The organism is Mesoflavibacter profundi, assembly GCF_014764305.1.
GTDB lineage: Bacteria > Bacteroidota > Bacteroidia > Flavobacteriales > Flavobacteriaceae > Mesoflavibacter > Mesoflavibacter profundi.
In genome coordinates this window covers 1,485,589-1,600,931 of record NZ_CP061703.1, presented here as the reverse complement: position 1 = coordinate 1,600,931, position 115,343 = coordinate 1,485,589, and the positions used below count along the sequence as shown (strand labels likewise).

The following is a 115,343-nucleotide window of genomic DNA, read 5'->3' as shown; positions in this document are numbered from 1 at the left end:
TCCATCCTAAATGGTATTTTACATCACCATCAAAAATTTCTTCTTGATAATCTTTACCATCAAACTCGCTAAAAATATCTTTTGCAGATTTTCCAAAGATGTTTGTTAAGGTACTTAAACGACCTCTATGTGCCATACCCATTACAAACTCTTCTACACCAAGTTCTGCTGCTTTTTCTATGATTGCATCTAAAGCAGGAATTAAAGATTCTCCTCCTTCTAAAGAAAATCGTTTTTGCCCAACATATTTTGTGTGTAAAAAGTTTTCAAATGAAACTGCTTCGTTTAACTTTTTAAGAATGTGTTTTTTCTGTTCTGAAGAAAAATTTGGCTGATTATCATTAATATTCAGCTTATTTTGTATCCATTTGATTTCTTCTGGTTGACGAATATACATATACTCTACACCAATAGAATCGCAATAAATACTATTAAGATGTTTTAAAATTTCTCTTAAAGTTTGAGCGCCAATACCTAAAATTTCACCTGCATTAAATGTAGTGTCTAAATCTGCGTTTGATAGTCCAAAATTTTCTAATGCTAATGTTGGTTCGTATTTTCTACGTTCTCTAACAGGATTTGTTTTTGTAAATAAATGACCTCTACTTCTGTAACCATCTATAAGGTTTACTACTTGAAATTCTTTTTGAAGATGTTCTGGTATCTGTGCCGAAACACCTTCTACAATTTCGCCTTCCATTCCGTAGCTTTCGCTACCAAAGTCATAACCTTGAAAAAAGGCTCTCCAACTTGGCTCTACAGAGTCAGGGTTTTTTAAATATTGATCGTATAAATCAGCAAAGTATGCTGTATGTGCTGCGTTTAAAAAGGAATATTTATCCATTATAATTTGTAAGTCGTGTTCGCTTCAACAAAATTTTATCAAAAATACAACTTTTACTAAATATAGCGATGCTTTTATTATATTTATAACGTTTGAAATTTATTAAATTATTGATTATGAAATTTTTTTCCTCAAAATGTAAAATTCTTACACTTTTTTTAGTCTTTTCTGTTTTTTTTACGACTTTATCATTTTCTCAAGACAATTTACCTAATCAAAAAAGTGATTTTTGGAAACACGTAAGATTTGGTGGCGGATTTGGTCTAAGTACTGGATCTAATTTTTTTAGCGCTACGCTTGCACCAAATGCTATCTACCAATTTAATAACCAACTTGGATTAGGTATTGGGCTTAACGCCACTTACAATAGACAAAAAAATGCTTATAAATCTACAATTTTTGGCGGTAGTGTTATTGGTATTTACAATCCTATTAATGAAATACAACTTTCATCTGAATTTGAAGCTTTAAATGTTAACCGAAAATTTGAAGGCAACTTATCTGATCTTGAAGATGATAATTATCTATATCCTGCATTATTTTTAGGCGCAGGTTACAGAACTAATAATGTTACTTTTGGTATAAGATATGATGTTTTATATGACGAAGACAAAAGTATTTATGCCAACGCATGGATGCCATTTGTAAGAGTTTTGTTTTAAGAATATTGTTGTCTAAACCAAACTTTTTGCCACTCGCGTTTTAGGATTAAAAAAGTAACATCTTCGCTTAATTGTAAAGTATCGTTACCATCTAATGCTTTTATTTGATCTTCTGGCACATCTATTATATACAGCAAATTTAAGTAGTCTGTAAATTTTTCTTGTATTAATCTATATACCGTTTCTTGAAGGATTAGTTTTAGACTTGTTGGCAAAATGTCTTCATCAAAACCTAAATCTATATTAGCATATAAAAAGTCTTTATTTAATTGCTGTATTAATTTGTTATATAGATTTAAATGAGATGCCTCTTCTATTAAATGATTAAAAGTTTTTGGTAATTGCATTATACTTTTCTGGTCATTAATCCTTGCCCAAACATTTTAAGCACTTGTTTTTTATCGTCAGAAACTGTTAAACGATCTAATACTTCAAATGCTTGGTTGGTATAATCTTCTATTGCTTTTTGTGTTGCTTTTGCAGATCCGCTTTCTACAAAAAACTGTTTTACTGTTTCAATTTTTTCGGTGTTATCTTCTAATTGTACCGAAAATAATTGCTCCAACCGGCGTTTTTCATCTGCATTTAAAAACTCTAAAGCTTTTAAATACAAGTATGTTTTTTTGTTTTCAATAATATCTCCTCCAACTTGTTTACCAAATGTTTTTGGATCACCAAACGCATCTAAATAATCATCTTGAAGCTGAAAAGCTATACCTAACAACCTTCCAAATTGATAAATATTTTCTTTATTTTCTTCTGTAGTATTTGCAACAATTGCTCCCATTTTCATAGCTGCACCAACCAAAACTGCAGTTTTATACTCAATCATTTTTAAGTATTCTGGAATGGTCACATCATCTCTTGTTTCAAAATCGACATCGTATTGTTGTCCTTCGCAAACCTCTAAAGCAGTTTTACTAAACAATTTTGCAAGGTCTTGAAATGTCTTTGGCTCATAATTTTCAAATAATTGATAAGCCATTATAAGCATAGCATCTCCAGATAATATACCTGTGTTTAAATCCCATTTTTCATGCACAGTTTGTTGCCCTCTTCGTAATGGTGCATCGTCCATAATATCGTCATGAACAAGAGAAAAATTATGAAAAATCTCTACACTTAACGCTGCATCTAAAGCCTTTTTATAATCTGCATCAAAAATATCTGCAGTCATAAGTGTTAATACTGGTCTTAACCGTTTACCGCCTAATTGCAATATATAATTAATTGGCATGTAAAGATTTTCTGGATCTTTTGGACGCGAGTAGTCTTCTAAATAGGATATAAATACCTTCTGGTAATCTTGTATTGTTTGCATGGTGTAAAAATAAACCAATTAGCATAATATTTCATGCTTTTTCAAATTTTAATGTCTTTTTTAATTCTAACATAATCTTATGTTAAAAAATCATTAAAACTTAGGAAACTTTTTTTGTTTTTAAAGTTTCCTAGCGTACATTTGCACCAATTATGAGAGAAAAAATTTTAGACAAATCGGCAGATTTATTTTTAAACTACGGTTTTAAAAGTGTAACCATGGACGATATTGCCAATGCTTTAGGTATATCTAAAAAAACCATTTATCAGCACTTTGATAATAAAACAAAGCTAGTTGAAGCTACGACATTACATATGTTTCATATTATTTCTGAAGGGATAAATTGCATTTGTGCTTTAGAAAAAAATCCTATCGAAGAGATTTATGAAATCAAACGATTTGTAATGGAACATTTAAAGGATGAAAAATCTTCACCTCAACATCAGCTTCAAAAATATTATCCAAAAATATTCGAGTCTTTAAAATCCAAGCAATATTGTGTTATGGAAGATTGTGTTATAAACAATTTAAATCGCGGTGTAAATTCTGGATTATATAGAAAAACCATAGATATACAGTTTATCTGTAGATTATACTTTAACAGCATGATGAGTTTAAAGGATAAGGAGTTATTTCCTTTGAAAAATTTTTCGATGAATATGTTAATGGATAATTTTTTAGAATACCACGTACGTGGCATTTGCACACCAAAAGGACTAGACATTTTAAATGGACTTATAGAAACTAATCAATCTTAAACACCAAAATATTTAAATGAAACAATTAATCACAATTCTATTAATCATCTTTTCTGCTTCTGGAATAAGTCAAGAAACTAAACAGACCTTTAGTTTACAAGAAGCAATAGATTTTGCATTAGAAAACAACAGAAAAGTAAAAAATGCTGCTTTAGACATTGAAGCTGCACAAGAACAAAAATGGGAAACTACAGCAACAGGTTTACCACAAATCAATGCAACTGTAGACTATCAATATTGGCTTAAACAGCAAGTACAAATTATTCCTGCTAGCGCATTTGGCGGACCAGAAGGCGAATTTGCAGAAGTTACTTTTGGGACTAAACAAAGCGCTGCTGCAACAGCAACCTTAACCCAATTATTATTTGATGGCTCTTACTTAGTTGGCTTACAATCGGCTAAAGTCTATTTAGAAATTTCTAAAAATGCCAAAGAAAAAACCGATTTAGAAGTTAGAAAAGCAGTAATTAACGCTTATGGTAACGTATTACTTGCCGAAGAAAGTGTTTCGATTTTAGAAAGAAACATAAACATTCTTCAAAAAAACTTAGACGAAACCACAAAAATCTTTGAAAACGGATTAGAAGAAGAAGAAAGTGTTGAGCAACTGCAAATCACGCTAACTAGTGTAAAAAGCAATTTAAACAACACTTTAAGACTTAAAAATCTAGCTTACCAAATGCTAAGCATAACTTTAGGACTAGATTACAATACGACTATAGAAGTTACAGATAGCTTAGAGAATTTAGCAGTAAAAAACATACTAACAGATGTTATAAACCAAGATACTAACGTAAAAAACACAATAGATTATCGCATTGCCGAAAATGACAAAACTTCTAAAGAGTTACTTTTAAAATTAGAAAAAAGTAAAGCTTTACCAAGTTTAAGCGCATTTGTAAACGGCGCTTACAATGCATTTGACGACGAGTTTGTTTTTTTAGATAGTGACACAAAATGGTTTGGATCTTCGTTATTAGGCGTAAGCATGAACATTCCAATTTTTAGTTCAGGAATGCGTAGTGCAGCAACACAACGTGCTAAAATAAATTTAGACAAAGCTCTAATTACTTTAACCGAAACAGAACAACAATTAAAACTACAAATTGAAGCAGCAAAAAGTGATTTTATTCTTGCTACAGAAGAATACGAAAACAAAAAGCAAAACTTAAATCTTGCCGAACGTATCGAGTCTAAAAATCAAACCAAATTTTTTGAAGGTGTTGGTTCTAGTTTTGAGCTTAGACAAGCGCAAACACAACTTTATACAGCACAACAAGAATTTTTACAAGCGATGCTAGATGTAATAAACACTAAAGCAGAATTAGATACTTTAACCAACACCATTTCAACTTACTAAAACCCTTTTTTAAAAATGAAACATATAAGCACCATATTAATAATTGCAGTACTTTTAGTCTCTTGCGGAGGAGAAAAGAAAAAAAACACAGTTGAAAGTGTTTTACAATCCAACAATCTAGAAACTATTAGAGCAAAACGATCTGAATTAGTTACAGAACAAGAAGAAATCCATGCTAAAATCAAACAATTAGATCAAGCTATAGCGACTTTAGACACAGTAAAAAATGTACCATTAATTACAACAATTACTGCTAAAGAAGAAGTTTTTAAACATCAATTAGAAGTACAAGGTAACGTAACTACTAAAAACTTATTGGTTATAACACCAGAATACAGTGGTATTTTAACTAATGTTTATGTAAAAGAAGGTCAAAAAGTTAAAAAAGGGCAACTTTTAGCAAAAATAGACGATGGTGGTTTAAGCCAGCAATTAGCACAATTAAAAATCCAAGCAGACTTATCTCGCACAACTTTTGAGCGTCAAAAACGTCTTTGGGATCAAAACATTGGTAGCGAAATTCAATATCTACAAGCAAAATCTAACTACGAAGCGCAACAAAAAGCGGTTAGTCAATTACAACAACAAGTTGCAAAAACTAGTGTAAAAGCACCATTTTCTGGCACAATAGACGATGTAATTACAGAGCAAGGAAGCGTAGTAGCTGCAGGACAATCACAATTAATGCGTATTGTAAATCTAGACGATATGTATATAGAAACAGATGTACCAGAAAGCTACGTTACAGATGTAACTAAAGGCAAGGAAGTAGTTGTAGAAATTCCTGTTTTAAATAAAACCATAACTACAGAGGTAAGACAAGCAGGAGATTTTATTAACCCAGCTAACAGAACATTTAAAATAGAAGTTCCGTTATCTAATAAAAACAAAGACATTAAACCTAACCTTACTGCAAAATTAAAGATTAACGATTACACTAATCAAACTGCATTATTAGTACCACAAAGTATTATTTCAGAAAATGCTGAAGGCGAGCAATACCTTTATACTATCACCAATAAAAACCAAAATGGTGAAGGCGAAGCCAAAAAAGTAATCATCAAAACAGGTAAAACACAAGGTGATGTTATCGAAGTTCTTGAAGGCATTAAAAACGGTACTGAGATTATCAAAGAAGGTGCTCGTAGCGTAAAAGACGGTCAAACAGTTAAAGTCATTCAATACTAAAAATCAACCAAATGACTAAAAAGAAAAACAAAAAACAAGTCGATAAAGAGTTTGCACTTTCATCGTGGGCAATTAACAATAAAACCACAATGTATGTACTTATTCTGGTTATATTTTACTTAGGTGTATCTGCTTTTTTCAGTATGCCAAGAGAAAACTTTCCAGAAGTTAACGAGACTAAAATATACGTAAGCGCTGTTTTCCCTGGTAACACAGCAGAAGACATAGAAAAGCTTATCGTAGATCCATTAGAAGACGAACTAAAAACAGTTAGTAACGTTGTCGAAATCACTTCAACATCTCAAGAAGATTACGGGATGTTAATGGTAGAATTTGACGAAAACATAACTGTAGAACAAGCAAAACAAAAGGTTAAAGACGAAATTGACACAAAAACTTCTGGCGAGGATTGGCCAACGTTTAACGGCGCAAAAGTAGAGCCTGATGTGTTCGAGTTAAGCCTTTCTGAAGAAATGCCAATTCTTAACATTAATATTTCTGGTGATTACCCTATTGAAAAACTTAAAGATTACGGCGAATATCTTCAAGATGAAATTGAAGATCTTTTAGAAATCAAAAAAGTAGACATTCGCGGTGCACAAGAAAAAGAAGTTGAAGTCGCTGTAGATATTTACAAAATGATGGCTGCTCAAGTCACTTTTAACGATGTTATTGGCGCTATAAATAATGGTAATGTTACCATGTCTGCTGGTAATTTAAAAGCAAGCGGACAAAGACGTACCATTCGTATTTTAGGCGAAATTCAAGATCCAGATCAACTAAATAACTTTGTTGTAAAATCTGAAAACGGTAAAGCTATCTACCTTAAAGATATTGCTGAAGTATCATTTAAAGAAGAAGATAAAACAACCTTTGCAAGAGAGTTTGGTCATCCAGTAGTAATGTTAGACGTTAAAAAACGTGCTGGTAAAAACATGGTTGCTGCTGCAGAGCAAATTCAAGTCATTGTAAAAAATGCAAAAGACAATGTGTTTCCTCAAGATTTAACTGTTACCATAGCAAACGACCAATCTTCTGTAACCATTGGTCAGGTAGACGATCTTGTAAACAACATTATTTTTGGAGTACTTTTAGTAGTAACCGTTTTAATGTTCTTCTTAGGATTTAAAAACGCCATATTTGTTGGTTTTGCAATACCAATGTCTATGTTTATGTCTTTAATGATTTTAGAATTATTAGGACAAAGTCTTAATACCATGGTACTTTTTGGACTAATTATGGGACTTGGTATGCTAGTAGATAATGGTATTGTTGTTGTAGAAAACGTCTACCGTTTAATGGATGAAGAAGGCATGACGCGTATGCAAGCTGCCAAAAAAGGAATTGGAGAAATTGCTTTCCCTATTATCATTTCTACACTAACAACTGTTGCTGCATTCGTACCACTTGGTTTATGGCCAGGTATTATGGGAGAATTTATGATGATTTTACCAATCACACTTTCAGTAGTATTAGGATCGTCTCTATTTGTAGCAATCTTTTTCAATTCAGTATTAGTATCTCAATTTATGAGTACAGAAGATAAAGACATGCCATTAAATAAAATTATTCGTACGACAGTGATTATGGCTGTAATAGGAATTTTAGTCTTAATAGTTGGTGGTAGTTATCGCGGTTTAGGTACACTAATGATATTTACCGCAATAATGTTATGGGTTTACAGATTAGTGTTACGTGGTTGGGCTAACAATTTCCAAAATAAAACATTGGTTAAATTAGAGCGTTGGTACGAAAAACAATTACGTTGGGCTTTATCAGGTAAAAAACCATATATACTAAGTTTAGGGACATTTGCTTTACTTATTTTATCATTTGTAGCTTTTGGAATTTCATTAGGATCACAACGTACTAAAGTTGAATTTTTCCCAGACAATAAACCTAATCAAATTATTGTCTATATAGAATATCCACAAGGAACTGCTATTGAAAAAACAAACGCTATTACTAAAGAAATTGAGCAACGCGTCTACAAAGTTTTAGATAACAATCAATATAAAGATGGCGACTATAACTTTATGGTAGAAAGTGCAGTTTCTCAAGTCGGTGAAGGTGCTGGTAACCCGCAAACCGATGGTGGATCTGCTGCCGAAATGCCTCATAAAGCCAAGATTACTGCATCAATGCGCGAGTATAAATACCGTCGCGGTGAAGATAGTGAGCTTTTAAGACAAAAAGTACAAGAAGCGCTTGTTGGTATCTATCCTGGTGTATTAATTTCAGTTGAAAAAGATGCCAATGGTCCGCCTGCTGGAGCGCCTATTAATATTGAAATTGAAGGTGATGATTATAACGAATTAATCGCTATTTCCGAAAAAATGCGTGAGTTTATTAATTCAAGAAACATTGCTGGTATTGACGAGCTTAAAATTGATGTAAATAAAGATAAACCATCAATGCAAGTTATAGTAGACCGTGAAAAAGCTGGAGAATTAGGAATAAGTTCTGCGCAAGTTGGACAACAATTACGTAACTCAATCTTTGGTTCTAAAGCTGGAATTTATAAAGAAGGTGGAGACGATTATGATATTTATGTTCGTTTTAACGAAGAAAACAGATACAATACAAGTGCATTATTTAATCAAAATATCACATTTAGAAACAATACTGGACAATTAGTAAGCGTACCTGTTTCTGCAGTTGCATCTTACGAAAACAATTCAGGGTTTAGTGCCATTAAACACAAAGACACTAAACGTGTTGTTACTGTATATTCTGCATTAGCACCAGGTTATACAGATGCTGGCGCAATTGTAACAAAAATTCAGAATGAAATGAAAAGTTTTGAAGGTTTGCCAGAAAACATCAAAATAGATTATACTGGTCAAATTGAAGAGCAAAATAAACAAATGGCATTTTTAATGGGTGCATTTTTCACTGGACTTGGATTAATCTTTTTCATCTTAATTTTCCAATTTAATTCAGTTTCAAAACCAGCTATTATAATGTTAGCTATTTTCCTAAGTTTTATAGGTGTATTTGGCGGATTAGTTATAACCGGTAAAGCATTCGTAATTATGATGACAATGGTTGGTATCATTTCGCTAGCCGGAATTGTGGTAAACAATGGTGTTGTACTATTAGATTACGCACAGCTTTTAATAGATAGAAAGAAAAACGAATTAGACTTAGACGACAACGAATATTTAAGCAACGACGATCTTTTTGAAAGCATCGTAAAAGCTGGTAAAGCACGTTTAAGACCTGTATTATTAACCGCTATCACGACAATTTTAGGGTTAATACCATTAGCTATAGGATTAAATATTAACTTCTTTACATTGTTTAGCGAGTTTAATCCAAACATTTATATGGGAGGAGACAACGTTGTATTTTGGGGACCATTAGCTTGGACAGTAATTTATGGATTGTTTGTTGCAACATTCTTAACATTAATTGTTGTTCCGGTATTATTCTTCTTAACAATGAAATTAAAAATGTGGATTAGAAATAAATTCTCTTCTAATAAAACAGAAGTAATCACAGAAGACATTTAATATCCCTTAATCACTTCTAAATAAAAAAAGCCGAAGCACTTGCTTCGGTTTTTTTATTGCTTAAATTTGCATTTACTAAAACATAATTATGTACAGAAGTCATAGCTGTGGTGAGTTAAGAGCATCACATATAAATACAGACGTTACCCTTTCTGGTTGGGTACAAAAATCTAGAGATAAAGGATTTATGATTTGGGTAGATTTACGTGATCGTTACGGAATTACTCAACTTATTTTTGATGAAGAACGTACGCCTAAATCCATCATGGAACAAGCACAAAAGTTAGGTCGTGAGTTTGTGATTCAAGTTAAAGGAACCGTAATCGAACGTGAATCTAAAAACAAAAATATACCAACAGGTGATATTGAAGTTTTAGTAAAAGAATTAACCATTCTTAACGAATCTAAGTTACCACCTTTTACAATAGAAGATGAAACTGATGGTGGCGAAGAGTTACGTATGAAATATCGTTACATCGATATTAGACGTAATCCCGTAAAAAACAACTTGATTTTTAGATCTAAAGTCACACAAGAGGTAAGAAACTTTTTATCAAACCAAGGATTCATAGAAGTAGAAACACCTTATTTAATCAAATCTACGCCAGAAGGAGCACGAGATTTTGTGGTACCAAGTAGAATGAACGAAGGTCAGTTTTACGCGCTTCCGCAATCACCACAAACCTTTAAGCAATTACTTATGGTTGGTGGCATGGATAAATATTTTCAGATTGTAAAATGTTTTAGAGACGAAGATTTACGTGCCGATAGACAACCAGAGTTTACGCAAATAGATTGCGAAATGGCGTTTGTAGAGCAAGAAGATATCTTAAATGTTTTTGAAAACTTAACACGTCATTTATTAAAAGAAGTCAATGGTGTTGAAGTTGAAAAATTCCCACGTATGCTTTATGACGATGCTATGCGTCTTTACGGAAACGACAAACCAGACATTAGATTTGGCATGCAGTTTGGAGAACTTAACGAAGTTGCACAACACAAAGATTTTGGCGTATTTAATAAAGCAGAATTAGTTGTTGGTATCGCAGTACCAGAAGCAAACGCTTACACACGTAAAGAAATAGATAAACTTATAGATTGGGTTAAGCGTCCACAAATTGGTGCTTTAGGTATGGTTTACGTACGTTGCAACGAAGACGGCACTTACAAATCTTCGGTAGATAAATTTTACAATCAAGAGGATCTTGCTAAATGGGCAGAAAAAACAGGTGCTAAAGCTGGCGATTTAATTTGTGTACTTTCTGGAGACACAAACAAAGTACGTGCACAACTTAGTGCTTTACGTATGGAAATGGCAGAACGTTTAGGATTACGTAAACCAAACGTATTTGCGCCACTTTGGGTAATCGATTTCCCATTATTAGAACTTGATGAAGAAACTGGTCATTACCACGCAATGCACCATCCATTTACATCTCCAAAACCTGGTCAAATAGAATTATTAGACACTAAACCAGGCGAAGTTAAAGCTAACGCTTACGACTTAGTGTTAAACGGAAACGAAATTGGTGGTGGATCAATAAGAATTCATGATAAAGAAACTCAAGCCATCATGCTTAAACATTTAGGTTTTAGCGAAGAAGAAGCAAAAGCACAATTTGGTTTCTTAATGGATGCTTTTGAATATGGTGCGCCACCACATGGCGGATTAGCATTTGGATTAGATAGATTAGTGGCAATTTTAGGCGGACAAGAAACCATTAGAGATTTTATTGCATTCCCTAAAAACAATGCTGGTAGAGATGTCATGATAGATGCGCCTGCACCAATCGATGATGAACAATTAGACGAACTTAATTTAAGTTTAAAACTTAATTCATAAATCAAAAAAAATCCTGCAACCTTTGCAGGATTTTTTGATTAACTTTAAGTATGCCTAAACAATCGCTTTTAAAACGTTTTTTTATATGGAGATTAAAGCACATCTCCGAAAAAACTTTTACTTATATTTTAAGTGGTTTAGTTGGATTATTAGCAGGTCTTGCTGCAGTAACGTTAAGAAACATCACCTTTACTATAGAAGGTACTTTAGATAATCTAGCAGTCTTTTCTAAAAACCAAGTTTACTTTATTTTACCCGTTTTAGGATTGTTTTTAGTGTATCTTTTTGTCAAATACATTTCAAAGAAAAATATAGAACATGCTATTCCTTCAATTCTATTCAAACTATCAAAAAGAAGTGGATTAATAGATCGGTCTAAAATTTATATTCCATTAATAACTGCACCTTTAACGGTTGGTTTTGGTGGATCTGTTGGATTACTTGGACCAGCAATAGCTTCTGGATCTGCAATAAGTTCTAATTTAGGACGACTGTTTCATGTTAATCAACAAACAAGAACGTTGTTAATTGGTTGCGCTGCTGCAGGAGCAATTTCTTCAATATTCAAATCTCCAATTGCAGCCATTATTTTTGCGGTAGAAGTATTTAGTTTAGATTTAACTTTTGCTTCATTATTACCGTTATTAATTGCTTCGGTTTCGTCTGTTTTAACATCTTACTTCTTTTTAGGAGACGATTTATTATTCAACTTTAATTTTTCGGATAAGTTTCAAATAAAAGACACTTTATTTTATGTGGTTTTAGGTATAGGTACCGGATTTGCTTCTATTTATTTCACTAAAATGTACTTTTTTATCCTTCAATTTTTTGAGCGTTTTAAAACCAAACTCTTAAAATTAATTGTTGGTGGATTAGCTATTGGTGGTATGTTATTTTTAATTCCGCCACTTTATGGTGAAGGTTTTGGGTTTATAAACAACCTACTTGCTGGCGATCATTTAAGCGCGCTTGGCACAACGCCTTTTGATGCTTTTAAGGATAATATTTGGGTTGTAATTGCCCTACTTTTTGGTATTACTATTTTTAAAGCTATTGCAATGACCACTACTTTTGCTGCTGGTGGAGCAGGAGGAATTTTTATTCCAACTATGGTCATGGGAAGTGCTTTAGGTAATGTGGTTGCTAAAGTCATTAATAATCTTGGTTTAGGATTTTACGTATCGGAAACCAACTTTACCTTAATTGGTATGGCAGGACTAATTGCTGGTGTACTACATGCGCCTTTAACTGCTATTTTCTTAATTGCCGAAATTACTGGCGGTTACGAATTATTTATTCCTTTAATGATTGCTGTATCCATGTCGTTTATAATCAAAAAAAATGCATTTGATTACACCATTTATACTCGCGAACTTGCTTTAAAAGGCGAACTTCTAACACACGATAAAGACCAAAGCGTATTAACTTTAATGACTTTAGATAGCGTAATAGAAACTAATTTTATAGCCCTAAATCCTAAAATGACTTTAGGCGAGATGCTTCATAAAGGCGTTGCAAAATCTACCCGAAATTTATTTCCTGTCATAAAAAAAGATAAGACTTTGGTTGGAATAATTTTATTGGATGATGTTAGAGAAATCATGTTTAATCAAGCCTTATACGATACCACTTTTGTAGAAGATTTAATGCACAATGCACCAGATATTATCGATTATAAAAACGATTCTATGAAAGATGTAATGACTAAATTTCAAAACTCTAATGCGTGGAATTTACCTGTCGTTAAAGACCACAAATACATTGGTTTTGTATCAAAATCTAAATTATTAACAGCATACAGACGCCAATTAATTAACTTTACAAAATCTTAAAATCACCTCAATGAAATACTTAATTTTATTAGCATTTATAGCCAGTTTAGCATCAATAATTTGCGGTTATGCATTAGATGATGTAGACAACCAAAAGTTAATTGGCTTTGGCGTTTTAGGCTTATTTTTTGTAGTTATTCCGTTGTTTTCTTATCACCGTTGGAAAAACAAAAAAGTTGAAGATTACATGCTTACCAAAGAAAAACTCCAAGAAATGCGAGATAAAGAAGGTGATACACGTAAATTATAATTTGGGCGTTACCCTATTGGGTCGCGCTATTCGCTATATCTTTTTGTTTTCAATAAACAAAAAGGATGTCGCTACTATCGCTAACGCACATTCCAGCCAACTTAAAGTCGATTAGTTAAGATTTCGTTTCTCTATAAAAAACCGTTTCATTAAATCAGAAGCTTCTTCAGCTAAAATTCCACCTTCAATTTTAGTTTTAGGATGCAATTTGGTATTTAAATTGATACAACCGCGTTGTTCATCTCTAGCAGCATAAACAATTCTACTAATCTGACTCCAATACAACGCGCCAGCACACATTTGGCAAGGCTCTAAAGTCACATAAAGCGTACAATCTTTTAAATATTTTCCGCCTAAAAAATTAGCAGCAGCAGTAATGGCTTGCATTTCGGCATGCGCCGTTACATCATTTAATCGCTCGGTAAGATTATGTGCTCTAGCGATAATGCGATCTTTAATTACAATTACAGCTCCAACAGGAATTTCATCTTTATCAAAAGCCTCTTGCGCTTCTTGCAAGGCTTTTTTCATAAAATAAGTATCATCAAAAGGTTGTATCATAAGCGTAAAAATACAATTTAAGATACTACATTTGTAGTATAATGAGCAAAATACTTCAACATATAAATTCGCCAGACGATTTAAAAACCTTAAATCAAGAACAGCTATTACTTTTAGCTAAAGAATTGCGTGAATTTATCATAAATATTGTTGCCACAAAAGAAGGTCATCTTGGTGCTAGCTTAGGCGTAATAGAACTTACTATTGCTTTACATTATGTATTTAACACACCAACCGATCAATTAATTTGGGATGTTGGTCATCAAGCTTACGGACATAAAATTTTAACTGGAAGACGTGATATTTTTGAAACCAACAGACAACTAAATGGTATTTCTGGATTTCCTAAACGTAAAGAAAGTGAGTATGATGCGTTTGGTGTCGGGCATTCTTCAACATCCATTTCGGCAGCATTAGGCATGGCAATTGCTTCAAGAATAAAAGGCGATTTAAACACACAACATATTGCTGTAATAGGAGATGCTTCTATAGCTAGTGGTATGGCATTTGAAGGTTTAAATCATGCTGGAGTAACTAAAGCTAATTTACTAGTAATTTTAAACGATAATGCAATTGGAATTGACCCAAGTGTTGGCGCTTTAAAACAGTATTTAACTAACGTTAAAAAAGGCACACAAAAACAAGATAATATTTTTGAAGCTTTAAATTTTGACTATTCAGGACCAATTGACGGTCATGATTTACCAACATTAATAAATGAACTTAAACGATTAAAATCTGTTAAAGGACCAAAGTTTCTTCACGTGATTACCACCAAAGGAAAAGGTCTTAAACAAGCCGAAGCTGACCAAGTAAAATACCATGCTCCAGGACAATTTGATGCAAAATCCGGTGAGCTTATCACAAAAAATGAAACTAAACCTCAACCACCAAAATATCAAGATGTTTTTGGTCATACTATAGTAGAATTAGCTAAAACAAACCAAAACATTGTTGGAATTACACCAGCTATGCCAACCGGAAGCTCTTTAAAATATATGATGGACGCATTTCCTAATCGTGCTTTTGATGTTGGTATTGCCGAACAGCACGCAGTAACTTTGGCTGCAGGAATGGCCACACAAGGATTAATTCCGTTTTGTAATATCTACTCTACGTTTTTACAACGTGCATACGATCAAGTTATACATGATGTTGCTACACAAAACTTACCTGTTATTTTTTGTTTGGATCGTGCAGGATTAGTAGGTCAAGATGGTGCAACACATCATGGTGTTTTTGATTTGGCCTATTTACGTTGTATCCCAAATCTTATCATTTTTGCACCAAGAAATGAGGTTGAATTACGCAATATGCTTTACACTGCTCAATTAGGACTTAATCATCCAATTGCCATAAGATATCCAAGAGGAAGAGGAATTACAGTGGATTGGAAACAACCATTTTCTAAAATTGAAATTGGTAAAGGCGTACAATTAATAGAAGGTAAAGAAGTTGCTGTGTTATCTATTGGTACGATTTCAAAAAATGTTACTGAAGCACTTAACAGTATTGAAAACCCTGAAACTTTTTCTCATTATGATATGCGCTTTGTAAAACCATTGGATGCGGCTTTACTCCATTCAGTATTAAAAAAACACAGCACAATTATCACTGTTGAAGACGGTACTGTTTCTGGTGGATTTGGCAGCGCTATTATAGAGTTTGCTGCAAAGCACAACTATAAAAACAACTTTATTACAAAAGGAATTAAAGATGAATTTATAGAACATGGCACAACTGAAGAACTCCAAAAACTTAACGGTGTTGATTCTGAGAGTTTGAAAAATTTATTTGAAAGCATAAAAAAAGCAGACTAGTTAGGTCTGCTTTTAATTAATATATCTCTATCTATTAGTTTGTTGTAAATGTCCAAACCGCTCCTATTGTTTTGGTCCCAGTATCATCTTTAGTATCTACTTGCCAGTAATATGTAGTCGCTGCTTGAGTAGTTACATCAAAATTTTCAGCAGTTAAATCTGTTGCTACTGCTGAGGTTGGTGGATTTGTTGTACCAAAATAGACATCATATGTCAAGGTATCATTAACATCTACATCTGCTCCAGACCAAACTAAATTTGTTGTTCCTGATACTACAGCATCTTCTTCTGGACTAACTAAATCTGCTATAAAAGGAGCATAATTTGACACACCTTGACCTTCAGTATAAAAAGCAAAAACTTGAGATGGACTAGCTGAATCTTCTGAATCTTTAGCTGTAACTGTCCAGTAATAAGCTGTACCTGCTTGTAAAGTTAAAGTTCTTGTAGTTGCTGTAGTTGTAACTTGTTCAACTAAATTTGACATATTATTATCTAATGCCACTCTTAACTCATAACTTACTGTATCACCATCAGGATCTGTAGCAGCTGCCCATTCAAAATTAACAGTACTGTCAATACAAAGTAGATCTGATGTTGGATAAATTAATTGACTAACTGCATTAGGAGCTGTATTTGGTGTATCTGGAGTAGGAGCTACTCCTCCATCACCACCATCTCCATCACTTCCTCCACAAGAAGTAATTACAACACTAAAAAATAATACAGTTATTATGTTATATAATTTCTTTTTCATCTTATTATTTTTTTATGATTTTTATAGTTTTTGGTGCTTTTTCTGACTGAATATTTACAAAATAAACTCCGCTTCTTAGCGATTGGAAAGGAATATAAATTTCTTTATTATTCGCAACATCAAAAGAGTCACTATAAACTACTCTTCCATTTATATCATAAACATTTACAGGAAGAGCGTCTGCATCTAAACCATTTGGCAGTATAACTTTTAAATTATCTACCACTGGGTTTGGTGTAGCCTTAAATTCTATAATGTTAATTTGTTTAGCAAAAGTACCTTCGCAAGCTTGAGCTGTCTTAATTTCTAACAATCCAGACTTTAGATTTTCTAATATTATATTGTCTTGGCTTGTAATTAAAATAACTTCACCATTTAAAGTCACTGTGTAAGGTGCTGTACCTCTGTACATATTAACCTCAATATCTTCTCCATTATTTTGTTCTATAAGCTCAAGTTCTATTGTTTCTGCAGCTTCAACACTAACCTCTGAACATTGAACATGGTCATATTCGTTAACAGAGACACATACAGTGTATGGTCCACCTACAGGTAAGTTTTCTATAGTTAAGTTGTTTGTTGTTAACTGTTCTGAAATATTTGTTCCTGGACCATTAACGGTAACCGTATAAGTTACATATGTTTCATTTACATTAATATTTATCTTACCGTTATCTTGTCCTTCACAAGTTTCTGAAACTACTTCAACAGAAATATTATCTTGAGCAGCATAACTTGTATCACAAATATCTCCAATTCCATTGTTATTTATATCTTCTTGATTTGGGTTTGGTGTATCAACACAGTTATCTACCGAGTCAAAAACTCCATCTCCATCAGAATCTTGACATACGTCTCCTACGCCATTATTATCACTATCTAATTGATCTGGATTTGCAACTGTAGGACAATTATCATTTATATCCAAAATCCCATCTTGATCTGTATCTTGACAAGCATCTCCTATCCCATTATTATCTGAATCTAATTGATCTGCATTAGCAACACTTGGACAATTATCAATACTATTAACAACTCCATCGTTATCGTCATCTCCATTCGGATCAAAAGTAAACTGACCTGAAAAAATACCTCTTCCATAAGTAGCTGCAAATACAGTGTTATCATCTCTTAAATCTAAATCTAAAACTTTAACATTTGTCATACCATTAAAAGCTGGACTCCAGTTTGGACTTGAATCTGAAAAATTAGTTGTGTACCACACACCTAATTCTGTACCAATAATAACTTCTTCATGATTTAGTGGATTTCTTAAAATACATTTTACAGGCATATCAGGTAAATTACCTTCTTTTGTTTGCCAAGTTGTACCACCATCATTTGTATACCAAATATTTTCAACACCATAATTATGAATAGTAACAAATATTTCATCTTCACTATCTCCTAATTCTATATCCGAAATACTTCCTACTATAAAATTATTTAACTCTAATTCTGTCCAAGTTTGAAAATCTGTATCTGCTTCCTCTACTTTAAATATATCTCCTAAGACTGTTCCTACAAATAATGTAGAAGAATTAGTCGTATATGGAGACACTGTAAATGCTGTTGGTGTAGAATCAAACTCAAAATAAGTTAAATCGGTAGCCGCTAAAGTAATTTGAGCTTTTATACCAGAATACCTTCTAATTATTGCATTTCCGTTTGAAGAATAGTTAGAATATAGTATATCTAAATTTGAATCTAGTGCTTGTGGATTGATAAATGCACCGTTTGAGGCACTTTCATTATTAATAGTGACCTGGCTATTAGTTTCTAAATTAAATAGATTAATTCCAGAGTTATAGACATAATTACTTATAAAATATTTGTCGTTATCTTGATCAAAGAATGTGTAAGCACCATCACCTCCATAAGCTTCTACAGAATCATCTACACCATTTTGATTTGCATTAATAAACAATTGAGTACCATTATCCTGTAATCCTCCTGCGAAATAATCTTCTCCATTAAATGCTGTTGTAGGAGCTACACCAACTGTATAAAATTGACTAGTATTAAATCCTTTATTTCTTGAGCCTATATTAGTACCTGAGTTGTTAGAATAATATACTCCACCATCGTTACCAAATATTAATACGTTTGAATTTCCATTACCAAAAGCCAATGCGTGTTGGTCTGCATGAACTTCTTGATATCCAAAACCTCCGTACCAATGAGATAACTGAAACCATGATGTACCAGAATTTGAAGACTTAAATAAATCTATTCCTCCTGCATAAATAATATTATCATTATTAGGATCTACTTCTAACATTAAATCATAAAATGCTTGTCCTCTTGTAAAATCGTTAGCAGCTATACCTGTGTCTGCATCGTTAGGTAAGGCAATATTATTTATTGTTGAAAAACCATCTTCAGTTTTAAACATTAAAACTGGCTCTGAAGTACCTTCTGCTAAAACATATATTTTATTTGGATTAGAGCTAGAAACCGCAATTTGAGTTCTATCTGCATTTGCAATAATTTCTTCTGTTTGGAAAGAAACACCATCTACAGAAGACAAAATTCTTCCTCCTCCTTCACCATAAACATAACTATTAATTGTAGAAACCCATATTTTATTATCAGATCCTATTTCTATATCATTAGGACATATTTTTAATCCAGAATTTAATGTTGGTAGATTTACTTCAGACCAATTATTTCCATTATCTACAGACTTATACAGTCCAAATTCTGGTCCACCAAGATAAGTTGCTGCGTTAGCAGATCCATAAAAACCATCACCTGCTGCTATGTATATCTCTGAAACACCATTATTATTTCTAATTTTAATATCATTTATGTGTTGTATTCCCGGAACTAAATTACCCGTAAACGTACCAGAAGCAGGATTTAAAGCACCTGTTACAGATTGACCACCTAAAATTTCAGCTTCTATTAAATCTCCGTCTTCTTTTGAAATCATGACTGATGGTATTGTTATAGTGTCGTCTGTTCCTCCCATTGGAATTGGTTGACCACTAACATTATTCATCATAATTACACCTAAAGCTCCGGCATTTTGTGCATTTTTTACCTTTTGAGTAAAGTTACAATTTGCTCTTCTTATTAGTGCAATATTACCTGCTAAATCTGTTGTGTTAACTAAAGTATTACAACCTTCTGTTGGTAATGTTGAACCATCATCTACTAGTATAATATCTGCTGATATTACTGAAGTGATTTCTGGACCAAAAGCTGTAGTAGGAAATGATAAGTAATCACCTGCAATTGATGACGGTGTGTTTACAGTTATATTTGAAGCAGATTCAAAAGTTGTTGGTCCAGTTATTCCACCAAAAACATTTACCCAAGTTAATCCAGCATCATTAGACTTCCAAACACCATTACCATTCACATCACCTCCAACATAAGATTCTCCTGTTCCAACGTAAAATGTATTTGAATTATTTGGATCTGCAACAATACAACTAACTGCTAAATTTTCAGGAATATTTACTCTTGTCCACTGCGAGTTAGGATTTGAAATATTAGTATTTTTCCATAGTCCACCACTTACTCCTCCTGCAAATACAGTTTCATTTGTTGTGTCGTTGGGATCAAACATTATTGCTCTAGTTCTTCCACCAACGTTATTTGGTCCACGTTCTATCCAACCATTATCCATAGCATCACCTGGTACTCTTCCAGATAAAATTATCGATTTTTTTAGTTTTATAATACTATCTCTAAGAAACTGTAGTTTTTCGGTAGTAGGTCTTCCTGTTACAGGATTCATAGTTAGATTCCACTCCTGTTCGTAAAATTTATTTGGAGTTAATCCTTTAGCTTTTCTTTCTGTTTTACTTAGTTCTAAAGTAGAATTGAATGGACTTTGTTTTAAGTTTTGAGAGTGTAAATTTCGAATTTGATTAGACTCTTTTGAAATTGAATTATTTTCAAAATAATTAGTTATTAAAAACAAGCCTAAAACAAAAATTAGAATAGCAGTGAGTTTCTTTTTCATTATTAATAATTTGATTACTTTTTGCTAAAATACTACAATTATAGATTACAAACTAAATCCATTTATCTTTTTGTATTGCAAAATAGCCTGACTATCAGACAATGAGGCTACAAAATGCGAAACATTTAATAGTATTTGATATGTCGTATTTTCTTTGTGGAATGTTTGCGGTAAGGTTTTGATTATTAATTTATCAATATGTGATGCAGTCTCTTTAACACTATTTAATAACGCTTTAGTATAGGTGTTTAAAAGTACATTTATAACTTGATATCCTGCAATTTCTTTATCAATAACCTCTGTAGATTGATAGATTTTTTCAACACTAATTTTAATTATATCTTTTATTTGAGCTTCGTATTTACTTTTATCCATTAAGGCTGTTGTAAATAATCCTTTTAGTATCAATTCTTCATTATTCATAAACACTTCTACCGCTTCATTAATTAAAGTATTAATTGCTAATGCTCTTAAGTAACTTACTCTATCTTTTGTGTTTGTTAATTTGGAATATTTTTTTGTATTAATGGTATCTCTTACTAAATTAATTAGATATTCTAACGCAAATTCTTCCTCAATTAAACCGAGGTTTATACCATCTTCAAAATCAATAATTGTATAACAAATATCATCTGCTGCTTCTACCAAAAAAGCTAATGGATGTCTTGAATAACCATGATTAGTTTTTAATAAGCCTAGATCTGATGCAACCTCATCAAAAAAAGCTTTTTCAGACTGAAAAAAACCATATTTTTTATCACAAATATGTGTTGTTGGCTGCTTTGGTAACGAACCTTTTGGATATTTTGTAAATGCGCCTAAAGTAGCATAACTCAACCTTAAGCCACCTTCTCTTCCATCTCTGCTTTGGGTTACAATTTTAAAACCATTAGCATTACCTTCAAAATCACATAAGTCTTGATATTGTTCTTTTGTTAATTCATCTTTAAAGGTTTTCCCATAACCGGTTTTAAAAAACTGTCCTATAGCTTTTTCTCCACTATGTCCAAATGGAGGATTTCCTATATCATGCGCTAATGCTGCAGCAGCAACTATAGCACCAAAATCGTTAGCTTGATATCCTAAAGAAGTTGATAAATGCGGATATTTTTGTAAAATCTTTTGCCCTACTTTTCTACCTATAGAACGACCAACAACACTAACTTCCAAACTATGCGTAAGCCTTGTATGTACAAAGTCTGTTTTTGATAAAGGAATTACTTGAGTTTTATCTTGTAGACTTCTAAATTCTGAAGAAAATATAATACGATCATAATCTACCTCAAACCCTAATCTAGTTTCATCTTGCTCTTTTCTTATTCTTTTGTTGGTATCGCCATACCTTTTTAAGGATAACAGTTGTTCCCAATTCATGGTTAAAAATTTAGAGTCGCAATATAAGTAATTGAACGCTAAAAAGATTTTAATTTCAATGTTAACTAAACGTTTACAATCTTTTTAAATATTTAAAATCTGATAACGTTAAGCTAACTTTTTAGTGATTAAGTATTAATCTGAGGTTAACTTAGATTTTACACTGTTCCATTTTCTTTGCAGCGAGAATTTAAACAACACAATGAAAAATACATTTCTTTTACTATTCACACTTTTTAGTCTTTTTGCAAGCGCACAAGATACTGGATCTATCGCTGGAAAATTAACAGATAAAGAGTTTGACAACGAACCTTTACCTTTTGCAAATATTATTATTAAAGGAACTTCTAAAGGAACAACTTCTGACGATTTTGGTCAATATTTATTAGACAATTTATCACCTGGAGAATATACTGTAGAATATAGCTTTGTTGGATACGAAACTCAAACTATTACTGCTACTGTAGAAGCTGGAAAGGTTACAGAGATTAATGTACCAATGGGTGCAAACGCTGCTTCTTTAGAAGAAGTGGTTATACAAACAACTACCAAAAGAGAAAGTGAAGTAGCTGTATTACTTGAACAGAAAAAAGCTGTTGAAATCAAACAAATTATTGGTGCAGAAGAATTATCAAGAAAAGGTGTTAGCGATGCTGCTGGTGCTGTTGCAAAAATATCTGGTGTATCTAAACAAGAAGGATCAAGTAATGTTTACGTACGTGGTTTAGGTGATCGTTACCTTAATACTACAATGAATGGTTTATCACTTCCTTCAAATAACGTTAATAAGAAAAACATCGATTTAAATTTATTCTCTTCAGATGTAATTCAAAATGTATCTATTAGTAAAGCATATGCAGCTCAATTTTACGGAGATTTCTCTGCTGGTAATGTGGACATCACATCTAAAGAACATAAAGGTGGAAGCTTTGTAGATGCATTTACTGGTTCTGGATTTAACACAAATGCAATAGATAAAAACTTTGTAAGAAGCGAAGGTACTGGTTACTTTGGTTACTATGGAAGATACGATCACAACCCTTTTACTGTAGTATTATCGCATGGTGTAGATCCTGTAAGCGTAAACTCGCCAATTAATGTGTCTTATGGTACTTCTGGAGGAACCTCTTTTTCTTTTGAAAACGGATCTAGATTAAGCTTTTTTGCAACTGGTGGATTTGAAAATAACTACGAATATAGATTTGGTAAAGCTATAGATTTTTCAACTGTAGAGAAAAAAGCTTTTGAAGCTGCTGAAGAATATGAGTATTCTACAACTACAACAGCTATGGCTAACGTAAATTATAAAATAAATAGCGATAACAATTTAAGTTTTAACTCGGTATTTATTAATAGTTCTTCAGATGTTGTTGGATACTTTGGTATAGACGGAAAAGGAAGAAACAGAGACGCAATAATTGATACAGATCAAGGATTTTACCAACAAAATATTCAATTTGATCAAACAAAAATGTTTGTTAATCAATTAGTAGGAAATCATAAATCTGGTAAAATTGAATTAGATTGGGGATTTGGTTACAACAAAGTATTTTCTGATCAACCAGACAGAAAGCGTTTTAGTGTAGAAAACTATCAGTACGCTTTAGATAATGACCCAACAACTAATCCTACATTTTACAGTAATGTTGTTTTTGACAACCAACGTTATTTTCAAAAAATTGAAGATGACGAGTATAATGGTCGTTTAAATATTGCTTATCAAGCCAACGATAATTTAAAATTCAATATTGGATATAACGGACGTAACAAAACAAGATTATTTAACAACATAAGATACGGATATGATATTGTAGATAATGGTTTTGAAATTACAAACGTAAATAACTTTAACTCTGTATTTAATTTAGACAATCTAAATTTAAACTCAAGTAGCAATGGTATTTATGAAATCAAAGTAATAAAACCTTATCCTACCTTATCTAATACAAACAGACCAGGATTATATGAAAATACATATACCGGTAAATTAAACATCTATGCAGGATATTTAGATTCTGAAATTAAAGCTGGAGAAAAATGGTTATTTGTTCCTGGAATTAGAGTAGAAAGTTTTGAGCAAAACATTGCTTACGATGTAATTAACTTAGGTAATAACGGAAAGGACAATAAAACATCTAAAGAAACTTTTATACTACCTAGTTTAAATATTAAATACGCAATTACAGAAGACAAAAACATACGTTTTTCTGCAAGTAAAACAGTATCAACACCAGAATTTAAAGAAGTAGCTCCATTTGTTTACGAAGATGTATCTACAAGAATTGGTGGTAATCCAGACGCATTAGGATATTCAGACATTTACAATGCCGATATAAAATTTGAATCATTTTTTGGAAGAGGAGAAATATTCTCGGTTGGATTATTTGCAAAACAAATTAATGATCCAATAAACTTAGTTGTTGTTGGAGACGCAACAGGTACACAACGTTATGTTAGAACTGGTGAAAAAGCTGAAGTTTTTGGTGTAGAACTAGAACTTAGAAAAAACATTATTGAAGACGAAAACGAAGATGCTATTCTTGCATTTGGTGTTAATGCTACATACATGGACACTAAACAAGATTTATACAAAAACATCGACGGAACTTTTGACTTAGCTTTTAATAAAACTAGTGATAAGTTACAAGGTGCTTCACCTTTTATCTTTAATGCTGATGTAAGTTACTCGCCAACATTTAAAAACTACAAACCAGTTGCTAACTTGGTATTCTCTTACTTTTCAGACAGGATAGATGCTTTAGGTTCTGGTGACTTAGGAAACATTATAGAAAAAAGTGTTCCAACACTAGACTTTGTATTGAAAAACGCTATCAAAGATAATTTCGAAATTAACTTCAGCGCAAAAAACCTATTAAATCCAACTATACAATATGTTAGAGAAGACCAAAATCAAGGAGATATCTTAGTAACATCTGCAAACGGAAAAGGTGTAACAGATTACAAAAGAGGTATCAATTTAGGACTTCAACTTAAATACAAATTTTAAAACTATCAATAAAATAACACAATTAAGAATAAAAATTAAAAACTAAAAACAATGAAAAAACAAATAATTCTTGGTTTAGCATTAGTATCTATGGTATTTTCATGCTCTACAGATGACACTTCAGATATCGTAATTAACGATAACAGTGTAACAAATAACAATTCTGGTGGAGGCACAACAGATCCTCAAACAATTTTCTTATCTGGAACTTACACAGAAGATTTAACCTTAGACGCGAATAACACTTACAAAATTAATGGATCATTAATCATGGCAAGTGGTACTACATTAACTATTCCTGCTTGTATGACAATAGAAGCTTTAGCTTCTGGAGCAGACGTTTACGTAGCAATCTCTCAAGGTGCTAAAATAGTAGCAAATGGTACTCAAGATTGTCCTATAGTATTCACTTCAGATGCTGCTAATCCAGCTGCTGGAGATTGGGGCGGATTAATTTTATTAGGAAGAGCACCTATTAATTCTGTAACAGGAACTAACACAGCAACTTCAGAAATTGCTAGCTTACCTTACGGAGGAAACGTTGCAGATGACAATTCTGGATCATTAAACTATGTACGTGTAGAGTATTCTGGTGGAGCTGCAGATGGACAATCTGAAAACAATGGTATATCTTTTTACGGTGTAGGAAACGGTACAGATGTAAACTACATTCAAGCTTACGCAGGTAAAGATGATGGTATCGAGTTTTTTGGTGGAACTGTAAATGCTAACTACATTTCTGTTATCAATGCAGAAGATGATTCTGTAGATTGGACAGAAGGTTACTCTGGAACATTAACTAACGTTTATATCGCTAATAGAGCATCAGACGATAAAGCTATTGAAGCAGATGGATACAATACAGATTTTAGTAACGCTACTGGTGTATTCTCTAAACCAAATGTAAACAACTTAACTATTGTTGGTGAAGGTTCTGGAAGTTCTTCAGAAGCAATTAGATTAAGAGCTGGTACACAAGGTATATTTACAAACGTACACATTACTGGTTATGCTGAAGGATTTGATCTTGACGATACAGATACTGGTAATGGTGTTGTTAGTGACGATTTACAAGTAACAGATGTTACTTTTGTAGATGTTACTTTAAAAATGAAAAATGACACAACTGTATCTTTTACAGATGCAGATTTTTACACAGGAGAAGGTAATGGTACTGGTACAGATTATGCAACTTGGGGAGCAGGTTGGACTGTACAATAAGAAGTAACTATATAACATAAAAAAAGCATCCTAAAATTTAGGATGCTTTTTTTTGTTTAAGAAGATAAATATTAATCTCTATCTGCTATTGCAGAAGTATTTTTCCATGTATTTACAGACGTAATACTATTTAAAGAATAGTCTACTTCTCTTAAAATATCATTAGTCCAAAAAAACCACTTTCCTACTTTTTTACCATTTTCGTAATTTCCTACAGCAACTTTATTTCCGTTAACATCATACTTAGTCCAAACGCCTTGTAATTTATTATCCTTATTAAAATAACCTGTTTGAGCTACATTACCATTTTCAAAATAATACGTTGCTTGTATTAAATCTCCTTTTTTTACAACTGTAGGTTTGTTTATATCTTGTGCTGTTATTACTCCTGTTACTAAAAAAGCTAGTGCTAAAATTAAATTTTTCATAGTATATATTTTTTAAGAGTTATTAAAGATTACATAACAAATATAAGTTATATTTTACTATAATGAAACATTTACGTAACATTAAATTAACATTAAACTTTTAATTAATTGATTTTTAGTGTTTTAAATAAAATAATTTAACATTAAAATATTAACAAACAACCTTTTACAAGTGTATTTTAATAGTATTTCTCTTTTAAAAAATATAGATTAACAATATAGAACATAACATTAAATTAACATTGCGTTCAAGATAAAAGATGAAATTTGCCTAAATAAATCTACCATAATTAATGGAAAATATATACTTATTCATGATTATAGCTCTAGCTATTCTAGCTATTGCAGATCTTGTTGTTGGCGTTAGTAACGATGCAGTAAATTTTTTAAATTCTGCAATTGGATCTAAAGCTATTTCATTTAAAACCATAATGATTGTTGCCAGTATTGGTGTAGCATTAGGTGCAATTTTTTCTAGCGGATTAATGGAAGTTGCTAGAAAAGGAATATTTAATCCAAGCGAATTTATGTTTGATGAAATCATGATCATCTTTATGGCGGTTATGATTACAGATATTTTGTTGTTAGACTTTTTTAACACCGTTGGTATGCCAACATCTACAACTGTATCTATAGTTTTCGAACTTTTAGGAGCTGCTGTTGCAGTTTCACTAATAAAAATATGGTCTGATGGTGGTAGTTCTGCCGAGCTTATCGCTTACATAAACACCTCAACTGCTACAAAAATAATCTTAGGAATATTACTCTCCGTTGTCGTCGCTTTTTCTATTGGAGCGATAATACAATGGTTTACAAGGTTACTTCTATCCTACAACTTTGAAGAAAAAGCAAATTGGATTGGCGCATTATTTGGCGGTATTGCTTTAACTTCTATTATGTATTTCATTTTAATTAAAGGGATAAAAGGTACGCCTTACGCAGATCTTAAATTTGAATATACAAATGGACTTACCATTAAAGATTATTTAGAAAGTAATGTTGTAAATATTATTGGTATTAATCTTCTGGTTTGGAGCGCACTATCCTATTCGTTTATTGCTGTTTTAAAACAAAATATTTATAAGATAGTCATCTTAGTTGGTACGTTTGCTTTAGCACTTGCTTTTGCAGGTAATGACTTAGTTAATTTTGTTGGTGTATTTATTGCAGGTTGGCAATCTTATCAAGAATATGTTGCCCAAGGTTTACCAGCTTCAGAATTATCAATGAATTTTTTATCTAAAGCGGTAGAAACTCCAACACTAATACTTTTTATAGCTGGAATGATCATGGTTGCTACATTATGGTTTTCTAGTAAAGCAAAGGATGTTGTAAAAACTTCGTTAGACCTTTCTAGTCAAAGTAACACTAAAGAGCGTTTTCAACCTAACTTTTTATCACGAGGATTTGTTAGAGTCGCAATGCTTATGTCTCAAATGTCTTCTTACATTTTACCAAACTCTTGGCAAGAAAAAATAGATAAACAATTTGAAGTTCCTGCACCAGATTTAACGTTAAAAGAAGAAGATAGACCTGCTTTTGACCTTGCAAGAGCTGCAGTTAACCTAATGGTTGCTGCCGTACTTATTTCATTAGCAACATCTTTAGGATTACCTTTATCTACTACATATGTAACTTTTATGGTTGCAATGGGTACATCTTTAGCAGATCGCGCATGGGGCGCAGAAAGTGCTGTATATCGTGTTGCTGGAGTAATTAATGTCATTGGCGGATGGTTTTTTACAGCCTTTATTGCCTTTATTGCATCGGCATTAATTGCATATTTATTGCATTTAAATGTAAAAGTAATGACGCCAATATTATTACTTATAGCATTTACACTATTAGTAAGAAATTATATTGCACACAATAAGAAAAACTCTAAAGCTAAAGAAGAAGATAGCTTGGTTAAAGCAGAAAGTAGTTCGGTTCAAGGTGTGATTCATGAAAGTGCAGACAATATTGCTAGTGTTGTAAAACGAGGAAATAAAATTTACACTAATGCAGTTAACGGATTAGCAAAACAGGACCTTAATGCCTTAAAGAAAAACAGAAAACAAATCACAAAACTATCCAACGAGGTAGACGATTTACGTGATCATATTTTCTATTTTATTAAAAACTTAGACGAGTCTAGTGTAGAAGCAAGTAGCTTTTACTTAAACATACTTGGTTATTTAAGAGACATGACACAATCTTTAGAGTACATCTCTAAGATTAGCTACAAACACGTTAATAACAACCACAAAAAACTTAAGTTTAACCAATTAAAAGAACTTAAAACGGTTGACGAAGCGCTAGAAAAATTACTAATAGAAACCAAAGAAGCGTTTAATTCTAGATCATTCCAAGAGATAGAACGTATACTTAATAATCGTGGTAAGGTTTATGATTTAGTAAAAGACAAAATTCAAAAACAAGTAGAAAGAACACGTACTGAAGAGTCTTCACCTAAAAACACGACGCTGTACTTTAGCATCTTATTAGAAACTAAAGATTTATTAACAGCTACAATGAATTTATTAGACGAATACAGTAGATCTTTTGATAGTAAAATTCCGCCAGCACGACTTACAGAAACTCGTGAAGAAGAGGAATAAAACACATAAAAACAAAAGTAAAAAGCTTCAATACCAATAGTATTGAAGCTTTTTTTTTATGAAAATATTTAAACCTTTAACAAAATTTAAACATCTATACCAAAAGAGCACACGTAAATAGAGTAACTAAAAATTTAAACTATTTATGAAAAAACTATCATTAGTATTACTAGTCGTGTTATCATCTTGTGTTTCTAAAAAGAAATATGTAGCACTAGAAAAAGAAAAAGGTGAAATTACTAGCGAATTAACCAAGACAAGAGTAGAAAAAGAAGAATTAGAACAAAAATTTGCAATAATCCAATCAAGAGTTAACGATTACAATGCCAAAATAAACAATCTTACTACAGAAGTTGGAGAACTTACCGAAGAAAACAAGACCAAATTTGATGCTGTTGGCAATAAAGCAGTAATTTCAGAAAAATCTAAAGAAGGCATGCGTAAAACTTTAGCTAACGTAGATCCAGAAGTGATGAAGTACGTTAATTCGCTTGAAGACTCGATGAATTTAGCCTTATCCTTAAACCTTAAAAAGTTTGTCGATAATAGTGATATTGATGAGAACGAAGATATATCTATCAACATAGATCAAACTGTGGTGATGATATCTATTTCAGACAAAATGTTATTTAATAGTGGTAGCTACAAAATTAATAGTAAAGCCAATAAGGTTTTAGAAAAAGTAGCAGATGTAATTAAATCTGAACCTAGCTTAAATGTAATGATAGAAGGTCATACAGACTCAAGAACTATTAATACAGATAAAATTAAAGATAACTGGGATTTAAGTGTTTTAAGAGCAACATCTGTTGTTAGAGCTTTACAAAAAGATTTTGGTGTAGCTCCAGAACAATTAATTGCAGCTGGTAGAAGTAGTTACCAACCTTTAACAGATAACGACACTAAAGATAATCGTGCTAGAAATAGAAGAACAAGAATTGTTATTCTACCAAATATAGATAAGTTTTTTGCACTTATGTCTAGTAGTGACACTTTAGCTGCTACAGATTTATAAAATCTAAATACTAAGAACATAAAAAAAAGCTTCCTATTTAAGGAAGCTTTTTTTATTAATATTCGATTAGATTATGTTCTTGGTCTTTTCCAAGCTCTTCAAGATCATTTATAGATTTTAATTTAGCTTCAAATTTCGTTTTATCTACTACAATTGTTTTAGACATACTATCATGCCAACCTCTTGCTTCGTCTCCTAAAAAAGAAAATTGCTCAAATGGGATTAATCTACATAACGTTCTTAAAAAAATATCCGAAGCACTTGGTTTAGAACCATCTTCCATAACAATTTTAGTTTTTGTCACATATTTTCCAACAGAATGAGCTGTAATAGACTCTATAACTGTATAGTATATTAACAAAATTACGATTCCAAATAAATAATCTTTCCATCTAGCTTCTTCTACAAAAAACCATTCGTATAAAGTTTCATTTTGGGTGAAATTTATAATTAAGGCTATTACTATTCCAAACAAAAAGCCTATAATTAATTGAACAACATAGTCTATAATAAAGTTTACAAAGCGTTGTCCTTTACTCGCGTACAAGTCTGGAGTAACATTAAATTGTGTGTGTTTCATAAAAAATTAAGATTAATAATTGGTTAGTTGGTCTAAAATAGAAAATTGTAGGTTAGTAATTTCAAAAAACCAAACAGAATTGGACTAATTACACATAAAAACTCACCAACTACACAAAAAAACTAATCGCTTTATTACAATAATTTTATCTTTATATAAAACTATCATTATGCTAACTGCTGTAATTGTAGATGACGAACCTAAAGCTATTCAAAGTTTAAATTGGGAATTATCTAATTTTGACCAACAAATTAAAGTTGTAAATACGTTTACAAATCCTGACCAAGCATTAGAGTATTTAAAAGACAACGTGCCAGATTGTTTGTTTTTAGATATCCAAATGCCAACAATGGATGGATTTCAATTTTTACAAAAACTAGACAATAAAAACATCGCTGTTATCATTACAACTGCTTACAATGAATATGCAATTAAAGCACTAAAAAACGACGCTATTGACTACTTACTAAAGCCAATAGATACAGATGATCTATCGCTTACAGTAGAAAAAATTAAACGATTTAAAAAAACCTTTAGTGCAGATGTAATAGAAGATATTCTAATAAATTTTACTAATAACAACAGCAAAAAAAAGATAACTATTAATACCGATGGGAAATTACTTTTTTTAAATGTGGACGATATTTTGTTTGCAGAATCTGATGGTAATTATAGTACAATTTACATGACAGACAAGCAAAAAATATTGGTAACAAAAAAATTAAAAGAAGTAAACCTACTTTTACCAGAACACTTATTTTTTAGAATACACAATTCTTACATTGTTAACCTAAGTAAAATCAAAGAATTTATTAAAACTGAAGGTTATGTGATTATGGAATCTAACCATAAAATACCTGTGGCAAGACAACGTAAATCAGAATTTTTAGAAAAACTATAATACGTGATCTTTGCTAAAACAACATATTACCTTTCCTTAAGCATCAAGCTTTTTTGTATTAGTATACTAGTTTTCTGTAACACGTTAAATGCGCAAGACAACACAAACTACAATACAGTTGCAGATAGTATAATAAAGTTAAACATTACAGACTATAATGTATTAGAATACACTGTTGGAAGAAACAGGTACGATACATTAAAAATGAAAGTTTTTAAAACCAAAAGCATTAACAATAAGTATAAAGCAGGAGAAGTATTTGCAAATATCATGCTTGGTAATCAATACCGAAATAAATCTTTGTTCCCAAAAGCAGAACAAACGCTTTTAGACGCATTACAATTATCTAAAAACTACAACCTAATAGAATATGAAATTGTAAGTTTAAACATGTTAGGTGTTGTATACAGGCGACAAGCAATGGTAAAAGAAGCTTTAGACTATCATCAAAACGCTTTACAACTTGCAGATCGCCAAACCAACAAAACAAAATCTATTAGTAAAAGTGTTGCTGTATCTTACAATAGCATGGGAAATATATATTTAGAACTAAAGGAATACAATCTTGCTTTAGAAAACTTTAATAAATCCTTAGCTATTGAAAAAGCTGCAGATAATAAATTAGGACTAGCTATAAACTATAACAATATTGGTTTTATTTACGAAGCAAAAGATAGTTTAGAATTAGCCCTAAAAAACTACAAAATATCGTTAGACTATAACAATCAAATAAATTCTAGCATAGGAAAAGTAATTAGCAATAATAGCATAGGAAGCATTTATTTAAAGCAAAATAAACCAGAACTTGCGCTAGCTACAATAAAACCAACAATTGCACTTGCAGAAGCCACAAAAGATCAATTTTATATAAGTATGGCTTATATAAATTTGGGTTGGGCACAAAACGAGCTAAACTTATTACAACAAGCAAAAACTAATCTTGATAAAGGGTTACAAATTGCAACAACATATAACTTACAATCTATATTAAGTACTGCTAAATACCAGTTATCAAATTGGTATGAAAAAAAAGGAAACCACTTAAAAGCCTTAAAATTTTATAAGGAAGCTGCTAAATTAGAAGAAGAAATTAGCGGAAAAAACAATTCTGAATACGTAAACACACTTAGAATTAGATACGAATCTGAAAAAAAATCCAACCAAATATTAGAATTAGCAAGCGCTAACAAACTAGCACATGCTAAATTAGACCAAAGCAAAAAAACCACCTATTTTTTAATTCTAGGTTTAATACTTACAGCTTTAGCTACATTTTTATTTTTTAGACAACGCCAATTAAAAAGCGAAAAAAAGATCCTAAGATTAGAGCAAGATATGTTGCGTAATCAAATGAATCCGCATTTTATTTTCAACTCTTTAAATTCGATAAAACTGTATATTATAAATAACGAAAAAGAAAACGCAGTGTATTACTTAAACAAGTTTTCTAAACTTATAAGAAAAATACTTATTGCATCTACTGAGAAAGAAATAACTTTAACAGACGAGCTTGAAACAATGGATTTATATATGAATATAGAAAACATTCGATTTTCTAATCAAATTCATTTTAAAACCATTGTAGACGATAACGTAAATACAGATAACATTAAAATTCCGTCTTTAATCCTTCAGCCATTTTTAGAAAATGCTTTGTGGCATGGTTTATCATCAAAAAAGGACAATAAATTTATTAATTTATCGGTTTCAAAAATTAATAAAAGTTACGTGACCATTAGTATTTCGGATAACGGAATTGGTCGCGAAGCTTCACAAAAAATAAAAGAGAAAAAATTATTAAAACAAAAGTCTTTAGGTATAGATATTACTAAACAACGTCTTGCTAATTTCTCTAAAAATTACACCGAAAATTATGATTTAATGATCAACGATTTGTACGATAGTAACAATCAAGCTTCAGGTACTTGCGTGGTTTTAAAACTACCAATTATCCCTTTACAAAATTTAAAAACTGCTTAGAGGTAAGTGCTAAGATTTCATCTTACTTGCTACGTCTTCTAACTGTGCGTACCAATCTTCACCAAATTTTCTTATTAAAGCTTCTTTTACAAACTTGTAAACAGGCACTTGCAACTCTTTACCTAAAGTACAGGCATCATCACAAATATCCCATTTTTCATAATTAACTGCAGAAAACTCAGAATAATCCTTAATTCTAATAGGATACAAATGACAAGAAATTGGTTTTTTCCAACTTACATCTCCTTGATTATAAGCTTCTTCTATTGCACAAAGCGCAGTGTTTTTCTCGTCAAAAATAACATAAGCGCAATCTGCATTGTTTATTAAAGGAGTTTCGATTTCGTCCCATTCGTTAACAGTAGAAGTACCAAGTTTTTCGATAGCTTTTATACCTTCTGGCCTTAAATAAGGTTTAACTTTTGGATAAATATCTTCTAAAATATTAGCCTCTTCCTTACTTAATGGCGCACCAGCATCTCCATCTATACAGCAAGCACCTTTGCATGCAGACAAGTTACAGACAAAGTCTTTTTCTATAATATCTTCAGAAACTATTGTTTTACCTAACTGAAACATTTTGGGCTTTTTTTTTTGCAAATATAGCTCAATTTAACTCAAATGAAACCTAAAAAATTATTGGATTATTTCTATTATAGTTCAACTATTTAAACCTAATTTTGTCCCAAATTAAAACGTTATTAAAATGTCATTAGATTTTAAAGAAATATTTACCGTTTTCATGGTTTTATTTGCTGTAATAGATATTGTTGGTAATATTCCAATTATTATAGATTTACGTAAAAAAGTAGGACACATTCAAAGTGAAAAAGCTGCAATTATTGCTGGAATAATTTTAATTTCATTTTTATTTTTAGGTAAAAGTATACTTAATTTAATAGGAATTAACGTTAACTCTTTTGCTGTTGCTGGATCGTTTATCTTATTTTTTATTGCTTTAGAAATGATTTTAGGCATCACACTTTATAAAGAAGAAGACACTAACCCAATGACAGCTTCTGTGTTCCCGTTAGCATTTCCATTAATTGCTGGTCCGGGAAGTTTAACAACTTTATTATCTTTACGTGCCGAGTATAGCATCCAAAACATAATTATAGCTGTAATTTTAAACGTTATTGTAATTTACATAGTATTAAAAACTTCTAGAAGAATAGAGCGATTAATTGGACAAAACGGCATACAAATTATTAGAAAAGTATTTGGTGTAGTTTTATTAGCAATTGCTGTTAAGCTGTTTACAGATAACATCAAAATACTATTAGCTTAAAGTTGTATTTTTGTACAAATAAGAAAGATCATGAAAATTATCACTTACATATTTACCCTTATTGCAATTGCATTAATAATATTTAATGCTACACAATTAGATTTTAATGCTTTAATGGAAGGTAAAAGCTTAACTGCAATTATTACTATTGTTGCTTCTTTATGCGCAATAATGTTGTTGCAGATTTTAAGAATTTCGAAAAAAATAGAAGCTAAAAGTAAAGGGTTATAAAATGAATTTTGACACGTTAATTATTGGTGGCGGCGCAGCAGGATTATCCTGCGCATTAGTACTTGGATCTGGTTTACAAAAACCATTTGCTAGCAATAAAACAGTAGGAATAATTACACATCAAAAGTCGTCACATCTTCAAAATGCGCTTTTTAATAATGTACTTGGATTAACTCCAGGAACTTTAGGTAAAGATTTACTAGAAAGTGGTAAACTACAACTATCTAATTTGTATCCTGAAGTTATACAAATTGAAAAAGAAAAAGTAAAAGAGCTAGTAGAAACTAATACAGGATTTACAGTAATTACCAACAAAAATAGTTATAATGCTACTCGCGTTGTTATTGCTGTTGGTTACACAAATTTACTTACCATAAAAGGATTAGAGACTTACATAAAACCTCATCCAAGAGCTGCAATAGACAAAGACAGAATTTGGTTAGAAAATAAAGATCATTTAATTAAAGAAAATTTATACGTTGCAGGAACACTTGCTGGTTGGCGAAGCCAATTTGCAATAGCTTCTGGAAGTGGTGCGCATGTTGCAACAGATATTTTAACTATTTGGAATGATGGCAAGCACACTAAAGTGCATGATAAGATTTAATAGTTTTTTTGATTTAAAACTATAGTAATTACAAATCTCTAGTCAACGCTTACTTCTTGATGAAGTTGCTTAACTTTATCTATCATCGTATCGTGCTTATTAAGTATTTTGTAAAATGCACCAAAACCATACAATTGTTCTGCAATTGTAGCTTTTAGGTAGTATTTAGCTTGATCACGATAAGCTACAAAAACTATATTGGATCTTGTTTTTATTTGCAAGTAATTTTCAAAATCTTTAACCATTTGATCATCTACTTGGAAGTTATCAAAAAAGTCTTGCTTAGATATAGCGTTGTATGCTTGTCTATCTTTTTCTATTTCTTCAAAAATAAAATTACTAAAATAGCCTTTACGCTCTAAAAAACTTAGTGTTTCGTTATACATTTTTTGGTCTAAAGGCACGAAAACATCTGGTATAATTCCGCCGCCACCATATACAATTTTACCTTTAGGTGTTTTGTATTTTAAAGAGTCTGCAACTTCTATTTTAGATGGATCTAATAATTCGCCATTATTAACTCGGTAAGCAAAATCGTCATAATAATCTGTGTTACCGTTAGCATAAGAGCGCTGTATAGATCTTCCTGTTGGCGTGTAGTATTTAGAGACTGTTAAACGTACTGCACTTCCATCGCCTAACTGCATTTCGCGTTGCACTAAACCTTTACCGTAAGATCGTCTTCCTACAATTGTTCCTTTATCGTTGTCTTGAAGTGCTCCAGCTATAATTTCGGAAGCAGATGCAGAGTTTTCATCTATCATTACAAACACTTGTCCGTTTTCAAAAACGCCTCTTTTTGTTGCATAGCTTCTGTCTTCGTCTCCTTTTTTATTTCTTGTGTAAACTATTAGTTTGTTGTCTTCTAAAAATTCGTCTATAATATTTACTGCGATTTCTAAAAAACCGCCAGGATTTCCTCTTAAATCTAAAGCAAGGCTTGTTGCACCTTCATTTTTTAAATCTTTTAAAGCGTCTATAAATTCTTTATAAGTACTTTCAGCAAATCTATTTATTTTTATGTAGCCTAAATTATCTGTAAGCATGTAGGATGCATCTACACTTTTTATTGGTACTTCGTCTCTTGTAACGTTAAATGTTAATAAGTCAGGCTCGCCTTTTCTTAGTACTTTTAAGATGACTTCTGAGTATCTTTTTCCTCTTAATTTTTCTACTAAGCTATCGTTAGTTTCGCCAAGTAATGATTGCCCATTAGCTTCTAAAATACGATCACCTCCTAATATTCCTGCTTTTGCACTTGGACCGTTTTCGATAGTTTTTATAACTGTTATTGTATCTTTAAAGGTGTAAAAATTTATTCCTATACCTACAAAATTACCTTTCATGTTTTCTGCGGTACGTTTCATTTTTTCTTTAGGAATATATACTGAATGCGGATCTAAGTTGTCCAATATTCCGTTAACAGTTACATCTACAATGCTGTCTGTATTTACATCTTCAACATATTCAAAATCTATGTAATCTATTAGCCTGTTAAGCTTGTCTTTTTTACTGTTTGAGGTAAAGAGTTTATCTGATTTGTCTTGAAAATCTAAATTTCCGCCAATAAATATTCCTGCAGCTACTGCTAGTCCTATTAGTAATGGTATGTAGATTTTGTATTTAGACATGTTTACTCTTCTAATTGCTCTATTTTATTAATTTCTATTCCGGCTCGTTCTAAAAATTTTAAGCCAGAATCATCTTTATAACCTTCTTTATATACAACACGAACTATGCCAGCTTGATGTATTAATTTACTACATTCTTTACATGGCGACATGGTTATGTATAATGTTGCGCCTTTACAAGATTGCGTAGACGATGCTACTTTTAATATAGCATTGGCTTCGGCATGTAAAACATACCATTTAGTGTAGCCTTCTTCATCTTCGCAAAAATTTTCAAAACCTGTTGGTGTACCATTATATCCATCGGATATAATCATTCTATCTTTAACTATTAAAGCGCCAACTTGCTTTCTTTTACAATAAGATAGTTTTCCCCATTCTTGTGCAATGCGTAAATAGGCTTTGTCGTATTTTAACTGCTTTTTTTGTGACATGTAGTTAGTAGTTTAAAATCTAGGCACAGTTTAAAAGCAACTAACCTATTTTATAACGAAGATATAAGGTTAGTATTTTAATTACAATCTTAAAAGGTAAGTTTTATGAAAACTTTAAAATATAAGTTTATAAAATCCAATTATCTATGATCATTGGGATTACTAAACCAATTACAATTGCAGATACAACCATAATCCAATCGCGTTTAGAAAATCTAAATATAGTTTGAAAAATATACCCTAAAAATAGAACTAAAAAGACAATAATTATTTGTGCTATTTCTATACCTAATGCAAACTCTAATAGATTTATTAATTTATTATCACCTGCATCTAAATTCATTTTAAATTCTCTAGCAAACCCAAATCCATGAACCAATCCTATAAATAATGTACTAATAAATAGCAGTCCAATTTTTTGATGGTTTTTTTGTTTACCTGCAGTAAATACATTGTAAATAGCAACAATTAATATTGTAATAGGTATTAAAAATTCTATTAAACTAGCTTTTATATTTACTTGCCCATAAACTGCTAACACTAAAGATAAAGAGTGTCCAATGGTAAACATTGTTACTAAAAATAATACGCGTTTCCAGTCTCTAAACAAATATGGTACAGCTAGAACAATTAAAAATAAAACATGATCATATGCATTAATATCTAACACATGATTCATTCCATATTGTACAGTTTGCCAGAAGTCGTTAAACATAAGTATTATTTTTTGGGTGATGTAAATATATAAAAATTAGCTCTAGTTAAAAGTAATTTATCGTTTTCAATAAAAGTTAAAAAATAGCTTAAAATATATTAATTATATTAGCGATTAAACTAACTACTACAACCATGTCAAACTATCTATCTAAAAATGTAACAGTTATCTTGATTTTATTCTGCTTTGTTTTTATTAACTGCGCTAAAAAAACCGAACAAAAATCTGAAGATATTTCTACCAACAAACCAATTAACAAAACCGCAACTTTAGAATTTAAGATTAAAGCTAGACTTGGTGAAGGCGCTATTTGGAACCAAAAAACAGATGAACTTTATTGGGTAGACATCGAAGGTAAAACACTAAACATTTACAACCCTAAAACAAAAACCAATAAGACTTTAAATACACCTACCAGAATAGGTACAGTTGTACCATACACTAAAAATGAAGCTGTTGTAGCTTTAGAAGATGGTATTTACAGTATAAATTTAAACTCTAATGCTTTAAAGTTAATATCTGATGTAGAAGCAAAAGTAACTACAAACAGATTTAATGATGGAAAATGTGATCCTAACGGGAATTTATGGGTTGGATCTATGCATTACCCACAAACACTACCAAACGCAAAACTATACAAAGTTGATCCTCAAGGAAACGCAACTGCAATGGTAGATAGCGTAACCATTTCTAACGGAATTGTTTGGACTAAAGACACCAAAAAAATGTATTATATAGATACGCCAACAGGAACTATTAAAAGCTATGATTACGACATAAAAACTAGCACAATCACTAATGAAAAAATTGCAGTTTACGTTCCTGAATCTTTAGGATATCCAGATGGTATGACAATAGATCAAGACAATTTACTTTGGGTTGGTTTATGGAATGGTAATGGTATCGCGCAATTTGATCCAATAACTGGAAAACTACTTCAAAAAATAGATGTTCCAGCACATAATGTAACCTCTTGTGCATTTGGCGGTGATAATTTAGACATTTTATATATCACAACATCTACAGAAGACATGACAGAAGAAGAACAAAAAAAATATCCATTAGCAGGTTCTATATTTAAAGTAAAACCAGGAGCAAAAGGCGTTCCTGCATATTTTTTTAATGAAACTGTTAGATAAAAAAGGTCAATAATTATAAAAAGCTTGTTTTTTTTGAAGTAATTTGTACTTTTATTTTTGGGAAAATACGATATGATGAAGAAAAGCAATATTACATTAAAAGAATTATCTAAAATTTTAGGTGTTTCGATTTCAACAATTTCTAAAGCACTTAACGATAGTCCAGAAATTAGTCACGACACAAAAATAAAGGTAAAAGAATTAGCCGCACTTCATAATTACCAACCTAACGTATTAGCAAGAAACCTTAAGTCTGGAACAACAAAAACAATAGCTGTAGTCCTTCCAACTGTAAAAAATAATTTCTTTACAGAAGTGCTATTAGGAATAGAAACAGAAATTGTAAAAACAGACTATAACATAATTATAAGTATCACAAATGAATCTTTTGAAAAAGAAGCACAAAGTGTAAACAATTTATCTAACGGGATTGTAGATGGATTTATACTTTCTACTTCAGAAGAAACACAAGTAAAGCAAAACTTTAATCACTTAACAGCAGCAATAGACAATAATAAACCTATTGTAATGTTTGATCGTGTAATAAAAACTATAGAAAGTGACAAAGTTTTAGAAGATAACAGAGAAGCCGTTTATAAAGCCACAAATTATTTATTAAAATCCGGCAAAAAACACATAGCAATAGCATCTACAATCAATAATATTACCGTAGGAAAATCAAGAACAGCAGGTTACAAAAAAGCATTAGAAGAATTTGGTATAACCTTAAATGAAAACGATATAATTACAGGAAGTCAAGATTCTATTAAATCTGAAGTAGATCACTACCTAAAAACAAATAAACCAGATGCATTTATAGGTTTAGATGAAGATGCAACACTATCTGCATTAAAATCTGTAAAACAAAAAAATTACAATATACCACAAGAAGTAGCAGTTGTAGGATATGCAAATCAAAATATTGCACCGCATTTAACGCCAGAGCTAACAACTATAGATCAAAACGGAATAGAGATAGGCAGAACAATTGTAAAACTATTAATAGACCGTTTAAAAAATCCAACAAAACCTTACGAAAAAGTAGTATTACCTTCAATACTATGTAAAAGATTATCGTCTTAAAAAAGAGTACTCAAGATGGGAATCGAACCCATACTTCCGAAGAAACCGGATTTTGAATCCGGCGCGTCTACCAATTCCGCCACTTGAGCATATATTAAAAATCAAAAGTAAATAATTTTTAATAAATATGTAAAAATAGCTTGCAATATCTTTTAAAGCTGAAAAATTATACTAAATTTGCACCTCATAAAAAATCTGTAGTCTTAAGCACTGCTTAACAACACTTTAACTATGACAAGCGCCACAACCGAAGCAAAGATATTTTCAATAACGCAAAGCAAAGCTTTAGCAGAAAAAATTGCGAGTGCTTATGGCACAAAATTAGGAAAAGTAATTACCTCTACTTATAGTGATGGAGAATTTCAACCATCTTATGAAGAATCAATTAGAGGAACCAGAATTTTTATAATAGGGTCGACCAATCCAAGTTCTGAAAATTTAATGGAAATGTTATTAATGTTAGATGCAGCAAAACGTGCATCTGCCAGACACATAACAGCAGTTTTACCTTATTTTGGATGGGCTAGACAAGATAGAAAAGATAAACCAAGAGTACCAATTGCAGCAAAATTAGTTGCAAAAATGCTAGAAGCTGCAGGAGCAACGCGTATAATTACAATGGATTTACACGCAGATCAAATTCAAGGTTTTTTTGAAAAACCTGTAGATCACTTGTTTGCTTCTACAATATTCTTACCTTATCTAAAATCTTTAAATCTGGATAATTTAACAATTGCATCTCCAGATATGGGTGGATCCAAAAGGGCTTACGCTTACTCAAAAGCTTTAAAAAGTGACGTTGTAATATGTTACAAACAAAGAGCAAAAGCAAACGTAATCTCTCATATGGAGTTAATTGGTGATGTTACAGGTAAAAACGTTGTATTAGTAGATGATATGGTAGATACTGCTGGAACATTAACAAAAGCAGCAGATTTAATGATGGATAGAGGCGCAAAAAGTGTAAGAGCAATTTGTACACATCCAATATTATCAGGTACAGCTTACGAGCGTTTAGAAAACTCTCAACTTGAAGAATTAATCGTAACAGATTCAATTCCTTTAAAACAAGAAAGTCACAAGGTAAAAGTCTTGAGTTGTGCTAATTTATTTGCAGAAGTAATGCAAAACGTACATTACAATAAATCTATTAGCTCAAAATTTATAATGTAACAACACATTATTTAAAGAAGAAATAATTAAATAAATATAAATAACAATTATGAAATCAATTACAATCAACGGATCTCAAAGAGAAAGCGTGGGCAAAAAAGCAACAAAAGCCTTACGTAATGCTGGTCAGGTTCCTTGCGTATTATACGGAGGAGATAAACCAGTGCATTTCTCAGCACCAGAATTATCTTTCTCAAAACTAGTATACACGCCAAATGCGCATACAGTTGTGATTGAGTTAGAAAATGGTGATTCTTTTAACGCTATCTTACAGGATATTCAATTTCACCCTGTAACAGACAAAATCTTACACATAGACTTCTATCAATTATTTGATAACAAAGAAGTTACTATGGATATTCCAGTACGTTTCGTAGGAAACTCTAGAGGAGTAAGAAACGGTGGTGTTTTACGTAAAAACAGACGTAACTTACGTATCAAAGCGTTACCAGGTAACTTACCAGATTATATCGATGCTGATATTACAGAACTTAAAATTGGAAATAAATTATACATCACAGCTTTAGAAAGCGAAGATTTCAAATTTATGCATCCAGATAACACAGTAGTGTGTTTAGTTAGACGTTCTAGAGCATCTATGGCTGCAGGAACAGGTGACGACGAAGATGAAGATGAAGAAACAACTGAAGACGAAGCATAAAACGTTTCTAAAATTCAATAAAAAAAGCATTCTGATAATTCAGAATGCTTTTTTATTTTTGACCAAAACCAACTTATGTGTAATTTGTTTAAATTAATTTTTAAAAGAAAACATCAACTAACTAAAGTTGAAGAAGAAGACAACATGAAAAAATTTTTAATTGTAGGATTAGGAAATATAGGAGAAAAATACGAAAACACTAGACATAATATAGGTTTTAAAATACTTGACCGATTAGCTAATAAAGAACAACTAACTTTTGAAACAGTAAAACTAGGTGATACAGCCACGTACAAATTTAAAGGAAGAACATTTATACTTTTAAAACCAAGTACTTATATGAACTTAAGCGGTAAAGCAGTTCAATATTGGCTAACAAAAGAAAAAATACCAATAGAAAATCTACTAATAATTACAGACGATTTAAACTTACCCTTTGGAACACTAAGAGTAAAAACAAAAGGAAGTGATGGCGGACACAATGGATTAAAAGACATACAAGAAAAATTAAACACAACCAAATACAATAGGTTTAGATTTGGTATAAGCGATACTTTTAGTAAAGGCAAACAAGTAGATTATGTTCTAGGCGAATGGAATGAAGAAGAAAACAATAAACTACCAGAAAGATTAGATAAAAGTATAGAAATAATAAAATCTTTTGGCACAGCAGGAATAAATAACACAATGAATACCTATAATGGTAAATAATATACTAAACTTTAGGTTTTTAACGAAAAATATTAAGATATTTTAACTATTTTAGCAATTTAACACAAACTATACTCATAATGAAAAACTTTACTTTAAGTGCTTTTTTATTAACTTTTATAGCAATTAATTTTAGTATTGCCCAAAATAAAATTGATTCTAATAAACTTTTTGGAAAAGAATTAACCGAAGCAAACAAACAAAGTATTGAAGAAACTGGATTTATAAGATGCGGTTCTTCAGAATACGAACAATACTTAAAACAAACAAATCCAAATAGAGCAACATCTGAGGAATTTGAAAATTGGATTGCTCCTAAAATTCAAGAATTAAAAGCTCAAAGAGCCAATAGTCCTTCAGTTGTAATAACTATTCCTGTGATATTCCACATATTTACAGATGGATTTGGACCAGAAAATCTTTCTCAAGCAACAATTCAAGCGCAATTAGACCAATTGAATATAGATTATGCTAATGCAGCTGGAAGTCCTTTTGCATCAGCTGCAGATACCGAAATTCAATTTTGCCTTGCAAAACAAGACGAAAATGGTGCTCCTTTAGCAGAATTCGGGATAAACAGAGTTACAACATATGGTGGTGGACCATTTAATACAGGAAGTTTCGAAACTACTTATAAACCAGAAACACAATGGGATCCTACCAGTTATTTTAATATTTGGGTAGCAGATATTACGGGAGGTGTTTTAGGTTATGCTCAGTTTCCTGATAATCCTGGTATAGGTGGTTTAGATCCAGTTGGTGGCGCTGCAAATACAGATGGTGTTGTTGTGCTATATTCTTCTGTAGGAAGTATTGCTAACCCAAACCCAAACGGAGGACAATATGCTTCTGGTAGAACATTAACTCATGAAGCTGGACACTGGCTAGGTTTAAGACATATTTGGGGAGACACTTCTTCTTGTAATAATGACGATTTCTGCGCTGATACACCAGATTCTAATGGTTCTAACTTTGGATGCCCTACAGGAACTGATAATTGTATTTTTGATGGCCTAGGAAATGATATGATTGAAAATTATATGGATTATACAGATGACACCTGTATGAATACACTTACAGCTGATCAAAAACTTAGAATTGATGCTGTAATGGCTAATTCGCCAAGAAGAATGGAATTAGCAACCTCTATTGCATGTAATGAAGCTACAGTTTACAATTTAGATGGAAGAGTTGAAATTAACAGTCTAAACTTAATAGATTGCGGGACTACAATTACTCCAGAGATTACTTTAACTAATATGGGTAACAATACAATTACTTCTGCTACAATATCATATTTCTTAGATACTGATACTCCAAGTACTTATCCTTGGACTGGATCTTTAGCTATGAATCAATCTGAAATTATAACTTTACCTTCTATAGATTTAACTTCAGGTAATCATATTTTTAATGTTGAATTAGTTAATCCAAATGGAAGTACAGACTTAAACCCTTCTAATGATATTGATACTTCTAATTCATTTGCTGCATTTTACGATACTGCAACTATCGAATTTGAATTAATTCCTGATGACTATGGTTCTGAAACTACTTGGGAATTTAGAGATAGTAGTAATACAATTCTTTATTCTGGTGGACCATACACAAATAACGATTCTACACCAGTTAACGATACTTTCACAGTAACTATAGGAGAATGTTATACTTTCACAATTAATGATTCATTTGGAGACGGTATCTGTTGTGCTTATGGTAATGGTTCTTACGAATTAAGAACAGATAATAACGATGTAATTTTTGCTGGAGGCGCTTTTGACAATCAAGAAAACGTAGTTGTAAGTGTAAACAACCTAAGCGTTGATTCATTTAGTCTAGCAAACACAATAAGCATCTATCCTAACCCAACAACAGATGTATTAAATATTAAAGCAACTAACAATAATTTACCAGAAAGTTATAAAGTTTATAACATGTTAGGTCAATTAGTTGCATCAAAAACAATTTTAAACGAATCTGATTTAGCTGTTTCTACATCAAATTATAGCAACGGTATGTATTTCATTAAAATTGAAAAAGAAGGTAATGTATTATCTCTACCTTTTATTAAGAAATAAAACTTAACTAAATAAATTATTAAGCCAATTGATTAATCGTAATCAATTGGCTTTTTTTATTTTTGTATACTTATAGTTTAAAAGGTGAATAAAAACAACTCTAATCATACAGTATTAACCATTGGCACATTTGATGGTGTACACATTGGACATCAAAAAATAATTAAACGATTAGTAGAAATTTCTAAAGTAAAAAACCTAACACCTTCATTACTAACATTTTTTCCGCATCCAAGAATGGTGCTTCAAAAAGATGCTAACATTAAGCTAATCAACACAATTTCTGAAAAAGAAACTATTTTAAACGCTTTCGGAATTTCAAATTTGATTATCAAAGAATTCACCAAAGACTTTTCCCGATTAACTGCTTTAGAATATGTAGAAAACATCTTAGTTAATCAATTAAAAGCGAAGCACATTATTATAGGTTATGATCACCATTTTGGAAGAAACAGAAACGCAAATATTGAAGATCTTAAACAATTTGGTAAAGAATTTAATTTTGAAGTTGAAGAAATTTCTAAGCAAGACATAAATGATGTTGCTGTAAGTTCGACTAAAATTAGAAACGCGCTTTTAGAAGGAGATATCAAAACAGCAAACGCGTATTTAGGATATAATTTTATGCTATCAGGAACTGTAATTTCTGGTAAAAAACTAGGTAAAACAATAAATTATCCAACTGCTAATCTGTATATCGAAGAGACTTATAAATTAATTCCTAAACATGGTGTATACATAGTTAAATCTGAAATAGATCATCAAACTGTTTACGGTATGATGAATATTGGATTTAATCCAACAGTAAACGGTAAGCACCAAACTATAGAAACTCATTTTTTTAATTTCAACAAAGATCTTTATGGTAAAAATCTAAAAATAGAATTACTACAAAGATTAAGAAATGAACACAAATTTGAATCTGTTTCAGAACTTCAAAACCAACTACACAAAGACAAAACAGACGCTTTAGAATTCCTAAATAAAAATGCTTGATAGATTTCTTTTTAAACAAATAGACAACAGTGCATTAATAGTATTTCGTATTATTTTTGGGTTGCTTTGTTTTTTAGAATCTGTTGGCGCCATTTTTACAGGTTGGATTAAACGCACATTAATAGATCCTCAATTTACTTTTAACTTTATAGGTTTTGATTTTTTACAACCTTTACCAGGTAATTGGATGTATGTTTATTATGCTGTAATGGGATTTTTTGGCATTTTAATAATGGTAGGCTACAAGTATAGAATTAGTATGATTAGCTTTACTATAATGTGGTCTTGCACTTATTTAATGCAAAAATCTTCGTATAACAATCATTATTATTTATTGATGTTGTTAAGTGCAATTATGGTGTTTCTACCAGCAAATAGATATGCTTCGATAGATGCAAAAAACAACCCTAACATAAAAGAAATAGCAATGCCTAGTTGGGTAAAATGGGTATTTGTTCTTCAGTTATTTATTTTATATACCTATGCTTCTATTGCAAAAATTTACCCAGATTGGATAGACTTAACTGTACCAAAGTTATTAATGGCAAATAAGGCTAATTATCCAATTATTGGCGATTTACTACAACATAAATTTATAGTAGTTTTAATTGCGTATGGAGGTATTTTATATGATGGTTTAGTAATACCATTATTGCTTTATAAACCTACAAGAAAATATATATTTTTAATTTCAATTTTCTTTCATTTATTTAATTCAATTGTATTTCAAGTTGGAATATTTCCTTATTTAGCTTTGGCGTTTTCTCTTTTCTTTTTTGAACCTGAAAAAATCAAAAACCTATTCTTAAAAAAGAAACCTCTTTATACTAAAAATGAAGTCATTACAAAAAACTATAAACCTATTTTAGTTGCTGTAGGAGTTGTTTATTTTACCATTCAAATTGCATTACCATTAAGACAACATTTTATTAAAGACAACGTACTTTGGACAGAAGAAGGACATAGATTGTCATGGCGAATGATGTTAAGATCTAAATCTGGTAGAACAAGTTATAAAGTAGTGGACAAAGCGTCAAATACCACCGAAGTTATAAATATGTCAGACTATCTTACTAAAAAACAAATTAGAACAGCTAGTTGTAAACCTGATGTGATTTGGCAATTTGCGCAGCACTTAAAAAAAACATATGCTAAAAAAGGTAAAGATGTTAAGGTGTTTGTAGACGCAAAAATAAGTGTAAATGGTAGACCATACCAAAGACTAATAGATAAAAATACAGACCTAGCGTCTGTACCATGGTATTGGGCAAAACACAACGATTGGATATTACCATCTCAATTAGATAAATAAATTGTTTTTATAAATCTAAAAACTTACTACTTTTACCACATAATAAAGCAAATCTACACTAAGTTTAGATATTGCCAAACCATAAAACAATGTTACAATTACCTTTTATTAGAGAGAACAAAGATGCAATTATTAATCGTTTAGCAGTAAGAAATATAGATGCTAAACCATTAATAGATCAAGTGATTAGTTTAGACGAAAATCGCCGTACATTACAAGCACAACTTGACAATGTATTAGCAGAATCTAATAGTATCTCCAAAGAAATTGGAATGTTGTATAAGTCTGGTAAAGCCGAAGAAGCTAACGCACTAAAAGCAAAAACTAGTGATTTAAAAGAAAGTTCTAAAACCTTATCAGAACAATTAAATGATACAGTAAATAATTTAAACGAAGTACTGTATCAAATACCAAATGTACCGCATGAAAGTGTCCCATCGGGAAATACCGATGAAGATAATGAAGAAGTTTATAAAGAAGGAGAAATCCCAAAACTTCATGGTGAAGCTTTACCACATTGGGAATTAGCTAAAAAATATGACATTATAGACTTTGAACTTGGTAACAAAATTACAGGTGCAGGTTTTCCTGTTTACAAAGGAAAAGGTGCAAGATTACAACGTGCATTAATAGCTTATTTTTTAGATAAAAATACAGCAGCAGGTTATACAGAGTTTCAATTTCCGCACTTAGTAAATGAAACTTCAGGATTTGGAACAGGTCAATTACCTGATAAAGAAGGACAAATGTACCATGTAACTGGAGATAATTTATATTTAATTCCAACTGCAGAAGTACCTGGAACTAATATCTTTAGAGATGTAATTTTAAACGAAAGCGACTTACCTATTGGTATTACTGGATATACACCATGTTTTAGAAGAGAAGCTGGAAGCTACGGTGCACATGTACGTGGTCTAAATCGTTTACATCAATTTGATAAAGTAGAAATCATTAGAGTAGAACATCCAGACAACTCTTACAACGCATTAGACAGCATGGTAAATCATGTAAAAGATATTTTAAAAGAACTTAAATTACCTTACCGTATATTACGTTTATGTGGTGGCGATATTGGTTTTACTTCTGCTTTAACATTCGATTTCGAAGTATTTTCGACTGCGCAAGACCGTTGGTTAGAAATATCTAGTGTATCTAATTTTGAAACTTTTCAAGCCAATCGTTTAAAACTAAGATTTAAAAATAAAGACGGCAAAAACGAATTAGCTCATACACTTAACGGTAGTTCTTTAGCATTACCTCGTGTTTTAGCTGGAATTTTAGAAAATTACCAGACAGAAAAAGGGATTAAAATACCAGATGTATTAGTACCATACACAGGCTTTGAGTGGATTGACTAATTAATCCCAAAAAATTAAAAACTTAATAAAAACAAGGTAGGTTTTTCGGTAAAGTGTTAAAAAAAGACGTTTTTTGGCGTTTTTTGAACTTTTGTCTTTGAAAAGAGTCAAAAAAATCTTTAATTTGATAATACCAAATAAACCTACTTTGTATGAAAAATATTGCTAGACTCGTACTATGCATTGTTTTTTTAGTTGTGATTGTTAAAGTTTTAAATACAGATTTTACAAATTCTAAGAAAGCAAATAACAACATAGTAATGGCTAACAAATAAATACATTACATAGATATACCCCAATCTTAGTAATTGAATCTTATAGTGAATATATGATTAATAGCACTTTTATTAGATTGGCTTATGCCTGATTAGCTTCAGGCATTTTTTTTGCACAATATTTACATAATCTACCTTCTGCTTTTGTTATCTTTACCACTATGTACAAAAATTGGTTATTTATAGCGTTATTTACCTTTATAAGCATTAATAGTTTTGCTCAAGAAGACATTATTGCTAAAGAATATTTTAAAAAAGGTGAATTTGAAAAAGCATTAACTAGCTACCAGAAACTATATAAAGAGCAGCCTAATAATCAATTATATCTATTTCAAATTGTAAAAATAGAACAGGAATTAGAACGCTATAAAAATGCTGAAAACAGATTAGTAGACGCCATTTCCAAAAGAGAAAACCCAAATTTATTAATAGAATTGGGTTATAATTTTCAGCTTCAAAACGATACTATACAAGCACAAACTAACTATAACAAAGCATTAAATTATTTAAAGGATAGGCCAACTTATGCCTACTCTATTGGACGTAGTTTTGAAAGTCATTCTCTACTAGAACAAGCAATTACAACCTATACAACAGCAATGCAATTAAAGCCAACTTTAAACTTTAATATGCAACTTGCAAAAATTTATGGAGAGCAAGGAGATATCTCTAAAATGTTTAATAGCTATTTAGATTTTGCTGCTACAAATCCAACCTATCTAGATTATATTAAAAGAGAAATTAGCGAATTTATTACAGAAGACGGTGACAGCAATGCCAATCAATTATTAAAAAAGACACTGCTAAAAAAAATTCAATTATCTCCAGAATTACTGTGGAATGATATGCTTAGCTGGTTATTTATTCAGCAAAAAGAATACAATAAAGCTTTTGCCCAAGAAAAAGCAATTTACAAAAGACAACTAGAAAGTTTAGATAGGATTATTGAACTTGGTTTGATTGCAGAACAAAACCAAGACTATCAAATGGCAATTTCAATATTTGATTATGTAAACCAAACCTCTCAAAGTCTATTTGTAAAAATAGAAGCCAGTTTAAAAACTATGGTTTTAAAAAGTATTAGTACAAAACCAGAAAATTTCAACAAAATTCAGCAAGAATATTTAGACTTATTAGACCAGTATGGTTACACTCCAGAAACACTTTCAGTACAAAAATCTTATGCGCATTTCCTTGCTTTTACATTAGATCAACCTGAAGAAGCTATAAATATTTTAAAAAACACTCTAGATTACAATGTTCCAGAATTACAAATTGCAGAAATTAAACTGGAATTAGGTGACATTTTAGTTTTCCAAGAAAAGTTTAATCAAGCATTAATTTATTACACTCAAATACAACGTAATCTAAAAAACAGTACAATTTCTCAAGAAGCAAGATTTAGAGTTGCAAAAGCAAGCTATTATAAAGGCGATTTTAAATGGGCAGAATCACAATTAAAAATACTTAAAGCTTCAACATCACAATTAACGGCAAATGATGCATTAGACTTAAAACTACTAATTAGCGATAATCGTGTAGAAGACAGTACACAAACAGCATTAAAAAAATATGCAAAAGCAGATTTGTTAGCTTATCAAAATAAAAACAGGCAAGCAATTATTGTTTTAAACGATATTCTAGAAACGCATAAAACCGAAGTTATTATACCTCAAACACTTTTAAAACAAGCCGAATTATTTGAAAAAATTGAAGAGTTTGATAACGCAAAAACTAATTATTTAACTATAATTAAAGACTTTAAGGATAGTATTTTATTAGATAACGCATTATATAATTTAGCCCAATTATACTCCAATGTTTTTCAACAACCTGAAGAAGCAAAACAGTATTACGAAACTTTAATTTTTAATCACCAAGACAGTATATTTTATGTAGAAGCACGTAAAAAATTTAGAATGCTTCGTGGTGACAATATCAATTAAAACGCAATCTTAACATCAACAAAAATCATAATATAAAGATGATTATTTACAACGTAACCGTAAACATAGAAGACTCTGTACATAACGAATGGCTAACTTGGATAAAAGCACATATCCCTCAAGTATTAGCAACCGGTAAATTTAAAGAAGCAAAACTTACTAAAGTTCTTGTAGAAGAAGAAATGGGCGGACAAACCTACTCTATTCAATATCGCGCACATTCTAGAGAAGCATTAAACGATTATTATGCAAATCATGCTGAAGCATTAAGACAAGACGGTTTAAAAAAGTTTGCAGACAAGATGCTTGCTTTTAGAACAGAATTAGAAGTTGTAGATGAATATACTGTGGATTTTAAATAAAAAACCACAAAAAACAAAAGTAGCCCAAAACCTATGTCTAAAAAATACCAAAACAAAACAGAAGTTAAAGCCAAGAAATATTTAGGTCAGCACTTTTTGGAAGACGAAACCATTGCGCAAAAAATTGCAGATGCTTTAACCTTAAATAACTATAAACAAGTTTTAGAAATTGGTCCAGGAATGGGCGTATTAACAAAGTATCTTTTAAAAAAACCAATAACAACATACGTTATTGAGATTGATACAGAAAGTGTAGATTATCTAAAAAATAACTATCTACATTTAGCACCAAGAATCTTAGAAAAAGACTTTTTAAAATATAATTTAAAAGACACATTTGGTGATCAACCATTTGCAATATCAGGGAATTTTCCTTACAATATATCTACACAAATAGTATTTAAAACCTTAGAAATGCGTGATCAAATACCAGAATTTTCTGGTATGTTTCAAAAAGAAGTAGCGCAACGTATATGCTCTAAAGAAGGATCCAAAGTTTACGGTATTCTTTCTGTTTTGACACAAGCATTTTATGATGCCGAGTATTTATTTACTGTACCACCAACAGTATTTAATCCACCACCAAAAGTAGATTCTGGTGTATTACGATTAATAAGAAAAGAAGATTATAGCTTACCATGTGACGAAAAATTATTTTTCAAAGTCGTAAAACAAGCATTTCAGCAACGCAGGAAAACACTACGTAACAGTTTAAAAACATTAGAATTATCTGATAATTTAAAAGCAAATAGTATCTTTGGGCAGCGACCAGAACAATTAAGCGTTAGTCAATTTATAGAACTAACAACTTTAATACAAAACGACAAATAAGCTTTCATTTGGAAGAAAAAGATAACATACAATTTCAGCTTACAGATCAACTAATAGAGCAAGTAGAGTCACTTATCGAACAACAACAAGATAAGCAACTTAAAAAACTATTAGATACATTTCATTACGCAGATATTGCCGAAATTTTAGATGAAGTAAATCTAGAAGACGCCATGTATGTTATAAAACTGCTAGACTCTGAAACGACAGCAGATATCTTAATGGAGCTTGATGAAGATAATCGAGAAAAGGTCTTAAAAAATCTTTCTGCTAAAGAGATTGCAGAAGAAATTGAAGAACTAGATACCGATGATGCTGCAGATATTATTGCAGAACTACCTGAAGAGCGTCAAGCAGAAGTCATCGCAAAAATAGAAGACTTAGAGCATAAAGCTGAAATTAAAGAACTTTTAGCCTACGACGAAGATACTGCTGGAGGATTAATGGCTAAAGAGCTTGTAAAAGTTTATGAAACTTGGACCGTTGCAGGTTGCTTACGTCGTATACGTGGTCAAGCCAAAGACGTTACTCGTGTACATTCTATATATGTTGTCGATAAAAACGAAAAACTTTTAGGACGATTATCTTTAAAAGATTTAATTACAGCTAAAAGCGAACAAAAAATTGCCGAATTATCAAACTCTAACGTCGACTACGTTTATGTAGACGAAGATGTAGAAGAAGTCGCTAGAGTAATGCAAAAATATGATCTAGAAGCTATTCCAGTAATAGATCAAGAACGTACACTTTTAGGACGCATCACTATAGACGATATTGTAGATGTAATACGTGAAGAAGCAGACAAGGATTATCAAATGGCTGCAGGTATATCGCAAGATGTAGAAGCAGACGATAGTATTTTAAAACTTACACGAGCACGATTACCATGGTTATTAATTGGTGTAGTTGGTGGTATTGGCGCAGCTAGTATCATAGACAGTTTTAGTGGTAATTTAGGACCTTATATTATACTTCTAAGTTTTGTACCGCTAATTCAAGGTACAGCAGGTAATGTTGGTGTACAATCTAGCGCAATTATTGTACAAGGTTTAGCAAATGGTAGCATTGGTAACAATGTATTTAAAAGGCTTTTAAAAGAATTACTTTTAGGTTTAGTCAATGGTATAGCAATTGGCTTATTAGCTTTCATAATTACGCATTTTGTATTTGGCGCACCTTACAACGTATCCTTTACAATAGGAATAGCATTAATTACAGTAATAATTATGGCAGCGTTAATTGGTACTTTTATTCCAATATTTTTAGATAAAAAAGGTATCGATCCAGCAGTAGCAACAGGACCATTTATTACAACAAGTAACGATATTTTTGGTGTATTTTTATACTTCTTAGTAGCCAAAATGATATTAGGATTTTAACCAAAATGAAAATTTTACACTTAGACACCAATCATCCATTACTAATCGATCAACTTAATGATTTAGGTTTTATTAATGACGAAGATCATACAGCTTCAAAAGAAGAAATAAAACAGAAAATCCATAACTATGATGGTTTTATTATAAGAAGCCGATTTAGTATTGATAAAAGTTTTCTTGATGCTGCAACCAATCTAAAATTTATTGGTCGTGTTGGTGCTGGATTAGAGAATATAGATTGTGACTATGCACAAAGTAAAGGTATCGTGTTAATTTCTGCACCAGAAGGTAACCGTAATGCTGTTGGCGAACACAGTCTAGCTATGCTTCTATCTTTATTCAACAAACTAAATAAAGCCAATACCGAGGTAAGTAATGGCAAGTGGCTTCGCGAAGATAATAGAGGTATCGAACTTGATGGAAAAACTGTCGGACTTATCGGTTACGGTAATATGGGAAAAGCTTTTGCAAAAAAACTAAGAGGCTTTGATGTAAACGTGTTATGCTATGATCTAAAAGACAATATAGAAGATGAAAATGCTACACAAGTCTCTTTAGAAAAACTTCAAGAACAAGCAGATGTTTTAAGTCTTCATACTCCAGAAACACCATTAACTATTGGAATGGTCAACCAAGACTTTATCAATAATTTTAAAAAACCATTTTGGCTAATAAATACAGCAAGAGGAAAAAGTGTTGTAACTTCAGATTTAGTAAGCGCATTAAAAACTGGTAAAATTTTAGGCGCAGGATTAGATGTTTTAGAATATGAAAAAGCATCTTTTGAAAGCCTTTTTTCTTCAACATTACCAGAAGCATTTCAATATTTAATAAACGCTCAAAATGTAATCCTTACGCCTCATGTAGCTGGTTGGACTGTAGAAAGTAAGGAAAAATTAGCCCAAACTATAGTAGATAAAATTAAAGCAAAATTTTGTTAACTTAGTATTTCAATTTTATACTAAATGACATACGATGCAAAAACTCCGGAAGACTATATTAGTCAAGTTCCGGAAGAGCGACAAGACGCTTTAAAAAAATTAAGAAAAACTATTAACGATAACTTACCTAAAGGGTTTAAAGAGTGTATAAACTATAACATGATTGGTTACGTTGTTCCACACGACATTTATCCTGATGGATACCATTGTGATCCAAAATTACCTCTACCTTTTATGAGTTTTGCATCACAAAAAAATTCTATAAATTTTTATCACAGTGGTATTTATGCTAATCCAGAACTACATGATTGGTTTGTAAAAGAATATCCAAAACACTGTAAACGCAAACTAGATATGGGAAAGAGCTGTGTAAGATTTAAAAAAATAGACGAAATCCCATACGAGTTAATTGCAGAGTTAGTTAAAAAAATGAGTGTAGAACAATGGATTACAATCTACGAATCCGCATTAAAGAAAAAATAAAATGAAAAAGAGAGTTACTGGAATTGGCGGAATTTTTTTTAAAACAAAAGATCCAAAAGCTTCTAAAGAATGGTACAATAAGCATTTAGGCTTAAATACAGACGATTACGGTTGTACCTTTTGGTGGAAAGATAAAGATGGAAAAGATTGCTCAACACAATGGAGTCCGTTTAAAGACGATTCTAAGTATTTTGAACCATCAAAAAAAGATTTCATGTTTAATTACAGAGTAGAAAATCTTGAAGAATTATTAGAAACTTTAAAACAAGAAGGCGTTACTATTATTGGAGAAATGGAGACTTATAGTTATGGAAAATTTGGCTGGATATTAGATAACGATGGTAACAAAATAGAACTTTGGGAACCCATAGATCAAGCATTTCAATAAATACTAACCTAAAACAATAATCCAATGAGCGAAGACAACAAAAACCTGGAAGATAAAGCTGAAACACTTAAACAACAAGCAGAAGACACAGTAGAAAATACAAAAGAACAAATTGAAGATACTACTTCAAAAGCCAAAGATAAACTAGAAGAGTTTACAGAAAAAGCTGAAGAAAAATTTGATCATATAAAAGCAGATGCTAAAGATACCTTTGAAAAAGCAAAAGCAAAAGCTAACGAGTTTATTAATGAAGATGCCAAAGACATGCTTGACGATGCTAAAGCTAAAGCATCAAAGATCGCAGATGAAGCTGAAGAGAAATTTGACGAATTAAAAGAAGACGCTAAAGAAACTTACGAAAAAGCAAAAGCTAAAGCAAACGAGTTTATAAACGAAGATGCTAAAGAAATGCTTGAAGATGCCAAAGAAAAAGTATCCAAATTCGCAGATGAAGCTGAAGAAAAAATGGACGAACTAGCTGAAGATGCTAAAGAAGTTATTGAAGAAACTACTAAAAAAACTAAAAATTTCTTTCAAAGATTATTTGGTAAAAAATAACTTAACAAAAGCCTAATCTGTAATTAGGCTTTTATTTTATTGTATAAAATTGTAATATTGCAATATCACGTTAAAATAAAATATATGGGATTTACTAAAAAACATATCTATTCTGATCAAGTAAATACAATAGCTAATTTTACTAAAGTTATTGGTCATCCAGCTAGAGTTGCCATTATACAACACATAAGCGAACATAAAGATTGTAATTGTAACGACTTAGTAAAAGCTGTTGGACTTGCCCAACCAACTATTTCGCAACACTTAGCCGAAATAAGAAAAGTTGGTTTACTAAATCAAAAAGTAAAAGGAAAAAACTTGTTTTACACAATTAATAAAGAACAATTAAATGAGTGTAGACGTGTTGTTAATGACTTTTTTGTAAAAACGCAAGTGAGTTGTTCTAAGTAATTACGACTCACTTTCGTTTTGCTCTGATAATTTACGTTCTAATTCTGCTTGAAATTCTTCCATAACAGGTCTTACGGTACTTTCTGGTAAATCTGCAATTTCGATATACATTAAACCGTCAACCGAGTTATTAAATAAAGGATCTACATTAAAAGCTACTAAACGTGCATTTTGCTTGATGTACTTTTTAAGTAATACAGGTAAACGTAATGCACCTGGTTCTATCTCGTCAATAATTTTATCAAACTTATTTAAATCGGCTTCGGTAGCATCAAACACAAAATCTTTATCTGCATCTTTAAGTTTTACCTTAAATTCTTTTTTAGGTCTTACGTATTGTGCTATGTATGGATCGTAATAATGCGATTTCATAAATTCGATCATTAACGATTTTGAGAAGTTTGAAAATTGATTACTTATACTTACGCCACCAATTAGATATTTATGTTCTGGATAACGTAAAGTTGTGTGAACAATACCTTTCCATAGTAAAAATAAAGGCATTGGTTTTTGTTGGTATTCTTTAATAATAAATGCACGACCCATTTCTATAGATTGGCTCATCATTTTATACAATTCTGGTTCGAACCTAAATAAATCCTGTAAGTAAAAACCATCTATACCGTAGGTTGCAAAAATTTTAGAACCTAATCCCATACGGTAAGCACCAACAATAACATTTGCATCACTATCCCATAAAAACATATGGTGATAATAGGTATCAAAAGTATCTAAATCTATTGCCTCGTTAGTACCTTCTCCAACTTCTCTAAAAGTAATTTCGCGTAAACGTCCAATTTCTCTTAATAGATTTGGCATTTTATCTGCAGATGCTAAAAAGACTTCATAATTTTTACTAGTTAGTAATTTTAAATCTGCGCCTCTTAATGCATTTACCTCAGCAATCATCGCATCTTGACTAACTGGTGTGACGATTTTTTTTGGAGGTTTGATACTTTTTTGCGCTTTTAAAGTAGATGAAATTGTTTCTATAATTTTCTCTTTTGGCTCAAAAGTATTAGAAAGCATGTAAGTTTTCTTTCTTATAAATTCTGAAAAATCTGAAAGATTACTATACTCGTTTTGATCGGCTACCGAAATTGGTTTTCCTATACGCACTTTAATAACACGACGTTTTTGAGTAAGCAATTCCGATGGTAGTTTAGCTGTTCTAAACGTATCACTTATTTTAGATAATTTATAAAATAATGTGCTGTTTTTGGCATGAAAATAAATTGGTACTACTGGCACATTAGCTTTTTGTACCAACTTCATAGCGGCTTCTTCCCAAGGTTTATCTACTAATAATTTACCGTCTTTGTAGGTAGACACTTCTCCTGCAGGAAATATACCTAAAGGATGACCATTTTGTAAATGCAAAATAGCATTTTTAAATCCAGCAATACTTGACTTTACATCCTTTCTATCTTCAAAAGGATTTACTGGCATTATATAAGGTTTTAATGGCTCTATTCTATGTAACAGAAAATTTGCGATGATTTTAAAATCGCTTCTATTTTCTAACATTAATTTTAATAATAAAATACCATCTATACCACCTAATGGATGGTTAGATACGGTAATAAACGAACCGTCTTTTGGTAAACGTTTTAAATCTTCTTCTGGAATTTCAAATTTAATTTGAAACTCGTCTAAAATCGCATCCAAAAACTCTAAGTTTGATAGATGTTTGTTACGATTATAGATTGCATTAAGGGTAGAAATTTTTAAAACTTTCATTAAAAGCCATCCAACAAAAGTGCCTAAAAACCCGTATTTATCAAGTTTTATAGCCTTAGAGACTTCTTTAGCTGTGACTAATCCCATTATATATTTTTAGTTAGTAGCTTACAAATGTAAGCAAACATTTATTTAGTTACTATTTGTACTGTATTTTGGTACATTTGTTTTAATAAAACCGATTTTCCTTTTTCTAAATTTTGTATGGCTTGATCATTAAAATGTCTAATAGTATACAATGAAACATTGTCGTGACAAGTCACCTTAAATTTAGCTTTTAGATGAAGTAATAACGGCTCTAAGTTATTATAATTGTTTTCAAAACATACCGAAAAACTTATGGCTGAGTTTTGAATAACATCTACTTTCATTTTAAATTTAGATAACAAGTTAAAAATTTCGCTAATATTTTCTTCTACTACATATGAAAAATCTAGAGTAGATAACGAAATTAAGACTTGATTTTGTTTTAAAATAAAGCATGGTACTTCTGGCTCTATTCCTTTATATTTTTTAACTACTGTTCCTTCATTTTGAGGTTGTAAAAAAGATTTTACATACAACGGTATTTCTTTTCCTTGTAAAGGCTGAAGTGTTTTTGGATGTATCACAGATGCTCCATAAAAAGCTAGTTCTATTGCCTCGTGATAAGATATTGTTTTTAAAAGTTGCGCGTTATTAAAATATCGTGGATCTGCATTTAATACACCTGGAACATCTTTCCAAATGGTAACACTTTGTGCATTTAAACAATAAGCAAAAATAGCTGCGGTATAATCACTTCCTTCGCGTCCTAAAGTGGTTGTGAAATTGTTTTTATCACTACCTAAAAATCCTTGAGTAATATTTAACTGCTTTGTATTTACTAATTGAGAAATTTGTTGTTGTGTTGCTTCCCAATTTACATTGGCACGTCTGTAATAATCGTCTGTTTTTATTAATTGTCTTACATCTAACCAATTATTAGAAATTCCTACTGCATCTAAATATGCACTAACTATTGTAGTAGACACCAATTCACCAAAACCAATAACTTGATCGTAAACAAAATTATAGTCTGGAGATTTGTTAGTCTTTAAAAATAGATTTAGCTCTTCAAATAAAGTTTTAACTTGAATAAAAACTGGATGTTGATCACTTTCAAAAATATCTAACAAAATTTGATTGTGATATTTAATTACTTCTTGTAATGCACTTTGAAGTTGTGATTTATCGTTAAAATAATTACTAATTACAACTTCTAATGCATTGGTAGTTTTACCCATTGCAGAAATAACAATTAGCGTATTATCATATCCTACTTGCTGTAATACAGAAACTAAATTTTTAATTCCTGATGCGTCTTTTACAGAAGCTCCACCAAATTTAAATACCTTCATTAATACTTTGTATGTAAGTTTTTATAGCGTCTCCTTCTAACTGAGCTAAATACCAGTTTTCTAAAATTTTTGCTCCTTTATTTTTATAAAACTCTATAGCATTTGTATTCCAATCTAAAACTTCCCAACAAACACGTTGAACACCTTGACTATAACCGTATTTAATAACTTCATCTAACAAAAGCGTACCTAAACCTTGACCTCTGTAGTCTTGTTTTACAATTAAATCTTCTAAATGTACTGTTTTACCTTTCCAAGTAGAAAATCTAAAATAAATTAAGGCTATAGCTACTATTTGCTTGTCATTTTCTGCTACAAAACAGGTAAATAAAGGATGCTTACCAAAACCATGCTCTATTAAATTTTGCTCAGTTACAATTACTGCATCTGGTTCTTTCTCAAAAACAGCTAATTCTTTAATAAGCTCTAAAACTTTAGGTATGTCTTGCTGTGTAGCAAAGCGTATATTAAATTTCATTTTATAAATTTTATCAAATATAGTTTAAACAGATTTATTAGAAGATAAAATTAATTTTTACGAAAACGTTGTAGTTTGATATTATTTCTATGATATTTGCAAAAAAATAAAGCTTCATGTCTAAACGAAACCAAACTTTAGGAGAATTTATAATAGAAAATCAATCATCTTTTAAATATTCTTCTGGAGAATTATCTAGACTTATAAACTCCATTAGGTTAGCTGCAAAAGTTGTTAATCACGAAGTTAACAAAGCTGGATTAGTAGATATTATTGGAGCTGCTGGAGATACCAACATACAAGGTGAAGACCAGCAAAAATTAGACGTTTACGCAAACGATAAATTTATACAAACGCTTACCAATAGAAACATTGTTTGCGGTATTGCTAGTGAAGAAGAAGATCACTTTGTTAGCATTAACAGTCAGGATTCTAACAACCAAAATAAATATGTAGTATTAATAGATCCTTTAGATGGATCTTCTAACATAGATGTTAACGTTTCTGTTGGTACGATATTTTCTGTTTACAGACGCGTAACACCTGTTGGTACACCTGTTACTATCGAAGATTTTTTACAACCAGGTAACCAACAAGTTGCAGCAGGATATGTAGTTTACGGTACATCTACAATGTTAGTTTATACTACTGGCGATGGTGTTAATGGTTTTACTCTAAATCCTGCAATTGGTACATTTTATTTGTCGCATCCAAACATGCAATTTCCAGAAGATGGTACTATTTACTCTGTAAATGAAGGTAATTACATTCATTTTCCGCAAGGTGTAAAAAATTACATCAAATATTGCCAAATGGAAGAAGAAGACAGACCTTATACATCTAGGTATATTGGTTCTTTGGTTTCAGATTTTCATCGTAACATGATAAAAGGTGGTATTTACATGTACCCAAAAAGCTCTAAAAATTCTAACGGTAAATTACGATTATTGTACGAGTGTAATCCTATGGCTTTTCTTGCAGAACAAGCAAACGGTAAAGCTAGCGATGGTTTTACAAGAATTTTAGACATACAACCAACCGAGTTACACCAACGTGTCCCATTTTTTTGTGGCAGTAAGAATATGGTTACAAAAGCAGAAGAGTTTATGCACAACGCATAAAGGCTCTTTTATAACATTTTTTTGCTATTTTTACATTCTTAATCATATCCTTAAATTAACATCATGGGAAAAGAGAAGATTGATCAACAAGATGTAAAATTAAATACAGTAGATTCAAGCTCTAAAATAGATGCTATTAAGCAGCTTATTTTTGGAGAAAATATGCAAGCTTACGATAGCGAGTTTGAAACACTTAAACAAGATATTCTTAACAAAAAAGAAGCTCTAGAAAACTTAATTGATGAAGTAAAAACAGAATTACTTCAAAATATTGATAATCTTAGTACAGATATTAATATTAGAATTACAGAATTAGAAGCGTCTCTTCAAGAAAAAACCGAAGATCTTGACGACAAAAAATTAGACAGAAGACTTCTGGGTGAACTTTTCACAAAACTAGGAGAAAAGATTAGTCAATAAATTTTGACAATCCATGACTCAAGACGATAAATTAAAAATTCTTAAGGACATCTTGCTTAAAGATGAGCATGAGTATGCTTTATCCATAGAACAAAAACTTAAGTCGTTGGAAGAGATAATAAACCAACAACCTAATTTATCTAAAAGAGTAGATCCTATAATTGAAGACAGACTTAAAGAGTTTGTTCAAGAAATACCAGAAACTTTAGGTCCTACAATTACAGAAACTTTAAAAACCGAAATTAAAAATTCGCAAGACGCAGTTGTAGAAGCCTTATACCCAATAATGGGTAAAATGATAAAAAAGTATGTGCAAAAAGAAATACAACTTTTATCCGAAGCTATAAACAACAAAATGAATAATACCTTTTCTTTTGAGGCTTTAAAACGAAAATTTAGAGCAAAAAGAAGTGGCGTTTCTGAAGCAGATTTAATCCTTCAAGACCATTTTAAACCTACTATAGAACAAATAATGGTTATAGAACAAGGATCTGGTATTGTAGCATCAGAATATTCTAAAACGCAAAACATAGACCAAGACACTGTTGCGGGAATGTTAACAGCAATTAAAAGTTTTGCAGAAGATGCATTTCAAGCAGAAACACAAAGTCTAGAATATATAGAATATGAAAACTACCATATTCACCTTCAAAATTTTTCAAATTATTACATTGCAGTAGTAATATCTGGCGCTTTTACAGCTACATTTAGAAACAAATTAGAAGATAAATTACTAGACTTTGCCCAAAACGTAATAAATAAAACAGATTTAGAAAACAGTAGCGCATTAGCTACAAAATTAAAAGCCCAATTTGAACATGAAATTATCTAAAAAAGTGGTTTTAATAGGACACTTTGGTGTAGGAAAATCGTCTTTAATTAGACGTTTTGTAGAAAACACTTTTACCGAGGATTACAAAGTAACCATTGGTGTACATATCTTAAAAAAAGATGTAATCTTACCAGAAACAAATAAAGATATCACTTTGGTAATTTGGGATCTAGAAGGTAATGACGATATAACAAATACAAGACCGTCATACCTTATAGGAACACACGGTTTTATTTATGTATTTGATCTAACTAGACCAACAACATATCAAAATTTAGAATTTGATCTAAACTACATTAAAGAAAGATACCCAAAACTTCCAATAAAAGTTATTGGTAACAAAAAAGATTTGGTAACTAACGATTTTATTAAAGAAAACAAAGACATATTTAAGCCTTATGTAGATCTTTATACTAGTGCAAAATCTGGAAAAAATGTAGAAGAAATTTTTAATCTATTAGCAAAAAGTCTAGTATAAACCTCAACATTCTCCTAATGTTAAAAGAATATAAGCAAAAATACGCACAATCTGTAAATCAATATTTAATTGTAGACTTTGAAGGTGTTATAAAAGAAACTGACAATGTTATTTTTGATAATGTAATTGAAAAAAACATCTCTGAAATTCATCCTTTTTTTGAAAGTCTAACTTCTGTTTTCAAAGAAAAAGATCAAGATCTAGTATTTTCTTGTATTCATTTACAGGACCAAAATAACAATACAATTATCACAGATATTGTGGTAAAAACATTTGATGGTAAACAATTACCATTAGTAGTTATTTTAGATTTAACATTACACTATAATAACTATCAAACTACAGCACAAGTAAGAAACGAGTCTGTTATTAATTCGCAAATATTAGAGCTTAAAAACGAATATTTATTAGAAAAAGAAGCTTTTAAAAACACATTTATTGCCAATTTTAATCACGAATTAAGAGATCCTATAACAGGAATTTTAACGTTTTCTGAAATTCTTAAAAAAACAGGATTAACAGACGAGCAAACCAATTACTTAAAGGTAATGGACTCTTCTACAAACTATTTAAAGCAGCTTATAGAAGATATATTAGACATTTCTAAAATAGAATCTGGCAAAGCCGAAATAATCCTAGAACCGTTTAATCTACACGAATTATTAGAAGAAGTTGCTCATATTTACAAAGTAAATTCGCACCAAAAAGGCTTAGAATTTGTAACTAATTTTAATAAAAACTTACCAAAAATAGTTGGTGGTGATAAAATGAAACTTCGCCAAGTGTTAAGTAATCTATTAAGTAATGCTATAAAATTTACAGAAGTAGGCACAATTACATTTAGCGCATCTTTAAATCAAACAAGAGCAAGAAAAGCTAATATTCATTTTGAAATTTCGGACACAGGAATTGGTATTCCAGAAGAAGATCAAGATGCAATTTTTGAAAGCTTTAAGCAATTAAACCATTCGCACAACTATACTGGTTCTGGATTAGGTCTAGCTATATCTAAGCATTATGTAGAGTTATCTGGAAGTAAAATTTCTGTAGAATCTACCGTTGGAAAAGGCTCTACATTTTCTACAAATCTAAACTTTAGAATAGATCCAAGCTATAAATTAGAAAAAAGTAAACAAACAGATAGTACACCAATTAATAAAGATAAAAAGTACAATATCTTATTGGTAGACGATTCAGAAATCACTCAACTATCTGTACTAAAAATACTAGCATCTAAAGGAAATTTCTTTTTAGACATTGCAACAAAAGCCGAAGATGTAATTCCAAAAATTACAGATTACGACAACCAAATAGACTTAATATTAATGGATATTAAGTTACCAGATGGACAAGGTGATCAATTGGCAAAAAAGATAAGACAGTTACCAGAAAGAGAACACAAAAAAATACCAATTATAGCTTTAACAGCAAGAGTATTTAAAGACGACTTAAAAAAATACAAAAAAGCTGGTATAAACGATGTTATTAAAAAACCATTTGATGAAGAAACTCTTCTAACCCAAATACAAGACAATGTAAAATAAAAAAAGCGAGCTTAATGCTCGCTTTTTTTATATGGATAAACAATAAATTATCTATTCATTGTTTTAATTTCATCAGTAAAAGTGTCTAGATCTACACCTTCATGGACAAGCTCTAAAGCTTTATCTGTAACATACTTTGCGTTACTAGATTTAAAACCTAAACCAACACAAAGACGCTCTAAAATAGCCTTTTGGTTTTCACCTTCTATATGATCTGCCCAAACCATTCTTGCAAGATCGTATAAACGCTCTAAACGTTGGTCGTAAGAAGTTGGCGGATTTATAGGATGCGATTTATAGTCTTTTAATATTAACTTATAATCTTCTTCGCTAATATCTAAATTACGTGCTAATCTATCTAAAAACGCCTTTTCTTCATCAGTGATAACACCATCACTCATCGCAACTCTAACAATTGCAGCAAAATGATCTTCATTTCGCTTTTTAAATCCACTATCAAATAAATCTGAAAATGACATACTTTATATTTTTAATTTAATGCAAATATAATTAAACCTTGCTCCTTTTAAAATTAAAAGTTTCTTTTTTTAACGTATATATTTCACATATTTAAAACGATCATATTTATTTTACTAACAACATTTTAGGTCAATTACCAGAGTTTATTTTCATTAGTATTGTTAATATCAGATTAAATTAATTAATCAGAAAGCTTTTAAAAAATCTAAGCCTTATATTTGCAAAAAATTCTATTTAAGGTGAGTAAATCTAACATCTCGCAAGCCTATTTACAATCTTTGCAAACGCAAAAATTGCAAACTGCTATTGCCCTACCTAAAAGTAAAACGCACGTTAAAGGATTAGTAGGATCTTCGGTTTCGTTTATAATTTCACAAATTTTCAAACAATCCGATTTACCATTTTTACTAATATTCCAAGATAAAGAAGAAGCTGCTTTCTATTTAAACGATTTAGAACATTTGATAAATAAAAACGATGTTTTATTTTATCCAGGAAGCTATCGCAGACCTTACCAAATTGAAGAAACAGATAACGCCAACGTTTTACTTCGTGCAGAAGTTTTAAACCGTATAAACTCACGTAAAAAACCGGCTATAATTGTTACGTATCCAGATGCACTTTTTGAAAAAGTTGTAACTAGAAAAGAGCTAGAACGTAACACACTAAAGATTACTGTAAACGATAACTTATCTATAGATTTTGTAAACGAAGTCTTGTTTGAATACAAATTTAAACGTGTAGATTTTGTTACCGAACCTGGAGAATTTTCGGTACGTGGCGGAATTGTAGATGTGTTTTCCTTTAGTCACGACCAACCATATCGTATAGAATTTTTTGGTGACGAAGTAGACAGCATTCGTACCTTTGATGTAGAAACACAATTATCTACAGAGCAAATTAAAAAAATTAGTATTATTCCTAATGTTGCTAATAAACTAATTGAAGAAAAAAGGCAAAGCTTTTTACAATACATCGCTCAAAAAACAGTTGTTTTTGGTAAAAATTTCGATTTAACTTTTAACCGAATAGACGATTTTTTTAGTAAAGCTCAAACTGCTTTTAACAACTTGTCTTCCGAGCTTAAACACGCCAAACCTAATGAGCTTTTTTCAAATTCTGAAACCTTAAAAAAAGAATTATTAGATTTTAACATAGTCGAATTTGGGACAACATCTGTTTTTAAAGCAGAGCAATTTGTAAAGTTTGACACAGTACCTCAACCTGCATTTAACAAACAATTTAATTTATTAATAGATAATTTAAATGCTAATCACGACAAAGGTTACACCAATTATATTACTTGCGTAAGCGAGCAACAAGCAAAACGTTTTCATGATATTTTTGAAGATGTTGATGGCGATGTTCATTTTCAAACAATTGTGCTACCTTTGTATCAAGGTTTTATAGATCACGACTTAAAAATGGTGGTTTATACAGATCATCAAATTTTTGAACGCTACCATAAATTTCATCTTAAAAATGGCTATGCAAAAAAACAAGCCATTACACTAAAAGAACTTACAAATCTAGACATTGGCGATTATGTAACACATATAGATCATGGTATTGGTAAGTTTGGCGGACTACAAAAAATTGATGTAGATGGTAAAAAACAAGAAGCTATAAAATTAGTGTATGGAGAACGTGATGTGTTATACCTAAGCATACACTCTTTACATAAAATAACCAAATTTAACGGTAAAGATGGTGCGCCACCAAAAATCTATAAATTAGGTAGTAAAGCTTGGAAAACCCTTAAAGAAAAAACCAAATCTAGAGTTAAACACGTTGCTTTCAACTTAATAAAACTATACGCAAAGCGTAAATTAAAAAAAGGATTTCAATATAAACCAGATAGTTATTTACAGCATGAGTTAGAAGCTTCATTTTTATATGAAGATACGCCAGATCAAGTTACTGCTACTGCAGATATTAAAGCCGATATGGAAAGCGAAAGACCAATGGATAGATTGGTTTGTGGCGATGTTGGTTTTGGTAAAACCGAAGTTGCTATTCGTGCTGCCTTTAAAGCTGTAGATAATGGTAAACAAGTTGCAGTTTTAGTACCAACTACTATCCTAGCCTTTCAGCATCATAAAACCTTTAGCGAGCGTTTAAAAGAATTTCCGGTAACGGTAGATTATGTAAACCGTTTTAAAACTGCAAAAGAAAAACGCATCACTCTAGAAAAACTAGAAAAAGGTCATGTAGATATTATTATTGGTACACATCAATTGGTTAATAAAAGCGTTAAATTTAAAGATTTAGGACTTTTAATTGTTGATGAAGAACAAAAATTTGGTGTCGCTGTAAAAGAAAAACTTAAAAGCATAAAAGAAAACGTAGACGTACTTACGCTAACTGCTACACCAATACCGCGTACACTTCAGTTTAGTTTAATGGCTGCTAGAGATTTATCGGTAATTACAACGCCGCCACCAAACCGTTACCCAATAGAAAGTCACGTGATTCGTTTTAGCGAAGAAACTATTAGAGATGCAGTTAGTTACGAGATAGAACGTGGCGGACAAGTGTTTTTTATTCATAATCGTATTGAAAACATCAAAGAAGTTGCAGGTATGATCCAACGTTTAGTGCCTGATGCAAAAATTGGTGTTGGTCACGGACAATTAGAAGGTAAAAAGCTGGAAGAGCTTATGCTAAACTTTATGAATGGTACTTTTGATGTTTTAGTAAGTACAACCATTATAGAAAGTGGTTTAGACGTCTCTAACGCCAATACTATTTTTATTAATAATGCCAACAATTTTGGGTTAAGTGATTTACACCAAATGCGCGGTCGTGTTGGACGTAGCAATAAAAAAGCATTTTGCTATTTTATTACGCCAGATTATCACGCTATGACTACTGATGCCAGAAAACGTATTCAAGCATTAGAACAATTTTCTGAGCTTGGTAGCGGATTTAATATTGCAATGAAAGATCTAGAAATTCGTGGTGCAGGAGATTTACTTGGTGGCGAACAAAGTGGTTTTATAAACGAAATTGGTTTTGATACCTACCAAAAAATCTTAAATGAAGCTATTGAAGAGCTTAAAGAAAACGAATTTAAAGACCTTTACAACGAGCCTGAAGAGAAAAAGCAATACGTTAAAGACATTACAATCGATACCGATTTTGAATTACTTTTCCCAGACGATTACGTAAACAGTATAACCGAAAGGTTAAATCTGTATACCACTTTAAATAACCTAAAAACGGAAGACGAGTTAACTACTTTCGAAAATCAATTAATAGACCGTTTTGGCGAGTTACCAACTCAAGTAGTAGATTTGCTTAACAGTGTTAGAATTAAATGGATTGCCACAAAAATAGGTGTAGAAAAAGTAATCATGAAAAAAGGTAAACTTATCGGTTACTTTATTAACGACCAAAAGAGCGGATTTTACCAAAGTAATTACTTCACAAAAGTGTTACAATACGTACAAACACATCCACAAACTTGTAAAATGAAAGAAAAACAAACACGTAATGGTTTGCGTTTATTACTTACCTTTGATAATATAAAAACAGTAGAGAAAGCTTTACAAGTTTTAAAACCAATTTTGGAATAGTTTTTGAAAATTTAAACAAAAAACAAACAACCCATGATTAAAAAAATAGTGTTTTTATTGGTATTACTACCAACAATTAACTTTGCACAGTATACAATTAAAGGACAATTCCCAAATAAAGAAGATTTTAAATTTGCCTTTTTATACCAAGTAACAACACAAACTAGCAAGTTTGTAAACAATGCCGAGATTAAAGACGATGGTACGTTTACTTTTACCTTAGACAAAGATCAACCTTCTGGAACATATAGAATTGTTTATAACGAGCCGCAAGACCAATACAACTTCGACTTTTTATTTAATCAAGAAGATATAGAATTAAGCTATAATTTTGACGAAGGACTTACCTTTATAAATTCCGAAGAAAATAAACTTTGGACATCTTACAATAAAAGCATGCAAATGGTTGGAACAAGCCTTAATAATTTTTACATGAAAGGCGACAACAACGAAGAAGACTTTACTAAAATAATTACCATTTTAAAAAACACACAATCGGAATTTGAGAAAGCTGCAGAAGGCAAAATGGTTTTAAATTTTATAACTGCAAGCAAACCGTATATTCCTAACCAATTTGTAACTGCTCAAGAATTTACAAATAACGCAAAGCAAGACTATTTTAAACACATCAATTTTAGTAATCCGGTTTTACAAAATTCTAACTTTTTAATAGAAGCGACGTTAAATTACATCTATAACTTTATAGATCAAGACCATTTAAATGCCTCTTACATAAAAAACATTGATACTGCAGTACAAACAATAGGCAATAATACAGATGTAAAAAAAGTCATTCTAGAAGTACTTTACAACCAATTTGTTTACGAAAACATAGAAGCTGTAGCCAATCATATCGCAGATGCGTATTTAATACAATTAGCGACAAATCAAGGCGATAAAGCTCTAGTAGAAGATTTAACATACTTTAAAAATGCATCAATTGGTCATAAAGGTTATAATTTTGAAATTGTTATTTATGATGAAAACGGTGAAGCTACCGTTAAAAAAATGCATGAATTAGAAGATGCTAATACATACTTAATCGTATTTTGGAGCACAACATGTTCGCATTGTTTAGATGAAATTCCGCAACTTCATAACTACGTAAAAACAATAGATCAAAAACAATTAAAAGTTATTGCTGTAGCATTAGATGAAGACCGTTACCGCTGGAAAGACATGACTTACGATTTTCCAAAATTTTACCATGTTTTTGGAGAAGGAAAATGGGATAACCAAATTGGTAACAACTATAATGTTAAATCTACACCAAGCTACTTTATACTTGATAAAGACAAAGTAATTATTAAAAAACCTTATGATTTTGAAGCGTTTAAAGATTATTTTTCTAAAACATTAGAAGAATAGTTATCTTTAATATTTAAGTATCTAAATAATTATGAAAAAAAACCGAATTTTCGCAATGTCTTTTGCAAGTGTGTATCCGCATTACATCACTAAAGCCGAAAAAAAAGGAAAAACAAAAGAAGATGTACACACAATTATTACTTGGCTAACAGGTTATACTAATGCAGATATAGATACTATTTTAGAAACTAAAATAGACTTTGAAACGTTTTTTGAAAAAGCGCCAAAACTTAATCCTAACGTTGATAAAATTAAAGGTCTAATTTGTGGTTACCGCGTAGAAGACATTGAAGATCCTTTGATGCAAAAAATTAGATTTTTGGACAAGTTAATAGACGAACTTGCAAGAGGTAAAAAAATGGAAAGCATTTTAAGATCTTAAAAAAAGAAAAAAGCATCTTCTAAATGCTCAATATTAAATTGCTTTTCTTCTTTTACAATTGCTATAATATCAAAACGCACATCTACTTCTAGGTTATTTACAGTCACATACTCATCTACTGCTTTAACTAGGTTTTTTATTTGCTTTGGTTTTACAAAATCTTGCGGATTTCCAAAATCTGCTGTAGATCTTGTTTTAACTTCAATAATTGCTAAAACGTCTTCTTTTTGAGCAATAATATCGACTTCAGCTTTATTAAAGCGGTAATTACGTTCAACAATATCGTAGCCATTTTCAATTAAAAAATCTACTGCAAGTTGTTCTCCTTTTTTACCAAGCTGGTTGTGACTAGCCATTACTATTCAAATACAAGTGTAGATTTTGTTTTTTCAACTTTTAAAGTAGCATTTCTACCTAAAATTAAAGCTCTATTATCCTCTTCGTGTCCTGCTGGCATATTAAATGCAATCGGGAAATCGTAATCGGCAAGCGCATCTAAAATTAGCTGTTCTATAGATGTTCCCCAAAGCGTTGTGTTTTTTCTTAGCTTAGTCATATCGCCAACAATAACACCTTTACAATGATCAAAATAACCAGCTCGTTTTAGACTTTGTAACATACGATCTATGTGGTATTTGTACTCGCCAATTTCTTCAATAAATAATATTTTACCAGAAGTATCAACGCTAGTTTTACTACCTAACATAGTATGAAGCATCGTCAAGTTACCTCCAACAATTGGTGCTCTAACTTCACCAGTTTGATTGTATTTTGATCCTTCTAACGTATAGCTTAAAGTTTCACCAAAAATGGCTTTTTTAAACGTGGCGATAGTTTGTTCTACTTCACTTTCATCCTTAGGTAAACTTACACACATCATCGCATGTAAACTTTGTACGCCTAAATTATGTATTTGGTTATGCAATGCTGTAATATCGCTATATCCAATAATCCATTTAGGCTGTTCTAAAAATTTAGTGTAATCTAATTTATCCAAAATTCTAACCGTACCGTATCCGCCACGTGCGCACCAAATAGCTTTAATATTTGGATTATCTAAAGCGTTTTGAAAATCTTCACAACGTTCTTGATCTGTACCTGCAAAATGATTAGCTTGATTAAACACATGTTTACCAACAACAACATTAAGATTCCATTGTTTTAATAAACGTTTTGCGCGTTCAACTTCTTCATTTCTATGTTTTAAAATTCCTGATGGCGCTACAATTGCAACCGTATCACCAGCTTTTAAATATGGTGGTTGTATCAAATTTTCTGTTGGGTTTTTAAAGTTTACATTTTGGGATATCATGGCGTTAGTTCCTGTAAAAAGAAACACCAATAAAGTAATAATTATAAATCTGTTTTTTGACATATTGTAAATGTACATTTTTTTTCTAAATCGCTGTTAAAATGTGTATTTTTACGCCTTTAATAAAGAAAATTATCATGTCAAAAAGATATACAATTACTGCTGCTTTACCTTATACAAATGGTCCTATACACATTGGGCATTTAGCTGGTGTTTATGTTCCAGCAGATATTTATGCACGTTATAAACGTTTAACTGGTAAAGATGTTGCTTTTATCTGCGGAAGTGACGAGCATGGTGTACCAATTACTATAAAAGCAAAAAATGAAGGCGTTACACCACAAGAAATTGTAGACAGATATCATAAGATTATTAAAGATTCTTTTGAAGAATTTGGTATTAGCTTTGATAATTACTCACGTACATCGGCGAAAATTCATCATGATACAGCTTCAGAATTTTTCAAAACCTTATACGATAAAAACGAATTTGTAGAAGAAGTTACAGAGCAATTATACGACGAAGAAGCTAAACAATTTTTAGCCGATCGTTTTGTGATTGGAACTTGTCCAAAATGTGGTAACGAAGAGAGTTATGGTGACCAATGCGAAAAGTGTGGTACATCGCACAACGCCACAGATTTAATCAATCCAAAATCTGCAATAACAGGCAATACACCAACTTTAAAAGAAACTAAACACTGGTTTTTACCGTTAAATAAACACGAAAACTTTTTACGCGAGTGGATTTTAAAAGGTCATAAAAAAGACTGGAAACCAAACGTGTACGGACAAGTAAAATCTTGGATAGATGATGGTTTACGTCCACGTGCAGTAACACGTGATTTAGATTGGGGAATTCCTGTTCCTGTAGAAGGTGGCGAAGGAAAAGTACTTTACGTTTGGTTTGATGCGCCAATTGGCTACATCTCTTCCACTAAAGAATGGGCAGAACGCGAAGGAAAAGATTGGGAACCATATTGGAAAGACGAAGACACTAAATTAGTTCACTTTATTGGAAAAGATAATATCGTATTTCACTGTATTATTTTCCCGTCTATGTTAAAAGCAGAAGGTAGTTATATTTTACCGGACAATGTACCTGCTAACGAATTTTTAAATTTAGAAGGTAACAAGTTATCAACCTCAAAAAATTGGGCAGTTTGGTTACCAGAATACCTAAAAGATTTTCCTGGTAAACAAGATGTTTTGCGTTACACTTTAACCGCTAACGCACCAGAAACCAAGGATAACGATTTTACTTGGAAAGATTTTCAAGCCAGAAACAACAACGAGCTTGTGGCCATTTTTGGTAACTTTATTAATCGTGTTGTCGTTTTAACTAACAAATATTACAATGGTATTGTGCCAACACCTTCAACATTTACAGCAATAGATGAAGACACTTTAGCTGCTGTAAAAGCCTATCCTGCGGTTATTGAAAGCTCTTTAGAACGTTACCGTTTTAGAGAAGCAAGTCAAGAACTTATGAATTTAGCACGACTTGGTAACAAATATCTTGCAGATGAAGAACCTTGGAAATTAGTAAAAACAGACGAAGCACGTACGCAAACCATTATGTATGTTGCTTTACAAATTGCAAGTGCTTTAGCTACATTATCAGAACCATTTTTACCATTTACTTCAGCTAAGTTGAAACAAATTTTAAATGTCACATCGAGCGCAGTCGAGATGTCTTGGAGTGACATTTCAACAAAAGACGTGTTATTACCAGCTAATCACCAAATTGGACAAAGCGAATTACTTTTTAATAAAATTGAAGACAAAGACATTCAAATTCAATTAGATAAATTAGAAGCTAGCAAAAAAGCTAACGAAGCAGCTAACAAAAAAGTAGAGCCTCAAAAAGACACGATTACTTTTGATGATTTTACAAAGTTAGATTTGCGTGTTGGAACTATAATTGAAGCCGAAAAAATGCCTAAAGCCAAAAAATTACTAGTTTTAAAAGTAGATACTGGCATAGATGTTCGCACTATTGTTTCTGGTATTGCCGAGAGTTTTACTGCAGAAGAAGTTGTTGGTAAACAAGTAACGGTTTTAGTTAACCTAGCGCCAAGAGCTTTACGTGGTGTAGAAAGTGAAGGTATGATTTTAATGACCGAAAATGCCGAAGGTGATTTAGTATTTGTAAATCCTGATACAACGGTTAAAAATGGATTGCAGATTAGTTAGGTTATGAGATATTTTTTCTTTGTTTTTTTGGTCAGTATAAATGTTTCAATTTCACAAAATCTTTGGTTTGAAACAGATATCAACACCGAAATTGATGTTTTAAAACCTAAAGATGTCATTCCTGTAATAAACGACGATAATGGTAATATCGCTTTATTCTTTATAAATAGTAAAGTTGCTTTTGGCAAATTACACAATAAGGAAGGTCAATTAATAGGTTCTATAAACAATATTTCAATACCAAAAAAAGGAAAAAAACTTATTGGTGTTATTTATGAAAACGATTGGTATACTCTATTTTTTTCTAACAATAACAACAACCATTTAAGCTCTGTATCTGTAAATTTTAACTCAGGAAATTATAGTTTTGATGAAGACTTAGATATTGATTTAAAAAATCAAAAAATTATAGATTTTATTATTGAAAAAAATAGAATGTTTGTTTTAACGGTAAGCACAAAAAACAACATTCTGTACACTTATAAAGCAACTAAAAACGAAGTTACAAAGGGTTTTACTTATGATTTAAGCGATAAAAATTTCGCAGATAGTAACAACGCTAGTTATGAGCTAGATTTATTATTATTTGGAAATTCTGGTTATTCATCTGTTGAAATCATTGACAACAATGTACCTAATGGATTAGAAAAAACAAATGCGTTTACCAAACTTTACTATAATGAAAATGAAGGTACACTTACTATAACTAACAATGTATTTGATAAATATACCTATTTAATAAATTTAAATTTTAATAACGGAAAATCTTCCTTTGAAGTAATTGAAAATTCAGGTTTTAATAAAGATGATTATTACTCCAACTCTAATTCCTTTATTTTAAGTGACAAAATTATTACAGTTTATTCTTCAAAAGACCATTTAGATTTAAGTGTTTACAATTTAAATTCTTTAGAAAAATTGAAAACTTTTAAAATAATAAAAGATGAAGCTATTAATTTTAAAAACACACCAATTATTCAAGAAGGCGGAGAATTTGATAATTATAGAGAACTTGAAAAATCATCTAAATTTTTAAGAAAAATAACAAATTCAAAAATAGGAGTTACTGCATACCATCAAAAAAATCACGTAGTACTTACTTTAGGAGCAAGTACCGAAATTCAAACTAACCCTTATTTAGCTGGAACATTTGGAGCTATCGGCGGTGTAGTATCTGGTGCATTAATAAGTTCTTTTACCTCTTATTCTAAAACAAAATCCACAAGAATTGAATGTCTTTTTGATTCAGAATTCAATCATCTAAAAGGTAATATTCCAAGTAATAACTACGATAATATTGTTGAATTTAAAAACAACAATTTAAAATCTTTTGATTCTTCATTAGAGACTTTATTTAAACACAAAAACGATTACATTTTTGGTGTTTTTGATAAAAAAACTGGTTTATATTCTCTTTATAAGTTTATTCAATAATCTATTTTTTAAGTTAACAACTGTTAAAAATAATTTCAGTTAAAAACTCAAAAACCTTAACAAACATCTGTCATAAGCAGATGTTTTTGTTATTTTATCATATGATAAACTTGTCTTAATTAGTCGTCTAAAAGGTGATGGTTTTCGTAACTTAATATAGTTACAAACTAAAAAACCAAAACTTATGAAAAGACTAATTTTATTATTAGTGACTTTAAGTATTATATCTTGCGGTACTCCAAAAACTGTTCGAGATTCTAAAAAAGTCATTAAAGGCGATTGGGTTTTAAACTCGATCACTTACAACCAAACAGGTACGTTTAACGTTACACTTTTTGACGATGCTTCAAAATCTTGTTTTGAAGGTAGTACTTGGCAATTTATTCCAAATAATAATACCGGTATCTATACAATAAACTCGGCAGGATGTATGTCTGGCGAAAGAAACTTTGTATTTACCATACAAGAAGTAAGTCCAGAAATGGGATTATACGACTTTTTATTAAAGCCAACCAACGAAAAAAATAAATCTGAAACTAATCAAGGTTACCGTGTTAACCTTTCTCAGTTATCAGATACCAACATGCAATGGAAACAAACCGTTAATCTAGACGGACAACCATTTGTAATTATAATGAACTTTACCAAAATTTAAAACTAAAAAACCATGAAAAAGACAATTAACAAGATTTCAATATTTAGTCTAACACTATTAATGTGCATTGGACTTACCAACTGTAATGCAGTAAAAAATGCTAATAATAAACAAAAAGGTGCTGTTATTGGCGCAACAAGTGGTGCTGTTTTAGGTGCTATTATTGGTAATAACGTAGGAAAAGGCGGAAACGGAGAATTAGGAGCCGTAATTGGCGGTGTAGTTGGTGGTACTGCTGGTGTGCTTATAGGGAAGAAAATGGATAAACAAGCACAAGAAATTGAACAAGAAATACCTGGTGCACAAGTAGAACGTGTAGACGATGGTATTGTTGTTACATTTGATGAGAATAGTGGTGTATATTTTGATACTGAAAAGTATAACATTAACGCTGCTTCACAAGCTACATTAAACAAGCTTATAGGTGTGTTTAAAGAATATCCTGACACTAATTTATTAGTTGTTGGTCATACAGACAGTTCTGGATCTGACGATTACAACATGACACTTTCTAAAAATCGTGCGTATGCTGTTACTAACTACTTAACTAATAACGGAATTAGCGGTACAAGATTAACCACAAATTGGTTTGGAGAAACGCAACCTATGTATGATAACAATACTGCCGAAGGACGTGCTAAAAACAGACGTGTAAATATTGCTATTTTACCAAATGAAAAAATGATACAAGACGCACAAAACGAGTCTAATTAATAATTATTTGAATATAGAAAAAGAGGTGTAGTTTAAAAACTACACCTCTTTTTTATTTATAGCGTATTCTAAGATATAAAGCAAATGCTCTTATCACTAAAAAAGGAAAAATAATTAGTACAGATCCAAGCAAATTTGTTGGCGTAAACGTTTCTGGAAAGTTACGCACTATAAAAAGCATAAGAACAACGCCTAAAATAATTGAAACATGCAGCACTAGCATATTTGGTGTAAAAGCACCAAAACTAACGGTAACTGGTGTTTGTTTTATGTGTAGTAAAACACGTTCTATAGCTACAAATATTAAATTGATATTAAAAAACCAGTTTCTAAAGAATAGTACTTTCATATTGGTTAGAATTAGTACATCATTATTCCAATTTGCCATAAACCCGAAAAAGACAACAATAAAAATAAAATAACCTATCATTTGTATAATAGAACCAAATATGGATGTTGTTTTATTGCTGGCAAGCACAGCATTTTTATTTCTTTTAAATAAAATTCTATCGATAATTATTCTAATAAGCTCGTTCCACCAAAAAAATAAAATCACATAAAACACCGTAGTTTGTCCACTCCAAATAGATAACGCTGTAAGCAATGTAAACACTAAAAAATCCCATTGGGAATAATATTTTAATGGTTTTTCTAAAAGAGAAGAAAAGCTATTCATATGATTTGTTATGTTTAAATAAACAGTTTAATACCTTGTTGTTAAAGTTCCATTGGTCCAAACACCATAACTATCTACTGCATTGGTTGTTGTAAAGTATACACCAAAACCATCTCTTTTTCCATTTGTAAATGATCCAAAATATCTTGTGTTTGCTGGTTTATAGCTTTCTTCTCCTAATCCGTTGGCTTTATCGTTATAATACTCACCTATGTAAACATTACCACTTTTCCAGATATAACTTCCTAAATAATGTCTCTTGCTATTTGAGAAAAACCCAAAATAAATATCACCATTAGAATAAAAATACATACCAAAACCGTCTTTGCAATTACCTGTGCAATTATTTACTTTTTTATTATTTATAAAATCTTGAGTTAATAAATTTGTAGTTAGTTTTCCGTTTTGATAATAACCAGCTTCTGTAACTTTATTATTCTTTGCGTAATAACCATAACCATGCTGTTTACCCTGTTTCCACTGACCAACGTAAGCACTTCCTGTATTTTGCCATTTATAGAAACCATAACCTTCTCTAAGTCCATTTACAAAATTACCTTCGTAATATCCTGATTCTTTTATAAAATTTTGAAAGCCGTAACCGTTTACTTTTCCGTTTTTAAAGATGCCTTTTAGAGTATAATTGTCTGAATTATATTCTCCATAACCATTATTACAGTCTCCGGAAATGCAACCTGAATTAGTGTTACTGGTTATTATGTTTTTTGATGACGTTGTTGGTTGTGGAGCATTAATTTGTTCTACATCACCTGAACTTCTATTTATTTTTACAGCTTTACCTACAACTTCTGCATTAATAAATTTCCCAAAATACATATAATCTGTATTTGAAACATGACCGATTCCTGTTGGTTCTCCATTAAAATCAAACTGTCCTGCATAAAAAGTATTAATAGTTTTCCAACTTCTTGTTCCTACTTTATATGGTTTACTATTTTTAAAAAAACCTACAAATGAATCTTTGTTTGGATATATTTTAACACCAAAACCATTTACACAATCGCCTTGGCACGAATTAGCTAATTTTTTATTTACATAATCTTGACCTAAATTGGTTATTAATTTACCATCTTGATATATACCAGCTTCTGTAATATTTTTATCTACAGTTAAATAACCGTAACCGTTAATTTTATTATTTTTCCACTCTCCATAATACATCGTTTTAGTAGATTTCCATGTGTATATTCCATAACCATCTCTTTCACCATTTGTAAAATTACCCACGTAATTATCACCATTGCTATAAACTTGTTCTACAAAACCGTTAGCTTTACCATTTTCAAAAAAACCTGTCAAAGTTACATTCTCTAGTTTATATTGTCCGTAGCCATTATTGCAATCTCCAGATACACAACTAGTATTGTTATCGGTATTTTCTTGAATTTTACTTACTATACCGTTGTAATACGTTATATCTACTTGATCCATATTCTTCTCTACAATTTTAGAATATCGTTCTCTTAGATTTCCAAATTGGTCATAACGCATAGTTATAGCACTTTTTTTATAGGCTTGGTAACCGTTAAGAGAAAATTTTAAATGATCAGGATTTCTATAAAACACATGTACTTCTCCTCTAGTTAATGATCCTTTTGCCGAAAAACCTTTACCCATAGGTTCTCCATCTTTAAACAAGTTAATTTCAACTTCTAAAATATCATTATCTAATTTGGTATAATTAAGTTTATATGTCTTTTCACTACCAAAACCTCCTTTAGTTCTTTCTTCTATTAATTGACCTTCACTATTATATTTAAAGTAGGTATAAACATTATCTAGTTTTTTGCCTTCTTTATCAAAAGCTATTATAGATATAATTCTTTGTTTTGTATCATACTTATACTCATAATAACCATTTTCTGAATTTATTTTTTTTGAAATTAAACCATCTTGATTATATATTATATGGTATTCTCTAGGATATTTAATTTCTCCTTTACTGTCTATTGAATATTCTTTTATAGTTTCAATTTTTCCTGGACTTGAATATATATATTCTGTCTTATTTTTAAAGGATTTACCTGCTGCAGACGTTAGCTTTTGAGTTAAATAACCATCTTTATTAAAATCTAAGTAAAATAATTTTTCAACAAAATCAATTTTATAAAATTGCTTTAAAGCGCCATTTAGATTATAATGATTAAGTGTATAATATTCTGCAGCTGGATTAAGTGGCGCATTTTGCCAATCTATGGTTTGTGAATTTGCACTTACTACAAATAGTAAAATTAAACTTGCTATTATATATTTCATCTTAAAATTATTTAGTAGTTATAAATTCTTCAGTAAAATTATCGTCCCATTTAAAGGCATTTACAATCCAACCATTTTTGCTTTTGTAATAGGTAAATATTAATCGTACTGCTGTATTTTCATACTGGATTAGATACGTTTCGCGTTTTGCGATATCACTAATTGTTTCATCTTTCACTTTTAAATAATTAAAAGGCGCTCCAAAACGATTACTAATTATATTGGTATACTTTATAATTTTTTCTTTTAAAGTTTCAATCTCATTTTGTGGTATTGGCCAATATGGCGTAAGGATTTGAAAAGCTTCATTTATTTTATTTTGCTTAAAAAGTGTCGTTACTTCTACAGACATTTGCTTAGTACCTGACACGTCTTTTAATAGCTTGGTTTGAGAAATTGTTTGGAAAGAAATAAAGCAGGTTAAGATTAATAGTAATTGTTTCATTTTAAATGTAATTATGATTTAAAACAAAACTAGGTTTAAAGAAGACTAAAAACTATACGATATATGACGTATTTTTGGTACATATATCTTCTATATTTGCCATTCAAATTTTCAAGAAAAACGTGTTATATGCTTTTATTACAATACATCCAATCCAAAACTAACCTAACTGAAACCTCTATAAAAAACACAGTTAATCTTTTAAATCAAGATTGTACAGTACCTTTTATTTCTAGATATCGTAAAGAAGCAACTGGTAATTTAGATGAAGTTGAAATTGGTGCAATTGTTAAATATAAAGAAGAATTTGAAACACTTGAAAAACGTAAAGCAACCATCTTAAAAGCATTAGAAGAACAAGACGTTTTAACCAACGAATTAAAAACAAAAATTGAAGCTTGCCAAGACAGTACAACACTTGAAGATTTATATTTACCTTACAAGAAAAGCCGAAAAACAAAAGCCGAAACTGCTAGAAAAAACGGACTAGAACCATTAGCAAAAATCATAATGAGTCAAAATGCTAATGATATAAAAAACATCGCCGTTAAGTACATAAAAGGTGAAGTAACATCTACCGAAGACGCTTTAGAAGGCGCAAGACATATTATTGCCGAATGGATTAACGAACGTACAGATATTAGAACCAATTTAAGACAACAATTAGAGCGTTATGCTATGATTTCCACGAAAGTGGTAAAAACAAAAAAAGAAGATGAAGAGGCTCAAAAATTTAAAGATTATTTTGATTGGGAAGAAAGCCTAAATCGCATACCATCACACAGATTATTAGCTATTCTTAGAGCCGAAAAAGAAGGCTTTATTCGTGTAAAAATTGAAATTGATAATGATCGCGCTTTAGAACGTATAGACCGAAAAATCATAAAATCGGACAACGCTTGCGCCGATCAAATAGAAATAGCAATAACCGATGCTTACAAACGATTATTATTCCCATCGTTAAGTAACGAAGCGTTACAAAATGCCAAAGAAAAAGCAGATGACGAAGCGATAAACATCTTTGCCAAAAACTTAAAACAACTAATGTTAGGATCTCCTTTAGGCGAAAAACGTGTTTTGGCTATAGATCCTGGTTTTAGAACTGGATGTAAAGTAGTTTGTTTAGACGAAAAAGGTGATTTAAAACATAACGAAACTATTTATCCGCATGCGCCAAAAAACGACCAAATTGGAGCTTTAAAAAAGCTAAGCACGTTAACTGAAGCGTATCAAATAGAAGCTATAGCAATTGGTAACGGAACAGCATCTAGAGAAACCGAAGCTTTAGTTAGAAAAATTAGATTTAAAACCGATGTACAAGTTTTTGTGGTTAGCGAAGCTGGAGCAAGTATCTATTCAGCATCAAAAATTGCGCGAGAAGAATTCCCTAATTACGATGTAACCGTTCGTGGTTCAGTTTCAATTGGACGACGTCTTCAAGATCCTTTAGCCGAGTTAGTAAAGATTGACGCCAAATCTATAGGTGTTGGACAATACCAACACGATGTAGACCAAAATAAATTGCAAAAGCAATTAGATGTTGTGGTAGAAAATTGTGTAAATGCAGTTGGTGTAAATATAAATACTGCAAGTAAAAGTTTATTAAGTTACGTGTCTGGTATTGGTCCAAAATTAGCAGAAAACATAGTCAACTATAGAAGCGAAAAAGGTGCATTTTTAAATAGAAAAGACATTAAAAATGTACCAAGATTAGGCGACAAAGCATTTGAGCAAGGCGCTGGTTTTTTAAGAATTAAAGATGGAGATAATCCGTTAGACGATTCTGCAGTACATCCAGAAAGCTATGCTATTGTTACTAAAATGGCTAAAGACGAAAGCGTTTCGGTAAAAGAATTAATTGGAAATACGTCTACTTTAAAACAGATTAATTTAAATAAATACACCTCTGAAACTATTGGTCTTTTAACTTTAGAAGACATTGTAAAAGAATTAGAAAAACCAGGTTTAGATATACGTGAGCAGGCAAAGGTTTTCACTTTTAATCAAAACATTAAAACGATTGAAGATTTACGCGAAGGACAATTATTACCTGGCATTGTTAATAATATTACTGCATTTGGTTGTTTTGTAGATGTTGGTATTAAAGAAAGCGGTTTAATACATGTCTCTAACTTATCAGACAGTTTTGTAAAAGATGTGAATGAGCACGTGCATTTACATCAACAGATTATTGTTAAGGTGTTGAGTGTTGATATTCCGCGAAAGCGTATTCAACTTAAATTACATAAATAGATGTTAAAAATAGCTTACCATCCTATTTACAGTCATCCTTTACCTGAAGGACATCGGTTTCCTATGTTAAAATATGAGTTATTACCAAAACAATTATTACACGAAGGAACTTGTATAGAGGATAATTTTTTTGAGCCTGTTAAGATGCTAAATGAAAATCCCATTTTAGCAGTCCATGATGCCAACTACTTTTATGATTTATTAAATATAACACTAGACCAACGTGCTGCAAGAAAAATTGGGTTTCCGTTAAGTGAATTATTAATTGAACGTGAAATTATTATTGCAGATGGCACCATAAAGGCTAGTGAATATGCCTTAAAATACGGTATTGCTATGAATATTGCTGGAGGTACACATCATGCGTACACTAACCGTGGCGAAGCATTTTGCATGCTTAATGACCAAGCAATAGGCGCCAGATTTCTTTTAAAAAATGGTTTAGTTAAAAAAGTTTTAATTGTAGATTTAGATGTACATCAAGGTAATGGTACTGCAGAAATTTTTAAAAACGACGCCTCAGTTTTTACCTTTTCTATGCACGGAAAAAACAACTATCCATTTAAAAAAGAACAAAGCGATTTAGATATTGAATTAGATAATAATGTTGGAGATAGTGAGTATTTATCTATATTAAAAAAAGTACTGCCGCAATTAATAGAAAAAGAACAACCCGATTTTATTTACTACTTATGTGGTGTTGATGTTATTGCTACAGATAAACTAGGCAAACTTAGCTTAACTATAGAAGGCTGTAAACAGCGCGACAAATTTGTTTTAGAAACCTGTAAGTCCCAAAATATACCGGTAATGTGCAGTATGGGTGGCGGTTATAGTCCAGATATTAAGGTAATTGTTAGCGCACATGCCAACACTTATAGATTAGCTCAAGATATCTTCTTTTAAGATCAAATACTTTTTAAAAGAATTAATCCTAAAATAATACAACCTACAGGTAATAATAAAAGTATACTTGTATTGTAGCTGTTTTTACTTTTATTGAATTTTGCGTTTAAAACCTTTCGGCTTTTGCCATTATATTTCATCCAATTTTTAAAATGAATCATTATTGAAAATATGATGAATAATGTCCAGAAATTAGAAGTAGACATTGTTTTAACATGCATTTTACTAAGAAACGTTACTAAAAATGCACCTGTAACAAATAATAATGCGATTTGAAGCAGCGATATATAAAATAAAGCAATAGTATTAGCTTTTTGTTTAAACTTAGATTTAAATGCAGAAAATATAGCAAAGAAGAACTGATCAAATGTTGTCATGGTATAAAATAAAAAACCTGCTAAAGATAGCAGGTTTTTTTATTAATTAAAGTTCTTTAGAAATTATTATTCTGCAGAAACTTTTACGTTATCTACTTCCCAAGTTGCAGCAGCAGAACTTGTAGATGTATATTTAAATGCAATAAATACATTACCTCCTGCAGCAGCAGAAAGATCTAAAGATCCTGAATCCGTCCAAGAAGACCAACTACCAGTGTTAGTATCTAAAGTTGGAGATAAAGCTACCCAAGTACCATCTGTTGTTGGGTCACCACCGTTATAATCTGTTGCATAAAATACTTCTATATCATTACCGTTGTATCTTTTTACAGTTTGGAATGTTAAGAAAGCACTTGGCGTATTTGATAAATCTATAGGTAAAGAGATTAACCAATCTTCATTAGTTTGTGCTCCTCCAGCATAACCAGACATTGTTGCACTGTCATCCGGATTTCCAAAAGTGTTGTAATACCACTCTTGCGTTCCTGTTACGTTGTAAGGCGTCCATTTATCTAAATTTCCTGCAGAGAAATCGTCTTCGAATAATGGATCACATCTTAAGTCGTTATCAAAATTGATAGCTTCTGGTGTATTAATGTATATTGTATAAAAATCATCAAAGTAATCTCTAGTTAATACTCCATCTATACTACCTCTATTTGCAGGTAATGGTAATCCTTTAAAATCTGAAAATGTACTTGTACTTAAAATCACACTACTTCCTGTTGCACAACTTTCTAGTAAACGTTCACCGTCAAAACTATCATTAGATTCTGAAGCAAATGTAGTAGTGTTTCCTACTACTAAGTTGCTATTAAATTGCATGTCGTTTAATCGGATGTATTGGCTTTCTAAAGCTTCACTAAATTCTGAAATTGTTACTTCTTTTGGAACTATAGTAGCTACTTCATCTGTTCTAATAATATAGTCTTGAACTAATGTACTTGGTATTCTACCAATTTCATCTCCATCTAAACGACCAAGTTGTAAAACTCCGTTTCCTTCTCCAACAGTTAATCCATTAAGTTTAACAAATACTTTACGTCCAAATTCATATTGAGTAAACATTGGGTTTTTATCAACTTGTACTACTATTGCTGCTGTAGGATTTTCTGGAGCATCTTGTATTACTAATTGCTTATAGAAATTTCCTCCTTCATCACTTGATACCACATAACCAACAGTATATTTTTCTGTTACAGTTTCACTTGCTGCATCAAAAGTAAAAGCTTCGTTTCCGTTACTTCCAAAAGCACCTAATACACCGCTTAATGGGTTAAACACTGCTTCTGAGTTTGGGTAATCTGCACTTCCGTCAATTCCCGAAGGAACATCAAAATTATCGTCTTTTACACAGCCTGTTAGAACTACTAAGCTTACTAATAGTACTGCTATTTTGTTTAAATTAAATCTTTTCATTTTTTCTTGAATTTATTTTTTCTATAAATATAATTAAAATCTTACGTAAACGTTTAAATAATAAGTAGTTCCGTTACCAAAAAAGTAACGATTACCAAATACTGGTCCGTTTGGATTAGTTTGTTCTTGTAATTGGCTTCTGTAATCTACACGTCTTGATTGCTCAAATCCACCTGTACGGTATTCTTGATTAAAGACGTTATTAATTGTTGCGAAGAAACCAACAAAATAATCATTAACTTTCCATGATTTACCACCAATTATGTTTACTAACATGTAATCATCAAATTGTTCTTGTTGTAATAATTGTCTAGCAATTTCAGGATCTACATCATTAATTTCTCCACCTGTTACTACGTAAGTTTGTCCACCTTGAGTGTTATCTTGAAATTGTGTTTCTGTGTATAATTCTGGATCTGTTACAAATGCTGCACTTCTTTTTAATGCACTTGGATCTACATATGCGTTAGAGAAATGGTTAGCCGTTACACCAATATTCCAATAGTCTGGATCTCTATATTCAAAACCTATTTGGAATGCTCTTTCTGGTCCACCTGCTACATGTAAGTTTTTAAGGTTTGTTGTACCATCACCAAAAATTGCTTTACCTGTACCAAACTCTTGACTATAGTAAGTCAAGTTAGGGTTATTATTGTAAATATACTGACCAACAGAAGCTGCACCTTTTAATTTGATAGTTGGTGTTACTTGTGCTTCGATACCTAATTCTCCTCCTATACGTTGCGTTTCTATATCAGTAATTGCTTCTTGCACTAAGTTGCTTCCTGCACCTTCGCTAAAGAAGAATCCTGTATCTGTTCCATTTTTAGTTGTAGAATAAAATCCTGTAAGTCTAGCTTTAACTATTGGAGAACGGAAAATATAACTTGCATCTACACTAGAAATTTTCTCGCTATCTACATCTTCTAAAAGCATATTAGATTGTCTAACATTTGCAAATGCATTTCTAATACTTGGTGCTTTTGTCATATAAACACCGTTAAAGTCTAATAAGTGACGTCCAGAAATTTTATAAGTTAAACCAGCTTTTGCGCCAAAGTTTTCATATTCTACTTTTGGTCCTTTTCCAAATGAATTGCCTACGAAATATCCATTTTCAAAAAGTCCGTTTCTTTGGTAATCTGTTTTAGATATGTTTCCTCCTAAATAAAAATCTACTTTACTGTAGTTAAATACTGCTTGAGCAAATCCACTTACAACATTGGCATCAATTTCATAGTTATATTTATATCTATCTCCTTCTTGAGCAATTCTGTTAGGATTTCTAACATCAGATTGTGCTGTAGTTAATGTTCCTTCTGTGTTTTGTGCTGGTTCATCAGAGAAAAAGTCTACATCTAAATATCCTGATCCTCCTAATAAATCAGATACTATTGCGAAGTTTTCACTTTTTAAATTTCTGTAATTAACAGCAGCATTTAATCTAATATTATCTGACAATTCTGTATCTAAAATAATATTAGCCATTAATTGCTTATCGTCTATTCTATCTTCTTGTATAGCATAAACTGAATTTTCAAAAGTAGAATTTGCAGTATAAAGCGCATTCCAATCAAATTGACCATCGTTTACAAAACTTTGTTGTGCAATGTAAGCTTGTTCGTAATCGTATGCTGTTGGACCACCATCTACATTTAAAATGTAGCTTGGTAAGTTTTGATAGTATGTTGGATCTGTATTACGTGCTCCACCAATGTAGCTATCTTGACCATTAAATCTTACTAATCTTGTTCCTCCATTATCAATTCTAGTGTTTCCTACTTCTCCAAATTGATATCCTATGTTTGTATTGATAGAAGTTTTTTCTGAAATATCCCAATAATGATTTAACATTAAAATTGGCTCTTCAATTCTTCTAATTCTAGAGTTTCTTATCTCTCCATCTTGTTCTCCCCAAAATGGGTTGTATTGTCTTCCTTTTAAGTTAAAAACTTCTTCTGTAATTGCAGTAGATCTACCTCTTCTGTTTTGAGCGTAGATAGATGTAAAGTTTAAACTATGTTTTTCGTTTATTTTTTTCTCTACAACTGCTACAAAAGAATTTGCATCGTAAAGTGTTCCTTCTACATATCCACCATCACCAAAACGTCTAGATGCTAATAAGCTATAAGCCCAACCATCTTCCATTAGTCCAGAACTGTAGCTAGCCATGATACGTCCTTCGTAACTTCTGTTTGCAGAAGCAAAAGATAAACGTCCACCTTCACGGTATTTAGAAGCGCGCATTACAATGTTGTTTGTTCCTGCTAGGTCACCAAAATTATAGTCGTTTGGCGAAATACCCATAGAGAATTCTTGATTACGTTGTAAGTCGTTAATTCCTCCCCAATTTCCCCATTGAGGTCTACCTGTAGCTTGTTTATTCATTTCTAAACCATTAATAAGAACTTTACCATTGGCATTATCAAGTCCTCTTGGTCTAAAAAATGTAGCACTAAAATCAAATGCTGCAGCGTTTAAAAAAGCATCTCTTGAAGATTGTAATAAACCAGATACGTTACTTGTTAATCCGTCATCTTCACTATTTAATTGATCATCTGAAATTGAAATGATATAAAGATCTTTTTTATCACTAGCATTGTAGGATAAAGTCATATCCTGAATATCTAATGTTTTACCTTCATTAACCACAATAGGAAATCTTTTTGTGGTGTAATCTACTTTTTCAATTTTTAGGATTTGTTCTCCTAATGGTAAATTTTGCTTGAAGATAAACTGACCTAAAGCATCTGTCTTAGTCGTTAAGTCTGATTCTTCAATTGTTACTGTTACATCTGGAATTGGCTCATCTGTTACTGCATCTTTCACACTACCTTTAACAGTGGTTTGCTGCGCAAGCATTGAAACTGCTGAGAAAATTCCAAATAAGAAAAATAAAAAACTTTTTTTCATACGTGAATTTATTGTTAAAACTTTGTTTTAGCATTAAATAATTATTATTTAAGGCGTGCAAATTTACATTATTTATAATAAATATCTACTTTTGGCAGGAGTTTTGTAAATAACATAACGATAACGTAACAATAATTATTAATGAAACAATTTAATTACCTACTATTTGCGCTATTATTTACAAGTGTTTTAAGTGTAAATGCGCAAGAGAAAAAAAAATTTAAAATAAATACTGTAGCCTTCTACAATTTAGAAAATTTATTTGACACAATAAATGACCCTTCTAAAAATGATGAAGCAAGCCCTATGATGGAAATCAAAGCTGACAGAGATGTAATCTATAAGAAAAAAGTCCACAATATGGCTAGAGTAATCTCTGATATTGGTAAAGACTTTACTAAAAACACTCCAGCTATTATTGGTGTATGCGAAATTGAAAATGTTAATGTATTAGAAGATGTAGTAAATGATCCTTTACTTTTAGAAAAAGATTATGGTATTGTTCACTTTAATTCTCCAGATAACAGAGGAATTGATGTTGCTTTATTATATCAAAAAAAGCTATTTCAAGTCACATCAAGAAGTACACATACTTTAAAAATTTATGATGATAACACAAAAGAACGCATAAATACTAGAGATCAACTATTGGTAACAGGTGAATTAGAAGGCGAACAAATGCATTTTATTGTAAACCATTGGCCATCTAGACGTGGTGGAGAAGCTAGAAGTAGACCAAAACGTGTTGCTGCTGCCAAACTTAATAAAAGAATAATTGATAGTTTACAGTCTATAGATCCTTATGCAAAAATAATTACAATGGGTGATTTAAATGATGATCCTATTAATGCAAGTGTTAAGGATGTACTTAAAGCTGAAAGAAAAAAAGAAAAAGTTGATTTAAAAGGTATTTACAATCCTTATATCGACATGTTTAAAAAAGAAGGTTTAGGTACTACTGCATATAGAGATTCATGGAGTTTATTTGATCAAATCATGCTTACTAAACCGTTTTTAAATAAAGATTATTCCAACTGGACATATTATAGAGCTGGTATCTTTAACGATAATTATTTAGTAAATAAAAAAGGAAGATATGCAGGTTATCCTCTAAGAAGTTTTGCAGATGGTGGCTTTACTAATGGTTTTAGTGATCACTTTCCTGTTTACGTTTATTTAATCAAAGAAGTTACAGAAGACTAATTAGATATTTAAATAATAAAAAAGCGAGCTAAATAGCTCGCTTTTTTTATATCATTTATTAGATTAAAACCAAGTCTTCCAAGGTATCATACTTAAAACTAATATTAAAGCTATTGTATAAAAAACAGCTATTGTCTTTAACTTTTTAGACGAAATAAGCTTTTTCTTGTGCTTAGAATAACCAATTGTTATTAATGCTACTGCTATAATCATTGTAAATGGATGCTCTACAACATTTCTTCTTAAAGCACTATTTTTCATGATTTCTCCCATAGACATTTCATTAAAATAATCTGATACAAACCAAAAAACAATACCAATTAATAATTGGATATGTGATACGATTAATGTGAATAAAGAAATTCTAAAATCTCTAGCTTCATAATCCTTTTTAGTAAAAGACTTAAATAATGCATTAAAGGTTGCTATTATTAGTATTATCAATACTAAATAAGCCCAATAAGAATGTAACATTTTAACTGTAGAGTACATATATTTATTTTTAAATTTAATTGGTGTAAAGGTAATAATTAATCATAAAAAAAACCGCTTCTTAAATAGAAGCGGTTTTTAATTTATTTAAAATATTAGATTATTGAAAATCCCAAACTCCATTTATTTTTATTAATGCTAATTCTTCTACTCCTGAACTACCATCATAAATATCAAAAATCATAACATATTTTTGCTCTTCTTCTGCATTAGGATCTATTACATTATCTAATAAATCTGCAAATACAGTTAATAACATATCATTACTCCAGTAAGCTGGGTTATTAGATCTTCTATCAAAGTTTCCATAGTTAGCCATACTACCTACAGCAGTTTCAAAATCTGGGTTAGAACCATAGTTTGCTTCTATATAATCAAATTCTGGAGTGCTTATTGTGTATCTTATAGTGTTATCTGGTACCCAAACACCATTATCAAAACCAAACTGTAAAGAAGTTTCTATAGTAGACTCATGCCCATTCCACATACCGTTAGCAAATGTGTATAAGTTACCTCTTATTTGTGCTCCTGAAGAACTAGAATAGTAATCGTAAATTACAAATAACTCTTCATCTTCTTGCCCATAAGGGAAGTTTATAGATAAGAATGTTGGTAAATAGTTATTTGGAGAAACAGAACTACTAAAGTTATCGTATTGTCCTGGTTGACCAGAAGCTTCACCCATTGAATCAAAATCTGCAGAACTTAAATAGTATACACCTTCTACAGCTTCCCATGCACCGTTAGTATACATAAAGTATTCTCCTTTAGAATTTGTATTACCTGTTGCTCCTAAAGTTTTAAGTACTAAACTTTCTACTCTCCATCTTGCAGCATCAGAATTTGTAGACTCATACTTTAAAGCAATGTTTATTGTTTGTCCATCGTATGCAGAAAAATCGTAATCTTCAGAAGATTCCATATTTCCTGTAGCTGGATTTGCTAAAGTTATTTCATTCCAAGTTGCTGTTAAAATGTCTCCAGCGTAATCTGTAGATACTAAAATTTTTAGTAAAGATGCATCACCAGCATAATCTAATTCTTGAGTGATTTGGAATTTTAAATCTGATTCTCCAGAAAGGTCAATTGTTGGAGACACTAACCACTCTGTGTTAGCTACTTGTCCACCAAAATAACTGTTACCTTGTACATATCCTGTTTGAGAAGTCCAAACTGCATCTGTTCCAAACTCTTCTTCTACAGTCCAACCTTCCATACTACCAGCAAAATTATAAGCAACTAAATCTGCTAATCCTACTTCTGGAGTTTCTGTATATTGATCGTATTTTGCTAACACTAATTGTCCTTCTGTTGGGTTAGAGAATTGAGCATCTAAAACCGTTGGAATTTGACTTGTAGCATTTACGTTTGGATAAAATCCAAATGCATCACTACCAGTTAAAGCGTAATCTGAGTTTGTAAACTCGTATACATCTGCGTTTGTAAAGTCGCTTACACCTTCTGCAGCACCAATGTATAGGTTATAAGTTACCATTACAGAAGATCCTTGTCCATATAACGGATATAAATCTGCTAGTAAACTAGGAATTGAATCTTTAGCTTGTTGTTCAGAATCAAAACTTCCAAAACCTAAGTTAAAAGCTGCATAATCCTCGTCTGTTAGTGTGTATTCAAACTCACCAACATTTGGTTCAGTAGGAATCGCATCAACTTCGTTATTGATGTCTTCCAATGGATTACAACTTACCATTGTAAATCCAATAATTGTTAATAAATAAATTACTTTTTTCATCATTAATTTTTTTAAAAGTTAAGTTTAGCTCCTACACTAAAAGTTCTACCAAAACCGTAATAAACTCTAGCAGTTGTTGCTGTAGATGTATTACCATCAAAAGCATCTGAGATATATTCTGTATTAAATATATTGTTAATTCTTCCTGTTAAAGTTGCATCAAAGTTTCCGAATTTAAATCCATGTCTTATTGCTGTGTCAAAGATACCATATGCTGGTACTTCCCATGCATCTGGACCTACAGTTTGTCTATTACTTGGATCGAAATCTGCATATAAGTTAGCAAAATAATTGTAATCTACAGTTAATGTAGTTTCTGGAGTTAAGCTATAGTTACCTCCTAATGCAAAAGTTGTTTGAGCTGCATCACCTACATGTAAATCTTTAATAAAAATGTTTATTGGATCACCTACTGCTTCATTTTCTTCATTAAAGATTTGCACATCTTCAATGTTGTTTTGCCATCTCCAATCACCTATAGAAGCCATACCTGTTAATTTAAACTTTTCTGTAGCTTTATAAACAAAATCTAACTCGATACCTTGGTGAATTGCATTTACTCCTAAAATATTAGCGAAATCTCTTCCTCCTGCTTGGTTAGGGAAACTGATAAATTCTGTTCTATCTTTCCAAGTTGTGTGATATAGGTTAATGTTAGCAGATAATTTTTCACCTCTAAATCCATATCCTAACTCAAAACTTAATATTTTTTGGTTTTCAGCTTCGTCATTAACATCTACGTTATTTCTATTAGCAAATACAGAGTTGAAATAAGGAGCTCTTTCAAAATATCCTAAGTTAGCAAATACGTTGTGATTTGCGTCTATATTATAGTTTGCTCCTCCTTTAGCTCCAAAACCAAAGAAATTATATTTTTCAGATTCTTGTAATGGATCAGAATCTAAGTATAAGAATCGATCTACTCTTTGGTAAGATGTGTTAGAAGCAGATAAAGATAAGAATGCTGCTATGTCGTTTTTAGAATACTCTAATTGAGCGAAAGCACCTAACCAACCTACTTTACCATCGTTGTCATATAAAATCTTATCTCCTACTTGAGCAAAATTATTTGGGTTGTTAATGTTAGAATCATCTAGGTAGTATTGTCCACCTAATAAGTCTGTTAACTCTGTAAAGTGTTTTCCTAAATAACTTCTAAAATCTAATCCTCCTAAGAATACTAAATTTTCGCTAAAGTCTGTTTTTAAAGAAGATAAAACACCAAACCAATTGTGATCATTTCTAGATGCTCTTAATATAGATTCTGAACCATTTACTCCTAAAGCTTCATTTTCTGCTACGATTTTATCAAAATCTACAGTACCTAAATTACCTATTCTATAGTTATCATCGTCAAAACGGAATTTGTTTACACCACTAAATCCGCCTCCACCACCTGTACCAAACGATACATAAGCAGCTGTAGATAAAGATGATTTATCATCTATTGTCCAATAGTGATTTAAAGATATTTGAGGTTTGTGATAGAAGTTATCTTCTACACTTGTTAATTGTCCTTGTTTGTATCCCCAATCTGAGTTATATTTTTTACCTCTTTCACTTTCTCTAAACGTAGAAATTAAATGACTGTTTTGTCTTTGACCGTGTCTTTGTTTTGCTCCAAAAGCAGTGAAAGATAATTTATGACTATCGTTAAACTCTTTAGATAAGTTAATGAAATAAGAAATTGCATTAAATGGAGTTCCATCTACATATCCATCTCCATCTGTTTTAGACGCAGACACAGTTGCAGCAAAACCATTTTCCATTAATCCAGTAGAATATGTTAATCCAAACTTTTTGTAACCATCGTTACCTAAAGTTGTGTAAACATTACCACCTTCTTCAATATCTGTAGTTTTTGTTATAATGTTTATTGTACCACCAACAGAAGGAACAGCTACTTTAGAAGCACCTAAACCACGTTGTACTTGCATGCTTGAAGTAACATCACCTAATCCTGCCCAGTTTGACCAGTAAACACGACCATTTTCCATATCGTTTACAGGTACACCGTTGATCATTACAGCAACGTTTTCTGAGTTAAAACCACGTAAGTTAATTCTACCATCACCATATCCACCACCTGACTTAGTAGCATAAACACCTGGTGTAGATTTTAAAACTTCTGGAAATTCTTGAGTTCCTAATTTTAATTCGATTTCTTTAGCTCTAAGTGTAGATACAGCAACTGGTGTTTTTCTATCTACAGCTACAGAAGCAATAATAGATACTTCTTGTAAGCTAAATTCACTTGGCTCTAAAATAACTTCGCCTAAGTTTTTGTTTCCAGTAATCTCAAATTCTTTATCTAAAAATCCTACGTAAGATAATACAACTTTAGTTGTTGTAGATTTTGTAGTTAGAGAGAAATTACCATCAAAGTCTGTTGAAGTACCGTTTGTAGTACCAACCTCAACAATATTTACTCCTGGAAGTGGAGTTTTTGTTTCTGAGTCAAGTACAGTTCCTGTAACTGTGCTTTGAGCCATAGTAAATGCAGTAAACATTAAGGCTACTGCAAAAAACATAATTTGAATTTTGTTTTTCATCATGTTGAATTAAAAATTGTTTGTTTTCAAAATTTGGTGCAAAAATACCACTAAATATAGATGTAATATTAACTTAATGTTAACATTAACAAGATTAACATTTAGTCGTTATTTTTTGCTTTTCAACTTGATAAATCGAACAAAAAAATAGATCTACATCAACTATCTAAATGTCTTATAATGAGATAATAAGTTTGACGTTGATGCATCATGATTAGCATTAGACTGCTCATCAAATTCTTTTAAAATTTTATTTGCTAATTGCTTACCTAATTCTACTCCAAATTGATCGTAACTGTAGATATTCCAAATAACACCTTGTACAAATATTTTATGCTCGTACATAGCTATTAATTTACCTAAACTTTCTGGAGTAAGTTTATTTACAAATATTGTATTGGTTGGCTTATTACCTTCAAAAACTTTAAATGGTGTTAATGTTTTAATCGAATTTTCGTCTGCATTACTTTGTTTTAACTCTTCTACAACTTTAGCTTTACTTTTTCCGTTAAGTAAAGCTTCTGTCTGAGCAAAAAAGTTTGACATTAACTTATCTTGATGGTCTTGATTACCATGTAATGATTGAGCAAACCCAATAAAATCTGCTGGTATTAACTTTGTACCTTGATGAATTAATTGGAAAAAAGCATGCTGAGAATTTGTACCTGGTTCTCCCCAAATAATGGTTCCTGTTTGATAATCTATTTGGTCTCCGTTTCGATCTACGCTTTTTCCATTACTTTCCATTATACCTTGTTGTAAATACGTAGCAAACTGGTTTAGGTATTGAGAATAAGGGATTACTGCTTCACTTTCGGCATTAAAAAAGTTGTTATACCAAACACTTAACAAGGCTAATATTACAGGTATGTTCTGATTAAAAGGCTGATTTTTAAAATGCTTATCCATTGCATTTGCACCTTTTAATAATTGATCAAAATTAGCATATCCTACAGATAAACTAATTGATAATCCTACAGCACTCCATAAAGAAAAACGTCCTCCAACCCAATTCCACATTGGAAAAATATTATTACTGTCTATACCAAAAGCTTGTACTTTTTCTATGTTAGTAGATACCGCAACAAAATGTTTTGCAATGTCTTCTTCTTTAGCTTGTGATAAAAACCAGTTTTTAATGGTTGTTGCATTAGATAATGTTTCTTGAGTTGTAAAGGTCTTAGAAACAATAACGAATAAAGTGGTTTCTGGGTTTAGATTTTTTATCACTTCATTTACATGATCGCCATCTACATTGCTTACAAAATGAGTTGTTAAGTGATTTTTATAATATTGAAGCGAATCTACAACCATTGCTGGTCCTAAATCGCTTCCTCCAATACCAATATTTACAATATCTGTAAACGCTTTTCCTGTGTAACCTTTTAATTGTCCAGAAGTAACTTGCTCTGTAAAATTTTTAATTTTTTCTTTTACCTGAACTATTTCCGGAATAACATTTTTACCATCTACATTAAATACTTCTTCTTTAGATGCTCTTAATGCGGTATGCAATACAGCTCTTCCTTCTGTTTGATTAATGACTTCGCCATCAAACTGCGCTTTAATTGCTTCTTCTAACTTACAATCTTTAGCTAATTCTAGAAGGTGATTTATAGTTTCTTCTGTGATTCTGTTTTTAGAAAAATCTACATAAAAATCTTCCCATTTAATGGTCATTTTATCTGCTCTATCTGCATTTTCTGCAAATAAAGATTTCATTTTTAGATCTTTTACTTGATTAAAATGTTCTTGTAAATTTTTCCACGCATTTGTGGTTGTTGGGTTAATTTTAGGTAAAGCCATTAGTTTGTGTAAGTAATTGCGTTATCTTGGTTGGTTTCTATTTCTAAAACTTGTTGTTCTTCTTCTATTGGATAATCAAACTCTATGTTATCTAATTGCGTTTTTATAGGTTTTATAAACTCTAGATATTCTGTTTTTAAACTGTCTGATATAGGTTCGGCTTCTGGTAGTTTTTGTTTAAATGGATCTACTTGTTTTCCGTTTTTCCAAAAACGATAACATACATGCGGACCAGATGTATTACCTGTCATACCAACATATCCAATAACATCACCTTGTTTTACAAAATCGCCTACTTTTACCGCACGATTACGCATGTGAAGATATTGAGTTGTGTAGGTTGAATTATGCTTAACTTTTACGTAATTACCATTTCCGCCTCGTCTTGCAGATTCTATAACTGTTCCGTTTGCTGTAGATCGAATTGGCGTACCAATATCTGCAGCAAAATCGGTTCCTTTATGTGGTCTCACACGGTTACCATAAAGCGCTATTCTTCTATTTAAATTATATCTAGAAGAAATTCGTTTATACTCTACTGGTGCTTTTAAAAATGCTCGTCTAAGGTTTTTTGCGTCTTCAGAAAAATAATCTTTTAATCCCTTCACTGTATCTGTTTCAAATTCGAATGCATAAAATGGTTCGCCTTTATGCTCAAAATATGCTGCTTTTATATTGTCTATTCCTGCATATATACTATCGTCTATGTATTTTTCTGTATAAATTACTTTGAATTTATCATTCTTCTGAAGTCTAAAAAAGTCTATTGTCCATGCGTAAACATCACTCATTTTATAGGCTAAAATCACGCTTTTTCCTTGCTTGTCTAATGCTTCTGAAATGTTAGATTCTATTATTCCAGACACTTCCTTTTCTACATATTTGATTGGCTTTTTTGAAGAATATGCATGAATTGAATCTTGAAAATTTACAACCACATAATCTGTTTTTGATGGCTGATAAATAAAACATTTTGGCTGTTTTAAAGAATCGTTAGAACACAATAAAGTATACGGTTTTCCTATTTGAAGTTTTGTTATATCAAAACTATCTTTTGTTAATTGTGCTATTTGGAAAATTTTAGAATAATCTATTTGATTACGTTGTAAAATCTCTCCAAAGCTATCGCCTTTTCTTATAGTATCTCTTTTAACAAAATAATCGTTTAGATTAAATCCAAACTCGTAAACCTCTTCTGGCTGAATAACCTCAACGGTTTGTATTGGTTGTTCTACTTCTTTTTTACACGCTATACTTAATATTGTGATACTTAAAAGTATTACACATTTTTGCCCCAATCTTCTAATTCTTGCTTGGTCCATAAGTCTGGAAAAAATATTCTTCTTTGATATTTTGGATGCATGTATTTTACCCATTCGCTTCCTCCTGTTGCTTCTGCTGTTTTACCTCCAATGTTTAAATAATGTTTGGCGGTATTGTAATGTGCCATTACCCAAGTAATATTTACAGTGTAGTCGTAATGACGCATTGCTTTTATTAAATCTTTATCTTCTTTTACTTCTTGTGGTAAACTTTTAAAAATAGTCCACAAATTGTGAGTATTATAGAATTGTGCAAATCTAATAAATTCGTCTTTGTATTTCTGCTCGAAAACTGTTAATGTATAACTTTTTTTACCTGTTTTATAGTCTTTTCCTGCTGCTTGCCAATATAAATGTTCAAAAGCATGCTCAAAAGAGGTATTTCTATCAATGGTTTCTCTAAACCTGTTATCTATTAAATTAATAAGTTCGGTTGAAGCAAATTCTATTTTACGATATTGTGCAGACTGAAAACCACTTGCTGGTGTTAATGTATTTCTAAACTTATTGTATTGTTCTATATCCATTCCATCTTTCATCACTGTAAAAGATGATGTTAGGACATCGAAATAGCGACTAATACGCATAATTTTTGTTTCGAAAAACGATGCTGTAATATCTTTTTTATTAGCTACTTGATCTATTTCCCATAGTATCATTTTAAACAGTAATTCGTTTACTTGATGGTATAGGATAAAAACCATCTCGTCTGGTAATGTTGTACGTTTTACTTGTAAATTTAGTAATGCATCTGTTTGAATATAGTCCCAATAATCTATAGGCTTACTATACAGTAAGCCTTCTAAATGTGTATTTAAATTTTGATTTAAATCTTTATATTTTTGATCTAATTGATCTATCGTGTTTTGGTCGGCACTCATGCGTTAGTCTTCTACTATTATTTTAAATTGGTGTTTTAAGCCTTTAAAAGCCTCTAAATCTGCTCTTAATGATCCTACTGCTAGATCTGCTTTAATGCGTAAAGGTATTTTATTTTTATCGTTAGATACCCAAAGTGTTAAACTTTCTTCTTCTTTAAATACTCTTCCCGCCATTACATATGGTCTAAACATTAATGCTTCTACAGTTCCAAACTTTGTATCTAAGTTTTCTTTACCTAAGTATTTTAATTTAAAGCCATAGTTTTCTTCATCAAAAAACATATCTAATTTTACTTCATCTCCAGTTTTTAAAGATTTGGTATTAATATTATCTCTTAGATAATAGAAAGTTGATACCATATCTTGAATATTTGGCTTTGTTGTAAACGATTTTTTTGTGTTGTGTTTTTTATTGTGGACTAATGCTTCTTGCTTAGTTTGATCAAAATCTATTTCTATATCTTTTTTATGTCCGCCTTCGTCTATTTTTCTTATAAATTTATAAGGTACAATAGATCGTTTATCAAAATAACTTTCGTACCTATCTTCTACTTTAAAAAACCATTTTATTGCTCCAGTTGTCCATCCTTTTCCAACAACATGATAGACTTGTTTACCGTTTAAAACGGTTTCATTTACTTGAAGCGTTGCATTACCAGCTTTTAAAAATCCACTATAACTCATTTTAAATTTGAACCATTCTCCATTTTTAAAAGAAGATTCTTGAGCTATAGTAAAATTTACAACAATTAAGGCTAATATAAATAGTATTTTCTTTTTCATAACATTCTGTAATTGAATAAGTTTATATTTTAAACTTGGGTTACTTTACTATTTTATACAATTACTATTCCAAAAATATAAATAAAAAAATGCCATCAATATAATGATGGCATTTTTTAATAATTTATTAATTAAAGTGTTCCTCTTTTTGCTTGTTCTCTTTCTATAGACTCGAACAAAGCTTTGAAGTTTCCTGCTCCAAAACCACGTGCGCCCATTCGTTGAATTATCTCGAAAAATAAGGTTGGTCTATCTTCTACAGGTTTTGTGAAAATTTGTAATAAATAACCTTCATCGTCTGCATCTATCATAATACCTAAACCTCTAAGCGTTTCGATATCTTCTCTAAGCTCGTGACTAAATTCTTCTAATCTTCCTGGTACAGCTTTATAATATTCTTCTGGTGGCGTTGATAAAAACTCTACACCTCTTGCTTTTAATTGTGATACTGTTGTAATAATATCGTCTGTAGCGACAGCAATATGTTGTACACCTGGTCCTTCGTAAAAGTCTAAGTACTCTTCAATTTGAGAGCGTTTTATACCTTCGGCTGGTTCGTTAATAGGGAATTTTATACGACCGTTACCATTACTCATTACTTTACTCATTAAAGCTGAATATTCGGTATGAATTTGTTTGTCATCAAAAGATAAGAAATTAACAAATCCCATTACATCTTCGTACCATTTTACCCAAGTATTCATTTCTCCCCAACCTACATTTCCTACCATGTGATCTATGTATTTTAAACCAACTGGTTCTGGATTATAATCACTTTCCCATTTTGTAAAACCTGGTAAAAATTGTCCGTTGTAATTTTTACGTTCTACAAACATGTGTACCGTTTCTCCATAAGTGTAGATTCCTGCTCTTACTACTTCACCAAATTCATCTTTTTCAACTGTTGGTTCCATAAAAGATTTTGCACCTCGTTTTGTAGTTTCTTCATAAGATTTTCTTGCGTCTTCTACCCAAAGCGCTACTACTTTTACTCCATCACCATGTTTTACTATATGATCATTAATTGGCGATTTACTGTTAAGCGGTGTTGTTAAAACTAATCTTATTTTATCTTGTTTTAACACATAACTTACAGATTCTCTAGATCCTGTTTCTAATCCTTTGTAAGCATAAGATTGAAATCCGAATGCTGTTTTGTAAAAATGCGCTGCTTGTTTGGCATTACCCACGTAAAACTCTACGTAATCTGTTCCTAAAAGCGGAAGAAAATCTTGCGCACCTTCAAATATTTTTTCTAATCCGTAATCTACTGATTTTATTTCTTTACTCATTGTTGTGTCTTTGTTTATAACCAAGATTTAAAATAATCTTCGTCTGCTATTTTTAATGCTTCTTCTGTTATTTGTAATGGCTTAAATGTATCTACCATTACCGCAAGTTCGTCTGTCTTTACTTGACCAATACTACGCTCTACTGCGCCTGGATGAGGTCCATGTGGTATTCCTGCTGGATGTAAACTTATATGACCAGCGTCTATATCGTTACGACTCATAAAATCTCCATCTACATAATACAATACCTCGTCACTATCTATATTACTATGATTGTATGGTGCAGGAATAGAGTCTGGATGATAATCGTATAATCTTGGTACAAAACTACATACTACAAACGCATCTGTCTCGAAAGTTTGATGTACTGGTGGCGGTTGATGTATACGTCCTGTTATAGGTTCAAAATCATGAATTGAAAATGCATAAGGATAGTTATATCCATCGTAACCTACCACATCAAAAGGATGCGATGCGTAAACCATTTCAAAAATATCGTCTTGCTTTTTCACTTTGATTAAAAAGTCTCCTTTTTGATCGTAAGTTTCTAATTCTTGAGGTTGTCTAATATCACGTTCGCAAAATGGCGAATGTTCTAATAATTGCCCAAACCAGTTACGATAGCGTTTTGGCGTGTATATTGGACGCTTAGATTCTACTATAAATAATCTATTGTCTTCTGTATCAAAATCTATTTTATAGATTACACCTCTTGGCACTAGTAAATAATCGCCATATTTAAAATCTAAATTACCCAACATAGTGCGTAACTTACCTGTCCCTTTATGGATAAAAATAAGCTCGTCTGCATCTGTGTTTTTGTAAAAATAGTCTTTTGTAGATTGCTTAGGAGCAGCTAAAATTATACTACAATCACTATTGATCAATACAGTTTTACGACTTTCTAGATAATCGTTTTCTTGCGGTACTTGAAAACCTCTAAAACGATAAGATTGTATACTATTAGCTTTAGCTATTTTTGGCGCTACGCTATATTGTTTTTTTATTTCTTTTACTTGTGTTGGTCTTTGCTCGTGATACGAATTGGTAGACATACCATCAAAACCTATTGTACCAAATAATTGCTCTGAATACAACGTACCATCTGGTTTTTTAAACTGTGTATGTCGTTTAGGTGGTATTTTACCTAATTTATGATAAAATGGCATTGTTTAAAAATTTTTAAAGTTGAAAAAATACAATGCTGCTATACATTTTTTGCAGCATCTTAATGTTAGCTGGTTGGTTATAAGCTATTCTGGATTTCTTTTAATAAGAAATTTTAAGTGCGATAATAAATGTATCCAAATTGTGTTCATACATTTCAAATATCGTGATTTTTTTAGAGTTTTAAAAGTCTTTTTTATTAAGTTTAATTTATTTGAAAATCAACAACTTAAACTAAAACCAATACCCTAAGTTGAAAAACCAAAATCCATTTTTAGTATCTGGAGAATATGTATATTTTGCTTCTATTGGTCCTAAAAATGTTTCTAAAGAATAGCCTATTGCATAACCAGAATATTCTGGCCAAGTAAACCAATTTCCGTCATCAAAAAGCCTATCTTCTACATTAGCATAATTGGCTGCTAATAGTAAATGGTTTTTAGGCGCAAAATTATAATCCATAGTTACGGCTCCTTTTATGTAAGAATCTGCTGCGATAGACAAGTAATCGTAACCGTAAAAGGACTTGAAATTATTTATATAATTATTTCCGTATCCTCCTAAAACAAAATCTAAAAACCGATTTGCTTTTGGGTTAATTTTAAATCCGCCTTCTGATGTTATATTAAATGATAAATTTTTAGTCGCTTTAAACGCGTATCCAATTTCTGCTTGCATTACAGAAAACGGAGAAAATGTATTTGAAAAGTCTGAAGAATAAAAATAATAGTTTGCTTGACCGTTAAAATACATTCCGCTAGTTGGGAAATACTTACTATCGTAAGAATCAAATTTTAAATTTCCAAAAACACTAACATAACTACTGTTTTCAAAAACAGTATCTTCTGGACTGTCTTGAGAAATTATTGTTTCGGTTTTTACTTTTAGTTTTTTGTATTCGCTTCCTAAAGTAAATATCAAATCATTTCTAAATAATGTTTGAAAAAACAATTGATTTGTAAAGTCTGAAACTTCTGTATTTAACTTATTTATCCCTGAACTACTAATCTGGTCTTGAGATAAAAATGCTGAAGACACAATACCTTGATCAAACTCATTATACCTTGAGTTTACTCCAATACTCCAATAAATTCCTTTATCTATAAAGTACTGAAAATTATATCTTACATGGTCACCAAAAATTAAATCTAAGGATGCTACATCGTTTTTTAGCAGAAATTGTTTTTTTGTAATATTTGCAAGAATTGCACTTTTATATAAATCGTCATAATGTAAACCAAACTTTAAAAACGTAGTTTTTTTAGTTTCGGTCACTTTTGTTATTAATCTGTAGGAATTATTTGGCTCCTCTTTTAACTCGTAGAAAAAACTATCAAAGTTATTTGTAGCTACAAGATTATTTGCACCTAAAGTTAATTTGTTATAAGCGACTTTAGTATAAGGACGCAATTGTAATTTACCCAAAACATAGGATCTAGTATACTTCTCTAATCCATGTGTTTCAATATAATTTAACTTAATACTATCTGGCGACTTTTTATTTTCTGTCTCTACTCTTGGCTTAACTTGCTTAGATTTAAGCTGAAGTAATTGATCTATGTTGGCTAAAGCTGCTTTTTCTCCATTATTTATAATTTCTCTACCATCATCAAAAGATACTACGGTAAACTTAGTAATGTCTGGCTTTATATAAATATCTGTCTGTTTAGACTTTTTAACCATATCGTTAATAGTCCTAAAGTTATTTATTTGAAATAATATATCTGGAGCAGACGATAAATCTGTACGATTAGCTAAACCGTCTTGCACATCTACACCAATAATTATATCCATTCCTTTAGCCTTAAGCTCGTCTATTGGATAATTATTTACTACGCCGCCATCTATTAATAATTGATCGTTAATTAAAACAGGCTCAAACAAAGATGGAAAAGCGCCACTTGCTTTTACAGCTTGGGCTAAATTTCCTTTATTTAAAATGACTTGATTACCGGTTTCTACATCTGTTGCTATACAGAAAAAAGGAATTGGTAAATGTTCAAAATCCTCATCATTACATACATCTAATAATAGTTTACTTAATAAATTAAATGTGTTTTGTCCTTTAGATAATGCTGAAGGTAATTTGACTTTAAAATTATCGAAAGGTAAGGTAATAGCATAACGTTCTGCAACTTCACGTTCGTAATTAGATTTTGTTTCTCTAGGTAATCTATCTGTAATTATATTATCAAAATTTACACCTTCAAAAATTGAATCTAATTCTTTACCCGAATAGCCCGATGCGTATAAAGATCCTATTATTGCTCCCATACTTGTTCCGGCTACGTAATCTACTCTAATGCCTAAACTATCTATTACTTTTAGCGCACCAATATGGGCAAATCCTTTTGCGCCGCCACCACTTAAAACTAACCCAACTTTAGGTTCTTTTTTTATGGTTGATTGCGAAAAAATGGTACTATTTATTGATATTAATAGTATAATAGCGATAATAAAAGATTTCATTCTTTATGGTAATGGTTATAAATTTTTGCTGCTCTAGACACGCCAACTACTGCTTCTAGCTCGTCTAGTTTTGCATTTGCAATTCTTTTGGTTGATTTAAATGATTTTAGCAATTCTACTATAGTTTTTTCTCCTATTCCAGGAATAGTGTCTAGCGCACTATTTAACGCGTTTTTACTTCGTCTATTACGGTGATGTTCTATCCCAAATCTATGAGCTTCATTACGTAATTGCTGAATAATTTTAAGCGTTTCACTTTTTTTATCTAAATATAAAGGAATTGGATCGTTTGGATAAAATAATTCTTCCAAACGTTTTGCAATTCCGATAATGGCAATTTTTCCTCTTAATCCTAAAACATCCAAGCTTTTTAATGCAGATGATAATTGTCCTTTACCACCATCTATTATAATTAGTTGAGGCAACGGTTGTTCTTCTTCCAACAGACGCTTGTAACGACGATAAACAACTTCTTCCATAGAAGCAAAATCGTCTGGTCCTTCAACTGTTTTTATATTAAAATGACGATAATCCTTCTTACTTGGTTTACCATTTTTAAAGACTACACAAGCTGCAACTGGATTAGTACCTTGTATGTTAGAGTTGTCAAAACACTCGATATGTCTTGGCTCTTCAGACAATCTTAAATCGGCTTTCATTTGTGCCATGATCCTATTGGCATGACGATCTGGATCTGTAATTTTTATTTGTTTAAAACGCTCCATTCTATAATACTTTGCGTTTCTTAAAGACAGATCTAAAATGTGCTTTTTATCTCCTAATTGCGGTACAGTTACTTTAATTTGTTCACCAATATTTACTTTAAAAGGTACGTAAATTTCTTTTGATTTAGAGTTGAAACGTTCTCTTATTTCAACAATTGCTAATTCTAATAATTCTTTATCGGTTTCGTCCAACTTTTTCTTTATTTCTAAAGTGTGAGAACGAATGATAGATCCATACGATATTTGAAGAAAATTAACATACCCAAAACTCTCGTCACTAACAATAGAAAACACATCTACATTACTAATCCTTGGGTTTATAATTGTTGATTTTGCCTGATAATTTTCTAAAACTTCAATTTTTTCTTTTATACGTTGCGCGTCTTCAAACAGCATTTTCTCAGCATAAATCTTCATTTGCTGTTTAAATTGCCCTAAAGAGTCTTTGAAGTTTCCTTTTATTATTTCGCGAATTGCCTTTATATTTTCTTGATAATCGTCTTCGGTTTGATAGCCTTCACAAGGACCTTGACAGTTGCCTAAATGATATTCTAGACATACTTTGTACTTACCGTCTTCGATTTTATCTTCGGCTAAATCATAATTACACGTACGTAACTGGTACAATCCTTTTATTAAATCTAACAAGGTATGAACGGTTTTCATACTTGTGTAAGGCCCAAAATATTCGCTTCCGTCTTTTATTAATCGACGTGTTGGAAATACACGCGGAAAACGTTCTTTTTTAATACAAATCCAAGGATACGATTTGTCGTCCTTTAATAGCACATTATAACGTGGTTTGTGCTTTTTAATTAGATTATTTTCTAACAATAAAGCATCTGTTTCCGTTTCGACAACAATAAATTTAATGTCTGCAATACGCTTTACTAAAACTCTGGTTTTACCGCTATCATGGTTTTTTGTAAAGTAAGAACTTACACGTTTTTTAAGATTTTTTGCTTTACCAACATAAATAATCGTACCTTCTTTATCTAAATATTGATATACACCAGCAGATTCTGGAATGGTTTTTAATTTTATATCTAAATCTGTTTTACTCATAAAACATTAAAAAAAGAAGATTTTTTAAACGATAACCAAAGGTACTTATTTAATATTTTTAATCTAAAACTTTAAGTATTTTTAAATATAAAGTGACGTTAAAATTATTACATTGCGCGACTTTTTAAACTCTAAAAATGGCTAAGAAAATACTAGGAAGAATAGACTGTATAGACTTTCCTGCATTAAACCTTTTAAATATAAATTGTAAAATAGATACAGGTGCTTATACCTCTAGTATACATTGTTCTAAAATTACGGTTACAGAAAATGGATTACTTTGCTACTTTAGTGATCAATCTAAAACACCAATACTATTTAGTTCTTACAGTTTAACAGATGTAAAAAGCAGTAACGGTTACGTAGAAAACAGATATAAAATAAAAACAGATGTAGTTTTTTTTGGTAAAACCTATAAGATTAACTTAACTTTAAGCACTAGAAGTGACATGAGATTTCCGGTTCTAATTGGTAGACAATTTTTAAAAAAGAAATTTATTGTCGATGTAGATTTACAAAACCAATCCTTTAAGCTAAAACAATAATGAACATAGTAATACTATCACGTAATGCGCATTTATATTCAACAGATCGATTAGTTGAAGAAGCTGAAAATAGAGGTCATAAAGTTGAAATTATTGACCCTTTAAAATGCGATATTATTATAGAAAAAGAAAAACCAACCATTTATTATAAAGATAGATATTTAGACTATGTAGACGCAGTAATACCACGCATTGGAGCATCTGTAACATTTTATGGTTGCGCTGTAGTAAGACAGTTTGAAATGATGGGAACTTTTACCACAGTTACCTCAGATGCAATATTACGATCAAGAGACAAACTTAAAAGCTTACAACGATTAAGCAAAGCTGGTATAGGCATGCCAAAAACTGTATTTACTAATTATTCTAGAGATGTAGAAGAAGTTATAGACCATGTTGGTGGCGCGCCTGTAATTATTAAACTTCTAGAAGGTACGCAAGGTCTTGGTGTTGTTTTAGCCGAAACTAAAAATGCTGCCGAATCTGTTTTAGAAGCCTTTAATGGACTACAAGCAAGAGTAATTGTTCAAGAATTTATTAAAGAAGCTAAAGGTGCAGATTTACGTGCATTAATCGTAGACGGACAAGTTGTTGGCGCGATGAAAAGACAAGGTAAAGAAGGTGAATTTAGATCTAATCTACATCGTGGCGGAAGCGCTAAAATTATCAAACTATCTGATGCCGAACTTAAACTTGCCATTAAAGCTGCTAAAGCATTAAAACTTCCTGTTTGTGGTGTAGACATGTTACAATCTGCAAGAGGACCTTTATTGTTAGAAATAAACTCTACACCTGGATTAGAAGGTATAGAAAAAGCAACAGGTAAAAACATCGCAAAAAGCATTATCACTTATGTAGAACGAAACAGAAATGCTTAATGATATACCAAAAAAAAGATTTAAATATATTAGGTGAAGTAATAAAACCAGGACAAAGTGCCGAGCTTAGTTTTAATGTAGCACATTTACATACTCGTACACCTGTAGATGTTCCTGTGATTATAGAACGCTCTAAAAAACCAGGACCAACTATTTTGTTTACTGCAGGAATACATGGTGACGAAGTAAATGGTATCGAAATTGTACGCCAGTTAATTTCTAAAGAAATAAACAAACCTAAAATTGGATCTATAATTTGTATACCCGTTTTAAATATTTTTGGTTTTATAAACATGGAACGCGAGTTTCCTGATGGAAGAGACCTAAATCGTGTATTTCCTGGAATTAAAAATGGCTCTTTAGCTAGTCGTGTTGCGCATACTTTAGTAAATGAAATTATTCCAGAAGTAGATTTTGTAATCGATTTTCATACCGGTGGCGCTTTTAGGTTTAATGCGCCTCAAATACGTATTGCACCTGGCAATGAAGATGATGATATTATGGCCGAAATATTTGGAGCACCTTTTTTACTATACTCTAACAACTTAAATAAATCCTTTAGAAAAACCTGTAACGAGCTAGGTAAACCTATCCTTCTTTTTGAAGGCGGAAAATCGTTTCATATAGATAAAAACGTAACAAACACAGCTGTTAATGGCGCCAAGCGAATATTAAATCATTTTGGGATGTTACGTAAAAAATTTAATGTCTCCGAACCTAAAAAAGAATGCATCAAAATAATAGATAGTAAATGGCAACGCGCTAGCTACTCTGGTATGTTTAAAGCAAAAGCTAATTTAGGACAAGAAGTGAAAATAGGCGATACCATAGGAAACATTACAGATCCGTATGGAAAATTTAACCACTTTGTAAAAGCAAAACACAATGGATTTATTTTTAATATAAATGAATCTCCTATTGTTTATCAAGGTGATGCATTATTTCATATCTCTACTGAAACTACTAAGTAGTAAAAATGAAAAAAGCCGATTTACGCAATAAATACAAACAACTAAGACAAAAATTAACAACAAATCAGATTGATAATTTAAGTCTAAACATTGCCAATCAAATATTAAACTTACCCATTTGGGATTTTAAGTTTTACCACATATTTCTTACAATAGAAACCCAAAAAGAAATTCAAACTGAATTTATACTAAATATACTTTTAGGAAAAGATAAAAATGTGGTTATTTCTAAAAGTAATTTTAAAACAAACACGTTAAGTAATTTTTTACTTACAGATACTACAACTATTGCTCTTAATAGTTATAATATTCCAGAACCAATAGATGCAATTCCTATACAAGACACTATAATAGATGTTGTATTTATACCACTTTTAGCATTTGATAAAAAAGGGAATCGTGTAGGTTATGGCAAAGGATTTTACGATAACTTTTTATCCAATTGTAAGCCAAATACTGTAAAAATAGGTTTGTCTTTTTTTGAAGCTGAAGCTGAAATCAAAGATGCTTATGAAGGCGATATTGCATTAGATTATTGTGTAACGCCTGATAAGGTTTACAAATTCTAAGCGTCTTCTGTTTTTGGAAATGCTTTTTTATTGAAGAAAATCAATATCCCAAAGCCAATACTTATAGCTACGTCTGCAATGTTAAAAACAGGCTCGAAAAACGTAAAGTATTTACCGCCAACACTTGGTATCCATTCTGGCAAATAACCTTGCCAAATCGGGAAGTATAACATATCTACAACCTTACCGTGCAACATACTATCATAACCTTGTTCTGGCATAAATTTAGCTACTTGACCAATACTATCGTCAAATAAAACACCATAAAAAACAGAATCTAATATATTACCCAAAGCACCAGCAAACACAAAGATAAGTGCAACATTAAGCATTTTAGATTGCTGCTTTTTAATACTATTAAACAACCAATATCCAATACCAATAATTGCAAAAATCCTGAAGACAGTAAGACTTACTTTTGCAGTACGATCACTAATAAAAGGAAACAAATCACTTAATTTTGTTCCCCAAGCCATACCACTATTTTCTATAAAATAGATTTTAAACCAATCAAAAACAGCAACATCTTCACCTAATACAAAATGTGTTTTTACATATATTTTACTTACTTGATCAATAAGTAAAATTAAGATGATAAAAATGGTTGCTTTTTTTAGGCTCATAAAATATAGACTTGTCAACTTTACTTAAGGAGACATAGATTTGTTTTAAACAAAAATAGGCTTATTTTTTAAATTTAGAGACGTTTATATCTCCATTTACAGATTGCAAATTTAATTGATGCAATGCTAGTTTAAATTGCATAACATTAACTGTTCCTGTTTTACTTTTTGCAATGGTTTTTGCGTTATTTGTTTTAATATTAATAGTTCCGTTTATAGTATTTATTGTTGCATTACCAAAAAACGGATCTAACGTACAATTACCAGTTTTTAATTCTATAAACACATTTGGAAAGTGACCTTCTATTTTAGTTTGTGCAATATCACTTTTAATATTTAAATCAATAGGTTTTGGAATACTTAATTGCAACTCTACAGACAATACTTTATGCGCACTTAACTTATCATTATCTGCTTTAAATAAAGGTTGAAAGTCTGTAGATAGTTTTAGAACACCTTGGTTATTACTATCGATTATCACTAAATTTTCTGAATGCTCGCCTTCAAATTTAACCAACAAATCAATAGTATTAGATTCACTATTTTTGATGTTTATTTTAAAAATTCCTTCTCCATCAATTTCAACTTTTTTGATTTGCTGTGCATTCCATCGCTTTTCGGTTTGCTTTTGAGCAACAGAAAAATGGACGACTAAAAGAAAAAATATAACGAGTTTGAATTTCAAAATTTGTGGAAATAAAAAACGCTTCAATATAACTAATTGAAGCGTTAATTTTTAAATTATAGATTAAGCAACAGCTTATTTTTGCATGTTTTTTGCTTCGATACTTAATGTTGCATGTGGCACAAGCTCTAAACGTTTTTTGTTTATTAATTTACCTGTTACACGACAAATACCATAGGTTTTATTTTCTATACGGATTAACGCATTTTTTAAATCACGAATAAATTTTTCTTGTCTAATAGCTAATTGCGAGTTAGACTCTTTACTCATTACTTCACTACCTTCGTCAAACGCTTTAAAAGTAGGCGACGTATCGTCTGTACCATTATTGTGATCGTTCATATAAGCACTTTTTATTAACTCTAAATCGTGCTGCGCTTTATCGATTTTTTCTTGAATTAAAACTTTAAATTCTGCTAAGTCTTTATCCGAATATCTAACATTTGTATCTGTTGCCATAATTGTTAATTTTTTTGAATAGATAGTTTAGTATTTACATCATCAAAAGCAATTTCTATACCATTATCTATTTGGTTTATAATTTCCAGATTATCTGTTAAGGTTTCTGTCTTAATATAATCTAGATTGTTGTTAATAGCCTGCTCGATATTTTGATCGTTTTGGATTTGTACAGTAATTCTATCTGTGACTTCAAATCCTGAGTCTTTACGTAGGTTTTGAATTCGGTTTACTAATTCTCTTGCAATACCTTCTTCACGTAATGGCTCTGTAATAGTTACATCTAAAGCTACTGTTATTTTACCTTCATTAGCAACTAACCAACCTTCAATATCTTGCGATGTTATTTCAACATCTTCACGTTGTAATGTAATAATTTTTCCATTACAATCGATGTCTAAAGTGTTATTTTGTTCAATATTTTTAATATCGTCTGCGCCAAGTTTTTGTATTTCACTAGCAATCAGCTTCATATCTTTACCAAAACGAGGTCCAAGCACTTTAAAATTAGGTTTTATTTGCTTAACTAAGATATCTGAAGCGTCTTCTAAAAGCTCGATTTCTTTAATATTAACCTCGTGTTTTATTAAGTTTTCTACCGCTTTTATTTCTTCTCTTTGCTGTGCAGAATCTACAGGAATCATAATTTTATGTAGTGGCTGACGTACTTTAATTTTTTCTTTAGCTCTTAACGATAATACTAATGAAGAAATTGTTTGCGCATTCTCCATTTTTCGCTCTAAAGACTTATCTACAAAACTTGCATCGTATTTAGGGAAATCTGAAAGGTGAACACTTTCAAACGTCTCTTTTTTAGTTACGCTATTTAAATCTAAATACAGCTTATCCATAAAGAATGGTGCAATTGGCGCACCTAACTTTGCAATGGTTACCATACACGTATACAGCGTTTGGTAAGCCGAAATTTTATCGGTTTGGTAATCGCCTTTCCAGAAACGTCTTCTGCTTAAACGCACGTACCAGTTACTTAAGTAATCTTGTGTAAAATCTGAAATAGCACGTGCTGCTTTTGTAGGCTCATATTCGGCATAATATTCGTCTACTTTTTGAATTAAAGTGTGTAATTCTGAAAGAATCCAACGGTCTAATTCTGGTCGTTCTGCTAAAGGAATTTCCGCTTCAGCATAACTAAATTTATCTAAATTGGTATATAAGCTGAAGAATGAATACGTATTGTATAACGTACCGAAAAACTTACGTTTTACTTCTTCTACACCTTCAATATCAAATTTTAAGTTGTCCCATGGATTGGCATTACCAATCATGTACCAACGTGTGGCATCTGCACCGTAATTATCTAAGGTCTCAAAAGGATCTACCGCGTTACCTAAACGCTTAGACATTTTTTGTCCGTTTTTATCTAAAACTAATCCGTTTGACACTACATTTTTATACGCTACAGAATCGAAAACCATCGTTCCAATTGCGTGCAATGTGTAAAACCAACCACGAGTTTGGTCTACACCTTCGGCAATAAAATCGGCAGGAAATGCTTCGTTATTGTCAATTAAGTTTTTGTTTTCAAACGGGTAATGCCACTGCGCGTAAGGCATTGATCCTGAATCAAACCAAACGTCTATCAAGTCACTTTCGCGCTTCATTGGTTGACCAGATGGCGATACTAACGTAATTTGATCTACAATGTTTTTATGTAAATCTATTTTATCGTAGTTGTCTTCAGACATGTTACCAACTTCAAAGTCTTCAAAAATATCTTTTTGAAGTACGCCAGCGTTTACCGCTTTAGCCATTTCGGCTTTTAATTCTTCAACAGAACCAATACAGATTTCTTCTTTACCATCTTCTGTACGCCAAATTGGTAATGGTATTCCCCAATAACGTGATCGTGATAAATTCCAATCGTTTGCATTAGCTAACCAGTTACCAAAACGTCCTTCTCCTGTAGATTTTGGTTTCCAGTTAATGGTTGTATTTAACTCATGCATTCTATCTTTTACCTCGGTTACTTTAATAAACCAAGAGTCTAACGGATAGTATAAAATTGGTTTATCTGTACGCCAACAGTTTGGATAGCTATGCTTGTATTTTTCTACTTTAAAGGCTTTGTTTTCTATTTTAAGTTTGATGGCAATTTCTACATCAACTGACTTTTCTGGTGCTTCGCCTTCTGCGTAATATTCATTCTTTACGTATTTACCAGCAAACTCAGTCACTTCTGGTCTAAATTTACCTTGTAAATCTACTAATGGCACCAAGTTATCATTCTCGTCTTTTACCAACATTGGTGGTATTTCTGGTGTAGCTTGTTTTGCCACTAAAGCATCATCTGCACCAAAGGTTGGCGCTGTATGTACGATACCTGTACCGTCTTCAGTCGTTACAAAATCTCCAGATATTACTCTAAATGCATTTTCAGGATTATCATTTGGTAATACGTAATCTAACAATTGTTCGTACTTGATACCAACTAGATCTTTTCCTTTAAATTCTTTTACGATGTAGAAAGGAATTTTCTTGTCACCTTCTTTATATTCAATTAATTCTGGCTTTGTTTCAACTTGCTTATACTTACCGTCAAATTGTTTACCAACAAGGTTTTTAGCCAATATCACATTCATAGGTTTGAAAGTATATTGGTTATAAGTTTCGACTAAAACATAATCTATTTTTGGTCCAACGGTTAATGCGGTGTTACTTGGTAATGTCCAAGGTGTTGTTGTCCAAGCTAAGAAGTAAATATCGCCTTCATTTTGAAGAAAATCCGGTAATGTATTTTCTATTGCTTTAAACTGCGCCACAATTGTTGTGTCGGTTACATCTTGGTATGTTCCTGGTTGATTAAGCTCGTGAGAACTTAATCCTGTTCCTGCTTTTGGAGAATAAGGCTGAATGGTGTAGCCTTTATACAGCAATTCTTTATTGTAGATTTGCTTTAACAACCACCAAACACTTTCCATATATTTTGGTTTATAGGTAATGTATGGATCGTCCATATCTACCCAATATCCCATTTGTTGGGTTAAGTTATTCCAGATATCTGTGTAACGCATAACGGCTTTACGACATGCTGCGTTATACTCTTCTACTGTAATTTTTTTACCAATATCTTCTTTGGTAATTCCTAGCTCTTTTTCTACACCTAATTCTATTGGTAAACCATGTGTATCCCAACCAGCTTTACGCTTTACTTGGTAACCTTTCATAGTTTTATACCTTGGAAAAATATCTTTTATAGCACGTGCTAATACGTGGTGTACACCAGGTAAACCGTTTGCAGATGGCGGACCTTCAAAAAATACAAAAGGTTCTGCGTTTTCGCGAGAGGTTACACTTTTTTCGAAGATATTATTGTCTTCCCAATAGTTAAGAATTTCTTCTGCTACTTTTGGTAAGTTAAGTCCTTTATATTCAGGAAATCCAGTATTCATTTTTTCGTTTTTCTTATAAGAGTCGCGAAATTAAGGAATATTGTTTAAAAGTCTGATTTTTGAGCATAAAAAAAGCTTCTAAACTGTGTTAGAAGCTTTTATTTATTAATAATTAAAACTTACAATTTGATAAGCTTTTTTGTTTTTAAAACCTTTTGATTATTAGAAATAGTCACAAAATAAACTCCAGATTTTAAATAATTTGTATTATCAAAAGTTAATTGGTCGTTAGATTTTGATAATGTTTTTACTTTTATTACACGTCCTTGAAGGTCTGTTAAAGTAATTGTTACATCTTCGGAAATTGACCTTGAAAACTTTACCGTAAATGAATTTTGTATCGGATTAGGATAAATTGAAAACTTACTTAATTCTATTTGAGGTACAGACAGAGTATTTGAAGTAATATTTACAGTATAATCCTCGTATTCTCCACCATTATTACCATCGTAAGTCATTGCTTCTGGATCATTAGGTGTCCAATAGGTTCTTGACGCTATTCGCATTCTTGTATTACCTAGCAATGCTGTAGATGGTACTGTAAAACTTCCTATACCAGAAGCGCCATGAGGAAATAAATCATCACCATTGGTTGTGCCCCAAACTCTTTCATTTGAATCATCAAAATCACCATCTTGGTTATAATCTATCCAAACACTATGTCCAGAAGTTTTGTTCCAAGGATGTGTGTTTACTAAAGAAATAACAACATTAAATTGATCTAGTTGTTTTAAATCTGGAATATTTAAACCATCATCTGTATGATTTGAATATCCTGAAACATCTTCATTTTGATTTGATGAATTACTTAATAAGCTAATGTAATTGTTATCTAAAATTTCGAAATTATTGATGTAAAAATCATCTGGATAATAACTAACAGTTGGCGTCACATAAGTGATATCTGTTGTAGTAAAGTTAACTATAGTACTGTATGCAGACTGAGAAGATCCACAATCTGAATTTACTTGTACCTCATAGTTTGTCAACATATTTAAACCTGTTAAAGTAATAGAGTTAGTAGAAGTAGTTTGAGTTACCCAAGTAGATGCGCCTACTTCTCTATATCTAACATTATAAGTTACACCGTTAATTAAATCCCAATTGATATAGGCAGTTGTTGTACCAGGAATTACATTTATATTACTTGGTACTGCTAAGGTGTTAACTGTTACATTTTGTGTTGCTGTATCTTGATAAGTACCATCATCAAAAACCCAAGTGATAACTCCAGATTGACCTGCTGTAAAGGTTACTTGATCTGTAGTAGTTGCAATAACTTCGGCACAAGCATTATTAATTAATGAAGGTGCAGGAACAGTAATCTCGCAATTACTAACAACATCTTCTAAAACTGGAGCAACAAACGCAGCTGGATTTGAATTAGGAACTACTGTTACCTGAGCAGAACATCTACTTTCATTTCCATTATTATCTGTAACTGTTAACCATACAGTTTGAGGATTATCTGTATGAGTACAGTTAAATGTATCTTGATCTATAACTAAAGATGCTATACCTGCAGATCCG

At 31.2% G+C, this 115,343-nt stretch carries 96 protein-coding genes and 1 tRNA gene (2 of these 97 only partly in view); 55 read left to right on the top strand and 42 right to left on the bottom strand.

All coding sequences use genetic code 11. The annotated features are described in order from the left end of the window. Positions 1–844, bottom strand: partial view of a 2-oxoglutarate dehydrogenase E1 component gene (locus IFB02_RS07180; protein ID WP_106687417.1) — the start only. 1,913 nt of this gene lie to the left of the window's left edge; the window shows 844 of its 2,757 coding nt (coding positions 1–844); its start codon is at positions 842–844; its stop codon lies beyond the left edge, outside the window. Positions 845–960: 116 nt separating this feature from the next. Between IFB02_RS07180 and IFB02_RS07175 the strand changes: the two genes are divergently transcribed. Then, positions 961–1,506 carry an alpha-ketoglutarate decarboxylase gene (locus tag IFB02_RS07175; RefSeq protein ID WP_106687418.1) on the top strand — a complete coding sequence of 182 codons (546 nt, stop codon included), beginning with the start codon at positions 961–963 and terminating at the stop codon, positions 1,504–1,506. Here IFB02_RS07175 and IFB02_RS07170 read toward each other — a convergent pair. Both IFB02_RS07170 and IFB02_RS07165 read right to left on the bottom strand, forming a co-directional pair. Further along, positions 1,503–1,853, bottom strand: a complete 351-nt coding sequence (locus tag IFB02_RS07170; protein ID WP_106687419.1) for a hypothetical protein — start codon at positions 1,851–1,853, stop codon at positions 1,503–1,505. The genes IFB02_RS07175 and IFB02_RS07170 overlap by 4 nt on opposite strands. Further along, the gene (locus IFB02_RS07165) at positions 1,853–2,827 is read right to left on the bottom strand and encodes a polyprenyl synthetase family protein (protein WP_106687420.1); all 975 of its coding nucleotides are present in this window, start codon (positions 2,825–2,827) and stop codon (positions 1,853–1,855) included. The genes IFB02_RS07170 and IFB02_RS07165 overlap by 1 nt, the downstream gene beginning before the upstream one ends. A gap of 152 nt (positions 2,828–2,979) precedes the next feature. Between IFB02_RS07165 and IFB02_RS07160 the strand changes: the two genes are divergently transcribed. From IFB02_RS07160 to IFB02_RS07130, 7 genes are all read left to right on the top strand, one after another. Next, on the top strand, positions 2,980–3,585 hold the full coding sequence (locus IFB02_RS07160) for a TetR/AcrR family transcriptional regulator (RefSeq protein ID WP_106687421.1): 606 nt from the start codon (positions 2,980–2,982) through the stop codon (positions 3,583–3,585). Between the two features lie 16 nt (positions 3,586–3,601). Continuing rightward, complete coding sequence (locus tag IFB02_RS07155) at positions 3,602–4,945, top strand: TolC family protein (RefSeq protein WP_106687422.1); 1,344 nt, start codon at positions 3,602–3,604, stop codon at positions 4,943–4,945. Between the two features lie 15 nt (positions 4,946–4,960). After that, a complete protein-coding gene (locus tag IFB02_RS07150; protein WP_106687423.1) occupies positions 4,961–6,133 on the top strand; it encodes an efflux RND transporter periplasmic adaptor subunit in 1,173 nt (390 codons plus the stop codon). Between the two features lie 11 nt (positions 6,134–6,144). Then, entirely contained in the window at positions 6,145–9,648 is a 3,504-nt protein-coding gene (locus tag IFB02_RS07145; protein ID WP_106687424.1) for an efflux RND transporter permease subunit, read from the top strand. Between the two features lie 88 nt (positions 9,649–9,736). Further along, positions 9,737–11,491 carry an aspartate--tRNA ligase gene (gene aspS, locus IFB02_RS07140; RefSeq protein ID WP_191072583.1) on the top strand — a complete coding sequence of 585 codons (1,755 nt, stop codon included), beginning with the start codon at positions 9,737–9,739 and terminating at the stop codon, positions 11,489–11,491. 50 nt (positions 11,492–11,541) lie between these two features. Then, positions 11,542–13,323, top strand: coding sequence for a chloride channel protein (locus IFB02_RS07135; RefSeq protein WP_106687426.1), 1,782 nt, complete (start codon positions 11,542–11,544; stop codon positions 13,321–13,323). Positions 13,324–13,333: 10 nt separating this feature from the next. Next, a complete protein-coding gene (locus tag IFB02_RS07130) occupies positions 13,334–13,573 on the top strand; it encodes a hypothetical protein (protein WP_106687427.1) in 240 nt (79 codons plus the stop codon). 111 nt (positions 13,574–13,684) lie between these two features. Here the strand turns inward: IFB02_RS07130 and IFB02_RS07125 are convergent, their stop codons facing one another. Beyond that, entirely contained in the window at positions 13,685–14,134 is a 450-nt protein-coding gene (locus IFB02_RS07125) for a nucleoside deaminase (protein WP_106687428.1), read from the bottom strand. Positions 14,135–14,175: 41 nt separating this feature from the next. On the opposite strand from IFB02_RS07125, the gene dxs reads away from it, so the two are divergent. After that, complete coding sequence (gene dxs, locus IFB02_RS07120; protein WP_191072582.1) at positions 14,176–15,954, top strand: 1-deoxy-D-xylulose-5-phosphate synthase; 1,779 nt, start codon at positions 14,176–14,178, stop codon at positions 15,952–15,954. Between the two features lie 34 nt (positions 15,955–15,988). Here dxs and IFB02_RS07115 read toward each other — a convergent pair whose 3' ends face one another. Genes IFB02_RS07115 through IFB02_RS07105 form a run of 3 tightly spaced genes read right to left on the bottom strand, consistent with a single transcriptional unit; the run spans position 15,989 to position 22,061 of the window. Further along, positions 15,989–16,711, bottom strand: a complete 723-nt coding sequence (locus tag IFB02_RS07115) for a hypothetical protein (RefSeq protein ID WP_191072581.1) — start codon at positions 16,709–16,711, stop codon at positions 15,989–15,991. 4 nt (positions 16,712–16,715) lie between these two features. Continuing rightward, positions 16,716–20,687, bottom strand: coding sequence for a thrombospondin type 3 repeat-containing protein (locus IFB02_RS14020; protein ID WP_191072580.1), 3,972 nt, complete (start codon positions 20,685–20,687; stop codon positions 16,716–16,718). A 45-nt stretch (positions 20,688–20,732) separates the two neighbouring features. After that, positions 20,733–22,061 (bottom strand): deoxyguanosinetriphosphate triphosphohydrolase, encoded by a 1,329-nt coding sequence (locus IFB02_RS07105; protein WP_191072579.1) that lies wholly within the window; start codon positions 22,059–22,061, stop codon positions 20,733–20,735. Positions 22,062–22,263: 202 nt separating this feature from the next. Here IFB02_RS07105 and IFB02_RS07100 point away from each other — a divergent pair, with 202 nt between their 5' ends. Further along, positions 22,264–25,068, top strand: coding sequence for a TonB-dependent receptor (locus IFB02_RS07100; protein WP_191072578.1), 2,805 nt, complete (start codon positions 22,264–22,266; stop codon positions 25,066–25,068). Positions 25,069–25,119: 51 nt separating this feature from the next. Then, complete coding sequence (locus tag IFB02_RS07095; RefSeq protein WP_106687434.1) at positions 25,120–26,289, top strand: multidrug transporter; 1,170 nt, start codon at positions 25,120–25,122, stop codon at positions 26,287–26,289. Positions 26,290–26,360: 71 nt separating this feature from the next. Here the strand turns inward: IFB02_RS07095 and IFB02_RS07090 are convergent, their stop codons facing one another. Further along, on the bottom strand, positions 26,361–26,717 hold the full coding sequence (locus tag IFB02_RS07090; protein ID WP_106687435.1) for a toxin-antitoxin system YwqK family antitoxin: 357 nt from the start codon (positions 26,715–26,717) through the stop codon (positions 26,361–26,363). Between the two features lie 293 nt (positions 26,718–27,010). Between IFB02_RS07090 and IFB02_RS07085 the strand changes: the two genes are divergently transcribed. Continuing rightward, positions 27,011–29,317, top strand: coding sequence for an inorganic phosphate transporter (locus IFB02_RS07085; protein WP_191072577.1), 2,307 nt, complete (start codon positions 27,011–27,013; stop codon positions 29,315–29,317). 145 nt (positions 29,318–29,462) lie between these two features. Beyond that, a complete protein-coding gene (locus IFB02_RS07080) occupies positions 29,463–30,332 on the top strand; it encodes an OmpA/MotB family protein (protein ID WP_191072576.1) in 870 nt (289 codons plus the stop codon). 55 nt (positions 30,333–30,387) lie between these two features. Here IFB02_RS07080 and IFB02_RS07075 read toward each other — a convergent pair whose 3' ends face one another. Further along, on the bottom strand, positions 30,388–30,912 hold the full coding sequence (locus tag IFB02_RS07075; RefSeq protein WP_191072575.1) for an RDD family protein: 525 nt from the start codon (positions 30,910–30,912) through the stop codon (positions 30,388–30,390). 169 nt (positions 30,913–31,081) lie between these two features. On the opposite strand from IFB02_RS07075, the gene IFB02_RS07070 reads away from it, so the two are divergent. Both IFB02_RS07070 and IFB02_RS07065 read left to right on the top strand, forming a co-directional pair. Continuing rightward, a complete protein-coding gene (locus IFB02_RS07070) occupies positions 31,082–31,813 on the top strand; it encodes a LytR/AlgR family response regulator transcription factor (protein ID WP_106687439.1) in 732 nt (243 codons plus the stop codon). A gap of 3 nt (positions 31,814–31,816) precedes the next feature. Continuing rightward, positions 31,817–33,793, top strand: coding sequence for a tetratricopeptide repeat-containing sensor histidine kinase (locus IFB02_RS07065; RefSeq protein WP_106687440.1), 1,977 nt, complete (start codon positions 31,817–31,819; stop codon positions 33,791–33,793). Positions 33,794–33,802: 9 nt separating this feature from the next. On the opposite strand, the gene IFB02_RS07060 is transcribed toward IFB02_RS07065, so the two are convergent. Beyond that, complete coding sequence (locus tag IFB02_RS07060) at positions 33,803–34,372, bottom strand: DUF3109 family protein (protein ID WP_106687441.1); 570 nt, start codon at positions 34,370–34,372, stop codon at positions 33,803–33,805. Positions 34,373–34,499: 127 nt separating this feature from the next. On the opposite strand from IFB02_RS07060, the gene IFB02_RS07055 reads away from it, so the two are divergent. Genes IFB02_RS07055 through IFB02_RS07045 form a run of 3 tightly spaced genes read left to right on the top strand, consistent with a single transcriptional unit; the run spans position 34,500 to position 35,919 of the window. Continuing rightward, on the top strand, positions 34,500–35,081 hold the full coding sequence (locus IFB02_RS07055) for a MarC family protein (RefSeq protein ID WP_106687442.1): 582 nt from the start codon (positions 34,500–34,502) through the stop codon (positions 35,079–35,081). A 30-nt stretch (positions 35,082–35,111) separates the two neighbouring features. After that, positions 35,112–35,312, top strand: a complete 201-nt coding sequence (locus IFB02_RS07050; RefSeq protein ID WP_106687443.1) for a hypothetical protein — start codon at positions 35,112–35,114, stop codon at positions 35,310–35,312. Position 35,313: 1 nt separating this feature from the next. After that, the gene (locus IFB02_RS07045; RefSeq protein ID WP_191072574.1) at positions 35,314–35,919 is read left to right on the top strand and encodes an FAD-dependent oxidoreductase; all 606 of its coding nucleotides are present in this window, start codon (positions 35,314–35,316) and stop codon (positions 35,917–35,919) included. Positions 35,920–35,957: 38 nt separating this feature from the next. On the opposite strand, the gene IFB02_RS07040 is transcribed toward IFB02_RS07045, so the two are convergent. From IFB02_RS07040 to IFB02_RS07030, 3 genes are all read right to left on the bottom strand, one after another. Beyond that, positions 35,958–37,550: a S41 family peptidase gene (locus IFB02_RS07040; RefSeq protein WP_106687445.1), complete on the bottom strand. Its 1,593-nt coding sequence runs from the start codon at positions 37,548–37,550 to the stop codon at positions 35,958–35,960. A 2-nt stretch (positions 37,551–37,552) separates the two neighbouring features. Beyond that, positions 37,553–37,984 (bottom strand): deoxycytidylate deaminase, encoded by a 432-nt coding sequence (locus IFB02_RS07035; RefSeq protein ID WP_106687446.1) that lies wholly within the window; start codon positions 37,982–37,984, stop codon positions 37,553–37,555. Positions 37,985–38,111: 127 nt separating this feature from the next. Continuing rightward, entirely contained in the window at positions 38,112–38,699 is a 588-nt protein-coding gene (locus tag IFB02_RS07030) for a HupE/UreJ family protein (RefSeq protein WP_106687447.1), read from the bottom strand. Between the two features lie 134 nt (positions 38,700–38,833). On the opposite strand from IFB02_RS07030, the gene IFB02_RS07025 reads away from it, so the two are divergent. Continuing rightward, complete coding sequence (locus tag IFB02_RS07025; protein ID WP_106687448.1) at positions 38,834–39,838, top strand: SMP-30/gluconolactonase/LRE family protein; 1,005 nt, start codon at positions 38,834–38,836, stop codon at positions 39,836–39,838. A gap of 57 nt (positions 39,839–39,895) precedes the next feature. Continuing rightward, the gene (locus IFB02_RS07020; protein WP_146131335.1) at positions 39,896–40,921 is read left to right on the top strand and encodes a LacI family DNA-binding transcriptional regulator; all 1,026 of its coding nucleotides are present in this window, start codon (positions 39,896–39,898) and stop codon (positions 40,919–40,921) included. A gap of 7 nt (positions 40,922–40,928) precedes the next feature. Here IFB02_RS07020 and IFB02_RS07015 read toward each other — a convergent pair. Continuing rightward, positions 40,929–41,010: transfer RNA gene (locus IFB02_RS07015), tRNA-Leu, on the bottom strand. 142 nt (positions 41,011–41,152) lie between these two features. Here IFB02_RS07015 and IFB02_RS07010 point away from each other — a divergent pair. From IFB02_RS07010 to IFB02_RS06935, 16 genes are all read left to right on the top strand, one after another. Further along, positions 41,153–42,094 carry a ribose-phosphate pyrophosphokinase gene (locus tag IFB02_RS07010; protein ID WP_106687450.1) on the top strand — a complete coding sequence of 314 codons (942 nt, stop codon included), beginning with the start codon at positions 41,153–41,155 and terminating at the stop codon, positions 42,092–42,094. Positions 42,095–42,143: 49 nt separating this feature from the next. Continuing rightward, positions 42,144–42,755, top strand: coding sequence for a 50S ribosomal protein L25/general stress protein Ctc (locus tag IFB02_RS07005; RefSeq protein ID WP_106687451.1), 612 nt, complete (start codon positions 42,144–42,146; stop codon positions 42,753–42,755). A gap of 75 nt (positions 42,756–42,830) precedes the next feature. Further along, positions 42,831–43,466: an aminoacyl-tRNA hydrolase gene (pth, locus tag IFB02_RS07000; RefSeq protein WP_370520722.1), complete on the top strand. Its 636-nt coding sequence runs from the start codon at positions 42,831–42,833 to the stop codon at positions 43,464–43,466. An 80-nt stretch (positions 43,467–43,546) separates the two neighbouring features. Continuing rightward, positions 43,547–45,544, top strand: a complete 1,998-nt coding sequence (locus IFB02_RS06995; protein WP_191072573.1) for a T9SS type A sorting domain-containing protein — start codon at positions 43,547–43,549, stop codon at positions 45,542–45,544. Between the two features lie 84 nt (positions 45,545–45,628). Next, the gene (locus IFB02_RS06990; protein ID WP_191072572.1) at positions 45,629–46,540 is read left to right on the top strand and encodes a bifunctional riboflavin kinase/FAD synthetase; all 912 of its coding nucleotides are present in this window, start codon (positions 45,629–45,631) and stop codon (positions 46,538–46,540) included. Further along, positions 46,533–47,852, top strand: a complete 1,320-nt coding sequence (locus tag IFB02_RS06985; protein ID WP_106687454.1) for an HTTM domain-containing protein — start codon at positions 46,533–46,535, stop codon at positions 47,850–47,852. The genes IFB02_RS06990 and IFB02_RS06985 overlap by 8 nt, the downstream gene beginning before the upstream one ends. 89 nt (positions 47,853–47,941) lie before the next feature. Then, positions 47,942–49,213, top strand: a complete 1,272-nt coding sequence (gene serS / locus IFB02_RS06980; RefSeq protein WP_106687455.1) for a serine--tRNA ligase — start codon at positions 47,942–47,944, stop codon at positions 49,211–49,213. Positions 49,214–49,649: 436 nt separating this feature from the next. Further along, complete coding sequence (locus tag IFB02_RS06975; RefSeq protein WP_106687457.1) at positions 49,650–51,434, top strand: tetratricopeptide repeat protein; 1,785 nt, start codon at positions 49,650–49,652, stop codon at positions 51,432–51,434. Between the two features lie 38 nt (positions 51,435–51,472). Then, positions 51,473–51,796, top strand: coding sequence for a DUF4286 family protein (locus IFB02_RS06970; protein WP_106687458.1), 324 nt, complete (start codon positions 51,473–51,475; stop codon positions 51,794–51,796). A gap of 33 nt (positions 51,797–51,829) precedes the next feature. Then, entirely contained in the window at positions 51,830–52,627 is a 798-nt protein-coding gene (gene rsmA, locus IFB02_RS06965) for a 16S rRNA (adenine(1518)-N(6)/adenine(1519)-N(6))-dimethyltransferase RsmA (protein ID WP_106687459.1), read from the top strand. 8 nt (positions 52,628–52,635) lie between these two features. Continuing rightward, complete coding sequence (gene mgtE / locus IFB02_RS06960) at positions 52,636–54,006, top strand: magnesium transporter (protein WP_191072571.1); 1,371 nt, start codon at positions 52,636–52,638, stop codon at positions 54,004–54,006. 5 nt (positions 54,007–54,011) lie between these two features. Beyond that, positions 54,012–54,947, top strand: coding sequence for a 2-hydroxyacid dehydrogenase (locus tag IFB02_RS06955; protein ID WP_106687460.1), 936 nt, complete (start codon positions 54,012–54,014; stop codon positions 54,945–54,947). A 24-nt stretch (positions 54,948–54,971) separates the two neighbouring features. Further along, positions 54,972–55,430 carry a DUF1801 domain-containing protein gene (locus tag IFB02_RS06950; protein ID WP_106687461.1) on the top strand — a complete coding sequence of 153 codons (459 nt, stop codon included), beginning with the start codon at positions 54,972–54,974 and terminating at the stop codon, positions 55,428–55,430. Position 55,431: 1 nt separating this feature from the next. Beyond that, entirely contained in the window at positions 55,432–55,818 is a 387-nt protein-coding gene (locus IFB02_RS06945; RefSeq protein WP_106687462.1) for a VOC family protein, read from the top strand. Positions 55,819–55,842: 24 nt separating this feature from the next. Then, the gene (locus IFB02_RS06940) at positions 55,843–56,376 is read left to right on the top strand and encodes a hypothetical protein (RefSeq protein WP_106687463.1); all 534 of its coding nucleotides are present in this window, start codon (positions 55,843–55,845) and stop codon (positions 56,374–56,376) included. 84 nt (positions 56,377–56,460) lie between these two features. Further along, positions 56,461–56,787, top strand: a complete 327-nt coding sequence (locus IFB02_RS06935) for an ArsR/SmtB family transcription factor (protein ID WP_106687464.1) — start codon at positions 56,461–56,463, stop codon at positions 56,785–56,787. Here the strand turns inward: IFB02_RS06935 and IFB02_RS06930 are convergent, their stop codons facing one another. From IFB02_RS06930 to IFB02_RS06920, 3 genes are read right to left on the bottom strand one after another with little or no spacing between them, the layout of a single operon-like run. Continuing rightward, entirely contained in the window at positions 56,788–58,614 is a 1,827-nt protein-coding gene (locus IFB02_RS06930) for a GNAT family N-acyltransferase (RefSeq protein WP_106687465.1), read from the bottom strand. A gap of 41 nt (positions 58,615–58,655) precedes the next feature. Next, complete coding sequence (locus tag IFB02_RS06925) at positions 58,656–59,906, bottom strand: aspartate kinase (protein ID WP_106687466.1); 1,251 nt, start codon at positions 59,904–59,906, stop codon at positions 58,656–58,658. Beyond that, positions 59,893–60,384 carry a GNAT family N-acetyltransferase gene (locus IFB02_RS06920; protein WP_106687467.1) on the bottom strand — a complete coding sequence of 164 codons (492 nt, stop codon included), beginning with the start codon at positions 60,382–60,384 and terminating at the stop codon, positions 59,893–59,895. The genes IFB02_RS06925 and IFB02_RS06920 overlap by 14 nt, the downstream gene beginning before the upstream one ends. A 116-nt stretch (positions 60,385–60,500) precedes the next feature. Between IFB02_RS06920 and fbp the strand changes: the two genes are divergently transcribed. The 5 genes from fbp to IFB02_RS06895 all read left to right on the top strand — a co-directional run bounded on the left by fbp (position 60,501) and on the right by IFB02_RS06895 (position 64,779). Next, positions 60,501–61,505 carry a class 1 fructose-bisphosphatase gene (gene fbp, locus IFB02_RS06915; RefSeq protein ID WP_106687468.1) on the top strand — a complete coding sequence of 335 codons (1,005 nt, stop codon included), beginning with the start codon at positions 60,501–60,503 and terminating at the stop codon, positions 61,503–61,505. A 63-nt stretch (positions 61,506–61,568) separates the two neighbouring features. Continuing rightward, entirely contained in the window at positions 61,569–61,925 is a 357-nt protein-coding gene (locus tag IFB02_RS06910) for a fructose 1,6-bisphosphatase (protein ID WP_106687469.1), read from the top strand. A 13-nt stretch (positions 61,926–61,938) separates the two neighbouring features. Next, on the top strand, positions 61,939–62,757 hold the full coding sequence (locus IFB02_RS06905; RefSeq protein ID WP_106687470.1) for a cell envelope biogenesis protein OmpA: 819 nt from the start codon (positions 61,939–61,941) through the stop codon (positions 62,755–62,757). Then, entirely contained in the window at positions 62,744–63,235 is a 492-nt protein-coding gene (locus tag IFB02_RS06900; protein ID WP_106687471.1) for a Rab family GTPase, read from the top strand. The genes IFB02_RS06905 and IFB02_RS06900 overlap by 14 nt, the downstream gene beginning before the upstream one ends. Before the next feature lie 17 nt (positions 63,236–63,252). Continuing rightward, entirely contained in the window at positions 63,253–64,779 is a 1,527-nt protein-coding gene (locus IFB02_RS06895; RefSeq protein WP_106687472.1) for an ATP-binding response regulator, read from the top strand. Between the two features lie 47 nt (positions 64,780–64,826). Here IFB02_RS06895 and IFB02_RS06890 read toward each other — a convergent pair whose 3' ends face one another. Then, positions 64,827–65,258, bottom strand: a complete 432-nt coding sequence (locus IFB02_RS06890; protein WP_106687473.1) for a tellurite resistance TerB family protein — start codon at positions 65,256–65,258, stop codon at positions 64,827–64,829. 240 nt (positions 65,259–65,498) lie between these two features. On the opposite strand from IFB02_RS06890, the gene mfd reads away from it, so the two are divergent. From mfd to IFB02_RS06875, 3 genes are read left to right on the top strand one after another with little or no spacing between them, the layout of a single operon-like run. Continuing rightward, the gene (gene mfd, locus IFB02_RS06885; RefSeq protein WP_106687474.1) at positions 65,499–68,837 is read left to right on the top strand and encodes a transcription-repair coupling factor; all 3,339 of its coding nucleotides are present in this window, start codon (positions 65,499–65,501) and stop codon (positions 68,835–68,837) included. Between the two features lie 33 nt (positions 68,838–68,870). Next, a complete protein-coding gene (locus IFB02_RS06880) occupies positions 68,871–70,205 on the top strand; it encodes a TlpA family protein disulfide reductase (RefSeq protein ID WP_106687475.1) in 1,335 nt (444 codons plus the stop codon). Positions 70,206–70,236: 31 nt separating this feature from the next. Continuing rightward, complete coding sequence (locus IFB02_RS06875) at positions 70,237–70,587, top strand: DUF2200 domain-containing protein (RefSeq protein WP_106687476.1); 351 nt, start codon at positions 70,237–70,239, stop codon at positions 70,585–70,587. Here the strand turns inward: IFB02_RS06875 and IFB02_RS06870 are convergent. Beyond that, a complete protein-coding gene (locus IFB02_RS06870; RefSeq protein ID WP_106687477.1) occupies positions 70,584–70,943 on the bottom strand; it encodes a YraN family protein in 360 nt (119 codons plus the stop codon). The two genes, IFB02_RS06875 and IFB02_RS06870, sit on opposite strands and share 4 nt — an antisense overlap. A 2-nt stretch (positions 70,944–70,945) precedes the next feature. Beyond that, positions 70,946–71,962, bottom strand: a complete 1,017-nt coding sequence (locus IFB02_RS06865) for a S66 peptidase family protein (RefSeq protein WP_106687478.1) — start codon at positions 71,960–71,962, stop codon at positions 70,946–70,948. Positions 71,963–72,036: 74 nt separating this feature from the next. Here IFB02_RS06865 and metG point away from each other — a divergent pair, with 74 nt between their 5' ends. The 4 genes from metG to IFB02_RS06845 all read left to right on the top strand — a co-directional run bounded on the left by metG (position 72,037) and on the right by IFB02_RS06845 (position 76,897). Continuing rightward, complete coding sequence (gene metG, locus IFB02_RS06860; RefSeq protein WP_106687479.1) at positions 72,037–74,094, top strand: methionine--tRNA ligase; 2,058 nt, start codon at positions 72,037–72,039, stop codon at positions 74,092–74,094. 3 nt (positions 74,095–74,097) lie between these two features. Continuing rightward, positions 74,098–75,528: a hypothetical protein gene (locus IFB02_RS06855; RefSeq protein ID WP_106687480.1), complete on the top strand. Its 1,431-nt coding sequence runs from the start codon at positions 74,098–74,100 to the stop codon at positions 75,526–75,528. Between the two features lie 184 nt (positions 75,529–75,712). Next, entirely contained in the window at positions 75,713–76,183 is a 471-nt protein-coding gene (locus IFB02_RS06850) for a lipocalin family protein (RefSeq protein ID WP_106687481.1), read from the top strand. 12 nt (positions 76,184–76,195) lie between these two features. Next, entirely contained in the window at positions 76,196–76,897 is a 702-nt protein-coding gene (locus tag IFB02_RS06845) for an OmpA family protein (RefSeq protein WP_106687482.1), read from the top strand. 52 nt (positions 76,898–76,949) lie between these two features. On the opposite strand, the gene IFB02_RS06840 is transcribed toward IFB02_RS06845, so the two are convergent. The 3 genes from IFB02_RS06840 to IFB02_RS06830 are packed head-to-tail and all read right to left on the bottom strand — an operon-like array spanning position 76,950 to position 80,295. After that, entirely contained in the window at positions 76,950–77,573 is a 624-nt protein-coding gene (locus IFB02_RS06840) for a hypothetical protein (RefSeq protein WP_106687483.1), read from the bottom strand. Between the two features lie 27 nt (positions 77,574–77,600). Beyond that, positions 77,601–79,850: a hypothetical protein gene (locus IFB02_RS06835; RefSeq protein WP_106687484.1), complete on the bottom strand. Its 2,250-nt coding sequence runs from the start codon at positions 79,848–79,850 to the stop codon at positions 77,601–77,603. 7 nt (positions 79,851–79,857) lie between these two features. Then, positions 79,858–80,295, bottom strand: coding sequence for a hypothetical protein (locus IFB02_RS06830; RefSeq protein WP_106687485.1), 438 nt, complete (start codon positions 80,293–80,295; stop codon positions 79,858–79,860). A 129-nt stretch (positions 80,296–80,424) separates the two neighbouring features. On the opposite strand from IFB02_RS06830, the gene IFB02_RS06825 reads away from it, so the two are divergent. Together IFB02_RS06825 and IFB02_RS06820 are read left to right on the top strand one after the other, a co-directional pair. Beyond that, positions 80,425–82,548, top strand: a complete 2,124-nt coding sequence (locus IFB02_RS06825) for a Tex family protein (protein ID WP_106687486.1) — start codon at positions 80,425–80,427, stop codon at positions 82,546–82,548. Then, positions 82,549–83,454 carry a histone deacetylase family protein gene (locus tag IFB02_RS06820; RefSeq protein WP_106687487.1) on the top strand — a complete coding sequence of 302 codons (906 nt, stop codon included), beginning with the start codon at positions 82,549–82,551 and terminating at the stop codon, positions 83,452–83,454. 2 nt (positions 83,455–83,456) lie between these two features. On the opposite strand, the gene IFB02_RS06815 is transcribed toward IFB02_RS06820, so the two are convergent. The 3 genes from IFB02_RS06815 to IFB02_RS06805 form a co-directional block, all read right to left on the bottom strand. Then, positions 83,457–83,831 (bottom strand): hypothetical protein, encoded by a 375-nt coding sequence (locus IFB02_RS06815; protein WP_106687488.1) that lies wholly within the window; start codon positions 83,829–83,831, stop codon positions 83,457–83,459. 66 nt (positions 83,832–83,897) lie between these two features. Next, a complete protein-coding gene (locus IFB02_RS06810) occupies positions 83,898–85,250 on the bottom strand; it encodes a DUF5689 domain-containing protein (protein WP_106687489.1) in 1,353 nt (450 codons plus the stop codon). Between the two features lie 33 nt (positions 85,251–85,283). Further along, on the bottom strand, positions 85,284–88,163 hold the full coding sequence (locus IFB02_RS06805) for a TonB-dependent receptor (RefSeq protein ID WP_106687490.1): 2,880 nt from the start codon (positions 88,161–88,163) through the stop codon (positions 85,284–85,286). 141 nt (positions 88,164–88,304) lie between these two features. On the opposite strand from IFB02_RS06805, the gene IFB02_RS06800 reads away from it, so the two are divergent. After that, complete coding sequence (locus IFB02_RS06800; RefSeq protein WP_191073163.1) at positions 88,305–89,366, top strand: endonuclease/exonuclease/phosphatase family protein; 1,062 nt, start codon at positions 88,305–88,307, stop codon at positions 89,364–89,366. A gap of 63 nt (positions 89,367–89,429) precedes the next feature. Here the strand turns inward: IFB02_RS06800 and IFB02_RS06795 are convergent, their stop codons facing one another. The 11 genes from IFB02_RS06795 to uvrC all read right to left on the bottom strand — a co-directional run bounded on the left by IFB02_RS06795 (position 89,430) and on the right by uvrC (position 105,673). After that, positions 89,430–89,858 carry a hypothetical protein gene (locus IFB02_RS06795; RefSeq protein WP_191073162.1) on the bottom strand — a complete coding sequence of 143 codons (429 nt, stop codon included), beginning with the start codon at positions 89,856–89,858 and terminating at the stop codon, positions 89,430–89,432. A 100-nt stretch (positions 89,859–89,958) separates the two neighbouring features. Continuing rightward, positions 89,959–91,611, bottom strand: a complete 1,653-nt coding sequence (locus IFB02_RS06790; RefSeq protein WP_106687493.1) for a choice-of-anchor J domain-containing protein — start codon at positions 91,609–91,611, stop codon at positions 89,959–89,961. Positions 91,612–91,622: 11 nt separating this feature from the next. Beyond that, entirely contained in the window at positions 91,623–94,166 is a 2,544-nt protein-coding gene (locus IFB02_RS06785) for a TonB-dependent receptor (RefSeq protein WP_317173498.1), read from the bottom strand. A gap of 159 nt (positions 94,167–94,325) precedes the next feature. Beyond that, positions 94,326–95,969, bottom strand: coding sequence for a glucose-6-phosphate isomerase (gene pgi / locus IFB02_RS06780; protein ID WP_191073161.1), 1,644 nt, complete (start codon positions 95,967–95,969; stop codon positions 94,326–94,328). Further along, the gene (locus tag IFB02_RS06775) at positions 95,969–97,291 is read right to left on the bottom strand and encodes a M23 family metallopeptidase (RefSeq protein WP_191073160.1); all 1,323 of its coding nucleotides are present in this window, start codon (positions 97,289–97,291) and stop codon (positions 95,969–95,971) included. The genes pgi and IFB02_RS06775 overlap by 1 nt, the downstream gene beginning before the upstream one ends. Beyond that, positions 97,249–98,172 (bottom strand): tryptophan 2,3-dioxygenase family protein, encoded by a 924-nt coding sequence (locus IFB02_RS06770; protein ID WP_191073159.1) that lies wholly within the window; start codon positions 98,170–98,172, stop codon positions 97,249–97,251. Before IFB02_RS06770 ends, IFB02_RS06775 begins: the two co-directional genes overlap by 43 nt. Before the next feature lie 3 nt (positions 98,173–98,175). Next, the gene (locus tag IFB02_RS06765; protein ID WP_191073158.1) at positions 98,176–98,955 is read right to left on the bottom strand and encodes a DUF3108 domain-containing protein; all 780 of its coding nucleotides are present in this window, start codon (positions 98,953–98,955) and stop codon (positions 98,176–98,178) included. 131 nt (positions 98,956–99,086) lie between these two features. Continuing rightward, positions 99,087–100,247: a 4-hydroxyphenylpyruvate dioxygenase gene (gene hppD, locus IFB02_RS06760; RefSeq protein WP_106687605.1), complete on the bottom strand. Its 1,161-nt coding sequence runs from the start codon at positions 100,245–100,247 to the stop codon at positions 99,087–99,089. A gap of 14 nt (positions 100,248–100,261) precedes the next feature. Beyond that, positions 100,262–101,416, bottom strand: coding sequence for a homogentisate 1,2-dioxygenase (locus IFB02_RS06755; RefSeq protein WP_191073157.1), 1,155 nt, complete (start codon positions 101,414–101,416; stop codon positions 100,262–100,264). 232 nt (positions 101,417–101,648) lie between these two features. Further along, positions 101,649–103,883, bottom strand: coding sequence for a patatin-like phospholipase family protein (locus IFB02_RS06750; RefSeq protein WP_191073156.1), 2,235 nt, complete (start codon positions 103,881–103,883; stop codon positions 101,649–101,651). After that, positions 103,880–105,673, bottom strand: a complete 1,794-nt coding sequence (gene uvrC, locus IFB02_RS06745; RefSeq protein WP_106687500.1) for an excinuclease ABC subunit UvrC — start codon at positions 105,671–105,673, stop codon at positions 103,880–103,882. Before uvrC ends, IFB02_RS06750 begins: the two co-directional genes overlap by 4 nt. 137 nt (positions 105,674–105,810) lie before the next feature. Here uvrC and IFB02_RS06740 point away from each other — a divergent pair, with 137 nt between their 5' ends. From IFB02_RS06740 to IFB02_RS06725, 4 genes are read left to right on the top strand one after another with little or no spacing between them, the layout of a single operon-like run. Continuing rightward, positions 105,811–106,218: an ATP-dependent zinc protease family protein gene (locus IFB02_RS06740; protein ID WP_106687501.1), complete on the top strand. Its 408-nt coding sequence runs from the start codon at positions 105,811–105,813 to the stop codon at positions 106,216–106,218. Continuing rightward, the gene (gene rimK / locus IFB02_RS06735; protein ID WP_106687502.1) at positions 106,218–107,096 is read left to right on the top strand and encodes a 30S ribosomal protein S6--L-glutamate ligase; all 879 of its coding nucleotides are present in this window, start codon (positions 106,218–106,220) and stop codon (positions 107,094–107,096) included. The genes IFB02_RS06740 and rimK overlap by 1 nt, the downstream gene beginning before the upstream one ends. Continuing rightward, positions 107,096–108,067, top strand: coding sequence for a succinylglutamate desuccinylase/aspartoacylase family protein (locus IFB02_RS06730; protein WP_106687503.1), 972 nt, complete (start codon positions 107,096–107,098; stop codon positions 108,065–108,067). Before rimK ends, IFB02_RS06730 begins: the two co-directional genes overlap by 1 nt. Positions 108,068–108,072: 5 nt before the next feature. After that, positions 108,073–108,636: a 5-formyltetrahydrofolate cyclo-ligase gene (locus tag IFB02_RS06725; protein WP_106687504.1), complete on the top strand. Its 564-nt coding sequence runs from the start codon at positions 108,073–108,075 to the stop codon at positions 108,634–108,636. Here IFB02_RS06725 and IFB02_RS06720 read toward each other — a convergent pair. The 5 genes from IFB02_RS06720 to IFB02_RS06700 all read right to left on the bottom strand — a co-directional run. Beyond that, positions 108,633–109,259, bottom strand: coding sequence for a lipoprotein signal peptidase (locus tag IFB02_RS06720; RefSeq protein ID WP_106687505.1), 627 nt, complete (start codon positions 109,257–109,259; stop codon positions 108,633–108,635). The two genes, IFB02_RS06725 and IFB02_RS06720, sit on opposite strands and share 4 nt — an antisense overlap. A gap of 61 nt (positions 109,260–109,320) precedes the next feature. Further along, a complete protein-coding gene (locus tag IFB02_RS06715; RefSeq protein WP_146131249.1) occupies positions 109,321–109,944 on the bottom strand; it encodes a DUF4097 family beta strand repeat-containing protein in 624 nt (207 codons plus the stop codon). A gap of 75 nt (positions 109,945–110,019) precedes the next feature. Next, on the bottom strand, positions 110,020–110,403 hold the full coding sequence (locus tag IFB02_RS06710) for a TraR/DksA family transcriptional regulator (protein WP_106687507.1): 384 nt from the start codon (positions 110,401–110,403) through the stop codon (positions 110,020–110,022). Positions 110,404–110,408: 5 nt separating this feature from the next. Further along, complete coding sequence (ileS, locus tag IFB02_RS06705; RefSeq protein ID WP_106687508.1) at positions 110,409–113,813, bottom strand: isoleucine--tRNA ligase; 3,405 nt, start codon at positions 113,811–113,813, stop codon at positions 110,409–110,411. Positions 113,814–113,932: 119 nt separating this feature from the next. Beyond that, a protein-coding gene (locus IFB02_RS06700) for a PQQ-dependent sugar dehydrogenase (RefSeq protein WP_106687509.1) crosses the window boundary here: on the bottom strand, positions 113,933–115,343 show its final stretch. It continues 1,523 nt past the right edge of the window; the window shows 1,411 of its 2,934 coding nt (coding positions 1,524–2,934); the start codon falls outside the window, past its right edge; its stop codon occupies positions 113,933–113,935.

Bases quoted from the DNA above. Each gene is read 5' to 3' on its own strand.
- IFB02_RS07175 (WP_106687418.1), top strand. From the start codon at position 961: ATGAAATTTTTTTCCTCAAAATGTAAAATTCTTACACTTTTTTTAGTC.
- IFB02_RS07170 (WP_106687419.1), bottom strand. From the start codon at position 1,853: ATGCAATTACCAAAAACTTTTAATCATTTAATAGAAGAGGCATCTCAT.
- IFB02_RS07165 (WP_106687420.1), bottom strand. From the start codon at position 2,827: ATGCAAACAATACAAGATTACCAGAAGGTATTTATATCCTATTTAGAA.
- IFB02_RS07160 (WP_106687421.1), top strand. From the start codon at position 2,980: ATGAGAGAAAAAATTTTAGACAAATCGGCAGATTTATTTTTAAACTAC.
- IFB02_RS07155 (WP_106687422.1), top strand. From the start codon at position 3,602: ATGAAACAATTAATCACAATTCTATTAATCATCTTTTCTGCTTCTGGA.
- IFB02_RS07150 (WP_106687423.1), top strand. From the start codon at position 4,961: ATGAAACATATAAGCACCATATTAATAATTGCAGTACTTTTAGTCTCT.
- IFB02_RS07145 (WP_106687424.1), top strand. From the start codon at position 6,145: ATGACTAAAAAGAAAAACAAAAAACAAGTCGATAAAGAGTTTGCACTT.
- aspS (WP_191072583.1), top strand. From the start codon at position 9,737: ATGTACAGAAGTCATAGCTGTGGTGAGTTAAGAGCATCACATATAAAT.
- IFB02_RS07135 (WP_106687426.1), top strand. From the start codon at position 11,542: ATGCCTAAACAATCGCTTTTAAAACGTTTTTTTATATGGAGATTAAAG.
- IFB02_RS07130 (WP_106687427.1), top strand. From the start codon at position 13,334: ATGAAATACTTAATTTTATTAGCATTTATAGCCAGTTTAGCATCAATA.
- IFB02_RS07125 (WP_106687428.1), bottom strand. From the start codon at position 14,134: ATGATACAACCTTTTGATGATACTTATTTTATGAAAAAAGCCTTGCAA.
- dxs (WP_191072582.1), top strand. From the start codon at position 14,176: ATGAGCAAAATACTTCAACATATAAATTCGCCAGACGATTTAAAAACC.
- IFB02_RS07115 (WP_191072581.1), bottom strand. From the start codon at position 16,711: ATGAAAAAGAAATTATATAACATAATAACTGTATTATTTTTTAGTGTT.
- IFB02_RS14020 (WP_191072580.1), bottom strand. From the start codon at position 20,687: ATGAAAAAGAAACTCACTGCTATTCTAATTTTTGTTTTAGGCTTGTTT.
- IFB02_RS07105 (WP_191072579.1), bottom strand. From the start codon at position 22,061: ATGAATTGGGAACAACTGTTATCCTTAAAAAGGTATGGCGATACCAAC.
- IFB02_RS07100 (WP_191072578.1), top strand. From the start codon at position 22,264: ATGAAAAATACATTTCTTTTACTATTCACACTTTTTAGTCTTTTTGCA.
- IFB02_RS07095 (WP_106687434.1), top strand. From the start codon at position 25,120: ATGAAAAAACAAATAATTCTTGGTTTAGCATTAGTATCTATGGTATTT.
- IFB02_RS07090 (WP_106687435.1), bottom strand. From the start codon at position 26,717: ATGAAAAATTTAATTTTAGCACTAGCTTTTTTAGTAACAGGAGTAATA.
- IFB02_RS07085 (WP_191072577.1), top strand. From the start codon at position 27,011: ATGGAAAATATATACTTATTCATGATTATAGCTCTAGCTATTCTAGCT.
- IFB02_RS07080 (WP_191072576.1), top strand. From the start codon at position 29,463: ATGAAAAAACTATCATTAGTATTACTAGTCGTGTTATCATCTTGTGTT.
- IFB02_RS07075 (WP_191072575.1), bottom strand. From the start codon at position 30,912: ATGAAACACACACAATTTAATGTTACTCCAGACTTGTACGCGAGTAAA.
- IFB02_RS07070 (WP_106687439.1), top strand. From the start codon at position 31,082: ATGCTAACTGCTGTAATTGTAGATGACGAACCTAAAGCTATTCAAAGT.
- IFB02_RS07060 (WP_106687441.1), bottom strand. From the start codon at position 34,372: ATGTTTCAGTTAGGTAAAACAATAGTTTCTGAAGATATTATAGAAAAA.
- IFB02_RS07055 (WP_106687442.1), top strand. From the start codon at position 34,500: ATGTCATTAGATTTTAAAGAAATATTTACCGTTTTCATGGTTTTATTT.
- IFB02_RS07050 (WP_106687443.1), top strand. From the start codon at position 35,112: ATGAAAATTATCACTTACATATTTACCCTTATTGCAATTGCATTAATA.
- IFB02_RS07045 (WP_191072574.1), top strand. From the start codon at position 35,314: ATGAATTTTGACACGTTAATTATTGGTGGCGGCGCAGCAGGATTATCC.
- IFB02_RS07040 (WP_106687445.1), bottom strand. From the start codon at position 37,550: ATGTCTAAATACAAAATCTACATACCATTACTAATAGGACTAGCAGTA.
- IFB02_RS07035 (WP_106687446.1), bottom strand. From the start codon at position 37,984: ATGTCACAAAAAAAGCAGTTAAAATACGACAAAGCCTATTTACGCATT.
- IFB02_RS07030 (WP_106687447.1), bottom strand. From the start codon at position 38,699: ATGTTTAACGACTTCTGGCAAACTGTACAATATGGAATGAATCATGTG.
- IFB02_RS07025 (WP_106687448.1), top strand. From the start codon at position 38,834: ATGTCAAACTATCTATCTAAAAATGTAACAGTTATCTTGATTTTATTC.
- IFB02_RS07010 (WP_106687450.1), top strand. From the start codon at position 41,153: ATGACAAGCGCCACAACCGAAGCAAAGATATTTTCAATAACGCAAAGC.
- IFB02_RS07005 (WP_106687451.1), top strand. From the start codon at position 42,144: ATGAAATCAATTACAATCAACGGATCTCAAAGAGAAAGCGTGGGCAAA.
- pth (WP_370520722.1), top strand. From the start codon at position 42,831: ATGTGTAATTTGTTTAAATTAATTTTTAAAAGAAAACATCAACTAACT.
- IFB02_RS06995 (WP_191072573.1), top strand. From the start codon at position 43,547: ATGAAAAACTTTACTTTAAGTGCTTTTTTATTAACTTTTATAGCAATT.
- IFB02_RS06985 (WP_106687454.1), top strand. From the start codon at position 46,533: ATGCTTGATAGATTTCTTTTTAAACAAATAGACAACAGTGCATTAATA.
- serS (WP_106687455.1), top strand. From the start codon at position 47,942: ATGTTACAATTACCTTTTATTAGAGAGAACAAAGATGCAATTATTAAT.
- IFB02_RS06975 (WP_106687457.1), top strand. From the start codon at position 49,650: ATGTACAAAAATTGGTTATTTATAGCGTTATTTACCTTTATAAGCATT.
- IFB02_RS06970 (WP_106687458.1), top strand. From the start codon at position 51,473: ATGATTATTTACAACGTAACCGTAAACATAGAAGACTCTGTACATAAC.
- rsmA (WP_106687459.1), top strand. From the start codon at position 51,830: ATGTCTAAAAAATACCAAAACAAAACAGAAGTTAAAGCCAAGAAATAT.
- IFB02_RS06955 (WP_106687460.1), top strand. From the start codon at position 54,012: ATGAAAATTTTACACTTAGACACCAATCATCCATTACTAATCGATCAA.
- IFB02_RS06950 (WP_106687461.1), top strand. From the start codon at position 54,972: ATGACATACGATGCAAAAACTCCGGAAGACTATATTAGTCAAGTTCCG.
- IFB02_RS06945 (WP_106687462.1), top strand. From the start codon at position 55,432: ATGAAAAAGAGAGTTACTGGAATTGGCGGAATTTTTTTTAAAACAAAA.
- IFB02_RS06940 (WP_106687463.1), top strand. From the start codon at position 55,843: ATGAGCGAAGACAACAAAAACCTGGAAGATAAAGCTGAAACACTTAAA.
- IFB02_RS06935 (WP_106687464.1), top strand. From the start codon at position 56,461: ATGGGATTTACTAAAAAACATATCTATTCTGATCAAGTAAATACAATA.
- IFB02_RS06930 (WP_106687465.1), bottom strand. From the start codon at position 58,614: ATGGGATTAGTCACAGCTAAAGAAGTCTCTAAGGCTATAAAACTTGAT.
- IFB02_RS06925 (WP_106687466.1), bottom strand. From the start codon at position 59,906: ATGAAGGTATTTAAATTTGGTGGAGCTTCTGTAAAAGACGCATCAGGA.
- IFB02_RS06920 (WP_106687467.1), bottom strand. From the start codon at position 60,384: ATGAAATTTAATATACGCTTTGCTACACAGCAAGACATACCTAAAGTT.
- fbp (WP_106687468.1), top strand. From the start codon at position 60,501: ATGTCTAAACGAAACCAAACTTTAGGAGAATTTATAATAGAAAATCAA.
- IFB02_RS06910 (WP_106687469.1), top strand. From the start codon at position 61,569: ATGGGAAAAGAGAAGATTGATCAACAAGATGTAAAATTAAATACAGTA.
- IFB02_RS06905 (WP_106687470.1), top strand. From the start codon at position 61,939: ATGACTCAAGACGATAAATTAAAAATTCTTAAGGACATCTTGCTTAAA.
- IFB02_RS06900 (WP_106687471.1), top strand. From the start codon at position 62,744: ATGAAATTATCTAAAAAAGTGGTTTTAATAGGACACTTTGGTGTAGGA.
- IFB02_RS06895 (WP_106687472.1), top strand. From the start codon at position 63,253: ATGTTAAAAGAATATAAGCAAAAATACGCACAATCTGTAAATCAATAT.
- IFB02_RS06890 (WP_106687473.1), bottom strand. From the start codon at position 65,258: ATGTCATTTTCAGATTTATTTGATAGTGGATTTAAAAAGCGAAATGAA.
- IFB02_RS06880 (WP_106687475.1), top strand. From the start codon at position 68,871: ATGATTAAAAAAATAGTGTTTTTATTGGTATTACTACCAACAATTAAC.
- IFB02_RS06875 (WP_106687476.1), top strand. From the start codon at position 70,237: ATGAAAAAAAACCGAATTTTCGCAATGTCTTTTGCAAGTGTGTATCCG.
- IFB02_RS06870 (WP_106687477.1), bottom strand. From the start codon at position 70,943: ATGGCTAGTCACAACCAGCTTGGTAAAAAAGGAGAACAACTTGCAGTA.
- IFB02_RS06865 (WP_106687478.1), bottom strand. From the start codon at position 71,962: ATGTCAAAAAACAGATTTATAATTATTACTTTATTGGTGTTTCTTTTT.
- metG (WP_106687479.1), top strand. From the start codon at position 72,037: ATGTCAAAAAGATATACAATTACTGCTGCTTTACCTTATACAAATGGT.
- IFB02_RS06855 (WP_106687480.1), top strand. From the start codon at position 74,098: ATGAGATATTTTTTCTTTGTTTTTTTGGTCAGTATAAATGTTTCAATT.
- IFB02_RS06850 (WP_106687481.1), top strand. From the start codon at position 75,713: ATGAAAAGACTAATTTTATTATTAGTGACTTTAAGTATTATATCTTGC.
- IFB02_RS06845 (WP_106687482.1), top strand. From the start codon at position 76,196: ATGAAAAAGACAATTAACAAGATTTCAATATTTAGTCTAACACTATTA.
- IFB02_RS06840 (WP_106687483.1), bottom strand. From the start codon at position 77,573: ATGAATAGCTTTTCTTCTCTTTTAGAAAAACCATTAAAATATTATTCC.
- IFB02_RS06835 (WP_106687484.1), bottom strand. From the start codon at position 79,850: ATGAAATATATAATAGCAAGTTTAATTTTACTATTTGTAGTAAGTGCA.
- IFB02_RS06830 (WP_106687485.1), bottom strand. From the start codon at position 80,295: ATGAAACAATTACTATTAATCTTAACCTGCTTTATTTCTTTCCAAACA.
- IFB02_RS06825 (WP_106687486.1), top strand. From the start codon at position 80,425: ATGCTTTTATTACAATACATCCAATCCAAAACTAACCTAACTGAAACC.
- IFB02_RS06820 (WP_106687487.1), top strand. From the start codon at position 82,549: ATGTTAAAAATAGCTTACCATCCTATTTACAGTCATCCTTTACCTGAA.
- IFB02_RS06815 (WP_106687488.1), bottom strand. From the start codon at position 83,831: ATGACAACATTTGATCAGTTCTTCTTTGCTATATTTTCTGCATTTAAA.
- IFB02_RS06810 (WP_106687489.1), bottom strand. From the start codon at position 85,250: ATGAAAAGATTTAATTTAAACAAAATAGCAGTACTATTAGTAAGCTTA.
- IFB02_RS06805 (WP_106687490.1), bottom strand. From the start codon at position 88,163: ATGAAAAAAAGTTTTTTATTTTTCTTATTTGGAATTTTCTCAGCAGTT.
- IFB02_RS06800 (WP_191073163.1), top strand. From the start codon at position 88,305: ATGAAACAATTTAATTACCTACTATTTGCGCTATTATTTACAAGTGTT.
- IFB02_RS06795 (WP_191073162.1), bottom strand. From the start codon at position 89,858: ATGTACTCTACAGTTAAAATGTTACATTCTTATTGGGCTTATTTAGTA.
- IFB02_RS06790 (WP_106687493.1), bottom strand. From the start codon at position 91,611: ATGAAAAAAGTAATTTATTTATTAACAATTATTGGATTTACAATGGTA.
- IFB02_RS06785 (WP_317173498.1), bottom strand. From the start codon at position 94,166: ATGATGAAAAACAAAATTCAAATTATGTTTTTTGCAGTAGCCTTAATG.
- pgi (WP_191073161.1), bottom strand. From the start codon at position 95,969: ATGGCTTTACCTAAAATTAACCCAACAACCACAAATGCGTGGAAAAAT.
- IFB02_RS06775 (WP_191073160.1), bottom strand. From the start codon at position 97,291: ATGGACCAAGCAAGAATTAGAAGATTGGGGCAAAAATGTGTAATACTT.
- IFB02_RS06770 (WP_191073159.1), bottom strand. From the start codon at position 98,172: ATGAGTGCCGACCAAAACACGATAGATCAATTAGATCAAAAATATAAA.
- IFB02_RS06765 (WP_191073158.1), bottom strand. From the start codon at position 98,955: ATGAAAAAGAAAATACTATTTATATTAGCCTTAATTGTTGTAAATTTT.
- hppD (WP_106687605.1), bottom strand. From the start codon at position 100,247: ATGAGTAAAGAAATAAAATCAGTAGATTACGGATTAGAAAAAATATTT.
- IFB02_RS06755 (WP_191073157.1), bottom strand. From the start codon at position 101,416: ATGCCATTTTATCATAAATTAGGTAAAATACCACCTAAACGACATACA.
- IFB02_RS06750 (WP_191073156.1), bottom strand. From the start codon at position 103,883: ATGAAATCTTTTATTATCGCTATTATACTATTAATATCAATAAATAGT.
- uvrC (WP_106687500.1), bottom strand. From the start codon at position 105,673: ATGAGTAAAACAGATTTAGATATAAAATTAAAAACCATTCCAGAATCT.
- IFB02_RS06740 (WP_106687501.1), top strand. From the start codon at position 105,811: ATGGCTAAGAAAATACTAGGAAGAATAGACTGTATAGACTTTCCTGCA.
- rimK (WP_106687502.1), top strand. From the start codon at position 106,218: ATGAACATAGTAATACTATCACGTAATGCGCATTTATATTCAACAGAT.
- IFB02_RS06730 (WP_106687503.1), top strand. From the start codon at position 107,096: ATGATATACCAAAAAAAAGATTTAAATATATTAGGTGAAGTAATAAAA.
- IFB02_RS06725 (WP_106687504.1), top strand. From the start codon at position 108,073: ATGAAAAAAGCCGATTTACGCAATAAATACAAACAACTAAGACAAAAA.
- IFB02_RS06720 (WP_106687505.1), bottom strand. From the start codon at position 109,259: ATGAGCCTAAAAAAAGCAACCATTTTTATCATCTTAATTTTACTTATT.
- IFB02_RS06710 (WP_106687507.1), bottom strand. From the start codon at position 110,403: ATGGCAACAGATACAAATGTTAGATATTCGGATAAAGACTTAGCAGAA.
- ileS (WP_106687508.1), bottom strand. From the start codon at position 113,813: ATGAATACTGGATTTCCTGAATATAAAGGACTTAACTTACCAAAAGTA.